Origin of the sequence: Megasphaera lornae, assembly GCF_000214495.1 — a bacterium.
Taxonomy (GTDB): Bacteria; Bacillota; Negativicutes; order Veillonellales; family Megasphaeraceae; genus Megasphaera; species Megasphaera lornae.
The window spans coordinates 57492-149073 of sequence record NZ_AFIJ01000008.1 but is presented as its reverse complement, the minus strand read 5'-3'; the positions used below and the strand labels follow the sequence as shown (position 1 = coordinate 149073).

The following is a 91582-nucleotide window of genomic DNA, read 5'->3' as shown; positions in this document are numbered from 1 at the left end:
AGCAAATATGCAAATTAATTTTTCATCTATGCCCATTGGTAATGTATATATGGGTACTGCCGGCAGAGGCCATGCGGAGTTGTCGTGCGGCAAGTGCGTCTATACACTATAAAAAGTATGTCCTATGAATAATAGAGTTAGGATATATATATTCTTACTCTTACTATGATCTTATTCTTATTCTTACTATTATTTACTCTTATCTTTTCTTACAAGCGTTACCGTAACGCGTTACAGCCTGAGAAAAACGGCGTCCTTGTGCGCCTGTATAGGGGCCGAAAAAAGCGTCTGTACATAAAAAAAAAGCACCGGCGGCGCATAGGCGTTCCGTGTGCTTGTCCCTGTATGAAAAAAAAATCTGAAAACGGCCGCGCCGTACGACAAAAAAAGAACCGTTTCTCCGAAGAAAAACGGTTCTTACTGTACGGGCCGCTCTATTCGTGCGCTTACCCTTGACGGCTGTCCGCTAATTGTTTAATCATGTGCAGGACCTCTTCGGCGGCTTTAACGCCTATATCCCCTTGCGTCCGTTCGCGTACGGAAATTGTACCGGCCGCCATTTCTTTATCCCCCACAATCGCCATGTACGGCACTTTTTCCATTTGCGCTTTGCGAATTTTATAGCCGATTTTTTCACTGCTTGTATCCACTTCTACGCGCAATCCCGCTTTTTTAAAGCGCCGTGCCGTGTCTTCGGCATACGCCAATTGTTTGTCGGAAATAGGCAGGAATTTAATTTGTACCGGTGCCAACCACACCGGAAAAGCACCGGCATAATTTTCCGTAATAATCCCGAGGAACCGTTCAATACTGCCGAAGCAGGCCCGATGGACCATGACGGGACGATGTTTTTGACCGTCTTCACCGATATAGGTGACATCAAACCGTTCGGGCATGAGCATGTCCAGCTGAATGGTGCCGCACTGCCAGGTCCGCCCGAGGCAATCTTTTAAATGGAAATCCAGTTTGGGGCCGTAAAAGGCGCCGTCCCCTTCATTGATAACATAGGGGACCTGTTTTTCTTCAATCACTTCATGCAAGGTTTTGGTTGCCGATTCCCAAATTTCATCCGATCCCATCGAGTCTTCCGGACGGGTGGACAATTCTACATGGTATTCCAGGCCGAATTGCTTATACGCCTTGTCGAACAAATCCATGACCCCGGAAATTTCGTCTTTCATTTGGCTCGGCAGCATAAAGATATGCGCATCGTCCTGCGTGAAGCAGCGTACCCGGAACAGGCCGTGCAGCGCGCCGTGCAATTCGTGCCGGTGTACCAGCCCCAATTCGGCGGCGCGAATGGGAAAATCGCGATAGCTGTGTACGGAACTCTTGTATACCAAGATGCCTCCCGGGCAATTCATCGGTTTAATGGCGTACGGCTGTTCGTCAATCGTAGTAAAATACATATTGTCGCGGTAATGATCCCAGTGTCCCGATTGTTCCCATAATTGCCGATTTAAAATAGTCGGCGTCATAATTTCATCGTAGTCCGCTTCCGCATGTAATTCCCGCCAGAATTTCAGTAAACTGTTGCGCAGCACCATCCCTTTGGCGTGGAAAAAGGGAAATCCCGGGCCTTCTTCATGGAAGCTGAACAGATCCAGCTGTTTGCCCAGTTTACGATGGTCCCGTTTTTCCGCTTCCGCGCGCATGGTTACATAGGCGTCCAAATCGGCTTTTTTCTCAAAGGCCGTGCCGTAAATCCGTTGCAACATTTTATTTTTTTCATCGCCCCGCCAGTACGCGCCGGCTACGGTCAGCAGCTTAAACGCTTTTACGCGCCCCGTGCTTTCGCAGTGCGGGCCGGCACACAGGTCGACAAAATCGCCCTGTTTATACAGGGAAATGACGGCATCCGCCGGCAAGTCTTCAATTAATTCCACTTTGTAATCCTGGTGTTTATCTCGGAAAAATTGCAAGGCTTCCGCCCGGGATACGACCATTTTTTCAATCGGCTCATTCGCCTTCACCAGGGCGGCCATTTCTTTTTCAATCGCCGCAAAATCTTCTTGTGTAAACCGATGTTCCGTATCCAGGTCATAATAAAAGCCGTTTTCAATCGCCGGGCCGATGGCGAATTTCACGTCCGGATATAAATGGGAAATCGCTTGCGCCATCACGTGCGAAGCCGTATGACGCAGCGTGTCTTTTCCTTCCTGCGCGTCAAAGGTCAAAAACTCCACCGTCGTCCCGTCCGCAACGGGTTCGCACAAATCTGTAACCTTGCCGTTCACCCGTGCTACCAATACTTTTTTCGCCAAACTGTTGCTCAACTGTTTTACTGCTTCCCGCAAGGTAATCCCGTCAGCAAACGTCTTTTTACTGCCGTCTTTTAACTGTACTTCCGCCATGCCGATCCTTCCTCCTTCATCAAAAAAAGCTCCCGTCCCCCAAGGGACGAGAGCTTACTCACGCGGTTCCACCCAAGTTTATCCCGGTCCGCCGCGGCGAACCGAAATCTTCCGACGTTATAACGTAACGACCGGTGCTCCCTTACTGCATTCGGGGAGACAGCTCCAAGGTGGTAACAGACGCTCCTTATAGGATACTTTCACCGCCGTACCCTTCTCTGCCATAAGAAAACCCGCCTGTCATGTCCTTTTCTTCACTACATATATGTCAGGTATGCGTACATTATACGTCCGTCCCGTTCGCTTGTCAAGCGACGGCGCCGCGATTATTCCGTATACAACTCCTTATTGCGTTTGACAATTTCCATCACCAAATTGGCCGTTTCTTCAATCGCCTTGGAAGACACGTCGATAATCGGGCAATGTAAGCGCCGCATGACACTGCGCGCATAGGTCAGTTCTTCATTAATGCGGTCAATGTTGGCATAGCCCGCATTGGAATCCAAGCCCATACTGCGCAGCCGTTCGGAGCGAATGAAGTTTAATTTAAACGGATCGATAATGAGGCCGACAATTTTACGGACCGGAATGTTGAATAATTCCGGCGGCAGGGCCACTTCCGGCACGAGCGGCAAATTGGCCGCTTTAATGCGTTTATGGGCCAAATACATGGACAGCGGCGTTTTGGACGTACGCGAAACGCCGACAATCACAATATCGGCTTTGAAAAAGCCCATGGGGTTTTTGCCGTCATCATATTTGACGGCAAATTCAATCGCCTCGACGCGCTTGAAATATTCTTCATCCAATTGATGAATCATGCCGGGACGAACGGTAGGTTCCGTATCCGTCAGCGTGCCGATTCCCGCCAGCATGGGGCCGATAATATCAATCGCCGTAATCTTATATTTTTCCGTTAATTCCCGCAATTTGCGACGCAACGACGGGGAAATAATGGTATAGCAAATCATGGCATCGGTCGCCCCGGCTTTGGCTACCAACTCTTCAATTTGCCGATCCGTACGAATGTACGGCATGCGCACAATGTCGAAGACCGCTTTGTCATATTGACTGGCCGCCGCCCGCGCCACCCGTTCCGCCGTGTCTCCCAGCGAATCGGAGCAGGCGTATATAATCGGTTTATTCACGTTATATTCTCCTTCCTGAAACGCATTCCGCAAAAATGCGGGTAATGTTGGTTTTGGAAATTCTGCCGATAATTTTCAATTCTTTTTTATCCGTGTCCGCCTCGTCGTGTATCCGCTGCACGACGGGCAGGCAGTCAATTTCGTAGGCCAGTAAGCGTTGCGCCGCCGCCAATACTTTTTCCGCCGCCGTAATATAGATAATTTTACTGACCGGCGTCATGACCATCCGTACCGGCAAGGTCCGTAAATCGTTGCCGCCCATGGCGGTTTTCAGCAAATCCTTACGGGACACGACGCCGGCCAGGATATTGTTATCGCCGACAAATACGGTGCCCGCATCTTCCGTAAACAAGGCGATAACCGCATCGTAGGCGCTGGTATCCGTCCCCACCACTACCGGTTGCGATAAGCAGGAAGCGACGGTCATTTCCGCCATGGCGTTGAGCGGAAACTCCCGCGCCTGCCGTCCCGTAAAAAAATAGCCGACTTTAGGTCTGGCATCCACCAGTCCCAGCATGGTTAAAATGGCCAAATCGGACCGTAACGCCGCCCGCGTTACATGTAACCGGGAAGCTATATGTTGTCCCGTAATGGGACTGTTGTGTTGAATGATCTCCAAAATGGTTTCTTGTCGTGCCGACAACATCCGCGCCATCCCTCCTTCCCGCCGCGCCGCGTGCCGTCCCGGCAGGGCGGAAAAGCGGTCCGCCTCTGCCGAAAGCGGACCGCTTGTGCGTATTACCAGGTATACTCTTCCGTATCCGCCCGACCGCGTCCGGTAAGAGAATCCAGCAGCAACCGTTGTTCAATCTGAGCAATTCTTTTTTTCGTAGCCGCCACCGCATCGGGATTGACGGAAACGGAGTCGATGCCGCTCTTGACTAAAAATTCCGTAAATTCCGGATACACGCTGGGAGCCTGTCCGCAAATGGACACGGTTTTGCCGTCCTTATGCGCCACCGTAATTAAATGCCGAATGGCGCGTTTGACCGCCAAATTGCGTTCATCGAACAACGACGCCACCGTTTCATTGTCCCGATCGCAGCCGAGTACCAGCATGGTCAGGTCATTGGAACCGATGGAGTAGCCGTCGACAAAGGCGTTGAATTGATCCGCCAAAATAATATTGGCCGGAATTTCCGCCATGAGCCACACTTTAAAATCGGGGCCGCGCCGCAATCCTTCCGCCGCCATCAGAGCCGTAATGTGTTCCATTTCGCTGACGCAGCGACAAAACGGAATCATGACGTTTAAATTCTTAAAGCCGTATTCTTCCCGTACTTTCCGAACCGCCTGTACTTCCAGCTTAAACGCTTCCTTGTACTGCGGGTGGTAGTACCGGGACGCGCCGCGCCATCCCAATAAGGCGCTGTTTTCCTGCGGTTCGTAGGCATCGCCGCCGGTGAGATTCCGATATTCGGAGGATTTAAAATCACTGAACCGCAACGTAACCGGACGCGGCGCCAGGGCTTGGCAAACCTTGCGAATCCCTTCCGCCAACTGATCCGTCACGCGTTCCGGATGACCGGTTTCCAACAAATACAACGGATGTTCATGAATAAAGGTGGTCCAAATAAATTCTTCCCGCATCAGGCCGATGCCGTCGCAGGGCAGCATGCCGTATTTTGCCGCCAAATCGGGATTGCCCAAATTCATGTATACTTTCGTGCCCGTAATCGGTACGGGTTCGGCCGTTGCCGGCGTCGCCGTCGTTGCGGCGGCGGCCGGGGTTACCAAATCCGCCACGCGGCCCTGATACACGATGCCGTTCGTCGCATCGATCGTAATGTCCTGCCCGTTTTGAATAACCGCGGTCGCTTCCCGGCTGCGGCTTTTGGTGCCCACAATGCAGGGAATCCCCAGTTCCCGACTGACAATCGACGCATGGCACGTCATGCCGCCGGCATCCGTGACGATGGCTTTGGCTTTTTTCATGGCCGGTACCCAGTCGGGAGCCGTCATGGTCGTAACCAGCACTTCGCCGTCTTTAAATTCGGCAATCTGCGCCGGATCCGAAATGACATGGGCTTTCCCGTACGCCTGCCCGGGACTGGCCGGCAATCCTTTTACCAATACGCAGCGTTCGGTAGTGGCGGGTGCCGCTTTTTCTTTATTTTTTTTCGACCATACCGTTTCCGGCCGCGCCTGCAAAATCCAAATTTTATTCGTCCGTTCGTCAATGCCCCATTCCATATCCATATAGCACCCGTAATGCGCTTCAATCATCTTCGCGTAGTTCGCCAATTCTTTTACTTGCGCATCCGTCAATACCAACGCTTTTTGTGCCGCTTCCGGAACCGGCCGTTCTTCACAATCGCCGCCCGGCAGGCGCACCAATTGAACGGGCTTGGTATTGGCCATTTTGGAAAGAATGGTCAAATTTTCTTTGTTAACCTTAAAATTATCCGGCGTTACCGTCCCCTGTACGACGTATTCGCCCAAGCCCCAGGCGCCTTCAATGGTAATCGTCGAATCGTCGCCCGTGACCAAATCGACCGTAAACATGACCCCGGCGGCTTTAGAAAAGACCATCATCTGTACGGCCGCACTCAGGGCCACTTCCAAATGGTCGAAGCCCTTCTTTTGCCGATAATAGGTCGCCCGATCCGTAAAGGTGGACGCATAGCACTCTTTTACTTTTTGAATCACCGTGTCCGCGCCCTGTACATTTAAATACGTATCCTGCTGCCCGGCAAAGCTGGCATCCGGCAAATCTTCCGCCGTGGCGCTGGAGCGAACCGCCACAAACGGGTCGGCAATGCCCGCTTTTTTTCCCAACGCCAAGTAGGCGTCGCGAATGGCCGCCGCCAACTCTTCCGGCATGGTCGCTTCGCACACCGCTTTTCGTATGGCCGCCGTAACGCGTTGTAACTGCACCGGATCTTCCACGTCCGTCAGGTCTTGCAGCATCTGTTTGATCTGCCCGTCCAGTCCCGTTTTTTTCATAAAGTACCGATACCCGTATGCCGTCGTGGCAAACCCGTACGGCACGGGCACCGCCGTAGAAGACGTCAATTCTCCCAGGGAAGACGATTTTCCCCCGACCAACGCCACATCCTGACGATGTACTTCATCAAACCATAATACAAATGCCTGTTCTCTATCCATGACCTGACCTCCGCTATATTGTGTATACTATTTATCGAACTTTCCTCTTTTATAGTACTCTATTTATGAGAATCCGTCAAGATTTTCGCCGTTTTTCTGCGAATCCGCATACGCCATATGGGTTTCTTTGCCGCCGCCCGTATACGGTCCGACGTACACCGCGTAAAAAGATAGGCTATTTTCGGTAAATATGCTATAATAAAAAATCGGTACAGCTATCTTTATGTAATGTTTTATTTTTCAGCATAACAGGACGTTCGCGCCGGCGACCGTCCTTTCGGGAGGGCTTATGTATACACCCAGACGCAGAGCCAAACATGCCAAACGGTCCGGAGCCGTGCATCGTCTCCGCCTGCTTATGATTTTATTTCTTGTGGTCATTGCCGGCTTGGGATTCGGCTATATTTTTGCCGCCTACCAAACCTTGCCGCCCGTGACCCACAATATGCGACCTATTTCTTCTTCGCAAGTCTTCGATATTCACGGTCGCCTGATTACCACCTTATACTCGGAAGAAAATCGTCTTCCCATCGACATTAATCAGGTGCCGCCCAATTTGCAAAATGCCTTCATTTCGGCCGAAGATAATCGCTTTTACAGTCATATCGGGATTGATCCCGTCGGTATTGCGCGGGCGTTTGTGGCGAATGTCTTGCACCGCGGCATTTCGCAAGGCGGCAGTACGATTACCCAGCAGTTGGCCAAAAATGCCTTTTTATCCCAAAAACAGACGTTAAAGCGTAAAATTCAGGAAGCCATGCTGGCCTTGGAATTGGAACGAAAGTACAGTAAAAAAGAAATTCTGGAAATGTATATGAATGAAATTTATTTCGGTCAAGGCTCGTACGGGATTCAAACCGCCGCCAACACGTATTTCGGCAAAAGTGTCAGCGATTTATCGCTGAAACAATGCGCGTTGTTGGCCGGATTGCCGAAAAGTCCCAACTACTATTCGCCGTTCAATAATCCTAAAGAAGCGAACGAACGGGCGAACGTCGTGTTGGATCAAATGCAAAAATACGGCTATATTTCCGCCGCCGATTGCGCCGCCGCCCAAGCGGCCGATTTGCAGTTGGCGCCGAAGAAGCGTTCCTCTCAGGATGATGAACCGACCGCCTTTATTGACTATGTTACCCGGCAGGTGGCGGAAAAATACGGCGATGCCGCCCTCTATAAGCAGGGTCTGAAAATTTACACCACCTTGGATTTGGATAAGCAAAAAGCGGCGCAACGCGCGCTGCGCAATCTGCCGACCAATTATACCGATAAAAACGGCCTGCTCCAGCCGCAAGTAGCCCTTGTTTCGCTGGATCCGCATACGGGCTATATTGTGGCCATGATCGGCGGGCGCAATCACGACAGTTTCAACCGCGCCACCATGGCCGTACGCCAGCCCGGGTCGGCGTTTAAACCCTTCGTCTATGCGGCGGCGTTACAAAAAGGGATGACGCCGGATACGACCTTTGACGACAAAGAAATTTCTTACGGGTCGTGGACGCCCCGCAATGACGACCGCACGTACAGCGGCACCATGACGATTCGCGAAGCGCTCATCCGCTCGGTCAATACGATTGCCGTACAAACCGCCAATCAAGTGGGGCCGCGCCGGATTTTAGCGTTGGCCGAAGAAATGGGCATTACGACGCTGAAAGACAGCGATAACAACCTGGCCATGGCCCTGGGCGGGTTAACGCAGGGCGTGACGCCGCTGGAAATGGCCGGCGCCTACGGCACCTTCGCCAACGAAGGCGTCCATGTCGCTCCTGTGGCCATTTTGAAAATTTTGGATCAAAATAATAATGTGTTGGAAGACAATACGCAAACGCCGCCGGAAAAAAAGCAGGTCTTATCCGCTAAAGAAGCCTATGAAATGACCTACATGTTGGAAGGCGTTATTCAAAGCGGTACCGGCGCCGCCGCCAATATCGGCATTCCCGCCGCCGGCAAAACCGGGACGACCGATAATAACGTGGATGCCTGGTTTGTCGGCTATACGCCGGATTTGGTAACCGCCGTCTGGATCGGCGACGATTCCGGGTCCCGCAGTCTGGGCGCCGTATACGGCGGCACCATTCCGGCACGTATTTGGCATGATTATATGGCGGCCGCCGTTGATCGCGGCAGCGCCGCGTTCCGTACACCGCCAGGCGTAAAAAAAGCGGCGCCTCCTGCCGATACGACGGCGAATACGGACGATCAGGATGCCGATACGTCGCCGACGCCGACCGACGACGAAGCTGCACAGGACAATACTGCCGAGGCGGTGCTTCCCAAGCAGCAGGACAAAGCCAAAACCGTTTCCGCCCGTACGGGCGGACGCCATAAAAATACGGAGCAGCCGTCCCGGCCGCCCCGTACGGCCCGCAAAACAGCCGCCCAAGTTTCTCCGTAAGCAAACAAAGAACCGACAAGCCGTGCTTGTCGGTTCTTTGTTTTGCCCGTCACGTTCTTACGAGCGGATTTTTTTCTCTATCCCATGCACAATCGTACTGCCGATCATAATGAGTACAATGACGGGGAAGGTAATTCCCAGCGGCGTGTCGACCGTCATAAGGCAGCGATAGACGATAAAGCCGATACCCCACAACACCAGATTCAGCAGGTTAAGCCGTTCCCGGCTCCGGTCCCGATGAAGAATAAAATAATCGGCCAATAAAATCGCCGTCATAGGCGCAAACACGGACCCGATAAAATACAAAAAGTCCTGATACGTTTGCTGTGACGCCGTCACGGCAATCACTACTCCCAGGACGGTGGCAATAATTGCCATGCCCTTGGTCGCGTTTTCCGGCGCCGTATCCCATAAGCTCCGGGCACTGACACCGGCGGAAAACGCATCCAAAAAAGTCGTCGTTACCGTCGACAACAGCACAATGAGAATGCCGCAAAGTCCCAATCCGGCTTTCACCATCACGGCGGCAATATCATTTTCGCCCGTAAAAATGACCGCCCCCATGCCGATGAGGAACATCCACATGCCGGCAATAAAATACGCCGTGCAGGCGACCAGCGTTCCCCGCACCGGATGCTCGGCCCGGCGCGTATAATCGGCAATCACGGGCAACCACGACAAGGGCATGGCCACCGCCATTTCCACGGCGCCGCCGAAGGTAATCGGCGGGCCGACCGGAAAGCCGCCGTGTCCCCGCCCGACAGTCACACTCAGAACCACCGTCAGGAGAAACAGCAAGGTAATCACCGCCACATTCACTTTGTTTAAATTTTTAATCCCCAAGGCAATCCAAATAATAATTAACAGGCCCACAATGACACTCCAGGTCGTCATGCCCCAAGGCCGAATAAGATTGGCCGCATGGGCCGCACTGACAATCATGACCGCCGTCCACCCGATAAGCTGAATGACGTTCAATACCGAAAAAAAGCGTCCGCCGCCGCGGCCGAAGGAAATACGCACCGTTTCCATGGCGCTTTCCCGGCGTCGGGCACCGATAAGCCCGGCGCCGTACATGACCATACCGCCGATAATATGCCCGAGGAGAATCGCCGCCAACCCTTTGGCGAATCCTAAAGGCGCCACCAGCATGCCCGTCAAAATTTCGGCAATCGACACACCGGCGCCGAACCATAACAGCCCTAACGAAAAGGCTGAAGATTTTGTTTCTTGTGTTTCCACACTGCCACCTTCTTTCTCTCTTTGCCGCCGTCGCACTTGCATAGTTCCGCATACAAAGTATACTGATATGGAGTAGTATAGCATAGGTATTTTACGCTTGACAACCGTTTTCCGAAAAAGATAATGAGTTCCTTTATTATGTATATGTCATTTCCTATTTTGTCCGAACATGCTATACTATGCCTATATCATGCGTGAAGGAGCGCCCAAATGAATAATTTGCATAGAAAAAAAATAAGTATTATCATTCTCTGTATACTGGTCGCCGTTCTCGGCACGGTCGCGGTCTATCTGCGGCAACACCGACAACCGGCCGCCGCCGTGCCGACGGAAACCTTTACCGTCACGGCCATGAATATTACGTCGCAGGTGACGGCGACCGGCACGGTCAGTCCGGTCGAAGCGGTCGAAGTAGTGCCCAAAATTACGGCCCGTGTAAAGCAGGTATGCGTAAAAGAAAATGACACGGTCAAAGCGGGCCAAGTCATTGCGATTTTAGACGATGCCGATTATCGCGCCAAACTGGTGCAGGCGCAAATCAAAGTGGGCAATACGCGGGCCGTCTACGAGCGCGCGGCGACCCTGTATCGGGCCGGGGCCGGCTCGCAGGCCGCCATGGAAGATGCCCGCGCCGATTATGAAGCCGCCGTCAGCGCGTTGTCCGAAGCGCGGGCCGAAATGAATGAAACCGTGATTCGGGCTTCCATGAACGGCGTCGTCGTCGGGGCGCCCAAAAGCGTCGGCACCATGGCCTCGCAGGGGAACGGCGGCGGTACGGTCCTCATGCGGTTGGCCGATACGGGACAAAAACAAATTGTTGCCAAAGTCGACGAAACGGATATCGGCAAAATTAAAGCGGGGCAAACCGCTTCCTTTACGGTCGATGCGTACGGCGGGAAAAAATTCACGGCCCGCGTCGTGAAAATTTCCCAAACGGACACGAATAATTCCTGGGATCCGGACAATACGGGCGACCGTACGGGCAATGCGCCGTCCGTGATTTACTACGAAGTGACCCTGGCCGTACAGGATCCGGAAAATCTGTTGCGCTTGGGCATGACGGCGCGGGTGGCCATTACTACCGCCACTGCCGACCATGTACCGGTGCTGCCCCTGGCCGCTTTGAAAACCGATGCCCGCGGCACGACGGTAACCAAAATGCAGGCGGACGGCACGCAGGAACAAGTACCGGTCACGACCGGTATATACAGTGACAAATATGTAGAAATTCGTAACGGCTTACATCTCGGCGATCGCGTAGCCATGGCCTATGCTACCGCCTCCAAGCCGGAAGAAGATTCGTTATTTTAGAGGTTGCTTATGTCGGAACCTATCATTATACTCCATCATATCAGCAAAACCTATACGATGGGCGGGCAACAGTTCACCGCCCTGCGGGACATTGATTTAACCATCCGTGCCGGCGAGTTTGTCGCGCTGATGGGGCCTTCCGGCTCGGGAAAATCGACGCTCATGAATATTCTCGGGTGTTTGGACCGCCCCCATACGGGCTCGTATTTGCTGGGAGGGCGTGAAGTATCCCGATTGACGGATGATGAATTGGCCCATACGCGTAACCGCGATATAGGCTTCGTCTTTCAAAATTTCAATCTGTTACCGCGTCTTTCCGCCTTGGAAAACGTCGCCCTGCCCCTGGTCTATGCAGGCGTGCCGCGCCGGGAACGGACGTACCGCGCCGAACGGATGTTGGCCGACGTGGGCCTTACGTCTTGGCGGAAACATACACCGACCGAGCTTTCGGGCGGCCAGCGGCAACGGGTGGCCATTGCCCGGGCGCTGGTTCATAATCCGCCGCTTATTATGGCGGACGAACCTACGGGAAATTTGGACACGCGCTCTACGCAGGACATTATGAGCCTGTTAAAAGACTTGCAGGCACAGAAAAAAACCGTGATTTTAGTGACCCACGAACCGGAAATAGCGGCCGCCGCGGAGCGGCAATTATTGCTGCGTGACGGGACTATTACCCGCGATGAAGGAAAGGGGGTCGTCATGGATGTGGTTTAGCGAAAGTATTCACATGGCGTTGACTTCTTTATTGGCCAATCGCCTGCGCTCCCTCCTGACCATGCTGGGAATGATTATCGGCGTGGCGGCCGTCATTATTATGGTGGCCATCGGCATGGGCGTGAAAAAAAATATTACCGATTCCATTTCCGGCATGGGCAGTAATATGGTCATGCTTCTCCCCGGCAGTGCCGATTCGGATGATGTACAGGGTGCCGCCGGCTCCGACCGAACCTTAACCTTGGACGATGCGGCGGCAATCGCCAAAGAAATTCCCCATATTGCGCACTTATCCCCGGTCGTCAATCAGACCGTTCCCCTCGTGGCGGGAAATAAAAATTGGACGACTACGCTGTACGGCGTCACGCCGGATTACTTGTATATCCGCAATCTGGCGACCCGCTCGGGCCTCTTTTTAACCGCCGACGATCTGCACTCGCGCCGGCGCGTGGCCGTACTCGGCTTAACGGTCGCCAAAAAACTCTTCCAAAGTCAAAATCCGGTCGGGCAAACGGTACGGATCAGCGGCCAGCCTTACCGCATTATCGGCGTCCTGGACAGCAAAGGCGCTTCCGTCTGGGGCGACGATCAGGACGATGTCATCCTGATTCCTCTGACAACGGCGCAGGAACGGCTTCTGGGCATCACCTATTTGCAGGGCATTATGATGCAGGTCGATACGCCGCCTTATATTGACGGCGTGCAGGGCGCGGTAATCAATATTATGCGACAGCGGCACCATATACAACCCGGACAGGATGACGACTTTACCGTCCAGACCTTACAAAGCATTCAGCAAACCCTGCACAAAACCGGCGCCATGCTCACCCTGTTTCTCGGCAGTATTGCCGCCATTTCGTTACTGGTCGGCGGCATCGGCATTATGAATATTATGCTGGTTTCCGTCACGGAACGAACGCGCGAAATCGGCATCCGCAAAGCGCTGGGCGCAACCTACGCCGCCATTATGCTGCAATTTCTCATCGAATCCGTCGTCATCAGTGTCCTGGGCGGCTTAGCGGGCATTGCCGTCGGTTGCCTCTCGGCCCGACTGCTTTCGGGGATCGGCAATATAGAAACGCAAATCACCCTCTTCCCCATTCTTCTCTCCTTTGCCTTTTCCGTCGGCACCGGCATTTTTTTCGGCCTCTATCCGGCCCGCAAAGCGGCCCTGAAAGATCCCATTGACGCCTTGCGATATGAATGAGTTTATGTTCCTTGTAAATGACCGCTGCCGTTCCGGGCCGACCCGCGCAGGTTGTCGACAATTCTCCCGGCCGGTTTCTTTTCAAGCCGCCGGCGATGTAGTAAAATAGAGGATGTTAACAAGTATGAAAGTAAGGAGGGCTACCTATGGCTCACGTAAATGAAAATTATTTAAAACTTCCCGGCAACTACCTGTTTGCCGACATTGCCAAAAAAGTGGCACGTTTTTCCGAGGCTCATGCGGAGGCCGAAATCATTCGTCTCGGCATCGGCGACGTCACCCGACCTTTGGCGCCGGCCATTGTCGCCGCCATGCATAAAGCCGTAGATGAAATGGGACAGGCCGCCACGTTTCGCGGCTACGGCCCGGAACAGGGCTATGAATTTTTACGCCGTGCCATTATTAAAGGCGACTATGAATCGCGCAACGTCTCTCTGCAGGCCGATGAAGTGTTCGTCAGTGACGGCGCCAAAACGGATGTCGCCTGCATTCAGGAAATTTTCGGGAACGATTTGACCTTTGCCGTTGCCGATCCGGTCTACCCCGTATACCTGGACTCCAACGTCATGGCCGGCCATACGGGCGACTATAATGCGGCAAAAAAGCAGTACGACCGGGTCGTATACCTGCCCTGCACGGCGGAAAACGGCTTTAAAGCGCAGCCGCCGAAAGAAAAGACGGATATTGTCTATTTGTGCAATCCGAGCAACCCGACAGGTACTGCCATGTCGCGCCGGGAATTGACCGATTGGGTACAGGCGGCCAAAGAAAATAAATTCATTATTATTTACGATTCGGCATATGAAACCTATATTACCGAAGCCGATGTACCGCACAGCATTTTTGAAATTCCCGGTGCCGAAGAAGTGGCCATTGAGCTTCGCTCCTATTCCAAATGTGCCGGCTTTACCGGTACGCGTTGCGCCTACGTAGTCGTGCCGCATGCTTGTAAAGCGTACACGGCGGACGGCCGGGCGGTCGCCCTGAATCCGCTCTGGTATCGGCGGCAATGCACCTTCTTCAACGGGACGCCGTATGTCGTGCAACGCGCCGCCGAAGCCTATTATTCCCCGGAAGGCCGGGCGCAGTGCCTGGCGGATGTCGCCTATTATATGGAAAATGCCCATATTATTCGCGACGGCTTACAAAACGCGGGCTTTACCGTGTACGGCGCGACCAACTCGCCCTATGCCTGGGTACAAACCCCGAACGGCATGAAAAGCTGGGATTTCTTTGATTTACTGCTGACGAAAGCGCACGTCGTAACCACTCCCGGAGAAGGCTTCGGACCGCACGGCGAAGGGTATTTGCGACTCACCGCTTTCGGCACTCGTGAAAATACAATCCGGGCCATCGCGCGGATTGCCGATCTGAAATTATTCCGATAAAGGTGGTATAACAGTGAGTACCAATTTAGAAGTAGGCATTGTCGGCTTGCCGAATGTCGGCAAAAGTACCTTATTTAATGCCATTACCAAAGCCGGTGCGGAAGCGGCCAATTACCCCTTCTGTACCATTGAACCGAATGTGGGTGTAGTGGAAGTGCCGGATGCGCGACTCCGCACCCTCACCAACATGTATCATCCAAAAAAAACAATTCCCGCCGTCATGCGGTTCGTCGATATTGCCGGACTGGTAGCGGGCGCCTCCAAAGGCGAAGGGCTGGGCAATAAATTCCTCAGCCATATTCGGGAAACCGATGCCATCGCCGAAGTGGTTCGTTGCTTTGAAGACGACAACATTACCCATGTATCCGGATCCGTCGATCCGTTGCGTGATATTGACATCATCAATACGGAACTATGTTTGGCCGATCTGGAAACGGTACAGCGCCGCGTCGATCGCCTCGCCAAAATAGCGCAATGCGGCGACAAAGCGGCCAAGGCGGAATTGGCCGTGCTGCAAAAAATTCTTACCGCCCTGGAAGCGGGCGAACCGGTCCGCAAAGTAGCCCTGCAGGACGAAGAAAAACAGACCGTGAAAGAATTAAATCTCCTCACCATCAAACCGATTTTATACATTGCTAATGTAGCGGAAGACGAAGCGGCGCAACCGGACGCCAATCCGCTGGTACAGAAACTGACCGCCTTCGCCGCCGCCGAAGGGGCGCAAGTCGTGGCCGTTTCCGCTAAAATCGAAGCGGAAATCGCCGAACTTCCCGACGACGAAGCCGCCGCCTTTCTGGAAGAATTAGGTCTTTCCGAGTCGGGATTGACCAAGCTGATCAAAGCCGGCTATTCCCTCTTGGGATTGATTAATTTCTTTACGGCCGGCGCCGATGAAGTGCGTGCCTGGACCATTGTCAAAGGCACGAAAGCGCAAAAAGCGGCGGGAAAAATCCATACCGATATAGAGCGGGGCTTCATTCGTGCCGAAATCGTATCCTATACCGACCTGATTGCCTGCGGCGGCGAACAGGCGGCCAAAGAAAAAGGCCTGGTCCGCTTGGAAGGAAAAGAGTACCTCATGCAGGACGGCGACGTAACCTATTTCCGCTTTAATGTCTGAGCATCGTACAAACAATCGCCCGTAAAGGGCATGCACTTAGAGATTTACTACCTAAACTATTAGCGGCGTAATCGGTACTGCTACCGGCTACGTCGCTTTTACGTAGAGAACGGCTTTCCGGAAAGCCTCTGCCGTACGGCCTTCTTCTTGTGCGCCCGAAATACATCCTGCGAGGACTTCGCGCCGGTTCGCCGGTGCCATCGGTTCCCGGTCATAGGAAGCAAACAAGCGTTTACCGCGTTGCTATATTCCCGGCATCGTGCTAGTATGAATGGAGAAAATAAGGAGACCCCTATGGCTTTCCATGCTAACAAACGCGTACATCGTATACCGGAAAAAGATATTTCCAATCAGGTTTTAATGAGAATGAGCAATATTTCCGCGAATATTATTACTAAATTGCGCACGGGTCAATATCTATCGCCGGCAAAAGCGGCGGGCCTCCGTACGGCGTTACACTGCACGCCCAATGATATGTGGGAATTTACTGCGAAGGATGATTAAAATGATTAATATAAGAAAACTTGAATCGGATTTATGGGAATCTGCGGACTTATTGCGTGCCGGTTCCAAGCTGACATCCAATCAATATTGTATGCCTGTACTGGGACTGATTTTCCTACGCTACGCCTATAGCAGATACAAAATGGTGGAACGAGAAATCTTACAAGGACGTCCCTCTCGCGGCGGTCGCGTGATGCCTGTTGAGGCAAGTGATTTCGCAGCAAAAAGTGCCTTATATCTTCCTAAAGAAGCACAGTATGATTACTTGTTGAATCTTCCGGAAGATATTTCTGCTGCCGGACTTGTTAATAAAGACGGTCACAGCATGACTAGTTTAGGAGAAGTAGTCAATAACGCTATGCAGCTCATCGAAGACCAGAGAGAACAGTTAGTGGGTGTACTGCCTAACAGCTATACTGATTTCTCTGATGAGATTTTATCAGATCTTCTTCGTATCTTTAATAACGCTGCTCTTGATGAAATCGGCGGCGATATTATCGGCAGAATCTATGAGTACTTCTTAAATAAATTTGCCAAGAACATCGCATCAGATGACGGTGTTTTCTTCACACCTAAATCGCTTGTCAAGATGATTGTTAATATTATTGAACCTACCGGTGGCGTCTTACTCGACCCGGCCTGCGGCAGCGGCGGTATGTTCATTCAATCAGGGGATTTTGTCAATGCTACAGGAATGAATGCAACCAGCACCATGACTTTTTATGGTCAGGAAAAGGTTGAATATAATGCGCAGCTTTGCCTGATGAATATGGCAGTTCATGGACTAACAGTCCTTATCAAATCCGGTGACCAAGCGAATACTTTCTATTACGATGCCCACAACCTTGCCGGTTGTTGCGATTATGTAATGGCAAATCCCCCTTTCAATGTAGACAAGGTAAAGGCCGAATCCTGTGAAAGTGCCAAGCGGTTGCCGTTCGGTATGCCAAGCATTAATAAACATAAAGAAGTGGGAAATGCGAATTATCTTTGGATTTCTTACTTCTATAGTTACCTGAACGAAACAGGTCGTGCCGGTTTCGTCATGGCCTCCTCTGCTACCGATAGTCAAGGCAAAGATAAAACCATCAGAGAAAGTCTTGTGAAAACCGGTCATGTCGATGCCATGGTTAGTGTAGGGAATAACTTTTTCTATACCAAATCATTACCTTGTTCCCTTTGGTTCTTTGATAAGGGAAAAGCGGCGCCTATCAAGGACAAGGTTCTTTTCATCGATGCCAGAAATTATTATACAGTTGTCGACCGTACGCTGAACGAATGGACGGATTGGCAACTTAAAAACTTGAATGCCATTGTATGGCTCTATCGTGGTGAGGTCGATAAATACGCGGCCCTTCTTAATGAATATCACGCTGCTCTGGGCAGTGATAAGGCGTTCGCCGAACAGGTACATGAATTATCAGAGAAAGCAAAAGTCCTTCGGGTAGAAGCCAAGAAAGCAGTCGAAGCAGCTGAAAAGCGTGAAAAGAGAAAAACGCAGGAAGCCTATGATGCAAAGATTGCAGAAATTACCGAAACCCTCACCATCGCCAAGGAAGCCAACCGGCTCTATGAAAAATTCGGCGACGGCGTCTATGCCGATGTTCCCGGTCTTTGTAAAATAGCATCCCTTTCGGAGATTGAAGAAAAAGGCTGGTCACTGACGCCGGGAGCCTATGTCGGCGTGGCACCGGTTGAAGATGATGGGTTGGACTTTGAAGAACGCATGGCTGAAATCCACAAGGAATTATTGTCTTTACAAGCAGAATCAAATGACCTCATGGATACCATCTCGCAGAATTTGAAGGAGATGGGGTTATGAGTTATAAAGAAGAATTATTAGGTGATTACATTGATATACTCTCAGGTTTTGCTTTTAAAACAAAAGATTTTGTAGATAATGGTGTACCTATTATTAAAATAAAGAATATTAGTCCTCCTTGCGTAACATTAGATGATTTAACATATGTTTCAAATGAGGTGGCTGAAAAACAAAAGAAATTTATGCTTTCCTATGACGATGTATTGATTGCTATGACCGGATCTCATATTAATCAATGGACATCTGTAGTAGGTCGTGTTGCAAGAGTAAAGTATTCTGACTCAACATTATTAAACCAGCGTGTAGGGAAAATAACCATCAAAGCTAATGCCGAAGCTGATATAAACTATATCTATTATTATCTTTCTCAAGATGCGGTAAAAATCAAACTTGCTGCTAAAGCAGGGGGTGCTGCAAATCAAGCAAATATAAGTCCAGCACACATCAAAGGTCTGTCTTTTCCTTGTCCTGATTTAGCAATACAAAAGAAAATAGGTAATATACTAAAATCCTATGATGACCTAATCGAAAACAACCAAAAACAAATTAAACTTCTCGAAGAAGCAGCCCGGAGGCTTTATAAGGAGTGGTTTGTGGATTTGCATTTTCCGGGATATGAGGATGTGGAGATTGTCGATGGTGTGCCTGAGGGCTGGACTTTTGGGGTTCTTGGAGATGTAGCTATAAATTCTGGCAAAAAAGAAAAGAAAGAGAAAAGAGATAATTATAAGTATTATCTACCAATAGATTGTATCCCAAAGAAATCACTTGGTTATATTCAGGTGAATGACGTATCACTTGCTAAAAGTTCTCTTATAGGATTTCAGAAAGGAGATATTATTTTTGGTGCTATGCGTCCCTACTTTCATAAAGTTGTAGTGGCAAGAGATAAAGGATTAACAAGAACTACTTGTTTTGTTCTAAACGCAAAAGATCCATCATATTGGTCTTACCTTGCTATGCTTTTATTCACAAAAGACACAGTTGATTACGCAACACAAATTTCTGTCGGCACTACAATGCCTTATGTACGTTGGAATGATATGAGGAACATGCCAGTTATTATCCCTGATTTGGAAATAGCAGAAAGGTTTAACAAGCAAATCCAACCAATCATTGACAATATTGCAAGTTTATCAGAGCAGGTTATTTTACTGCAACAGGCACGTGACCGCTTATCACCCAAACTAATGAGCGGAGAAATCGAGGTGTAGGCATGACAAGAATCAATGTTGAAGGCCAAAAGAAGGCTGTGTTTGATTTGAATGGTATACCACCTTTTGAAGAAGAAATGACTTTCTATTACGATGAGAGTGGTAACTGCAGAAAGTTTACTCTTACGGATACAGGATTTAATAATATCGATGCACTGAAGGGTGATTTTGTATTAGCTGGTGTTGCACATGAAGGTACATCTTTTGACATTGATGTTCCCTCATTATATACAGCACTAGACTATAAGGAAGGTCAAAAGGAATTAAAGTTCAAACACCTATATCATAATTCAAGAGATTTCCAATCTTTCATAGGCAGTAAAAGAGTCACGGGATTTTTGAAATGGTTAAGCAGAAGTGGTTTGTATATTCACTACAGTGCATTGAACAACCTTTATTATTCATTAGTTGATATTGTGGACTCCCTTTGGGAAACACATCCTCAGTGCCTCATGTATATGTGGGCTATCAAAGGTGCTTTGTATGATTTTGTGATTGAGCATCAAGACGAAGTAATAGATATTTTCATAAGACATACATATCCTGATGTTAAGGATGTATTTACGTTTTGTAATGAACTATGCTCCTTGATATGGGCATATAATGACGATAGCGAATATGCTCCCGATTTCTTCTTGGAACTACTTCGACAAATGCTAAAAGCTGCAGGAAAGCTTGGTAGGTTGATTTTTGTTCAAGATAATGAACCGTTTATGTTAATTCAAGAATATTATCTCTTCTATACAGAAAGATGTGAAATATTCAGTAAGTCAAATCACATATTTGACGAAGAACCTACAGTGCAAAAGCAAATAGCTGATTTGGAATTATATGGAAATGGTATTCAACTTAATAACTGGAAGTTTGTAAAGTCACACGAGAATATATATGTACAAGTATCTGATTTGATTGCAGGTCTGTTAAGAAAGTTGTTTATGTTTTTAGATGCGAATTCTTTAACTGAGATTTTAGCTATTGCAATGAAATTAAATGATGATCAGGTAAAGAATTTTACATTACTATGGATGCTCATCAGTAAATCTGATAATAAGTCCCCACTATTTATAAAGAATGCAAACTCTCAGAAGAATGTTCAAGAAAGAATGATGAAATTACAGCTATTGGGAGCTTCAAATAATAAATTAAAGATGGAGGTGGCAAATCATGAGCTATGAGTATTCTGAAAATATCCTTGTTCAGGAAAGTGCAGGTAATTTACTGCGTGATGAATTAGGCTGGGATGTTCAGTTGGCCTATAATACAGAGGACCTAGGCAAACATGGTTCGTTCGGTCGAGAAAGCTATAAGGATATTTTACTGACTCGCTATTTTTACGAGGCCCTTAGAAAGTTTAATCCCTGGATCCATGAAAACCAGATACTTGAGGCCCGGCAGGTTTTAGAGAAGAGATTGTCTACTTCTTCCCTACTCCGGGTGAATGAAGAAAAATATTTTTTGATTCGTGATGGCATTCCTGTTACCGTCAAAAAGCCAAATGGACAAACGGAAATGAAAAAGGCGATGGTGATTGATTTTAAAAATCCCCATACCAATTATTTTCTTGCCATCAAAGAACTTAAGATTCATGGAGATTTATATCGCAGAAGAACGGACATCGTAGGCTTTGTAAATGGTATTCCCCTCCTGTTTGTAGAGCTCAAGAAAAATACGGTGGATGTGCAGAATGCCTATGAAGATAACTACACCGATTATCTGGATACTATCCCTCACTTATTCTATTACAATGCCTTTCTTATGCTTTCCAACGGAACAGAAGCAAAGGTGGGTACCCTGGGCAGTAAGTATGAATTCTTTCATGAATGGAAGCGTCTTGCCGAAGAAGACCGAGGAAGTGTGGCGCTTGAAACTATGCTTCGCGGTATTTGTAAGAAAGAAAACTTCCTTGATTTATTTGAAAATTTTATCCTATATGATCATTCTGACGGACACACGGCAAAGATACTGGCTCGTAACCACCAATACCTCGGTGTGAACGAAGCGATGAAAGCGTATGCAAATAGAAATCTTAATGATGGTAAGCTCGGCGTGTTTTGGCATACCCAAGGATCCGGTAAAAGTTATTCCATGGTGTTTTTTGCTAAAAAGGTACGAAGAAAGATGGAAGGAACGCCAACCTTCGTTATCCTTACGGACCGTGATGAACTGAATAGTCAGATTAGTGATACTTTCGAGAATTGCGGACTTCTTGGTAAGGATATAAAGGCTTCACAGTTTATTGCCACAAGTGGCGATGACCTGGTGAGGAAACTGCAGGGAAATCCGAGCTTTATCTTCACATTGATTCAGAAGTTTAATAAACCCAATGAAAAGCCTATCTATCCTGATCACGATATCATTATCATGTCGGATGAAGCGCATCGTAGCCAGTATGGTATCTTTGCGGATACGATGATGAAGTTGTTGCCTACTGCTGCCCGCATCGGCTTTACCGGTACACCGTTACTTTCCGGTGATAATATTACTGCTCGTACCTTTGGCGGGTATGTATCAGTCTATGATTTTAAGAGAGCGGTGGAAGATGGTGCTACGGTCCCTCTTTACTATGAGAATCGTGGAGAAAAGATTGTAGATTTACATAATCCTGAAATCACCAATCGAATTCTTGAGGCGATCGAAAATGCCGACATTGATGTTGACCAACAGGATAAGCTGGAAGCTGAATTTGCAAAAGAAATTCACCTACTCACAGCCGAGCCCAGATTAAAGTCTATTGCACAAGACTTTGTAAAGCACTATTCTGATTTGTGGACAAGCGGAAAAGCTATGTTCGTTTGCTTAAATAAGGTTACCTGCGTTCGTATGTATAATTATGTTCAGGACTATTGGCAAGCAGAAATCAACCATATAAAAGCAAGTTTGAAAGCTGCCGGTCAACAAGAAGCGCTTGAATTGGAAAGAAAAATTAAATGGCTGGAAGACACGGAAATGGCGGTTGTCATCAGTCAGGAACAGAATGAAATCCAAACATTTAAAAAGTGGGGGTTAGACATCAAGACGCATCGTACTAAGATGGAAACGCGTGAATTAGATAAAGAATTTAAGGATTCAAAAAATCCGCTCCGTGTGGTCTTTGTATGTGCCATGTGGCTGACCGGCTTTGATGTGAAATGCCTTTCCTGCCTATATCTCGACAAGCCTTTAAAGGCTCATACCCTTATGCAGACTATAGCACGTGCCAACCGTGTAAGCGAAGGCAAAAGCAATGGTTTAATTATAGATTATATTGGAATCGTAAAATCGTTACGAAAGGCTTTGGCAGATTATACTGCTAATGTAGGTGGAAGTGGTGGCTTGGACCCTACCGTAGATAAGGACGAACTCATTGCTCGTATTATCGAAACTATTGGGAAAACAGATACATTCTTGCGTGACCGTGATTTTGATTTGGAAATGCTTATCCATGCTGAAAATTTTATGAAATTATCCTCCCTTCAAGAAGCGGCGAATGCAGTATGCGGTTCGCTTGAGGATAAAAAAACATATACCACCTATGCTTCTGAATTGAATCGTCTAATGAAATATACGGACAGAGATGATATCACCGGTCATACTCGCAAGCAGTATGAAGCGATCGCCGCTATCTATGCTGAACTACAAAAAAAGCGTAAGCATACCAATACTACTGACCTTATGATTGAAATTAATGGAATTATAAGTGAGTATGTGGAGATTCATCATACACCTGCTATGGTGCATGAAACGCCACGCAGGTTTGATATCAGTGCCATTAACTTTGACCTTCTTCGCAGAGAGTTCGCAAAAATTAAGAAAAAGAACCTTGTTTTGAAGGATTTAGAGGAAGTAATCCGGCAGAAACTTGACCGTATGCTTTTTACTAATCCTGATCGCATTGACTACTACGAACGCTATCAGAAAATTATCGATACGTATAATAGTGAGCAGGACAGAGCCACCATTGAGAAGACTTTTATGGAATTGATAGATTTGGCGAACCAAATGAGCCAAGAGGAACAACGCTATGTCCGTGAAGGCCTTGCAAGTGATGAGGAGCTTTCTCTGTATGATATGTTGTTCCGTGATGATTTGAGCAAAGCGGATATTAAGAAACTCAAAGAAGTTGCCACCTCACTAATCCGGAAAATAAAAACTGAAATTGCCGAATTTGATCATTGGACAGATAAGCAAGAAACAAAAGCGGCGATTGATAATCTTATCCGTGATACCCTTTGGGCAGAATTACCGGCGTGTTACGATGAGGTTAGTATTTCTATGTATCGCCAACAGATTTATGAATATGTATATACGCGATATAAAGACGGTTATTCACTGAAATAGTATCCCCTCTCTCCTCTGCATTTCGCTACTTACGTATAAGAAAACGACCATACAAGAGCATTTTTACTCTTGTATGGTCGTTTTTTCTTAGGTTCCCGATTACAGGCTGTCCGTCGTTTTTTTACTCCTTTACGAAATACTCCGTACAGGCGTACACCGCCGTCGTCTGCATGGCCGTGAACTGATTGACCGTCTTGCCACCGGAAGAAGAGCCGAACAGGTAACGGAAATCCGTGTCGATATAATAGTTCTGAGGCTTGTCCCCGGTACGGAACAAGCCGGATAAAAATAGGATTTGCATACTATCTCCGTCCTTATATTGTAAAGTAAATTGCTTTACATTTTCCTCATTTAGCTTTATAATATCAATAAAAGGAGTTGATTCATATGGCTGATACAAAAACGCTGAATCTTCGTGTCGATGCAGATTTAAAGCATCAGGCAGAAACTATTTTTGCGAATTTGGGTATCCCGACTTCTACAGCAATCAATATGTTCCTGCGCACCGTTGTCCGCTATGGCGGTATCCCGTTTGATCTGCGCATTTCGCCTAATGAGCTGGAGACCTTAAGAGCTGTTGACGATGTAAATCATCATCGCAATCTCAGCAAGACTTATGATTCTGTTGAAGATGTCATGGAGATCCTGAATGCTTAAGATCCGCTTCCGCAAACAATTCCGCAAGGATTACAAGCGGGTAATCAAGCAGCCCGGGCATACCCCGGAGCTTTTTCAGGAAGTACTTGACTGTCTTGTGATGGAGCAATTGCTTCCTGCCAAGTATCGGGATCATGCCCTGTCGGGAAACTGCGCCGGTTTCCGTGAATGTCATATTCTGCCGGATTGGTTGCTGATTTACAAAGTCGAGACCGACATTCTAACGTTGACGCTGACCCGTACGGGAAGTCACAGTGATTTATTCTAAAATGCAATAACGCCCCGTTCATCATAGACACTGCCGCTGCCAGTCCCGTTGCGAATGCAACGGTTCAGTACCATGATGGACGCCACGATTCCGTCAATCTTTTCGACGGATTTTTCTTTGTCCGGCTTGCTATTCCCCGCCGGATCCCGGCGCATGACCACGTTGCCGGCCATCCATTTGAGAACGGGATTGCCGCCATGGATGATGTTCCCTTCCGGCAGGAGCTTGAACAGCTCCTTCGACGGCGGCGACATATCCTTGAACCCCCGGCCGAAAGGCACCATGGTAAAGCCCATGTCCTCCAGATTCTGCACCATCCGGGTGGCATGCCGGCAGTCGTAGGCGATTTCCCGGATGTGGTACGTTTCCCCCGGGCGTTCAATGAACTTCTCGATAAAGCCGTAATGGATGACGTTTCCTTCCGTCGTCCGGATGAAGCCCTACTTCTGCCGGACATCGTAGAGGACATGGTCACGCCGACAGCGAAGTTCCAGTGTGTCTTCCGGCTGCCGGAAGAATGGCATCAGGATATATTTTTCCTCTTCCGTCCGTGGCGGGAAGGCCGGTACCGGAGCCGTAATATCCGATGTGCCGGACAAGTCCGGCCCGCCGTAGCACATCCGTCCCCGCAGAGAATCCCGGTCAATGGAAAGATTACCCTTGTCGTAGACCTGTTCCGGTATCCGGCGGATGCCGGCCGAAGTCCGGATATTGAGCCGGAGCTGCTTGAACACGTTCCTCAAAGAAGTTGCCACCTTACTAATCCGGAAAATAAAAACTGAAATTGCCGAATTTGATCATTGGACAGATAAGCAAGAAACAAAAGCGGCGATTGATAATCTTATCCGTGATACTCTTTGGGCAGAATTACCGGCGTGTTACGATAAGATTAGTATTTCTATGTATCGCCGGCAGATTTATGAATATGTATAAATCAAAAATGCAATGAATCGATGCAGCTTTGCCTCCCTTGCCTTTTGATAGCATTTATGCTATCATTCAAATAGGAACAATAAAGGAGATCATGATGTACAAGATTGAATTTTATGAGAACCAGCATGGCGAATCAGAAGTCTGGGATTTTCTGGAAGCCCTGCGGGTGAAAAGCAAAAGCAGCAAAGATGCCCGTATCCAATACAACCAAATTATCTTCTATATCGACCTGCTCGCCAAAAACGGCACCAATCTGCCGGTCAATATCACCAAACATCTGGAAGAAGACATCTGGGAACTGCGTCCAGGAAACAACCGGGTCTTTTATTTTTACTATGACGAGAGCCAGTATGTACTGCTCCATCATTTCCGCAAAAAATCACAGAAAACACCGAAACGGGAAATCGCCCGTGCCAAAGCAGAACGCGACGATTACATCCGCCAGAAGGAGGCAAAACAATGAGAACCTGGGAAGACTATAAGAATCATGTAAAGACCGTCAGCGAAGAAGAACGCCGCAATATGGAAGAAATCGAAGAAGTAAGCGACATTGTTTCCTCCATCATCCGGCGGAGACAGGAACTGGGCATCAGCCAGCGCGCCCTTGCAGAGCGATGCGGTATCCCCCAGTCCTCGGTAGCCCGTATCGAGACGCTGAAGACAACGCCAAAGCTCGATACTCTCGTCAAGCTTATGCAGGCCCTCGACCTGAAACTCCAGGTGGCTACAGCCGGCTGACAAAAATCAAAATGCAATAACGCCCCGTTCATCATAGACACTGCCGCTGCCGGTCCCGTTGCAAATGCAACGGTTCAGTACCATGATGGACGCCACGATTCCGTCGATCTTTTCGACGGATTTTTCTTTGTCCGGCTTGCTATTCCCCGCCGGATCCCGGCGCATGACCACGTTGCCGGCCATCCATTGGAGAACGGGATTACCGCCATGGATGATGTTCCCTTCCGGCAGGAGCTTGAACAGCTCCTTCGACGGCGGCGACATATCCTTGAACCCCTGACCGAAAGGCACCATGGTAAAGCCCATGTCCTCGAGATTCTGCACCATCCGGGCGGCATGCCGGCGGTCGTAGGCGATTTTCCGGATGTGGTACGTTTCCCCCGGGCGTTCGATGAACTTCTCGATAAAGCCGTAATGGATGACGTTTCCTTCCGTCGTCCGGATGAAGTCCTACTTCTGCCGGACATCGTAGAGGACATGGTCACGCCGACAGCGAAGTTCCGGTGTGTCTTCCGGCAGCCGGAAGAATGGCATCAGGATATATTTTTCCTCTTCCGTCCGTGGCGGGAAGGCCGGTACCGGAGCCGTAATATCCGATGTGCCGGACAAGTCCGGATATTGAGCCGGAGATGCTTGAACACGTTCCTCAAAGAAGTTGCCACCTCACTAATCCGGAAAATAAAAACTGAAATTGCCGAATTTGATCATTGGACAGATAAGCAAGAAACAAAAGCGGCGATTGGTAATCTTATCCGTGATACTCTTTGGGCCGAATTACCGGCGTGTGACGATGAGATTAGTATTTCTATGTATCGCCGGCAGATTTATGAATATGTATATACGCGATATAAAGACGGTTATTCACTGAAATAGTATCCCCTCTCTCCCCTATATTTCGCTACTTACGTATAAGAAAACGACCATACAAGAGCATTTTTACTCTTGTATGGTCGTTATTTCTTAGGTGCCCGCTTACAGGCTGTCCGTCGTTTTTTTTACTCCTTTACGAAATACTCCGTACAGGTGATTTTTTTTATTTGTCCGGGGATTCCCCGTTGTGCCGTCCGTATTTACCGGTCCCGATAGGTCCGTTCCATTTGTTCTTCCCGGGCGGCCGCTTGTTCTTCTATGGTACGCATCTCCCGTACCAGCTGCGCCACAAAGGCTTCGTCATGAACGGATTGTAAATTAATGCGCACACTGTAAAAGGAAGCGCGCATGGCCGCGCGGGCCTGTAAGGCCGCAATGGCGGCATCCGTAATGGCCCATTTATTCCCCCATTTTACAGCTTGTACAGCCAATTCCGACAAGGTAAACATCTTTTTTCCCAATCGGAACGGCACGCGCGCCGCCTCCTGAAAGGCTTGCTGCACCAGCATCTCGCGCCGCGGCGTATCCTTGGGCAACCGCACCGCCTGTATGACCTGCTGAAAAGCGGCGCCGTCCGCGGCAATCCCGGCCAGACATTCCTGTCGCAATTGCCGTGCCCGCGTAAGGATGTCCGCCATTACCGCTTGTGCGTCTTCATATCCCGCTTTATGAAGCGTCAAATTCGCCACCATTTCCAACAACGCCGCCGCCGAAGCCGCCGTCAAGGCGGCCACACCGCCGCCGCCGGGAGCCGGAGCGGAAGAAGCGGTGGCCTGCAAAAACGCGTCCAACGATTGCTGCCGCCACGCTGCGTCCGTGTTCATTAAAATAACCCCGTAATCTTGCCGTTTTCATCAATATCCATCCGCGTCGCCGCCGGCACTTTCGGTAATCCCGGCATGACCATGACATTGCCCGTGCGGCAAACAATAAAGCCGGCCCCCGTGCAAAGGCTTACGTCGTCAATGGTGACGGTAAACCCGGTCGGAGCGCCCAATCGCTGCGGATCATCCGACAGGGAATATTGCGTTTTGGCCATACAAATCGGCAAATGTCCCCACCCGAAGTCTTCTATTTCCTGTAACTGTTTTTTCGCTTTGTTCGTGAATACGACGTCCTCGCCGCCGTATATACGCTGCACGACGGTTTTCACTTTTTCCGCAATCCCGGTCTGCGCCTCATATAAAGGATGAACGGGACGTGTTTCCTGTTTCAAAACCTGCAATACGGCCTGCGCCAATTCTTTGCCGCCGTCGCCGCCGTCGCGCCAACACGTATTAATCGCCACCGGTATATCCCGTTCCGCACACCACGTGCGCAACAGTTGAATTTCCCGTTCCGTATCGGACGTAAAGCGATTAATGCCGACCACGGCAGGTACGCCGAACTGTTGCAAATTGTCCAGATGCTTGGCCAAATTGTCCAGGCCGGCTTGCAGGGCTGCCGTGTTTTCGCTTGCCAAGTCGTGCGGATCCGCATGGCCGTGCAATTTTAACGCACGCACGGTCGCCACCAAAACGGCCGCATGCGGCTGCAGGTTGCCGTACGGGCAAACAATGTCCATAAATTTTTCCGCTCCCAAATCCGCGCCGAACCCGGCTTCCGTAATTGCCACATCCCCCATTTTCAGCGCCAATTTAGTGGCAATAATCGAATTGCAACCATGGGCAATATTGGCAAACGGACCGCCATGAATCAATGCCGGCGTATGTTCCGACGTTTGCACCAAATTCGGCTTGATGGCATCTTTCAGGAGTATCGCCATGGCACCGGCAACGCCCAACTGTCCGGCGGTTACCAACTTGCCGTCCAAGTCATAGGCTACCGAAATCGCCGCCATGCGTTTTTTTAAATCCATCAAGTCTGTCGCCAAACATAAGATGGCCATAATTTCCGAAGCCACGGTAATCATAAAATGATCTTCCCGCGGGAATCCGCAAACCTTGCCGCCCATGGCGACCACAATATTGCGTAATGCGCGGTCGTTCATATCGACCACCCGTTTCCACAATATGCGCCGCACATCAATGCGCAGTGCATTTCCCTGATGTACGTGATTATCCAGCGCCGCCGCCAACAAGTTGTGCGCCGCCGTAATCGCATGCATGTCGCCGGTAAAATGCAGATTAATGTCTTCCATCGGCAGGACTTGCGCATAGCCGCCGCCGGCGGCGCCCCCTTTCATCCCGAATACGGGGCCCATGGACGGTTCGCGCAACGCCACGACCGCCGACGTGCCCAACTTATTCATGGCCTGTGCCAAGCCGATGGAGGTCAAGGTTTTGCCCTCTCCGGCGGGCGTCGGCGTAATGGCCGTAACCAAAACTAATTTTCCGTCCGCTTTTTTTTGCAGCCGCCGAATGGCCGCAAAAGAAATTTTTGCCTTATATTTTCCGTATAATTCCAAATCGTCCGCAGTCAACCCGACCTTGGCCGCTACCTCCGTAATCGGTGTCAACTGTGCCTGCTGTGCAATTTCAATATCACTCCGTACCGTCATACTCGTTCCTCCTTACCCGCTAAAAAAAATTCCGCCCCTGTCGGACAATCTCCGGAAGGTCGGCGGTACGTATCATGCGCCCCGCGGAAATCCGCTTCCGTCAGCCCCATGACTACGGACTTATTATACAAGACGAATAACGACACTGTCAACATAGTCGTTTTCTATGGCACGATATATAAGAAACCTGCTCCTCGTCGTCGCCGGCTGCATGCCGAACACCCCGCCTTATAAAGACGGGGTGTTGTCGGTCGTCGTCAAACGCCATTAAAATGCATTATGAGAATATTCATAATATAATTCGTCCAACTCATCCATTTTGTCATTCATGACTACCATTAAATCGGAAGCCGTATCATAATCCTTGGCCGCCAGGGCGTTCTTGATCCGCGAAAAAATAGACAGGCCGCGGTCCGTATCCCGGCCCAATTCCGTGCGCAACGCATTGATCGTCCGCCACCGCGCTTCTTCCAGCGGATTGCCGTCCCCTTCGCCGTGCAGCTGCTTGGCGGCAATGACTTTGGCCAAGTTTTCCGGCACACTGCGATATTGTAATTCCAACGCCCAACGATTCAGCGCTCCCAAGGCAAACGAATCCATAATCCGCTTTTCAAATGCCGGGCATACTAAGGCCGCCAATTTTTCCGGGTACCGGTTCAAAGCTTGGAAATTTTCCCAAACCGTTCGCGGCGCTTTGCCGAACATGGCGCTGCGTTCTTCTTCTCCGAAATGTTCAAAAACATCTACTTCCGAACGATACGCCCGATCCGTTTCCAAGTATGCCGCTTTTTCTCCCGGTTTTTTAGACAATTCCGCCAACAATTCCGCCGACGTTTTCCCTTCTTTCAGGGCGTATGTAATCCCGTTCAGCGCCGCCAGGTAGAATAAGGCAATGGCAATATACGTGTTGGTAAACGGATTCGGCGCCCGCATTTCAATCCGCGTGGCCAACGGCGCTTCCACACTGCGAATCAGGCCCGCCAACACGCTGCGATTCCGGGTCGGCACGTCGGGCCGTTCGCCCCCCAAGGCGGTAACGATGCATACGGGCGCTTCAAATCCGGGTTTTAAACGATTTAACGAATCCGTAGTCGAAGATACAAACGGGTTAATTACTTCATAATGTTTTAAAATCCCCATTAATGCGCCATACCCGAGGGGCGATAAAAATTCCGTATGCATGTCGTGCGGATTGAACAGGTTAATAAATTTTCCGTTTTTCAATACGGCACCGATGCCCACATGCGTATGTTCGCCGCTGCCGGCCACGCCGTGAATCGGTTTTGCCTGAAATGTAACTTCCAGGCCGTTTTCCCGAAATACTTCGCGAATAATGATGCGCGCCTGAATTTCATTGTCCGCCGTTTGCACCGGATCGGAAGCATATTTCCAGTCCACTTCCAACTGTTCCAAGACGAAAATCAATTTTCCCGAATCGTCAATATGCGCCTTAATACCGCCGACTTCTTTATGCCCCATTTCCGGTTCCAGCCCGTACTGTGCCAATCGTTCTATGGTCTGTTCCAAAGCCGTTCGCACGACGCCGTGCGTGCGTTGCCAATATTGTTCCTGCAATTTCTGCGACGCCGAAAGAAGGCGGGTCGCCACTTCCTGACTGGGTGTTTTTACCCAAAATTCCAATTCCGTAGCAGTCGTAAACACAATCTTGTCAATATCTTCCGCCGTCACTGCGAGCCCCTGTATGCCGTATTGCCGAATCAATTCTTTTATCTTATTACCGACATAATTTGTCGTATTGCGCAACACGGACCGGGAATCAATATACCCTGTCGCATGCTGTAAAAAAGCGGGAATCCGCAACGTCCCTACGGGCTTGCCGGTGACGGCGTCCATATTTTCGTCATTATAATCGACGAACCAATTCACACCCGGATCGGCTTTCATATCCACCCGCGCATTGGCCAAGGTGGCAATCCCCGGCAGGACGACGGAGGAACCGTCCGTTTGGCAGGCGGCCGCATTGAAAAATTTATCATAGTCTTCAAAAAATAAGGATACGGGAATTTTTTCATCCGTATCATTCCCGGCCAAATCAATACCGACCAACGACACAAATTTGATTTCCGGATGTTGCCGTAATAAAGCCAATACCCCTTCTTTGCCGTACTTCCCGGCGGGAATTACATACACCAAACCGTCTTTTGTCATAAAAATTCCTCCTTACGAAAAAAAAAGAAGACTCCGCTCCCGAAGGAGTGCGGAGTCTTCTTTGACTCTCGTTCTTATTTTATTTTGCAAATCATGTACTTATGATACAATCAAATTTTAGGTTTGTCAAGCGTTTACTTGCATTCCTTTATTTATTTTGCAAAACTTCTTTTACTACCTGCGAAACGACGCGTCCGTCCGCTTTACCGCCGACTTGCGGCATAACCGCTTTCATGACGTCGCCCATTTTTAAATCCGGTTTTCCGGCTGTCACCGTCTGTACCAGTTGTCGTACTTCCTCTATAGAAAGTTGTTTCGGCATATACTTTTCCAACACGGAAATTTCCGCCTGAACTTGAGAAATTAAATCGTTACGACCCGCTTTTTCAAACTCCGCCAACGATTCTTTGCGCTGCTTCATTTCCTTCGCAATAACCGCACCTACACCGGCGTCATCGAGTTCAATTTTTTCATCGATTTCCTTATTGCGAACTGCGGAACGAACCATACGAATCACCGACAATGCCGTCTTTCCGTCAGCTTTTGCCTTCATCGCCGCTTTCATATCCTGCAGCAATTCTTCTTTCAGCGACATGTCATCACCTTCTGTTTCCGAACCCTTATGCTCTGAACTTCCGTTTCCGTGCTGCTTCGGACTTCTTCTTTCTACGTACACTCGGCTTTTCATAATGCTCACGCTTACGTACTTCGGAAAGCACGCCCGCTTTCTGGCAAGAGCGTTTAAACCGACGAAGTGCGCTATCCAACGTTTCATTTTTACCGACTTTGATTTCGGACATCCTGTATCCCTCCCTCCAAAATTTGTTAGGGAGTGCTTTACTGCACACACTGAAATTATACTCAAAAAGAGCTCTTTTGTCAATGGAGGATTTGTGCCCGCGCTCGGGAGAATGCCGTTTTTACAACCGTACCGCCCCCCGGATGTACAACAACCGGCCGCCTTACAGACGCGGTTGCCACGTACGCAGCGTCTGTGCCCGTTCTTCTTCCTCCTGAATCGTGCGGGCGTCGGCGGCGGCCACTGTTTCCCGCTGCCAGTCGGCAACCGCGTCTTCATACGCCTGTCGGGCCGCGAGTTGTGCCGGCGTCTTCCCGTCCGCAGGCTCATTTCCATCCGCCTGCGTAAGCGCCGCGGCCGCCGCCCGCACCCGCTCTTCCCGGGCCTTTATACGGTCTTCCCGCAACTGCCGTCGCACTTGCGCTTCTTCCGGCACATCGCCTTGCGGACGAATTTGTACTGCTACTTCAAACAGCCGCCGCCACGGCAACGTAACCTCGACCGTATGCGGATCCAAGCCCAAATACAGTCGGGCGTACCGTTGCACCTGTTCTTTTGCCAAACTCTGCAATTCCGTCATTTCCTCCGCATAGCAGGGTTCCCACACATGACGTTGCATTTTTAATTGCATGCGTTGTACATAATCCCGTACATTGGCCTGATACGCCCAATTGTCCAAATACTGCACAGCCAACATATTTTTTCTATCTGCCGCCGTCATCGACGCAGCCAAAATTCCCTGTCCTATGCCGTAACCGATAGCATTTCCCGCCGTATTCCAGCCGTTATACGCGGTCGGCGTATACAACATGTGCTGTGTATATAAGCCGTACAACAACGTGTTGTCCGAACCGTTGGAAAAAGTCAAATCCACAATGCTGACCGGAATATGTTGCCGTGTCGCCCGGCGAATCTGTTGCAAAAACGTCCGCGCCGACGCCGACATAATCGGCACATTGTCCACCGTCGCCGCTTCGCCGTCCCCGCGCAGCAACGGCGTATACACGGCCAACAACAAATCGGGGCGCCCGGTCGTAACTTCCCGACCGCCGATCGCTTGAATGTGGGCGGCAACCGTATCTTCCACGGCTTGCCCGTCATACCGGGGCACCGTTTCCCCGCCCGTTCCCAACGGATACAGCACCTGCACGGTCGGATGCCGTTGCTGAAAATCATTGTGCGCCCGGGCGATTAACAATAATCCCAGCTGATCCGCACCGGGAAAGGATGCAAAATCGGTAACTCCCGCGGCGGCGGCGATTTTTTCCAAATACGCCACCTCCAAGGACGATTGTGTATGTTGTGAATTATCATCATGCCCCAAACAAAAATACGTGAACACATGGTTCCGGGCATCTTCGATTAATCGCTCATTCAGGACCATATTTTTTTGCCGACGGCTGTACCAATCCTGCAAATATTCCAACGGAATCTGTCCCATAAGCTGAAACATAGCCTGCTTATCCGCCGCGGACAAGGTTCCCGTGTGCCACTTGTACTGCAACGCCGCTAACGAATATATACTTCTTCCGTAGGTTAAATAATACGCCGGCTCCACCCCGCGGCCGCCCGCCCACGGGCTGCGCATGACCGTGCTGAACGCATAAATCGGCACTTGCGCATACTGCCGATGCCACCGTTCCACCCGTTGCAGCCGCCGCTGCAACACGGGCATCGCCTCCCCGTGCTTACGGGAATCGGCCAACCCGCCATATAACAGCGAATCCATAGACAGTACCATTGCATCCGCCTGTCCCGCATGAGCTTCCACCCACGACGCCAGCGCCTCCGCATTCCCCGTAAACGAGGCTCCCGAAAGATACGCCGCCGGCGGCGTCAATACGGTATAGCCGGCGGCACGTGCCGTTTCCGTCGTATAGGCCAAATCCACCGGTCGATCATCCTGCGGCACATATAAAATCGTTTTTGCCGTACTTACGGCCGAACCGCCGCAAACCAGAACCACTGCCAACACCAACCGCCATACCCTGCGCATTCTCTTCACCTTACTTCGCCTGCCTATCTGAAAAAATACGGTCTATGCCGTTTTCTGTGAATTAACGGTAAATTCCAATGCCGTTTCACTGCCAACAACCGCACGGCAATGGTAACCGTACAAGCCAGTACGGAAGCCGGCGGCAACGATAAAAAAGAGGTATAAAAACACCCGGTCAACACGACGCACCCCAAAACGGAAGCCGTAGCATACACTTCTTTCCGAAATACAAAGGGAATTTTGGCGGCAAACACATCGCGAATAATCCCGCCGCCAATGGCCGTCCAAACGCCCAACATCACCGCAAACAGCCCGTATTGCGGATAATAATGACACCCCAACAACGTCCCGGTTACGGAAAAAGCGCCCAACCCGACAGCATCACAAATCGTGTACAACCAAAATAACGCTGCCATCATGCGGGAAAACCGGCGTTTGGCCCGAATATTCCACACTGTCACCATCGCGCCGGCCATTGCCGCAATAATAATCCCTCCGTATAAGGACGTACGAAACGCCACGGGCGGGACATTTCCCAACAACATATCCCGTACAATACCGCCGCCGACCGCCGTAGCCGCCGATAACATGAACACGCCGAAAATATCCATCCGCCGCGATACGGCCACCAAAGCGCCGGAATAGGCAAACGCCGCCGTGCCGAGAATATCAAAAATATGCCACCATATAGACTCCATGCGCGTCGCTCCTCCCTGCCGTAGTTCTTTTTATTATAGCATACGTATCGCCGAAATCGCTTATTTCTTGTATAATGACCATATAAAAATATTTTTTGCCCCTAGTAAAGGAGGTCCTATGACACTTGATGAATTATATATGGGAAAAGCGCTGGCGGAAGCCGAAACCGCCTTTGCCGTAGAAGAAATTCCCATCGGCGCCGTCATTGTCCATGAAAATACGATCATTGCCCGTGCTTACAATCTGCGGGAAACCCTTCCCTGCGCCACGGCGCACGCCGAACTGTTGGCCATTGAAAAAGCCTGCCGCCACCTCAACCGCTGGCGACTCTCCGGCTGCACCCTCTACGTCACTACCGAGCCCTGTCCCATGTGTGCCGGCGCCATCGTGAACAGCCGTCTGGATCGCCTGGTGTACGGCTGCCCGGACCCCAAAGCCGGAGCCGTACATACCCTCTTTCACCTGACGGACCACCCTCGCTTGAACCATCGCGTAGCCGTTACCGCCGGCATTCGCGCCGACGAATGCGCCGACCTCTTACGCCGCTTCTTTCGCCTGCGACGTAAAAAACGCGTACCGCCGATGCCGTAAAAATGCGCGTTCCCTGCGGGAGGGTACGCGTATTTAACGGAACCAACACACAACCTACCGTACATCCGGCCTTAAAGTCCTATACATACTGCCACCTGCAAAAAAGCAGCCCGACAACCGCTCGGACTGCTTAACACGCTTTTCTTTTCACACCTCGTACGAAAAGGCGGCTCCGTCATGTACCGAAACGCAACCGCTCCCCCTCGTCCGCAACGTAATCGGGAATGCCCCCGCCTCGAAATCAAGTATACCGAAAAAAAACGAACTCTCTATTCTTACAGAATCCTGTAAGAATAGAGAGTTCGCATCTCAATCAAATGGTGACCCGGTAGGGATTCGAACCCTAGACCTACTGATTCGTAGTCAGTCACTCTATCCAGCTGAGCTACCGAGTCATATCTTTAAGACTTGTTTATTTTACAAAATCGCGTTCTCTTTGTCAAGATAAACACCAAAAAACATAAAGGTTCTATTCTTAGTTGTCAACACATAGGTTACACGTTGAGAAGTGTGCCGACAAAACTCGGTTAGGATTTTTGAACGTATCCGTGCCCGCTAAAGGAGTCGAAAAGTTTTGTTTTGTATGACGCCATACTTGTTCATACTATGGTTTTTCTTAAACGCAGTCTTTCCTTCTTACGCCCTCTAATTGCTGTTTAATCTTTTGCGCAATAGCCTTAATAACCGGCACTGTTACCGAATTTCCGAATTGTTTATAAAGATGCGTATCCGCCACAACCAACTTAAATTCATCCGGAAATCCTTGTAATCTTGCCCACTCTCGAGGGGTCATTTTTCGTATATATTCGCGATTTATTTTCCCCTTTATATTCGTTACAGGAGTAAAATCGGTTAATCTTTTATCTATTATTAAATTTCTTTCTCTGCCCATGCCGCCACATACAATAGCGCCGGCAACAGAGTGTACCCCTCTGATTTCATAACCGAAACCGTTTCCCTTCGCTTGGTGTCTTTGCTTATGTTTTCTTAAAGACGCAAGATATACATCCGATAAATAATATTTAGAAGACGGCTCTTTTTCTTCCATAATATCGGCAATGACCTTAGTATCGTCCGTTTTTTCCGGGAATCTAAACGTATTAGGGGCTATATCTTCTCGAAATGCGACGATATATATTCTTTCTCTATTTTGCGGCACTCCGAAATCTTTACTGTTCAGCACTTTATGAAAAACCTTATACCCCAAATCCTGCAACGTTTGATTAATAATTTTAAAGGTTTTTCCTCGGTCATGATTAACCAAGTTTTTAACATTTTCACAAAAAACAACTTTCGGTTTATGATAGTTCACAATTCTCGCCACATCGAAAAATAAAGTACCTCTGGTATCTTCAAATCCCCTTTTTTTTCCTGCTAACGAAAATGCCTGACACGGAAATCCTGCCAACAGAATATCATGAGGAGGGATATTTTTTTCGTCAATCGCGGTAATATCACCAAAAATATGTATTTCTTCTCCAAAATTTGCAAGATACGTTTCCTGTGATTTTTTATTCCACTCCGATGTAAATACGGTAGTCATCTCCGCCCCAAACGCTTGTTCAAATCCCAGCCGGATCCCGCCTATGCCGGCAAACAGGTCTATCGCTCTATACATTAGTAATCACCTGCCATACTCCCTGCTATCCGCAATGTCACACGCCGGAACACAACCTATCTTCGCCATCGTTGCTAAGTCCATTCTGTTAACGTTGTTATGGCAATAAAAATTATGTTGCGTCCTTTGAAGAGGCACTTCTTTTTCCCATTTGTTTTTACGAATCTTTTTTACTTCTAAAACTTGATCTATTTCCAAAAGGCTCTTATCGAAATTTTGCATAAATTTCTCTCATTATACTGAAAAAATCGGCATTTCATTTATATATACTATCATATTTTTAAAACTTCTTACAGGTCTGAGATTTATTGTAAAACAACTTGTTTTTTTAATCTTTTTCACCGGTAAAAACATTCCTTCTATAAAAAATTTTTTCCACTTCTCTATTTGTATGATATCTTCTTGCCGCACGTGTTATCCCCTGTTTTATTGCCTATTCTCATAAACGTTGACGAAAATGCATTTCTTCGGTTATACTTTTCATGAGAGGGCTCCTTTGATACTTTTATGTTTGTGGTACAACCTATTGTATCAAACTCCTCTCTTTTTTTATTTCTGTAACATATGTCTTATCACATTGCATATGTTACACATTGCGAAGTATTCCGACACAACGTTGTCGGGATTTTTAAAATAAAGCTTTGGAATAAGGTAAGAGGGAGTGGTTTCTCACTCCCTCTTACCTTATTTCCTATACTCTTTTAACCGCCCATATTCTGCTTAGAATCTTCTATACCCGTTGCGTTTACAAGACTTTTTATTTTTTTGCGATTATTCCCATTCTTCTTTTCCAAACGTCCGATATATCCCAAATCATTCAAAATACTAGGTTCTATTTTTTATAATATCACTAAATCTGTCTAATTATAGGACATTTTCAAATTTTTTAGTCCCGTCCCAGTCCCAGTACCGGATAATATGTCTACTTTTAGGATAAAAATAAGCTATTAAATTTTTAAAGAAGCTTATCTTCCTTATGGAATCCTTAAATTTGTATTTTATACTAAGTTTATAAAATGAAGAGGAGGTTCATTTATATGAACAAATTGATATTAGAAACAAAAAATCTTACTAAAACTTTTGGTAAACAAAAAGCAGTAGATAGTATTTCTTTAAAAATAAAAGAAAATTCTATATATGGATTGCTAGGACCTAACGGAGCAGGTAAATCGACTACATTGAAGATGATTACTGGAATGATTCATAAAACATCTGGTCAAATCTTTTTTGAAGGTCATGAGTGGAGTCGTGACGATTTATCAGATATTGGTGCCTTAATAGAAATGCCTGCCCTGTATGAGAACTTATCGGCAAGGGAAAATTTAAAAGTAAGGACACTTCTATTAGGATTACCAGATTCTAGGATTGATGAAGTTTTGGAAATAGTAAGTTTAAAAGATACTGGCAAAAAGAAAAGTGGTCAATTTTCTGTAGGGATGAAACAAAGGCTAGGTATCGCCATTGCCTTATTAAACAATCCTAAGCTTTTGATTTTAGATGAACCACCAAACGGACTTGATCCACTTGGAATTCAGGAATTGCGTGATTTAATAAGATCTTTCCCAGAAAAAGGAATAACCGTTATTTTGTCTAGCCATATTTTAGCAGAAGTTGAACAAACTGCTGATCATATTGGGATTATTAATAATGGAAAATTGCAATATCAAAACATTATTAATCATGATGACAACTTAGAAGAACTTTTTACGAATGTTATAAAAAATGGAATAGGGATGTAAAAAATGATAAATTATATTCTTGCAGAAAATTTAAAACATAAGGGCACTTTCTTGAAGAAGTTATTAGTTATTATGCCAATAACTTTAATCTTATTGTCACTCTTTCTTATGCCAAGCTATTTCACTGCTAATTCCTATAACTGGTGGTACGTCATAATAATGCCAGCAACTTTTGCCTTAATCCCAGCAATGATGGATAGAAAAGAAAGTAGAAAATTAAACTACAGAGCAGTTTCCCCTCTAAATATTAAGCTTGAAAAGTTATGGGTTTCAAAAATAATCACAGCATTAATTTATATGAGTATTACCACTATTGTTCACATGCTAGGTGTATATATTTTTCAATTTTTAATCGGTGGGCAATTAAGTCCAAACTATACATTTACAACCTTGCTATTTGCTAGTGCCTTGCTAATAATAACCAATATTTGGCAAGTCCCTCTATGCTTTTTCTTGGCAAAAAAATTTGGCTTTATAGCAAGTATTATAATGAATGCAGTATTAGGTTTAGGATCAGGAATATTGTTGTCTGACGGTGCTTTTTGGATTTATTGCCCATATTCTTGGGGAATTAGGTCAATGATTCCTGTTATGCATATTTTACCAAGTGGTGTTTTGACAGAAGCATCAAATCCAATAATATCAAGCACATCATTATATATTCCTTGCATATTATCTGTATGTCTATTTACATTACTTGTAGTAATAAGTGCAAATTGGTTTTCAAAACAAGAGGTAAAATAATGATAAATATAATAAAATCAGAAATATACAAAATTAAAGGCACCTGGCTTCCTTGGATTCACATAGTCTTACCGATAGCCTATTCTTTATTATTTTATGTGGCATCAAAAACTACTGGATTAAAAAATTTTGAAAAAAATGATATAATACAAACTTATTTCGTACTTTTAGGAGCGGTAATGCCAATAATATTAAGTTTTATAAGTTCAAAAGTCGTTGATATGGAAATGAGTGCTGGGAAATTTCAAGTGCTTTTATCTACTACAAAATCTAGAAGCAAAGCCTATATAGGAAAACTCCTTGTATTAGAATTGGGATTTGTTATTTCTCTTGCTTTAGCTATTATAATTTTTGCAATACTAACTGGATATCAAAATATCTTAGATTGGCTTATTGAATTTTTCTTAATTCTTATTAGCAGCCTTTCTCTATACATGATTCATCTTTGGGTATCAATTGAATTAAGTAGTGGGGGATCTATAGGATTGGGTTTTCTAGAAACAATGATTGCTTTACTTTCAATGACTGTAATCGGTGATAATATTTGGTATTTTATACCTTGTACTTGGGGCTCCAGGCTTCCTGCATTGTATATAATTATAGGCAAAGCTTTAGATCCTTCATATTTTTATAAAGAGTTAAGGCTGTGGGGTTTAATAGCTTCCTTTATTATCTTAATCCTATTTATTTCCTCAATTATTTGGTTTAATAAGTGGGATGGGAAATTTGTTAGTGAATAAAAGTTTTTAATTTAAAATTAGGGGGTGAGGGAATGTCTTTAATTCTTGCAGTTGATGACGAGCTAGATATGCTTGATCTAATAAAAAACATTTTGAAAAAGAACAATCATGAGGTCGATGTATATCAAAATTCTTTAGATATTGATAATAGTAAGCTTAGTAAATATGATTTGATTCTACTTGATGTTATGATGCCAGGTATTGACGGAATTAGTTTCTGTAAGGATATTCGAGCTAAAGTAGACTGCCCTATTCTTTTTTTAACGGCAAAAACTATGGAAGAATATATAGTTGAAGGCTTATTAATTGGAGGAGATGATTACATCACAAAACCATTCGGTGCAGCAGAACTCCTAGCTCGTATAGAGGCACATTTAAGACGAGAAAAAAGAGAACGACACACTAGTTTAAATCTTGGTGAAATTCGATTTGATTTATCTTCAAATGAAGTTTTTGTAGGAGATGAGAAAGTTCATTTAACAAAATCTGAGTATCAGATTTCAGAATTACTAGCAAAAAGAAAAGGGCAAGTATTTTCAAGAGACCAAATATACGAACTTGTCTTTGGATTTGATGGTATAGGAGATGCATCTGCAATATCAGAACATATAAAAAATATTAGGTCAAAGTTTCAAAAACATGAGAAAAATCCAATTGAAACAGTATGGGGGATCGGATATAAATGGAATTAATATCAAAAGGTCAATCTCTTAAAAATATACTTTTTAAATATTTGTTAAGTATTGCACTAGGACTAGTAATCTCAGTTGGATTAATAATAGCTTTTATATCTGCTTCTTACCAATTTAAATGGATATTTCCTGCGAACTATACTGAGAATTTAATTCTTGAAAAAAGGACAGATATTGCCACTTCAAAAAAATTCGAAAAATCATTACTTCCAGATAATACATCTTATCTATTTATATCAAAAGACGAAAAAGTTATAGAAACAAATATGAATAAGAATATCAAAGATATAGCCTTTAACTATCATAAGGGCTCTGGTAATTCTAATGCCAACTTATCCTTTATGGAAATACAGAGATCAGATGGATATGTACTAGTAGCTTATAAGCTAAAACCTTATTATAGAAACCCTTGGATGCAAAAAAACCTACCACAAATAAATATTTTATTACTAACTTTACTGATAATATTTTGTTTTATTAGTATTATTACTATCACATTAATTTGGGCAAAGAAAATATCAAAAGAATTAAATCCTTTGCTAGAAGCTTCGGAAGAAATTGGGAAACAAAACTTAGACTTCCAAGTTAAAAAGTCAAATATTCAGGAATTTAATGCTATATTAGATAGTTTAGAAAAAATGAAAATAGGATTAAGTGAATCTTTAAGGACAAACTGGAGAGAGGAAGAGAAAAAAAGAAATCAGATTTCAGCATTAAGCCATGATATAAAGACTCCTCTTTCAATTATAAAGGGAAACTCAGAATTATTAGGAGAAACAAACCTAACAGAAGAACAGCAAACATATCTAAATTATATTAGAAAAAACACAAGCCGTATTGATAAATATATCCAAAATTTAATGCTTGTTAATAAATCTGATCAAGCAAATGAATTGAATTTTCTTGAAATTAAGACAGAAAAATTTGTCGAAAACATTGAAAAACTAGCTAAAGAATTTACATCAACTTATAAGTTAAATCTTTTAGAAGATATTAACTATAAGAATGGTATTTTAATAGTAGATTTAAAAAATTTTGAACGAGCCTTTCTTAATATTCTTAGCAATGCTGAGGAACACAGTCCTAAAAGCTCAACTATTGAGTTACTTATATGTTCAAAAGCTGATGAGCTTAAAATATCAATATTAGACCAAGGACACGGATTTTCAAGTGAAGACCTATTATATGCAACAGATCAATTCTACCAAGGAGACAAAAGTAGGCATTCAAAAGAAAACTACGGTATAGGATTATTTGTTGCCGAACAAATTATTAAGATGCATGGAGGAAATCTTGTTTTAGAAAATAGAACTGATGAATGTGGTGCTAAAGTCAGCATACTATTGCCAGTAAAGAATACTCAAGAATAGGGGTATTCTTTTTTCTTGCATTTATGAATTTTATGTGTGTGATGTTTGTATATCTTTTTAAAAGCACTTTCATAAGTTTTTTCACTTTTAGTAATATAATCTACTTCTAAATTTAGAGCTTATTTTATAGGATGTATTTTTGTAATTGCCATACTAATCACCAGAACTTTCTTTTTATTTATTAAGAATCAGGGAATATATATCCCATATTTTTTTATAATTTTTCTATTTTTTCTCTAATATAATCAATATATTTCTTGTAAATAACACCACTTGTATTAGTAACTTTTGCAATCTGGTTTATGTTATTTGTTGCATTTGAAAGTAACCGTTGGAGATCTCTAAATGGTTCTAGGTCTACAATATAAATTTCTTTTTCTAATACACATTTCCTAAGAAAGTGGGACATAGTTTTACAATTAGCAAGTTTCATTTTCTTTTCAAAAATTTCTTTTTCTTCATCTGTTAAATATATTTTAAGTTGATTTTTTCTTGTTCTATTATCCATATTTTTCTCCTTTGCACTTATATTTTGGGGTCTTAGGGTTCTCCCTAACAAGGTAAAAATCATAAAATTAGATAGCCTTAAAAGCTATTGATTTTTTGATTTTTTCGTAAGTGGGTACTCACTTACTGTGCTTGCTACTACTAACGAGTTTTTAATCTGTTTTTTAATATTTTTTCAAATAGGAATTAATAAGTGTAACTGTAACTTACAAAATAAAAACTTCCAAAATTAGGCGAGCTTGTTTTAAGAGTCTGTTGCCCCCCCCTTATTATCAAGCCATTAATTTATGTAATCCTAATTTAAGAAGATTTATAACGATGGGTTACAGGTTACAAAGTTACATTTGTATCTTTACTTGATTTGCTGTATCTATTTCTAATTGTTTTTCTTTTTGCCATTCTTCTGGCAAAAACTTCTTATCAACTTCTATAAAGTCAGTTTCGTTTTCTGTTTTCTTTTCATAGTATAGTTTTACTGGAATTGAGACTCCATTTGGTGATATTCTCTTGGTCTTTGATGACCTAACTGGAATCCATTCTTGGAAATAATTATCCATAATCTCTGAAAAAGATTTTGACTTTATTTGGTATCCTTGCATGGTTAATTCTTTGAAACAAGTTATATTTGGATCTGCACTTTTTGGCTTATATTCTTCTAGGAAATACCTAATGTCTTCCACATCTGGATTTAGATATTTGAATTTTTCTTGTTCCTTATACAAGTCTTTTAAGAGATTTTTTGGTATAGTCCATGCGTGAGTCTTGTTTTTAAAGATTTCATATCCTAAGGCTAGAGCCTGATTAAAATCCTCTCTTATAAGATATATATATTCTTTATCTGAAATTTTTTCTTTATTATTTTTATCTGGAAATATAGTCCTTACTCTTTGATTAGGGTTACATTCAACAGGTAAATATCTTCTTTCTCCGGTATGATCATTAAGAAAAGTTCTTTCGTTTAATGTCCCTATAAAGATGCAAGTTCTTGGCACGTCTGTTGCATATTTTTCGTAGGGTATTCTTATTCTATCGCTTAGTTTTGATAAAAAAGATTTAGCTTCATTAGCCGATTTTGCATTTCTTAAAGCAACAAATTCTTCGATTTCAACGACAGTTTTACCCATAAGGTTCATGACGGCATCCTTGCCTTGAATGTTTTCTATTGTGCAAAACCAATCGTCTGTTATGGACAGGTATCTTGCAAAAGTCGATTTGCCTATACCTTGCCCACCAACTAAAACAATCATTTCATCAAACTTAGATCCTGGATTAAAAATTCTTTTTATCATGCCCAATATCATATGTTCCATTATCCAATTGTTAAGCTCTGTATCATCTGCTCCCAAATACTTTGGTAAAAGTTTTCTAATGGCATTTTTATCTCCATTCCATTTTAAATTTTGAAGATATTGCTTTGGCGGACTCACTTCATATTGATGAGCTACAAAACGAATAGCTTCCCACATTTTGTTTGAGTTATAATTAATTCCAAAATGTTTTTCTATCTCTAAGCCTAATCTATTGTTCAAAGAATCATCCCAAAGTCGTATTTGATTTTCCTTTATATTTCTTTCTCCGATAATTTTCCCCTGGAATTTTATTTCATTAGTAAATTTATCAAAGAATATTTGTCCTTCAATGATTTTTTTGATTTTGACAATATTTAGGATTTAAAATAGCAGTTACAATATTTCCAGTAATTTGTCTAACCGTCCCCTTATCTGTAGTTTGTAAGTCTAAAAAGGCGTAAGTCTGATCTATTTCTGGGAATTTTAATTTAATATCTGTCATAAAGCTCACTCCTTTTCTTTTTACAACCATCTAATCTCTTTATTGTTTTATATTTATTCTCCATTTTATCCTCCTGTCTGGTATAAATAAGACTCCTGTGGTAAAATGAACTTGTCTAGAGAACACTTCTCACAGGAGTGTATGCCTTTACTCTTTGTAGTAGGGGCTTTTTTCTTTTTTGATTTCTTCATATATTTCTAAAATATAGATTAAAATATCAGCTTCATCGTCATTGAGTTTGCCGAACTTTTTAATAACTTTTGCTAGTTGAAATATTTCCTTGGATATATTATCAGAAAGTCTGTAATCACTTACTAACTTAACTTCATGATTTAATAACATTTGTAGAAAATAATCTTGCTTTTTAAGTCCACTTATTTCTATCTTTTTGTTTATTAGATCATATTCTTCCTCAGAGACTCTGAAATTTAAAATGCGATTTCTTTTTCTATTTTTCTCTTTATTTCTCGTTTTTTTAGAAATTTCATCTAATGAATGTCTTCTAAACATCTTTCTCGTCCTCTTCTAATAAATCTTTCCAATCATTTGCCGTATTATTTCTTACTTGCGTTAAAGACATTGCCATTTCTTTTTGCTTGCTAGGGAAAAGATGAGCATATCTATAGGTGATGTCAATCGATTCATGTCCAACCCTATCAGCTATTGCAGTTGCAGAAAATCCAAGTTCAATCAAGAGAGAAACGTGAGAATGCCTTAAATCATGTATTCGAATTCTTTTTACTTGAGATTTCTTAGATCCCCTATCCATTTCATGGTGTAGGTAACTCTTGGAGAAATTAAATATTAAGTCTTTTGGTTTTAACTTATAAAAACTATCTATATACTCTTTAATCTCTTCAGTTAGAAATTCAGGCATAACTATTGTCCTGATACTTTTTTTAGTCTTAGGAGCAGTTATTACATTTTTCCCATCAATCCTCTGTAAAGATTCATCAATTTTTAATGTATGCCTTTTAAAATCAAATTTCTCTTGTGTTAAAGCTAATAATTCTCCTATTCTAAGACCACACCAATACAAAAGTTCAAAAGCATAGAATGATTCAGGTTTATCTTTAATAGCTTCTATAAATCTTTCATATTCATCTTGAGTCCAAAATAGCATTTCATCAGCTTCTTTTTCTCCCATAGACCCAACATCACGAGCAACATTAGTTTTTAAATTGTAGTACCTACAGGCATGATTTAAGATACTAGATAACTGGGCATGAATAGTTCTCAAATAAGTAGGAGAGTAGTTTTTCCCATTCTTATCCTTAATCTTCATAAGCTCATTTTGCCATTGAATGATGGTTACATTATTAATCTCATTAAGCATTAAATTACCAATATAGGGAAGTATTTTTTGTTTTACAATTGCTTCTTTAGTCCTCCAAGTATTTTCTCTTATTCTTGGTTTTCTATCCCTCTTGTAAAGTTCAAAAAAACTCCCTAAAGCTCATCTCAATTGATTCAGATTGTTGATTTAAAAATTCTTGTTCCCATTTTAAAGCTTCTTTTTTCGTTGAAAATCCACGTTTTTTCTTAGTTGATTTTTCTCCTTTCCAGTTGGTGTAATTAAATTTACAAAACCAAGTCTTGTTCCCGCTTTCATCTCTAAATGCTGGCACTTTAAACCTCCTTTGCATTTGTTGGTTTATAGCAATACTTTTCCATAAAGTATTCTCTATTTACCTTTCCTCTTTGCACACGATACCCTAATTTAAGTAGATCTTGATTCATATCGTTTATTATCTGATATGCTGTTGTCCTACTTACATCAAGAAATTCTTGTACATCTTTTGCATTCATAAAAATACCTTTCATAATGTCCTCCTTTTATAGTTTGTAAGGTTCTACATCCACAAAAAGGGCGAGCATTAATTTATATGTCTTACAATTTCCGTTCAATATCGAACGGCATGTGTATATAATAACAGTTCATATTTGTTCTGTCAAGTTTTTTCTATTTATTTTTTTCTAAAATATTCAGATGTTTGCAGATATTTGTAACAGAACAGTTTTGTTGAGCTTTTGTTTGTTTTGTGATAAAATATTTATAGCTATTGTGAAATAAGGAGGAGTTAGTTTGATTTCTGGAGAAAAATTAAAAAAGTTAAGACTTATGCGAAACTTAACTCAAAAAGAACTTGCCATTAAGTCTGGTTTGACAGATGCTGCTATAAGAAATTACGAGCTTGGAAATAGATCTCCAAATAAAGAACAGTTACAAAAAATATCTGAAGCACTTGATTGTGATATATCAGCATTAATTAATCATGAACCTAATTCTATTTTTGAAATAATGCATATAATTTTTGATTATGAAAAAGACATGAAGTTTAGACCCTTAGTAGACGATGGAGAAATTACTGGACTCTTATCAAATGATGTAGACTTCAATAATTTTCTTATAGAATGGAATGAGATGAGAAAGAAGCATTATAACGATGAGATAACAGACGAGAAATTTGAAGATTGGAAGTTATCTTACCCTAAAAAATCAAGATTTTTAAAATAAAATATGTACGCAAAAAGACCGCAGCTTGAAACTACGGTCTTATTTTTGTCCAAATGTAAACCACTTGGAAGAATTATTAAATTTATTATTTTCAACTCCACTCCAACATTTATTTTACATTTTCTTTAGAGCATATAATTAAACTAATTTATAAAATATTGTTTATCATTCATAATTCTTCTAAGCTAGTCACCAAAGAGTCAATTATTGTTCTTACCTGAAATGGACATTTAGATTCTTCAAGAGCTTCATTCAATTTTTTTCTTTTTACTATCCACCTCTGTAAATAAGGTTGATTTGAAGAGTATCTATTAGTTATATCTGTTTTAAATCCATAAAAACACTCTAGTTTTCCTACTATTTCATCATTTAAATTAACTATTTCTAAGCCTTGTAACCCAAATCTTGTTTTCCACCCTAATGCCGAAAGCATGAATTTACTAAATCCACACATAATGTTACTTTGCTTAAAACTCTCAATTCCATTCTGATGCATTGTTACATTTGGGTTTTGATATTCAATATAGTCTCTTCTCTTCTTTAAGAATAAACGCGCATTTCTTTCAACTTCTTGACTCGCCTGTTGCTCATTTATTTCTTGCACATCTAAATATCCTAAAATATAACCAAAAATTTGCTTTTTATATGTATAGTCCTCAATAGCACCTGCTAATACAATATAATCAGAATTTATTCCCGTATTAAATACTTGTTCTATTCTAGAATTTCTTTCTGTTTTTGATAAAGAAATTATATTATCAGGATTGTCAAATAACTTACACTCATTCCATTTCCATCTATAAGGTGAAAGTAACAAAGTAAATGGTTCCGACGCAGAAAGTAAAATTCTAGCCAATTCAGCATCCATACCATTCCACCTTCCGTAGTACCAATCCTTATATAATACACGAAAAAAAGCTAAATTCACTTTATCACATACAACTCTACATCCTCCAGTTTTTCTTCTAAAAAGTGGCAACAAACTCTGAACTTCTACATTATCAAAATAATCAGCCGTACGTCTTTCTAAATCCGTAAAATCAATTAATAAACGCTCTTCCATTAACGATATTTGCTCCAACACACAATCGCTTCCATTAATCCAATGACTATTTCTAGGCGTTCTTATTAATAGTTTTTTTCCATTATTTGGGATATATGAAAAGTAGTCTTTTTTTTCTACACAATATTCTTTTGAATAGTTAGGATTAATATTCTCACAGAGTAGCTTTGAGTATAGTGCTACATTAAAATCATCATCTTTCGAGTGAATAACTAAATATCCATAAATCTTTTCTCTATGTTCTGGGCACAATTCATATACGAATTCATACACCATAATGAACCATTCTTTCGCTTGATAATGTAATCTATGCCAATATTCTTCTATTTTATGAATATAACTAATATTAACTCTCAAAAATGCTGTTATTCCTCCAATTGCAACTCTCGCAGCATCGGCATCATCAGATGTAATCAATAACATAAGAATCTTAAACAAATTAGTAAGCATATCTTCTTTTTCAAAATTTGTATATCTAGAATAATCATATCCCTCTTCTAATTCGGGTCCTTCTATATGATTTGATGCTGTAATCCAACAATTGAATGTAGAAATTAGCGCTTCTAAAGATTCAACAATATAATATTCTTCCTTATGTTTAAGCCTCCAACCAATAATATATGGTAGATCTAAATATGGATAGAATCTATTATTATCAATAGCCTTTCTAATGTATTGTCTTAAGAATTCATCTATATCATTATCTTTTGCAATACCAAATATAAATTCTAAGACACTATTTTGATTAATGCCATAATTGTCTTTGCTTAGCTCAACAGCAAGCACTCGATTAATTTGAGTTTCAGTTAACTTATTATCAGTATAAAGAAACTTTATCGCCTTAATAACATCAGAATATTCTGGTAAATCTTCATCACTTTTTGTAATATATGATGTCAATATCTCTTCTGCATTTTCAAATTCTTTAACACTATTTTCATTATCACACCATCTATCTGGTATAATATGTTTTACTGGATCTGAAAACAAATCAATATATGCAGGTCCAAGTTTTGACAAATCCTTTTTGATATCAATGATTCCATTTTTTGTCGAACATATTTCAATTGAACTTTGCAATGAAGAAATAGAATCATGATCAACTTCATTTCGCCAATCTAATAATCCTATTCCTACGGACCAAATTATTAGAAGTTGTTCCTTATCAATTTTTCTATCTTTAAGGTATCCAATCAACATATCAATTAGATATGATGGATTCGAAATACATTGAGAAAATAGTCTTCTATTTTTCAAAATGCTTTGAATACGAAAAGTCCCTTCGCTACCCAAATCAGAATAGATTTTAGTATTTAACGTATATTCTATCCTATTATCCCCAAGAACCTCAATTTTATCAGAAATATTTTTAACAATTTCAGCATAATTACAAATATATTCAGGAAATCTATCAACAATATTTGTATACCAGTTCAGCAAATAATCCACACAGTATTCCTTATGTGATGCAAATCCGATAACAGACCATCTAACTTTATCCACAGCACCTCTAAGATTAAGATCATTGTATTTATCATATTTTTCTTTCGATTCTAAAAATTTTTTAACTATTCTGTTCCTATCACCAATAGATTCTGACCAAACTCTTCCATTATCAGCTAGCCATTCATCAATCCATAGTTGCATTCTTTTGAGATTATTTCTGTAATATAGCATGCCAGGAGCAAATAATTGATTAACAGGATTATCCTCGAAGACTCTTTCTAAAGAATTTTTTAACATATTTTGGAATTGAATGCTCTCGTCTTCTAAAAGAATTATATATGCATTCAGAAGATATGCTCGAAGAAAGGGTGTTTCAAAATCAAGTTCATTAATACTCCAATTTTTACAATATAAATTACTTATGATAAGTTTAAGATCATTAACTGGTTCATTTAACTGTCTTTTATTATTTTTATCTTTAAGCCATTTTCCCAAATACGCAGCAGCATTAAAATATAACAAAAAATAATCTGGTTTCATGTGATTATGAGCTTCAATATATTTATTAGTTATTTCTTGAGCAATAGTTGAGCGAGTTTTATTTTGTAAATATGATGCTACAATAGCATAAATAGTGTAATAGGTCATTAAGTTTTCAATATTATCATCCGGCATCTCTACTGATTCAATTTCATCCCAAACAACACCATCTTTATTATCGTTCCAATCAACATCTCCTGTCACAATTTTTAAAAAATAGAATATCATCATACTCATGGAGTTAGAGATTTTTCGTTTTTGAATCGACTTTTTTAAAATTTTCAGATCCTCATAACGATTTTGCTCAATTAGTTTTTTTATTCCAACTACAAGAGGATCTATTAAAATCAAATCAAGAGAACCGAATGCCTTTTCTAACTTTTCTGCGTGAAGATTTTCAATAATTTCACCTATAACATGTTCAACGGTATTTATTAAAAAATTGTCAGCTTCAAGTTCAGAAATACCATCTAGAATTTCAAAATGTTCTGTATTAACACAAGCTTTACTTAGTAATTCAGATATATTTCTACCATCACTCCCTCGAAGATTTTTATTTCCATCATTTATTATTTTTTGAATTTCCGAAAACTTAACATGATTAAACCAATTCAAAAATAGAGTTATTCCACGATATTCTTCGCCGTTTTCATATAAATCATTAATCAATTGAAGTACATCTAATATAATTTTTGATGTCCATTTATCTACCGATGTAATATAACATTCATATTTATGAACGTTCATAATCCTTATGCTTTTACGAAAAGAGACATCTTCTATCTCGTACAAACTTTTTCGAATTTGTTCAATAGTCAAATACCCAAGTGTCACACTCCTTAATTTATTCCAATCTATAGAATCTTCGTTGATTACATAACGCATTAATTCATCCGTAATATGATTCAATTCTGTCAGATCAATTCCATTAACATATGCACTCATTACATATTCAGGATTATAAATAATTGAAAATTCCTCTGTTCTACCTGACGCTATTAAAAATCTAATAACATCTCTGTAAAACCCAATAGTTTTTTCTTCTTGAGAAAGATAATAATCTACAAGCTTCGAATAAACCTCTCTAACATGATCTTTATCTATACCAATAATTCCTGATAAATAAATGCGGATATCATTATGAAGAATAGTATATGTATTATTTTTTTCTATCAAAAGCGGACTCAATGCTTTGAGAATATTATTCCATGAAGAATTGCTAATTCCTTCATCTTTAAAAATCGAACTAAGTTTTTTTGCGCTAATAGGTTCATTAAAGAAAGCAAATACCCCAGCCATTTTATAATCAACAAAAGGTATCTGCATTTCCTTTTTTGTATCTTCCCATATTGTTCTATAATATTCTTGAATATTTCCACTTAATTTTCTATACTTAAGTCTTTCTTCCAGTATCAACGGATCAGAGCAGTTCATCGCCTCGTGCACAGCAAAAAATAGCAGCCAACGTATTACCACCTGCATACTTAGAAATTATATTAGATACGTTTTTTTTATTGTTTGAATTATAATGGTTACATCTTTCATTAACAAGCTTTTCAATATCACTTGGTTGAATATTTGGGACTACATATTCTTTAACATTTTGAGAATTTTGGTATAACCAATACGGATAATTTCTATAGTCTTCCTTTGGCTGACCTGCAATAATAATCTTTACGTTATCTGGAATATATTCTGGATTAGGTAATGTTGGTAAAAATGTTTCATCTATTACACCAGATCTAGCAGCATGGTCTAATCCATCTATAGCAAGTACGAATATCCTATTTCTATCCTTTGCAAATTCAGAGGCAATTCTGAAAAACTCGTTTTTCTTTTCTTCCAATTTTAAAAAACTATTTGAAACAGGTACTTTATATTTATATAAATTACCCGCTAACAATTTTCTTAATTGATTTAATAATGTATCCCAAAATACCCCTTTTTTTACTCTTTCAGAAACGTCAGATGGTAAATATTCTTTATTGGGATCAATCGGCTCATATGCATAATAACGAATGTCAACTAAACTATCTTTTTTACAGGAAAGTTTACTAATAATATTGGTTTTTCCTGTTCCTGGTACTCCCGATAAATAAAGAACTTTTTCATATCCATCTATAATATCTATTTCAATATTATATATAAATTCATTTCTGCTATCAAAAAAAGGACTAACTGGTATTAGATCATGATTATAAATTATAACTTCTTCTTCTATAGATAACGCTGAGTATAATTTCTCTATAGTTATTTTTGAGCTGTTTCGCTTGGATGTAGTCCAATCTCTCAAAGCATGGTCAAGCTTTCCAAGCAAAATATCTGACACTTCCTCAGAAACTGAAAGATATCTCTGCAATTTACTTTTTATTGAATTTCCTAAATCCCCCAAACTTTCCTGATCTGTTTTCACATGTAGATTTTTCAAAAAAGTAAGCTTATCTTCATCCTTTTCAATATATTCAAGTTCACTACACCATTCTTTCCAAGCTTCCTTATTATCAGAAAAAACTATATCTGAAAAGCTCTCAGCTTTACTTACTTTGTCTTGTAATTCTTCCAAAAAAATATTCAATGGTGGCCTATTAATTTTTCCTTTTTCAGCCAATGAAGCTCTACTTCCTACTTTTTTATTTGTAAAAATATATACTTCCGAATCTGTATGTAAGCCTTTTTCCAAATTCCATGACCTTGCTAATTCTCCTAATAATGAGCATTTAGAATTAATATCCTTTTTAAGTTTCCCAGTAGAAACAATATCCCCAAAAGTTATCGTATCATCAACTCTTGTATGCTTTACTTGGATAAATTTAGTTTTGCCATTATCGTATGTAATCACTACATCATCTAAACCCAATTGAACATCTGCCTGAAGCTCAACATATTGAATATGGCTATCTGGATTGAGCATTTCTACGATATATTTCTGACCCACAGACCATTCATACCAATAAGGATCCGCCATACCTGGTTTTGTTTTCGCTGAATATCCCATAATTTTAGCAACCTCTTTATTATACATTTAATATATTTATCTTATAACTGCCACAATTTTTCTTTATTAAATATCATTCTAGTAATCAATTTATAGAAAATGTTTCTCTTTAGAATAATTTAATAAATTTAATTCTTTATTTCCTTATTTTTAATTAATCTTAATTATTACTTTTTTCTAATAATAAAAATTATACATCTTTAGAAAAATCTCTTAAATTATGAATTTGTCTATATTTTATATTTAATTAAAAGTAATATATACATAATGAAATTCTTAACTTATATTAGGAATTTTATTTTTAATTAAATAATAATTCAAAAATCTCTATAATCAAATAAATATAGAGCTTGGCAATATTATCTCCAAAGTAAAATATCTAATATACTAAAACAAATCATTATTATAAACTTTAATTTAGAAATATATTCTATTTACCTGACTACAATCCAATTACCATCACGCTTTGATCCGATTCTTTCTATAATTTTCTTTTCTTGTAAAGATCTGAATGTCCTTTCAATAGTCCTCTTTGTCACACCAATTTTTTCTGAAAGTTCGATTGATGTTAAATTTGGATTTTCTATCAAAAGTTCAATCACTTTCTTCTCAGTCTTATTCAAACCGACATTCAAACCGACATTCAAACCGACATTTTTATTGTCTATTTGTTCAATTACTTCCTGTTCAAAAGGAATAGTACATCTAATATAGTTGCTTTCAATTTCAAAAACATCTTTTCCATATTTTTCTACAATGGTTGGAATTCCATGTCCAGTGTGTTCAGTTAATCCCATATTTAAAAATATCCTCATCAAAGTTGCATTTCTTGGCCTACTTATTCCATCAAAAAATTGCTCTTTTGTCATTCCGCCAGGAAGTCCACCATGTGATAATATATCAAGTCTGTCATGAAACATTGAAATCTGTGGTTCAGTGATTGTCCAATCGTTATGAACCAAAGCATTTAAAATTGCCTCGTTAACACAATCAAAATCAAATAAGTATGTATCTTTTCTTGGTCTAACTGTCGTATCAGAAATACATATATTTTCAGCCTGCAATCTGTTTTTTGTTTTCCCATAAGTCGTTAATATACATCCATAACCATAATCGCTTCTTTGAGATATAGAAGCTTTATTTTCCCCTTGAAATTTCACAAAAATAAATGGAATATTATTTTTATCGGATAATAGTTCTGCTAATAAATTATATTCTCCGGCTTCATTTCTTAAATTCAAATTCGTTTCAAAAGATTTATCGTCCAAATGATAATTTTTTTCTGAATAATATATCTTAAGTTCCCTAAACGATAAATCTGATGAGTTTGATTTTTTCTTAAGCATATATTCATTATCTATAAATTTTTTCTCATATCGAATTTTTATCTGTTCCGGTGTCATTTCTTTGCAGGTTGTACCGATTCGTATTGTGCATCCAGTAGAAGAAAACCCAAATTTCTTTTGACAATAAATATGATGACGTCCTTTATTTATATGAGTTACTATAAGGGTTTTTCCATCATCAAATTTGAGTTCTGAGCTAATTTCATCTTGTGGGTTCGGTTCTATTTTAGTTGTTATAATATCGGATATTTTTCTAAGAACCTCATCAACTTTGTCTACACCAACTACTGTACCATTATCTTTTACTCCAATAATAATTGATCCCCCCGCACCATTAAGGAAAGATACTATTTCCTTTGTAATTGTATCCGTATATTTTTCTTTAAGTTCTAATGTTTCTGATTCAATATATGGGTTCATTGCAGACCTCCTCTAATACAATTATTATATCATATTTGCGACAATATTTGAATTCAAACCGACATTTTATTGTCGCATTATTTATTAATTTGCTAAATTATGTACAATATCACACCCAAAAAGACCGTAGTTTGAAACTACGGTCTAATTTTTTGTCCTCATGTAAACCACTTGGAACTATTATTCAATTTATTCTTTTTTACTTCCAGTACCATTTGAGTACCAGTAGCCATTTTTCATTCTCTTTATAGCTTGTAATTAAGCCATTTTAGAAAATTTTGCTACTATTCCCATTCGATCGTAGCCGGCGGTTTACCGGTAATATCATATACAATACGGTTGATATGCGGAACTTCGTTGACAATACGACCGGATACGGTTTCCAGGACGTCATACGGAATGCGCGCCCAATCGGCCGTCATAAAATCCGTAGTGGTAACGCCGCGCAAGGCCAAGGTATAGTCATAGGTGCGAAAGTCGCCCATGACGCCCACTGTACGATTGGCGGTTAATACTGCAAAATATTGATTAATCGAACGAGCCAGACCGGCTTTTACGATTTCTTCTCTGAAAATGGCATCCGCTTCCCGTAAAATGTCCAGTTTTTCCGCCGTTATTTCGCCCATAACGCGAATGGCCAAACCGGGACCGGGGAAGGGTTGGCGCCACACCAAATAGTCGGGTAACCCCAATTCACTGCCCAGTTCCCGCACTTCATCTTTAAACAAATTACGCAAGGGCTCAATAAGTCCTTTAAAGTCTACGACGGCCGGTAAGCCGCCTACATTATGATGACTTTTGATAACGGCCGCATCCCCGGCTCCGGATTCAATGACATCGGGATATATGGTTCCTTGTGCTAAAAAATCGACGGCGCCGATTTTTCGGCCTTCTTCTTCAAAGACGCGAATAAATTCTTCCCCGATAATTTTACGTTTTGCTTCCGGGTCCCCTACATGTGCCAATTTTCCTAAAAACCGGGCGGCTGCATCTACGCGAATAAAATTCATGCCGGAAGATTGAAAGGCCCGCTCTACTTCATCGCCTTCGTTTTTCCGCATCAATCCGTGATCGACAAAAATACAGGTCAGTTGCTTGCCTACCGCTCGGGAAATAAGGGCGGCCGCAACCGAGCTGTCCACGCCGCCGGAAAGTGCCAACACTACTTTTCCGTCACCCACTGTACGGCGAATATCCGCTACTGCCGTTTTGGCATAATTGGCCATCGTCCAGGTACCGGTGCAATGACAAACGGCAAATAAAAAATTATGCAGCATTTCTTTGCCGTGTTCCGAATGGAGTACTTCCGGATGGAATTGCAGAGCATAGAGTTTTTTTTCTTTATTTTGCATCGCCGCCACCGGACAATTTGCGGAGGAGGCAATACTTTCAAAGCCCTCCGGCAAGGCGGCTACATAATCCCGGTGACTCATCCAGACGGTTTGCCGGGCGGCTAATCCCTGAAATAACGGCGAGTCGTTACGCACGGTAATCACGGTTTTGCCGAATTCACGGGCGGTTGCCTGCTGCACGGTGCCGTGCAACGTTTGTGCCATATATTGCATGCCGTAGCACAGTCCCAATACGGGAATGCCCGCTTGAAAAATTGCCGCTTCCATGCGCGGTGCGTTTTCATCATATACGCTGGCGGGCCCCCCGGTAAAGATAATCCCCTGCGGACGTTTCTTTTTAATTTCTTCCCACGCCTTCTGATAGGGATAAACTTCACAATATACGTGATTTTCTCGCACGCGACGCGCAATCAATTGATTGTATTGGCCCCCGAAATCAACCACAATAACAAGCTCTTTTTGTTCCATTATTTCCTCCTACTGTTTTTACGCAAGTAACGATGTAATCCATTGCAACTATATTCTCTAGTATTATATCATACACCTGCTGAATGTATAGTCATTTTCTGCGGATGAACGGGCCTGTCGTACCGAGTCCGGAAAGCCGCCGTCCCGATTTCCGCATAAAGAAAAAACCGATAACCTTCAAGGTCACCGGTTTTACTCGTATTCGAACGTTTAACGTTTGGAGAACTGGGATGCTTTACGCGCTTTTTTAAGACCGTATTTACGGCGTTCTTTTTCACGCGGATCACGTGTCAGCAAGCCCGCTTTTTTAAGGCTTTGACGATATTCGCTGTTCACTTCGAGAAGTGCGCGGCTAATGCCGTGACGAATGGCGCCGGCTTGTCCGGAGGGACCGCCGCCTTTAACGTCGGCAATCACATCATATTGATCGGCAATGCCCGTCAATACGAGAGGCTGACGAATAATTAATTCCAACGTTTTACGACCGAAATATTCGGTTAATTCTTTTTTATTTACAGTAATTTTTCCTTGCCCCGGAACCAGACGAACTCTGGCAACGGAGGTCTTTCTACGGCCTGTACCGTAGCAATACGTTGTTTCTGCCATGAAATCTTCCTCCCGGTATTAACGAATGTCTAATTTTAATTCAGTCGGCTGTTGTGCCTGATGCGGATGTTCGGCACCGGCATATACGTTTAATTTACGATACATTTGTTCTCCCAATTTGTTTTTGGGCAACATACCGCGAATCGCCATTTCCACTACACGTTCCGGCCGTTTTTCCAATAAATGGCCGGCTTGTGTAAATTTGGAACCGCCGGGATAACCGGAATGATGGAAATACGTTTTTTGAATTAATTTTTTACCGGTCAATTTAACCTTTGCTGCATTGATAACAATGACGAAATCACCTGTATCTACATGCGGGGTAAAAGTCGGTTTATGTTTTCCCCGAAGAATTTTAGCAACTTCGGCAGCAAGACGACCTAATGTAAGACCGTCAGCGTCAACAACAAACCATTTCCGTTCGATGTTGCCGGCATTGGCCATAAATGTAGTTTTCATGCTGTGTAATTCCTCCCTGATTGAATACGTAACCAAAGCTTTAGGTCTTTTTCTCCGGGGCTAAGTGGAGTCCAAGTAAAAAGCTTACTTATTTATTTTACAGATTCGCACCTGTGTTGTCAAGAAATTTCTTCTGTCATTATGTCCGGTCCGCATCGGTCATTGCCTTCCCGGAACAATTGGTTAAATAGTACGAAATCCGACTCAAACCGATAGACAAATCTTCTCGGAATACAAAAATATTATCCGGTACGGTTAAGCGCAAAGGTGCAAACGACAGAATCCCTTTGATGCCCGCCTTTACCATCTCATCCGCCACCTGCTGCGCTACCGCCGCAGGCGTGGTAATAATGCCGATTTGTATGCCTTCCCGGGCAATGACCGCCGCCATGTCCGCAATCGGCGTCACAATGACGCCGCCCACATTTTGTCCGATAATGCGATGATCCACATCAAATAACCCGGTAGTTCTGAATCCCAACCGCTCAAAGGTTTTGTAATTGGCCAAGGCCCATCCCAAGTGACCGATGCCGGCGATCCCTACTTTCCAATGTTGTTGTAAGCCGATAATTTCCACAATTTGTTGACACAGTTCATTGACATAATAACCGACGCCTTTTTTACCGAAGGCTCCGAAGCACGTTAAATCTTTCCGAATTTGTTCCGGCGTAATCCCTAATCGTTCCCCTAAGCGTTCGGAAGAAATAATGTCAATGCCGGCATCTTTTAAAAGTAATAAATCACGATAATATAACGGCAATCGTTCTATAACCGCATCGGATATAGCTTTTTTATGTTTCATCATACATTCCTCCCATATCCGGCCATGACTCGGCTGAATATTCTTGTCACGCACATATATAATTATTATATATGTACGTTCTTTATTTCGCAAACTTTTTCCGCATTTTTTCTTCATAACAACTTGCAAAAATTCCGCAAATAAGCCAAAATACCATGGAAATTTGCGTGCTGAACAAATCAAAGTCACTGCATCCGGTAACGAATGTGACCAGAATAACACTGCCCATAAGTTCCGGAATGTACGTTTCCGATTGCCAACTGCGAACAGTCCCCTGACCGCCTGCGTAGTATAGATGCCCCCAAAAGAACCAGAGAAAGAAAAAAATGCCGCCCATCCCGGTTTCCGCTAAAATGTTCAGGAACATATTATGAGCATGATAAATCGTCATGCCCGCATGACGAATCAGCCAATTATAGTGAGGATACACAAATTTAAATTCTCCCCATCCGATCCCCAATGCGGGGTGCGCGGCGGTCATTTGCAAGGCGCTTTTCCACATGGACCAACGCATAATAACGGAAGTATCTTGTGAATGGGTGGTAAATACCGATAACAACCGATAGGTCAGGCCGCCGTGATATACGGTCAACACGCCGGGAACGACAAGCAACAACAACCACCACCGTTTATCCCGCACGGCACCCAAATATACGGTCAAGGCCGCCAATGCCAGCCAGGCACCGCGGGAATACGTCAGTACTGTACAAACGGCCAATAACAGCGACACGCCGTATAACACGCGTCGGTATGCGGGACGTCTTCGGGACCCCGCCAAAAAGACGGACACACTCAACGTCATGAGTAAAAATTGCGCCAGTAAATTCGGGTTATACAGGGTCGCATACATGCGCCGATATAATAAAGGAAATGCCGCTTTATCCACCCATTGTGCCGATGCCGGGGTGAGCAAAAAAAAGAATTGGATCATCCCGTATATACCGACGACAGTCGCCGCCGCCACAACGGCGATTAAAAGACGCAATCGTTCGTTTTTACTGCCAATAAAAGATTGTATTAACCAATATAAAATAATGTATTGAAGAATGGTAAAACAATAAAACGCCAAGCCGAACGCCGAGTGTTCCGAACCGATCAGAGAAAGTAAGGCCGCCCCGGCAAAGCACGCGGCCGGCACTTGCAACGGCTGTGTGGGCCGCCGAAAACCGCCGTACTTTTTATAGTAATAAACGGCCGCTATAACCGCCAAGATAAAAAACAGTTCCATAACCGCCAACTGCAACGGCAAAAAAAACGCCGTACCCGTTAACGCGTACACCACCCGTAACCGGGCTTGTTCCTGCGGCGTTTCCCGCCGATAGCGATAATAATAGGTTGCTCCGTTCATAGGTATCTTCCTCCCTATGTCATTATACCCGACTTGCGCCTATCTTACTACTCCCGATCCGCCGGGCCGGCTGTATAAAAAAAGTATTTCCGCCGCAAAAAAAAGCATTGTTCGTGTAACACGTCGCAATGCTTTTTACCTTATATTTTTTTCTTGGTAATTTCTACTGTATAACCGTAGCGTTCCACAATCGCCGCCAATTCCGTATAGCGAATGGTGGCATTCCGCATTTTGGCATTAAACGCTTGTTGCGATACGCCTTCTTCACGGGCAATTTCCACTTCCGCCTTGTGAATATCCATCAGCCACTGTTTCCACATTTTGACAAATCGGGCTTTACCTTCCCGTTTTCTTGCCGCTTTTTCCGCCGGGCACTTGCGTGTCTCCCTGTGTACGCCGTATTTTTCTTTCTGACCGCCGGTTTCATCCATCGTCTTCTTGTCACCTGCAATTTTTATATCCTGTATTGTTTTTTCTTGTCCCCATGTCATAGATGTCAACACATATTCTCTCTCCCTGCCATACTCCCCGCCTCTGCGCCGCGTTTTTGTCACCGGCCCTGTCCGACTGCCGGTTACTATATAGTATGGTTATATTATACGCATCCGCCCGCTATTTGTAAACCTAATTTTTTTCTTTGTGTTTCCCTGCCGCCCATAAAAAATCACTTCCTGTTAAGACAGGAAGTGATTTTTCGATTTATATAGACAAGCCATATTTTTGCTGTATATATTTTCTGATATTATTCTGCATATATAAGGAACCGACCACACAAAGAACAGCATCTTCGGTCAACGCGTGAAATGCCTCTTCCCAAGCGCGTTCCAGGGTTTCACAAGCGGTTGCCGCACAAGGAAGCAGGGCCGCCAATTGCTGCGGATCCGCAGTCCGCGGCGTCGGTGCGGGCGCACAAAATACGATATCGTCCGCATGAAATAATTCTTGTACCATCTGCGGATACGCTTTATCCGCCAACACGGAAAATACAAAGACGCGCGGACGCTTGGAAAAAACGCGGTCATACGTTTGACAAAAAGCGTGAATGCCGGCAGGATTATGCGCACCGTCAATGACCACCGTACGACCCTGTACCTGCAATACTTGAAAGCGTCCCGGCCACCGTACCTGTTGAATCCCCTTTTCCAATGCCGTGCGGGTCAACGGTTTCTGCGTACGGGCCAATAGTAATAACGCCATCATAGCCGCCGCGCAATTTCTTTTCTGGTGTTCCCCCAACAGGGGCAACGTGGCGGAAACCGTAAATCCGTACGCTTCCCGCACTGTAACCGTCTGTCCCCGTAAGGGATCGGACAAGCTGTCCGCCGTAACAAAAAAGCTGTGATCCGACGCATATAAACGACTGTGTTTTTTATATGCCGTACGGGCAATCACCGCCAAGGCTTCCCCCGTTGCCGTAGTCACCGTCGGAACCCCTTCTTTTATAATGCCGGCTTTCTGCACCGCAATTTCCGCAATCGTAGCGCCGCAGTATTTCATATGATCCAAATCCACATTGGTAATCACCGCAACTTCCGGGATAATCACATTGGTAGAATCCAACAATCCCCCCAAGCCCACTTCAATCACCGCATAGGCGACCTTCCTTTCGGCAAAATACCAAAACGCGGCGGCCGTCAACATTTCAAACGCCGTAGGTCGTTCCCAGCCCTCCGCCTGCATGCTTTCCACCGCTTTGGCCACCGTCTGCACCGCCGTTGCAAACGCATCTTCGGAAATGTCCTTACCGTTTACATGGATTCGCTCCGTATACGATTCCAAGTGCGGGGACGTATACCGTCCCACCTCATATCCCGCCGTTTCCAAAACGGAGGCAATCATGGCCGTAACCGACCCTTTCCCGTTCGTTCCGGTTACATGTACGGTTTTATATTTTTTCTGGGGATCCTGAAGCCTTCGCAACAATTCCGTAATCCGCCGCAATCCCAATTGAATCCCGAAAGTGGAAGCGTTTTCTACATAAGAAACGGCTTCTTCATACGTCATACCTGTCACCTCTTACAAATTCTTCAATTCCTGCAGCCGCTGCGTCAAGGATGTCATTTTTTCTTGATACGTTGCCAGTTTTTCCTTTTCTTTGGCAATAACCTCGGCCGGAGCCTTGCTTAAAAAGCCCGCGTTCTGCAATTTCCCTTCCAAGCGGGCGATTTCTTTGATGATTTTCGCTTCTTCTTTTTGTACCCGGGCCAGTTCTTTTTCCACATCGATTAAATCTTTTAGCGGCAAATAAATTTCCACTCCCGGAACAACCGCCACCACCGCATTTTCCGGCTTACCGTCCGTTTCCTTCAGCAAGGTTACCGTATCGGCAAACGCCAACGTATGGAAATAACTTTCGTACGTCTGCAACAACCGGGTCAACGCGGCCGTACCGCCTTTCAACATAATCGGGGCCCGTTTTCCCATGGGAACCTTTGCTTCGGCACGCAAATTTCGCACCGCTTTGATCGCTTCCATAAGAACATTCATTTGCGCCGCATCTTCTGTAAATTGCCACTGTTCCTGCACTTGCGGCCACGGAGCCAGCATGATACTCTCCCCGGTATGCGGTAAATGTTGCCACAAATGTTCCGTTACAAACGGCATAAACGGATGGAGAAGTTCCAGCGTGCGGGTTAATACATGCACTAAAACAAATTGGGCCGTGCGGCGATTCCGTTCATCCGTCGACGTATACAGCCGTTTTTTGGTCAATTCAATATACCAATCGCAATACAAATTCCAAATGAAATTGTAAACCGTATCCGCCGCCTCTCCCAATTCAAACCGATCCAGGTCACGGGTGACTTTTTGTACAGTTTCGTTAAGCATGGTTAAAATCCAACGATCCGCCAGAGTGAGATCCGCCGCTTCCGGCACAAATGCGTCATCATACTCCGTAAGATTCATAATAACGAATTTGGACGCATTCCAAATTTTATTCGCAAAATTCCGATTGGCTTCTACACGTTCCATATAAAACCGCATGTCATTTCCCGGCGTATTCCCCGTAACCAGCGTGAACCGCAGCGCATCGGCCCCGTATTCTTCGCATACGCCCAGCGGATCAATGCCGTTGCCCAGGGATTTACTCATCTTACGTCCCAGACTGTCCCGCACCAAGCCGTGAATAAATACATGTTTAAACGGAATATCTTTCATAAACTCGCAAGTCATAAACATCATCCGCGCTACCCAGAAGAAAATAATGTCATACCCGGTAACCAGCACGGAAGTAGGGAAAAATTTCTGAATATCCGCTGTTTTTTTCGGCCATCCTTGGGTGGAAAAGGGCCATAAGGCCGAACTGAACCACGTGTCCAACACATCCGGATCCCGGGTAATATGCGTACTTCCGCAATAAGCGCAGGTCCCGACATCCTCGCGACTGACCGTAGTTTGTCCGCAATCGTCACAATACCAGGCGGGAATTTGATGCCCCCACCAAAGCTGCCGGGAAATGCACCAATCGTGTAAATTTTCCAGCCAATGGTTATAAATTTTCGCAAACCGATCCGGCACAAACTGCGTTTTTCCTGTCGTTACGGCGTTCAAAGCCGCCGCCGTCAGCGGTTTCATCTTAACAAACCATTGTTTGGTGGAAAACGGTTCAATCGTCGTATGACAACGAGAGCAATGGCCTACAGCATGCCGCAACTCTTCCGTATGATCAAGCAGTCCCATCGCTTCCAACTCCTTGACGACCGCTTGTCGGCACGCTTCTCTCGTCATGCCCGCATACGCCGCTCCCGCTTCGGCATTCATGGTCCCGTCCAGGTTCATAATCATAAGCGACGGCAACTGATGGCGCTGCCCCATTTCAAAGTCATTCGGATCATGCGCCGGCGTAATTTTTACGGCCCCTGTACCGAAATTCCGATCTACATAGGTATCGCCGATTACCGGCACTTCTCTGTCCACAAAGGGAATGCGCACTTTTTTGCCGATATACGTACGCAACCGTTCATCTTCCGGATGCACAGCTACGGCCATATCCCCCATAATCGTTTCCGGTCGCGTCGTGGCAATCATAATATAGGCATCTTCGCCGACAACCGGATACTTGATATACCACAAATGCCCGTTCTCTTCTTCGTGGTCCACTTCAATATCGCTTAATGCCGTATGGCAATGCGGGCACCAGTTGGTAATGCGTTCGCCCTGATAAATAAGACCTTTTTCATATAAGGACACAAATACTTCCCGTACTGCGGCGGCACACGTTTCATCCATCGTAAATCGTTTGCGACGCCAATCGCAGGAAGATCCGAGACGACGAATCTGTTGTTCAATGCGATCGCCGTATTGTTGTTTCCATGCCCAGACCCGTTCTAAAAACGCCTCACGACCGATATCATACCTTGTTTTTCCTTCTTTCGCCAATTGTTGTTCCACTTTTACCTGCGTGGCGATACCGGCATGATCCGTCCCGGGAATCCAGGCCGTATGATACCCCTGCATGCGTTTAAAGCGTATTAAAATATCTTGCAGCGTATTATCCAACGCATGCCCCATGTGTAATTGCCCCGTTACATTCGGCGGCGGCATGACAATACTGAACGCTTCTTTTTCATTCTCCGGCTCTTGGTGAAAATAGCCGTTTTTTTCCCAATATTCATACCACTTCATTTCCATTTCTTGCGGCGCATAACTCGTCAAACGTTCCTTATTCCATTTCATAAGCCATCCTCCTAACTAAAAAAAAGCATACTTTCGCCTAATATTCAGGACGAAAGTATGCAAACTTCCGCGGTACCACCTAAGTTGTCGTTATACGACCCCTCTATCCGACAGATAACGGCTGCTTCCGAGCAAGGCTTTTTCTTGCCGGCTTCCGGGTGACTCGACAGGAACCTCGCAACGGCTTCACAGCAACCGCCGTCTCTCTGTGCGACCTTCTCTGTCTTCTTCCGTTCATCGCCTTTATAATATGCTTCATTCTAGCAATTTTCTCTCCTAATGTCAATGAAAAGCCTGCCGGAAGCCGTTTTTTCCGGGCACCGCACGTACCCGTCCTTTTTTCGGTCCGGAAAAGAGGAACGGAACACGCTTGCCGCAGCCTTTGCGTTCTTCACTGTAAAACAGCGCCCGTATAGGCCGAAGTAACCATGCGGGCATACCGGGATAAATAGCCCGTTTTCACCTTCGGTTCCGGCTGTTTCCACGCCGCTTTCCGTCGTGCCAATTCTTCCGCATCGACTTGTAATTCCAATTTTCGTTGCGGTATATCGATGACAATGACATCGCCGTCTTCAATTAACGCGATCGGACCGCCTTCCATAGCTTCCGGAGAAATATGCCCGATGCACGCGCCGCGACTGGCACCGCTGAAACGGCCGTCCGTCAACAGCGCCACTTTTAACCCCATGCCCGTAATCACGGCGGTGGGATTCAACATTTCTCGCATGCCCGGTCCGCCTTTCGGGCCTTCATAACGGATGACCACCACATGTCCTTCGTGTATTTCTCCGCCTAAAATAGCTTCAATGGCCGCTTCTTCCGAATCAAAACATTTGGCTTGTCCCGTATAGGTCAATAAATCCGGTTCTACCGCACTTTCTTTAATAACCGATCCTAACGGTGCCAAATTACCTTTTAAAATAGCAATGCCGCCTTTATGCATATACGCATTTTCCACACTATGCAACACTTCCGGGCGCTCATTCACCGCCTGCGCAATGCGATCGCCTATACTGCCTGTCACGGTTTGCGCCTCTGTATGAATCAACTGTATTTTTGTCAACTCTTTCATTACCGCATTAATGCCGCCGGCTTCATTCAAATCCTGCATGTGATAGGTACCGCCGGGACTCATTTTACAAATATAGGCCGCTTTACCGCTGATTTCATCAAACACCTCCAACGGCAATTCCACGCCCGCTTCATGAGCAATCGCCGGTAAATGCAGCACCGTATTTGTAGAACCGCCGATGGCCATATCTACGGCAATGGCATTTTCAAAGGCTTGCCGCGTCATAATATCCCGCGGTTTTATATCCTTTCGTATCAATTCCATAATCACATGACCCGCTTGTTTTGCCAACATGCGTCTGGCGCCTGTATACGCCGCCGGAATCGTACCGTTTCCCGGCAATCCCATGCCCAACACTTCCGTCATGCAATTCATCGTATTGGCCGTAAATAAACCGGAGCAGGAACCGCAACCGGGACATGCCTGACATTCCATAGTCCGCAATTCTTCCGGCGACATTTGCCCGCTTTCCACCTTTCCTGCAGCTTCAAACATCGTACTGACACTGATATCTTTCCCTTTATGTCGGCCGGCCAACATAGGACCGCCGCTGACCACAACGGCCGGTATATTGATTCTTCCCGCCGCCATTAACATGCCCGGTACGATTTTATCGCAATTGGGAATTAACACCAACCCGTCAAACGCATGACCGTTAGCGACGGCTTCAATAGAATCACAAATGAGTTCCCGACTGGCTAACGGATATTTCATGCCCGCATGTCCCATGGCAATGCCGTCACAAATCCCGATAGCCGGAAATTCAATAGGCGTTCCGCCGGCGGCCGCCACACCCAATTTTACGGCTTGTGCAATTTCCCGTAAATGAATATGGCCCGGAATAATTTCATTAAACGCGTTAACGACACCGATTAACGGCTTACTCAATTCTTCATCCGTATAGCCCATAGCATGAAACAAAGTACGATGGGCGGTTCTGGTGCTTCCTTTTTTTACTGCATCACTACGCATATCCTGCTCCTCTTCTTTCTCTACATATTCTTAACCGGCACCTCTCCGCGAGATAAGGAAATTTGTCCCGTACGCGCGATTTCCAACACGTCGTATGCCTGCAACATTCTCAATAACGCATCAATTCTATCTTCTTTTCCCGCTACCTGCAAAATAAGCGACCGCAACTGCACATCCACTACTTTGGCATGAAACAGTGCCGCCATATTGGCCAGCTCCTCGCGTTGCGACGAATTTTTGTAGCCGACTTTAATCATGGCCAACTCACACCCCACAAAGGGACGATCATCCAAATTCACCACTTTTATTACATCAATCAACTTCGCCAATTGATTCACGGCCCGAGCCAATTCTTCCCGACTTTCTACAGATACGACAATATTAATCCGCGTCACTTCCTGTTCTTCCGTATACCCGGCATTGATACACTCTATATTAATCGCCCGTCGACTGATCAGTCCGGCTACATGAGTCAATACGCCCGGTTTATTATCGGTTAAAATTGCTAAATGTTGTCTCATGACACCGTTTTCCCTCCCAATACCATTTGATCCAAGCGCTTTCCGCCCGGTACCATGGGATATACATTTTCATCTTCCGGAATACGTACATTCAGCACGCCTGCACCTTCGGCCGCCAAAAACTCCCGCACGACCGTCGTCAGCTCTTCCGGTTCGGTTACCTTCCAACCGCGTACGCCCATCGCTTCGGAAACGGCGGTTATATCCGGATTATCCGCCAGCACGGAGGCGGCATAATGTCCTTCATAAAACATCCGTTGCCATTGATTTACCATGCCCAGAACATTATTTTGTAAGACAATCACTTTAATCGCAATGCCATATTTGGCTAGCGTCATAAATTCCTGGCAGTTCATCATAATACTGCCGTCCCCCGTAAAAAGAACGACTGTTTTTTGCGGACACCCCACTTTGGCGCCCATAGCCGCCGGCAATCCGTAACCCATGGTACCCAAGCCGCCGGAAGACAGAAATTGTCGCGGTTGCGACAAATTGAAAAATTGCGCCGCCCACATTTGATGTTGTCCCACATCGGTTACAGCAATCGTATTTTCATCGGTACAATCCCGCACGGCCGCAAATAATTTTTTCGGTGATATAGTATGCGGCACTTGTCGGGTTTGAAAAGGATGTCGGCTATGCCGCTGCCGCACAGTTTCGCGCCATTCTTTAAACTGCATCGCGAAATCCGCGGAAGATGCGGACAATTTATCCGCCAATAACGGCAACGACCATCGCAAATCGCCATTAACGCTGATATGGGCATGCACAATTTTATTAATTTCCACCTTATCAATGTCGAAATGAATAATTTGTGCTTGCGGTGCAAAATTAGCCACTACTCCCGTCACCCGATCATCAAAGCGGGCCCCCACGGCGACCAATACATCGCATTCGGTAACCGCCATATTCGCCGCATAAGAGCCGTGCATCCCCACCATTCCCAGGTGATACGCGTAGTCGTCGGACACCGCTCCTTTGCCCATAAGCGTCGTAACCACAGGGACTTGCAAGGTATGCACAATATGCCGCAACATGGGCGACATATTCGCCGCAATAATGCCGCCGCCCGTTAAAAAAACCGGACGCTCGGCCGCCGCCAAAGCGGCAACCGCTTTATCCAAATCCGAAACCCGACCTTCATAGGTACCCGTATAGCCCCGTAAATGTACATTTTCCGGATAGGTATACGTACATTCCGCATCAAACACATCCTTGGCAATATCCACCAACACCGGCCCCGGACGACCGGTGGTCGCAATAAAGAAGGCTTCTTTCAACACGCGGGGTAACTCGCTTACTTCTTTAACCAAATAATTGTGTTTCGTAATCGGCGTCGTAATGCCGGAAATATCCGCTTCTTGAAAAGAATCTCTGCCAATCAGCGAAGTAGCTACCTGCCCGCTGATAATGACTAAGGGAATCGAATCCATATTGGCCGTGGCAATCCCTGTCACCATATTGCACACGCCCGGGCCGGAAGTTGCAAAACAGACGCCCGCTTTTCCCGTAGCTCGCGCATAACCGTCGGCGGCATGTACGGCCCCTTGTTCATGCCCGGTCAAAATATGGGGAAAGGCGGCTTTATATAATTCATCATATAAGGTTAATACAGCCCCGCCGGGATAGCCGAATACTACTTCCACATGCTCTCGTTTTAAACATTCTATCAGGGCTTGCGCACCGGTCATTTTCATCGTCTTCACCTCATTATATAAAAAAACGGGACACCTCCCGCAATCTCATAAAAAAGAGATGCCCCGCTTTTTACCTGTTTACCGTTTGCTAATCTTTTTGATCGTTATTGTGTAACCACGGCATCATTTTCCGTAATTCGGCCCCGACAACTTCTACCGGATGTTCCGCATGTTGCCGCCGCATGGCCAAGAAATGGGCCCGGCCGCCGGCGTTATTTTCCAATAACCACTCTTTAGCAAATGTACCGTCCTGAATATCCGCCAATACCTTTTTCATCGCCTTCTTCGTGTCTTCCGTGACCACTTTTTTACCGGCCGTATAATCGCCGTATTCCGCCGTATCACTGATGGAATGACGCATTTTGGCCATTCCGCCTTCATACATTAAATCCACAATCAGCTTCATTTCATGGAAGGTTTCAAAATATGCGATTTCCGGTTGATACCCCGCTTCACACAAGGTTTCAAAACCGTTGGTAATCAATTGGCAAATCCCGCCGCAAAGAACGGCCTGTTCACCGAACAAATCCGTTTCCGTTTCTTCCCGGAACGTGGTTTGTAAAACTCCCGCACGCGTGCCGCCGATACCGCGGGTATACGCCAACGCCAAGTCGAAACATTGCCCGCTGGCGTCCTGCTCTACGGCAAAGACATCCGGAACGCCGCCTCCTTCTACAAAGGTCCGACGGACCAAATGTCCCGGTCCTTTCGGTGCCACCATAAACACATCCACATTTTCCGGCGGTACGATTTGCTTAAAATGCACATTAAATCCATGCGCAAACGCCAAGGCACTGTTAGGCTTTAAGTGCGGTGCGATTTCCGTTTGATATACGGCCGCCTGCTTTTCATCGGGAATCAATACCATCGTAACATCGGCCGCCGCTACCGCTTGCGCTACGGAAGCGACGGGCAACCCGTCCGCTTCGGCCTTTGCTGCCGATTTACTGCCTTCATACAGGCCGACAACTACGGACACGCCGCTTTCTTTCAAATTCAGGGCATGGGCATGTCCCTGGCTGCCGTAGCCGATGACGGCAACTTTCTTATCCTTCAATACATCCCAATTTACGTCTTTGTCATAATACACTTTTGCCATGCTGCATCTCTCCTCCATTAGGTAATACATCTTATATTCCTGTTGGAATTTAGAGAACGTCAGTGCCGATTGCGATAAAAAAAACTCCGTCCCTCTACTGAGGGACGGAGTATATTCCGCGTTACCACCCTGATTCCCGCCGCATTACTGCCATAGCGGGCTCTCTACAACGTACCAACATACGCGTTTCCTATAACGTGGAAAAATCGTCAGTGCTTAATATCTTCAGCACGTCTCTTCAGGGATGATTTTCCTTTACCTTCTATTACCGATTCACACCACCCATCGGCTCTCTGTAAATATCCCGGCAAAGTACTCTTTCCCGTCATCAGATTTTTGCAATATAACGCTTTTCGACTTCTCGTCTGTAAGCATGTGTTTATTCTACAAAAAGGCCTGAAATTTGTCAATACTTTTTTTACTTTTTCCAAAAATATTTTCGTGCGTATTCGCCCGGGCAAACAAAAAAAGAGCCGCAGTCCTACTGCGACTCTTTTCTCTCCCCGCTTATTTTGCCGATAAAGCGGCCATCGTAACATAATTATACGGTTCGTTGAAATGCGGCATAAAAAACAGATCCAATAACGCAATCCGATCGACCGTGACTTTTTCTTGAATAGCCAACGAGAACATGTTAATCTGCGCCGACATATCATAGGTAGAAGCTAATTGCGCCCCTACAACGACGCGATCCTTTTTGCGATACACAATACGAATCGTTACTTCCGGATTGTCCACTTCCATAAACGCCGGTTTTTGTGTCGCCTTATAATCGGAATAATTAACTTCAATCCCCGCCTTTTCCGCAGCGGCGACCGTCAAGCCTGCCGTCACCATTTTCAAATTGTAAATGCAAATACCGCTGGCGCCCTGTACTCCCAAGGATTCAATAGCCGTGCCGCACGCATTATGTGCCGCAATAATCCCGCTGCGTACGGCATTCGTAGCCAACGCAATGTAAGATTCTTTGCCCGTCGAATTATCAAACTCCGTAGTGCAATCGCCGATGGCGTAAATATCTTTTTGGCTGGTTTCAAATTTGCGATTCGTCAAATACGCTTTATTGGCGAAGCGTTCAAATAAATCGCCGCCCAAATCGGCATTCGGTTTAAAGCCTACTGCGGAAATCACCATATCCGCTTTATACGTTCCCTTATCCGTAACAACGGCGCAAACTTTGCCGTCTTTGCCTTCAAATTTTTGAACCGCTTCGCCTAAGCGAATTTGAATATTATGCTTTTTCATATTGTCCATCATCATGTCCGTGAATTTTATGTCAAAATTCCGCGGCATAATGCGTTCCGCCATGTCCAGCATGACCACGTTTTTTCCCAACCGTTCAAACGCTTCCGCCAATTCCACGCCGATATACCCGGCACCCATAATGACGACATCTTTAATATCCGGATGGGCTTGTAATTTTTCAATGACCGTTTTGGCATTCTGATATAATTTTACTAATTGAATGTTTTCCAAATCATGCCCCGGCACAGGCAACACCACCGGATTGGAGCCGGTAGCCAAAATCAATTTATCATACGTATCCTGCTTTTCAACGCCGTCCACAATAACGGTAACGGTCTTTTTGGCCGGATCAATGGCCGTAACTTCCGAATTCATATGAATCTTGGCGCCCTTTGCCGCCAATCCTTCCGGAGTGGCATAAAATAACCCGTCACCGGAATGAATCTGTTTCCCGATCCACAACGCCATGCCGCAACCTAAAAAGCTGATATTACTGTTTTTATCATATACTACGACTTCCTGTTCCTTATAGTGATCCAAAATCGTGTTAATTGCCGCTGTACCGGCGTGATTCGAACCAATGACGATAATTTTTGACATAATACTGTTCCTCCTTACATTGCGTATGACGCGTTGAATTTTATTTCTTACTTTTGTGCATGTGTTATTTGCACTCTTTTACTCAAGTATAAGCTTGTGTTTTTTGCTTGTCAAGTGCCTTTAAACCATATGCTTTTACTTTGCATGCATTCTATTCATATGTTTTGCAAACTATATTTTTTTCTTTCCCGGAGAATGAAAAGAAAAAATGTTCAGTCTTAATGTTTGTCGAACACCGCTTCTCCGCACCGGCGACAGCGCCTTAGGACGCGCCGCACACAAATAGGTTGGCAGCTCGGTTTTCTGTCCTGCCGAAAAAAACCGGGACTAAGAAGACTCTTAGTCCCGGTTTTCGGATCATATCTAATTAATTTTTATTCAGTCGTCGCCCATCATCCGTTTCATAACCGCCTGTAATTCTTCGGGGCTCATACGATTCATAGCTTCCGCCATTTTTTTCATAGGATCCGCCATATCTCCCATAGGGTTTCCCATTTGTTTCATCGCTTCGGCGCCTTTTTTTCCCGACATCGCCCCCCTCTTGCGGGCCGACGGATGTCCTCCCGACATTTCCGCCATTTTTTTCATGACTTCCACACCGTGGCCGGAATACATTTCTTTCATTTTTTTCATTGCTTGTACCATCGCATCGGCCTTTGCCGAATCTTGGGCCGCCACTTTTTCTACAGCAATGGCATTTTGTCCCGTCATAATAAATTGGATACATTCCAAAGTGGACTGGGTCAAATTTACCTGCCAAAATTGGCCGGCCTCCGTTAATTCATATTGTATCCCGTTAAATGCCAATAAGCCGCGTTTTTGCCAAAGGTCAAACACCCATTGCAAGTCTTTCAGCCGCGCATCGAAGGCAATAATCGTTTGTAAATTAACGGCCCCCATTTCAAACTGTGCCTGCACTTCTTCTACAATAGGTTCAAGAGGTGATTGTTTCATGAGTGCCATAAACGGTTTTTTCCCCATTTGCACATAGGCTTCATACGGTTGAATAATCCGATGCAACATGGTGGAGTACCCGTCCACATGGCCGCCCGCACCGCTGCCGAAGGGAAACATGGGCGCCGCTGAACGTGCCAACGTATTATACAAACTTCGTTCACGATTCGTACAGCTCCAATGACAAATATTCAATCGCTTGTACCCATGTTGTGCTAAATAGTTTTTCCCGAAAGAAAACATGGCGGACTGATATTCCGTAGTCGCCGCCGCCGGCAGACGACCGGCTTGAATCGCTTTATTCAAGTCGCTGCCGTCAAATACATTTAATTGATATAAGTCGCAGCCGTCCACACCGGAGGCCATCAATAAATCCAAGTCTTCTTTCCAAATATCCAGGTCTTGTCCCGGCAAGCCGTAAATTAAATCAATGACATTCGCACTTTGATTATAGGAACAAAGATTTTCCAAATGCTTTAATACGGTTTCCTGATCATCCAAGCGCCCTACATTCCGCCGAATTTCCGTATGAAAAGATTGCACGCCTAAAGACACTCGATTTACGCCATTGGCAAACCATACTTCCATATTTTCCGGAACTACATCATGAATACGTCCTTCCAGGGTCAATTCATAATCGTTCGCCAACGGCAGACAACGTTGAATTGCCTGTAATAAACGGGCCATGTTCCGAGGCGAAAGGGAGGTCGGTGTGCCGCCGCCGATAAAGACGGCATGAATCAGACTGTCTTTCAGCCTGGGAGCTACCGCCGCCGCCTCCAATTCTTTAATTAACGCATCAATATATTGATCTTCCACCGCCTGATCGGTACCGTTTTGGAAAAAGCCGCAATACAGACATTTCGTTTTACAAAACGGAATATGAATATATGCGGTCTGCGTCCCTTTTTCTTGCGGCGGTTTGGACATAATCTCCTGCCATATAGCTTGGGATTCATCCGGCGCCACCACCGTTCCGTTCAACCCGGCATGTACTACCCGTTTTCGCGGGAACGCATGAGCCAATGGATTGTCCGTTTCGACGCCGAATTGAAAAATTTGTTGTTCTTCGGTTAAACTCTCAAATAATTCTTCTAAGCCCATATACGTCTCCTCTTACTCTTGAATCTGTCGCCAAACGGTAGCCGCAAACTGCGTTGCTCGTGCCAAATCATCGCCATCGGGATGTTTTGCCGCTTCCGCATGCAACGCATCGCGGGCCGCCGATTTGCCGTGCGGATGTCCCATCGGAAATTGTTTATACATCATTTCAATTACTTTTGGATCCACCGCGCCCTGACACAAGAAAGAACCTGCCAAATGACAAATTTTAGGAACCAATTCATTCCCGTGTTCCACACACATTTGCCCGTGTTCCGAATCGGGATTCGCCCCCAACGTACCGAACAGAGCCACATGTGTATTCGTTAAGGTTGCAAGCACCGCTTTTGCGGCGGCATCGGGCAACCCGCGATCCACCCAATATCCTAAAAACACACAATCATACGCCGCTAAAGAAGCGGGCGCTTCCGACACGGGCAAACAGGGCGTATCGGCCGGTAATCCTTGCCGAATCGCTGCCGCCACTTTTTGGGTATTACCTGTACGACTGGAATATAAAACAATTGCTTTCATACCTCTCACCTCATACTAAAATAAAATAGTTGCCATACATCACATATATACGGTAAAACGCCGCTTGCCGTCCGTTAACGGCCGGTTACAAAAACTACCCGCTCTGCGGAAAGCCGACGGCGTCTTAACACCTTTATTTCTCTTTTATTCGTCATCATCCGCCAATTCAAAACGCACCGTCGTCGTCACTGTAATCGTCTTCTTCGTTGCATTATGAAAGGGGCAGGCGGCACGGGCCGCCCGTACGGCAGCGCTGTCCAGCATCGGTTGGCCGGAAGAGCCTACTACGGCTACGCCCAGACAATTTCCATTGCCGTCCAAGGTCGTTTGAATCGTTACATTACCTTGTAAATGCCGTTTAACCGCCATAGGCGGATACTGTTTATGACTGTCGATTCTGGCGCGAAACCCGGCCTTATCGAAAGGACTGCTGCCGGTTCCCGGCGCATTGCCGTTGCCGCTGCCCTGTCCGTTCCCCGAACCTTTGCCGTATCCGTGTCCGTCGCCGTGTCCGGCTCCCGAGCCTGTACCGCTCCCGGAGCCTACACCGCCGCCTGTACCGGTACCGCTTCCCGTAGCGGTGCCGACGGCACTTGCATGACCGATACTGCTTCCGGTCGCCGGCGCCGCTTGTGGCGCAGCGGTTGCGGGAGTCGCCTCCGGAACCGTCGTGGTCGACCGCAGTTGTGCGTTTTCCACTTTTTGCGCTACCTCCCGGGTCGATAACTTATCGGGAAAAAGCTGATTGCTGCCGCCGCCACCGCCGGCATGTCCGCTGCCTTGACTCATATCGCCGTCATCCAAATCCACGACATACATTTGCTGCTTTTCCTGATGCATAACTTGTCCGGCTACGCAAAACGCAACAATGCCGAGAAACAGGACATGGATCGCCGCAGAGCAGGCATACGCCTTTTTCCAACTAAATCTCCGCATCGTCTCCTCATCCCTTCTGTTCCGCAGCAATCGCCAATCGTTTCACGCCGGCGGCTTTTAAAATATCCATTACCGCCACCACCTGCCCGTGAATAGTTTGCCGATCCGCCTGCAATACAACGGCCGCTTCCGGATTTTCCGCCATATGTTGTCGCATCATGACGGAAGCTTCTTGTATGCTTACGGGTTTATTATCCAGCGTAATATGCCCTTTCGCATCTATCGTAATAATAATCGGCATCTGTACCGGTGCCGATGCATGTTGTGCTTGCGGCAACTGTACGGATAACGCTTTCTGCGCAATCGTTTGTAAGCTGTTCATCATAAAGAAAACGAGGAGAAAGAAAATGATGTCAATCATGGGAATGATCATGAACATCGGTTTCCGTTTTGTTCTAAGTTTCGTAAACATAGACGTCCCTCCTATTTTTCTTTCCGTTCATTTAAAACAATGGCGCATAACTTTTCCGTATCCGTAATAATAGTATCCAGTTGATGATCAAAATAAGTATACACACAGAAGGAAACAATCGCCACGCACAACCCGGAGGCCGTCGCAATCAAGGCTTCCCCGACCCCGCCGGTAATCGCGGACGCCCCGGCGCCGTTATCCAATACGCTGAACGTACCGATCATACCCGTAACCGTTCCCAACAACCCCAGTAACGGCGAAATCGTAACAATCGCACTGAGATAATCCAAATAGCGACGAAATCCTACTGCTTCCACCGTCAATTGTTCCGCAAAGCCGTCTTTCATATCGTCTACATTCTCATTATGCTGCAATCCGTTGGCAATAATCCGGCTAATTGCCGTCGGGAACTTTTCGCAAAATTGAGAAGCCATTTCCCATTGTCCTTCTTTGACCGCATGTTCAATTCCTACAAAAAATTTTTTGGAATCTTTACGATTCCCACGATAATAAAAACACCGTTCAATCGCAATAGCTACCGTAAAAATCGAGAGTAACAGCATCGGATACATCACAACGCCACCACTTTTAAATAAATGCAAACAATACTGTAATCCGTCCATTCCGCACACTCCTTAAAAGATAATAAAAAATCATATACACCGAAATCGGCTTGCGATAGCCACTACCCCATATGAATTTTTTCGATAGCGATTATCATGTTTGTATAATAACAATCAATACTTTCTTTGTCTACTCCATTACGACACAAAAAAACTCCAATCCGACATTTACCTACTCAAAAAAGAGTTTCCCGGATAAGAGAATACACTCTTATCCGGGAAACTCTTTTTCTCGTACTAGCCGATACGTACTATCGCCGCAACTTCATTATTTCGTCGCTCTATCTGTGTAATTTGCACCGTACTTTCCGGCAATTTCCCTGTCAAAGTATTGATGTATACTAACAGCCTTGAAAAATCCGTCTGTATTTCCGCTTCATAAAAACTTCCCGCCTCTTCCGGAGCATTGACCCGTAACAGAGAAACATCCAGTTCTTTCGCCGTATGTTCGATTTGCCGCGACAGGTTCTCCGCCGTCATTTCAGAAGGAGGCCATACGCCCTGCGGAATTTTCGGATACCTTGTACTTTGCGCCGTAACTTGCCGCCAGGCCATATAGGTGTTGTGCATATGAATAATTTGTCGCCATACATATCCGTTTACGACGAGCAATCCTATCAAGCCTCCGTACAACAACCATTTTTCACCCCTACGACTGCGCGTGCGCAGCAGATGATAAAAGTTCGTCAGGATCCCCCGATTGACCATGTATCGTCTCTCCTTTTACTGTTAATTGAAATGAAACCGGCTCCGTATGGGAAGCGTCGGTTTTACTTAACGAAACCCTGCCGATCCCCGGCTGCTGCTGTAATTGTTCCTGCCATTGCCGTGCCGTTTCCGCATCCGGCGCTTGTGCCGTAATGACCGTCTCCGCTTGATCCCGCTGCCACGACAAAAATACCGCTTCTTTCGGCTTGCTTTCACTTAACGCGACCAACAGTTGCGTATCCGCCAACCCGTCCATATGCTTTTTTTTATACGTTTCCGCAAACCGCCGCCAGGCTTCCTGACGGTTTCGTTCGTCTTGCCACGATTGCTGCACATATTGCCCGTGAAGTCGAAATTGTTGTTGCTGTTGCCGAATACACCGACTGCCGTATTCCCCCTGCAAGACCCCCGTAATCAACCCCGCCGTCAACAGCAGATACATTCCGCCCAATCGATAGCGGCGAATTTTCTGCCGACGCGCCCGCACCATAGCCGCCGGCAATAAATTTAATTGTATTTTCATAGTAGTTCCTTTCTTCAGCGGGTTAATACGCCTACCGGAAACGACAGCCCATATGCCCGACACCGCTCTTCCCATGTAAAAAGAGGGTTCGTCTGCCATACTTGGGTTTCTTCATCAAACCAAAGGATAAAATCGTCCTGTTCACTTTGGCCCCGTTCTTGCAACAAAGCCCTGCCGCCGGCCGGCAGTTCCCGCATCGTTCCATAGGTCAACGGTACCCCGCCGCGGATATACGCCGCATGCAGCGTATGTCCTTCATGCAAATATACCGTTCCCGTATGCCCTCCCGCTTGTCTTGCCAGACAGCAGGGAAGCGCATCGACAGCGTCCACCTTATTTTTTTGCTGTTGTAACGAAACACACAGCGAATATATTCGGTTTTCCGGATAGGCACCCAATATCCAGGTATACATACCGGCCGTATCCGCTTCCGAAATCCGCATAACATCGTATGTATAGCCAATATTTTCTTCTTTCGTATCCAATTCCCAACAACTTAATTGCCCGGCCTGTTCTTTTTGTTTTACCGGCAGCGATACTTGTTTCCAAATCAAATCCTCACCGCCTACGACTAAGGAAATATGACAATTTTTCCACGCATACGTCGCGCGGAGCTTCTGCATAACAGCTTCCGTCCGCTGCGCATCTTGAAGCCACCGTGTCGGACAGGAAACGGTAAACCCTTCATAGCCTTTCACGGTTCCGCACCGGTTTAAATACATAGCAAGAATATATACCTCATCGGCTGCCGGCCACAATATAATCTTCTTGGATTTCATGCGTCTTCTCCTTTTCCGCTAATCACGCACACCATGTAAAATAATCGTTTTATAGGACCCGTCCGCTTCCTTTTGCGTTTGCACCTTAAGGGATCCCCAACGCCATATATGCCGCTTCGTATCATGAATCCGTACGGATACATATCCCGGTGTGGGGTATCCGAAAAATATCGGATCGTAATGCATTTCTTCTCCCTGCACTTCATATTCGGGATGCAAAGCCTGACAACGCCGCATCGGCGCTTGTAAAAACTCTCTTTTTTTTGCCATGGATTGGCCCTGCATTTCCTCTACACAATCCCGTAATACGGCCTGCACATCATAATCCATTTGTACGCACTGCCGTCTATACGGAATTTGTTTCAAAAATTGTACTGATAACAGACAGGTGGAACTTGCCAAAAACACCATAATCAATCCCACCCACAATGTATACACTGTTAAAAAGCCGTTTTTTCTCATGGGTCCGTTCCGTTCTTTCTTTTATTTTTCCGCCGTCTGTCGCCATTCTACACACCAGGGAGTGATAATCAAATGACAGGGCCAATAGATTTTTAAATCCCGATCGCGATAAAACATGGATATATCCACCATTTCTTTATTTTTAAAGAAAAATTTCTTTTCCGGATCTATCGGTTCCACAAAAACGCGTGAAGAAACATCCCGTCCCCAATCGCCCCTGATATACGGATGATCGTCATGATTGGACAACCATTTGTACATGCCGCCGCTGATACTGTGACACCGCCATTCACGTTCCCCATCGTATAATGCCAACAAAGAATATTCGGTAATCGTTTTAATACTGTTATGTAATTCGGAATAAAACGTATCATTCATAACCCATCGCTGCCGCATCATTTCTTCCCATACTTCTCCGTACCGTACATACCGTATCGTTTGTAACGAACAAGTCAACATCGTACTAATCAAAAACAGGGCCAACACAAAAAAAATAAGCACTTCCAATAAAATAAACCCGTCAGCCTTTTTTTTCTTTCCTTGCCAAATAGTATAAATGTTGGGTTTCTCCCGCATCGTTCGTCACCTCGACTTCCCGTTTTTCCCACCCTTCCATAGCCGGCTGTATAAAAAAGCGCACTGTATATTTTTCTTTGCCTTGTGCGTATGCCGCTTCTTGTCCGTCTTGATGCGTATAGCCGCCACGCCATTTTTCAATTTCATTTTGTGTCACTTCCAGCAATACGGTCTGTCGACAACATCGCGTATACACTGCTAAGGCACGATGCACCGCAACCATCGCCGGGACCATCGTACATACCAGAATACACGCCGCCGCCAGGGCATCCACTATTAAAAACCCGTTTTTCTTATTCAAGTCGAATCCTTCCTGTCTGAGAGGCGACAACTACGCGCATGTTATACGTACTGTCTTTATTACAAATATAAAAAGTTTCCGTACCGCTGCCGCGACCGTGTAAAGAAAAAGAGATTTTATTTCTTCTTTTCCATTTAATGTATATCCCTTCCGGACAAGGATAGGATCCGTCCCATTGCGGGCCGGCACCGTGCACCGTATACGAATTTTCTTGAAACACAATGTTTGCCGTTTTATCTTTAGGTGCTGTAAAATCATACGTCCGTACGACCTGCAAATGCATCGCCAACTGTCGTGCATACGCATTAATGACGAATTCTTTTTGTTGCTTCTGATAGATAGGCGCCGCCAAAGTAGCCATGCTCATAATAATCGCCACTGCAATTAAACATTCCAACAAAAAAATATAGCCGTTTTTTACAGGTTTCCCGGCTGTATCAGAATTGCCGCCGCTTCCCATTTTGCAAACCACCACCCGCATAATAAAAAAGGTGCGAAAGGTATCATTTTCTCCCCCTTACATCGCCATACGATCAACGCGCATACCAGGGCGGAAAAAAATGCGCTCCAAAGCATCAGCACCCCTTCCCGGCCCATACAAGAACAACTGAGTATCATCGCCAATTTGATATCTCCCGTGCCGATTCCTTGCGGTTTCCAGCACCATAACAGACAGAAGGTAACGGACACGCCTAACACCGTACTCCATTGCGGCTGTATCATACCGCCGTACCATGCCGCACCATGCAATAAAACCAAGAGGGCAATCGCACGGTCGGGAATCCAATAATATCGACAATCGGTATAAAAAATATATACCGTCACCATGCCGATACAGGCAAACCAAATGTTTTCCCACATTGTCCGTTACCTCCCCTGTATATTATTGTCCCGGCATACGTACGGGCTCTTGTGACCCCGTAGAATAAACCTTGTTGTCATAGGTCCCCGACACTATCCCGTCTTCACGAATCTTATATGAAGAGCCGTCCGGCAGTTTCGGTTCCGTTTGTAAATACGTTTTTCCCGTTTTATCTTTTTTAAGTAAGGTGGCCACATCGGACGGATATTTGCCATTTTCCAATTCATATAATGCCGCCGCATTGCTGACCGTATGAATGTCCGCCTGTATTTTAGCTATTTTTGCGGTTTTTCCGGCAGAGGAAAATTTCGGTATGGCAATCGTTGCCAGTACCATAATAATACTGACTACAATCAACATTTCCAACAGCGTAAACCCGTTCCGTACCCGCTTCTTCCGTGCAGAGCATTGTCGCATAAAACACATCATTCCTATCGCATCCTTTCTACAATGACATCGTCGTAATCATGTCCAGTACAGGCAATACCAGACAACATACTAAAAGCCCTATGATCCCGCCTACCATAAGCAACGCGGCAGGTCCTAAAAAACGACGAAAACGAGCTACGGCAACCGTCAATTGCCACCGATAATAATCGGCAACAGCCTGCATTGCCCGATCATATTGCCCGGATTCTTCCCCGATAGCCAACATGGCACTCACATAGGGTAAATGCACCTGACTCTTAGCCAGGGCCGCGCTAAATGATTCCCCTCCTTCCAAACGCAAACACAGCCAATGTATATGTCGTCGAAACCCGCTGATCGGCACTGCCGATGCCGCTTCGCTTAAAGCCGTAAGTAACGGAATGCCGCTACGAATTTGAATAGCCAATAATTGGCAACAGCGTTGCCAAGAAAACATCAACAGGAGCTTACGTACTCCCGGTATCCGCCATAGCCGCATAGTGAGTGCCTGCCGTCGTTGCGATTGTTGACTATAGCCGTATACGGCAACCGTCAATACGCCCAACCCGATCAGGATTTCCGGTCCATACGCCCGTATACTGTGCGATACTTGCAGCAACCCTCTCGTTAACGGCGGTACAGGCGCATTCATTTGCGAAAACAAATTTTCAAATACGGGTAATAAAAAAAATATCGCAAATATGGCGGCTCCCAACGCGCAACAACATAAAAAAGCCGGGTACAGTAAAGCTTGCAGCACTCCCTGTTTCTGTTTTTCCACATACGTATAGTACGTTCCCAACAACTGAAATATTTCCGCCAATTGCCCCGATTGTTCCCCGGCACGCACCATGGGAATCACCATAACGGGAAACAGTTCGCTTTCTTCCAATACTTCCGTAACCGATATGCCTTGTTCCAAACGAAAGACACCCCGTTGCAGGCATTGTTTTTCTCCCGCTTTTCTCCAATCCCGACAAAGCAGGGTCCAAGCCTGTACCAGCGGTATGCCGGAAGACAACAGCACCGCCATTTGTTGAAACCAGAAAATCAACTGCGTCCCGGACAAGGTCCGTGTATGCAGCTTCTTCCAAATTGATTTTTTCTCCCGTATTTGTAAAATACGCCACCCCTGCTGTTCTGCCAACGTTTTTAAGGCGCCTCGGTTCTCCACCTGTAAAATACAGTTTTTTTCTTCCCCTTTAGGTGTCATAAATTTCACAATAAAAGCTCTCATATACCGCTCCTGTAGCGTTTTAATGCTTGCGCCATCGTTTCCATACCGTACCGACCGCCGGTCTGCATCACATCGGTCAGATGAAATTCTTTACCGCTGCGAATCACTTGTGCCGCCGCCGGCGTCCGCCACAATAATTCACGCACAATATGCATGCGATTTTTATCCCGAAAACACTGTTGGGCCACGACCGAAGCCAATACCGCCGCTAAACGTTGCCGAATTTCTTCCTGTTCGCCGGCGGCAAACATCCCCACCATCCGACTGACGGCACCGGCAACAGAAGGAGAGTGCAGGGTGGAAAAAACCAACACGCCCGTTTCCGCCGCCGTAATAGCGTTCTGCAACGTATATTTATCGCGAATTTCTCCAATCAGCATAATATCCGGATCTTGTCGCAAAGCTTGCCGCACCCCTTCTTCAAAACTGTCTACATGTCCCCCTACTTCACGTTGCGTAAACAACGCCTTCTTTCCTTCCAAAACATATTCCACCGGATCTTCCAACGTAACAATATGGCAGGCTCTGTGCTGATTAATATATTCCAGCACCCGCCAAATCGTAGTGGTTTTACCGCTCCCCGTAGCTCCGCACACCAGTACCAGTCCCTGCAATAACGTTCCCAAACGTTGTATTAATACCGGATTTTCTTCTTGCGGCAAAGACGACAGAGGGTACAATACGCGCAATGCCCAATGCGGTCCGTGCCGGCTTTCACTGCGTTGCCCGCGACAGCGGATCCCTTCTTTCCAGGAAAAGGACCACGCCTCCCCCGGTCCCGTTTCTTTACTCCACGCCTGCAGATCCGCTGTCTGTATATGCGGCAGCGCTAACGGCTGCAACTCCGCGCCGACACGAATATACGGAGGTCTGCCGCTTTGTAAATGAATATCCGTCGCCTTTTCAGCTACGGCTCGTGTCAGAATCGTTTCCAGATCCATACCCGTTCCCTTCACTTCCGTCACATACCCGCTGAATTTCTTCCCAATCCGTGTTTCCCGACTGCAACTGCGTGCGGATAACGGTTTCCATAAATATGGCCCCGTCCGCAATCGCCGCTTCTCGCATGGCGGCTACCATGCCGCCTTGACGGATGCAATGCCGTACAGTTTCCCCGACACGGACAATTTCACACAGAGAAAACCGTCCTTTATAACCGCTGAAAAAACACCTTTCACAGCGATGATGACGATATAAGCCCCGTATTTGCGAATCCTCCCGTTTTTTACGACAATGCGGACATAAGCGTCGCACCAACCGTTGAGCCGTCATCCCCACTAACGCATCGGCCACCAAATACGGTTCCACCCCCATGTCAATTAACCGTTCCGGAACCTCCACCGCCGTTGCCGTATGTAAGGTCGTAAATACAACATGCCCGGTTAATGCCGCTTGCACCGCAATCCGTGCGGTTTCACGGTCCCTGATTTCACCAATCACCAAAATATCGGGGTCTTGTCGCAATAAGGCGCGTAATCCATTTTGAAACAACAAGCCGCCTTTCGTTTGAATTTGACTTTGACAGATCCCTTCCACCTTGTATTCCACCGGATCTTCCAGCGTGGCAATGCTGACTTCCGGCAAGTGTAATTCCTGTAATGCCGCATATAATGTGGATGTTTTACCGCTACCGGTAGGTCCGCTGAAGATAAACAGCCCGTGACTGCGATGAATCAACTGTCGTAAAACAGCTTGTACCTCCGGAAGCATACCCAGACAGGACAGTTCCAACTCCAATTGTCCCGTATCCAATAACCGTATGACCGTCTTTTCGCCTCGTATAGTGGGCATCGTGCTGACCCGCATATCAATCGTCTGCGTCTTTTCCTGCCAAATAATTCGACCGTCTTGGGGAATTCGCTTATTCGCAATATCCAGCCCTGCTAAAATTTTTAAACGCGCCGTTATTTTTTCTCCCTTATCGCCAGGCAACATTGCGGCGGTTGTCAATACGCCGTCACGACGAAAACGAATCCGCATCACCGTATCCAACGGTTCGACGTGAATATCACTGGCTTTTTCCTCGATAGCGCGCGTTAACAGGGCCGTAACAATATCCCCCGCCGAAACCTGTCGCCACTCTTCCGGATCCCGCTTCATCGTCACCCCTCCTTTTCTCCGTTCTTTACCCGAATCATATCACGGAAACCATAAAAAACGCCGTCATTCATCAAAAATTCAAGTCTATAAACGACATATTCACGAGGATTTCATAAACAAATTTTGTATTTTTCCGGGCCTATGCTATGATAAAAAATATAGGAGGCGCCTATGAACTTATCTACCCAATTAAATGAAACCCAACATCGCATCGTGACCGAATTGGATCACAATATTTTATTACAAGCACCTGCAGGTACGGGAAAAACCGCCATTCTTGCACATCGTATCGCTTATATTCTGGCCTGCCGACGTGCCCGGGAAAAAGAAATTCTCTGCTTAACCTTTACCAATCGCGCTTGCAAAGAATTACAGCATCGCTTACAGGAACTTATCGGCCTTTCCGCACAAAACGTAACAATAAAAACCATTCATGCTTTCGGGTATTTAGTATTACAAGAAGAAGGCAAAAAAAATGCGACCGTCCCTTACGACTCGCTCATTTACGATGAAGAAGACTGCCGTCACCTCCTGGCTTCCCTGATGCCCGCGAATTATCAAAAATCGCCGTACTTACTGAAAATTTCCGCCTTAATAGAAAAAATCAAAAAAAATACGGCCGCCGTCAACGAGCCCGCCGTAACGCATCCCGATGCATACGTATTTTCCCGTTTAGTGTCTCGAAAATACCTCTCCTCTTTATGTGAAAATTACAATGGAACCCCCAATCCGCGATTGGAAAATTGGCTCGTTCAACACGGGCTGGCACTGTATCGTCAATATAATCAATGCTTACGCCAAAACCATGCCCTGGATTTTCATGATTTAATTTTACAGGCGCACCGCTTACTGCAACAACCGGAAATACGTGCCCGTTGGCAAACCCGCTTTCGCTACCTGACGATTGATGAAATACAGGATACAAGCGATTGGGAATATGCCTTTTTATCGCCGCTCTTTCCGGAAAAAAATCTGTTATTCTGCGGCGATGCCTTTCAAACCATTTACGAATGGCGCGGTTCACATCCCGACTTTATTTTTGCAGATATTAAAAAAAATATCAACCCCTCTGCCTCACCTTAACGACAAATTATCGCGCCGCTCCTCCCTTGGTACAAGCCGCCGCCGACTGCCTGCAGGCCCTGTTCCCCGACCGGCAGTCACCAAAAATCCTCGCCGGCACGCCGGTCGACGCTACACCGGAACCGATTCAACAACACTCTTTTCCCACCTATTTGGAAGAAGGCGCTTGGATTTTTAAAACCATTCAAGCTATGAGTAAAGACGAACGTCGTCATGTATGCATTATGACGCGTACCAATCGCCAAAACAAACAGCTTTGGCTGGCCTTACGCGCCTGTAATGCCCGCGTTCGCGCCGACCGAACCTTACCCTTCAGCCGCATTGAACAATTTCATCTCTTCAAGCGACAAGAAATAAAAGACGTCCTTGCTTTTTTACGACTTATTATCAACAAAAACGATGCCCTCAGTATGCACCGAATTGCCCAACGATTCATTCCCCATCTCGGGCATGCCGTTTTACGCCAATTGGAAGGCCCCGCCTATAAGACGGCGGGCATACACCTCAGCGATTTTTCCGATCCCCGTATACTAACCGCCGGCGATCCGTTCGGACTCTTGCTGCACCACCTGCAGGAAGGCTCCCTCATCGTCTTCGATGTCGAAAGCACCGGTACAAATCCCTTACAGGATGAAATCATTCAAATAGCCGCCGTCCGCTTGCGTACCGACGGCACCATACAAGAAAAATTCATGACCTACCTCCGTCCCTCCCGAACAGTAGGCGACTCATATGCCATCCACGGATTAAGCGATGAATTTTTACAAAAAAACGGCACCGATGCACGCCGGGCATTACAAAACTTTTTAACCTTCGCCAAAGATTCCTTAATTGTCGGTCATAATGTACTGTATGATATCTCTATTTTACAAAGTGAATTGTCCCGTCTTTCGCTACCGTGCCCGACGGAAATGCCTTATATGGATACGCTGGACATATATCGTCGTTTTTATCCGGACCTGGAAAAGTACACCTTGGAATTTCTCAGTCATCATTTTTCTACGGCCCATAAACCCAGTCACAACGCTTGGGATGATATCTTGGCCACAGCCGACTTATTACAAACGGTACTGCAAGAAAAAATTCTTTCCCAAACGGCAACACGTCGTGAATTATTCACTACCTATGCCCATCGCTTTATTTCCTTCAGTGAGAAAATATCAGCTTTGCGCCGCCAATCCTATTCCTTGCGCCCGCATGAATTACTCACCCGTATCATGCTGCACTGCGGTGTAAAAGAGTACTATGCAAAAATTGACGAACAAGAAGCCTCCCGAGGCGAACCGTCTCACCGCCTGGATCATATTCGTTATTTTTACCGCTTGGCAGCAGAACAGGATGATCCTTCCCGCAGTCCCCGCGACAACTTGCAAGAACTGCTGCAACTCGCCTCTTTATCCAACAGCGAACTGGATACGCTGTTACAAAAAAGAGCACAAATTCCCATTATTACCGTCCATCAGGCCAAAGGCTTAGAATATGACACCGTCTTTTTAGCCGCCTTACAAGACGGTACCTTTCCCTTGTCCCGCCCTATTCAAACCGGTAACTTGGACGAAGAAAAACGCTTATTTTATGTTGCCATAACCCGTGCCAAAAAAAAGCTGTATCTCACCTGGCATGAAGCCGAAAATCATATAAAACAAAACCCCAGTCGTTTTTTACAAACCCTGCCTTTGACCGCTCCCCGGGATTGACCGCCCGCCGCCGTTCGGCACCTTGACAAAAAAAGCCTCCTTCCGCTATAATAAGAAAGTATTCCTTATGCACATGTATTATATATCGCGGGCGGTTAGCTCAGTTGGTTAGAGTATCTCGTTGACATCGAGGGGGTCGATGGTTCGAATCCATTATCGCCCACCAAGAGCGGAGCGTGTATAAGAAAAAGAGGACGATGAATGCAAGCATTCATCGTCCTCTTTTTGTAGTATGATATAGTAATTTATACGTTCTTCAATAATTGTAACAGCTCGTGCATCGATTTTTTACCGAAATGGACATCTTGGTCATTAATTACCAGGCACGGCACACTCATAACCCGATATTTATTTTTCAATTTGGGAAAATGCTGTAAATCAAACATTTCCGCCGTAATATGGGAGGAAGCAGCTGCCAATCTTTGCGTTTCCTGAACCACGGCGGGGCACATTGTGCAGGAAAGAGATACAAGCACTTTCATGGCTATCTTTTTTCCCGTTGCGTCAATATCCGCCAATGCTGTCTTCGTTTCTTCATCCATTTCTTGTCCCGGTCCGGCAACATTATACAACGCTAATATAAAGGACGTAAATTCATGTCCTCCCGGAACGCCGTGAAAAGCAATGCCCGTATCTGTATTTTCTCCTTTCAGTAAAGAAAGATAGGGTATATCTTCCGGGCTTTGCGGCACGGTTTGCACTTTTATTTTTTCACTGAGCGCGGCAATTTCTTGTGCCGCTTCTTGTAATTCTTTGCTTAAATCCGTATCATTTCCATGTACCTGCAAGGTAACGACGGAAGTAATTTTTGCCAAAATAGGCTCTACTTGACCGCGAATTTCAGCCGTTAAAAAGGTTCCTGCCGTATGAGGCGAGGGTACGGTCGTCGGATCATTTTTTTTCGCTGTCGCCGGTATAGCCGACGTCGGCGGAAATTTAGGAAGTTTTAATTGCCGATGCATGGCGCCGCAGTATTTCAACGCCGCCGTCGCGGCAATCGCACCGTCCGCCGTGGCCGTAACCACTTGGCGCAGGGATTTCACACAAAGATCGCCTGCCGCATATACACCGTCAACCGTGGTTTTTTGCTCCCCATCGGTAAGGACATAGCCTTTCGGATCCAATCGGATCGCGTCTCCGAATAAAACGGCATTGGGCTGATGGCCGGCAAAGACAAAAATGCCGAACGTGTCATCCGGCGGCGCATCATATCGCCAAGTCGTGCCGTCTTTGCGATTTTTAAATTCCGCATAAGAAAGGATGCCGTCCGTACCGCCGGCTTTTACAATTTCCGAATTATATTTTACAGAAATACTCGGATACTCTTGTAACGAATCCACTAACGTTTGCGCGCAATCAAAAGCGGCCTTTTTCACTAAAATGGTAATACTTTTTCCATATTTTGTTAAAAATATGCTTTCTTCAATCGCATCCGCGCCGGAACCGACAACAAAAATATCCTTATCCGTAAAAAATTCACCGTCGCAAGTGGCGCAATATGCAACACCATGCCCGCGAAACTCTTTTTCTCCCGTAAAGCCGACACTTTGCGGATTGGCACCGGTAGCCAGTAATACGGCAAGAGATTGATAGTCCCCTTTTTTAGTATGCACTGTTTTGATCGTATCCGTTAATTCCAGACCGGTTACTTCCGTTGCCAACCACTGCGCACCGAAAGATAAGGCCTGTTCATACATCGCTTCGGTCACTTCTTTTCCGGTCGTATTGGGTACGCCCGGATAATTAACTAACGCGCCCGCCGCAGTAATCTGACCGCCAATCTCGCCTTTTTCTACAATCAGCACTTTATTGCGCGCCCGGGCCGCATAAATAGCGGCCGAAAGACCGGCCGGACCGCCGCCTACGATAATTAAATCGTACATCATTTCTGTATTCATACGGTACCGCCCTAAATTTTCCCGACTAAATCAAAGCTCGGTTTTAAGGTAGCCGCACCGGGTTTCCATTTTGCCGGGCACACTTGATCGCCGTGTTCCGCTACAAATTGGGAAGCTTCCACTTTTCTCAATAATTCTTCCGCATTTCTTCCTACACTGCCGGCATTAACTTCATAAGCCACAATTTTTCCTTCCGGATTAACAATGAAAGAACCGCGTTCCGCCATACCGTCGCTTTCAATATATACTTCAAAATCTTTAGCTAAAGCGGCCGTCGGATCGCCCAACATAGGATAGGTTACCTTTCCTACCGCTTCCGAACTTTCATGCCAAGCTTTGTGTACAAAATGACTGTCACAGGAAACGCTGTATACTTCACAATTAATAGTTTGGAACTGACTATATAAATTCGCTAAATCTTCCAATTCGGTCGGGCATACAAAGGTAAAATCGGCCGGATAAAATACAAAAACAGACCATTTACCCAGCAGGTCTTTTTTCGTAACTTCTTTAAAGGCGCCGTTTTGATATGCCTGTACTTTAAAATCCGCAACTTCCTTATTAATTAATGACATAGTAAAACCTCCTTATCCTACGAAAAACCAAGTAACGGTTATTTCATGGTTGTATAATAACACCGGGGTTTCTATTTGTCAATAATGATTATTTATTTCATTAATACCGTTGTAAAAATAGAATACAACCTTGCATACGAATTATTTTTTCTCATAAAAAGACGCTACCTTCCCGGTAAAACGGAAGATAGCGTCTTTTCTCTTCAATCCGCCGACTACTCTTCGCCGAATTCTTTGTACAATTCGTCCAAAATATGATAGCGAGTCACAATGCCGACAATACGGTTATTTTTAACAATAGGAATGACTTTCAAATGTTCCGCCACCATAACGCCCGCCAGTTGTTCCACATCCGCTTCGGGAGCGGCAATAATGACGTCTTTGGTCATCATATCGCCGGCAGTACATGCCATGAGTTTCTTAAATCCCTTATGGTACTTGCCTATACCGTTGTAATAAATACTGGCGCCCAACAGATTTACATAATGAGGGACATGCGGTTTTATCTTTTTGTACAGTAAATCGGCATCCGTCACAATCCCCACTAAAACTTGATCATCATCGACAATAGGAATCGCCGATATTTTACTTTTCACAAAATAATGTACCAAATCAAAAACCGATGTGTCCGTATGTGCGGAAATAAAAACTTTTTCCATAATATCCGCCGCTGTGCATGCTTTCATCATTACCACCTCTTTATTGGAGCGAATACTTTCTCGCCGCTGTTATGTATCTACTTATATAATTATACATGACAAGGGGCAGTTCCTTCTTTTAAGGAAAAAATTTTACCAATGATACGGTTCATGTCGTTGAATTTTATTAACCCGATACAATTGTTCCAACAACAACAGGCGCATCATTTGATGCGTGAACGTCATGCGACCGAAGGAAATACACTGATGCGCACGCGTTCGCACGCTTTCCGCCAGACCGAACGGACCGCCGATAATAAAGGTGAATTCACTATATCCATGCACGGATTTTTCTTCCATTTGTGCCGCCAGGCACTCCGAGGAAAGCAACCGCCCCTGCACATCCAGCGCATAGATATAAGAAGTATCCCGTATATGAGCCGACATTTTTGCGCCTTCTTTTTCTAAAACCTGCATTTTCTCCGCCGGAGACGGCCGGGCCGGCATTTTTTCTTCCGCCAAAACGGTAATTTCCACTTGCGCAAAAGGTTTCATGCGTTTTAAAAACTCATTCATTCCCGCTGTCAAATAAGCCTCTTTAATTTTTCCGATTGTAATTATATGATATTTCACGGGATTTCTCCTTGATCGGGCATGGCCGTTA

88 protein-coding genes, 2 tRNA genes, 2 pseudogenes and 2 other annotated features (1 of these 94 running past the window's edge) are annotated in these 91582 nt (G+C 44.7%); of the genes and pseudogenes, 27 read left to right on the top strand and 65 right to left on the bottom strand.

Going from position 1 to position 91582, the window contains the following annotated elements; all coding sequences use genetic code 11:
- Positions 1-446 precede the first annotated feature (446 nt).
- The 4 genes from thrS to ppsA form a co-directional block, all read right to left on the bottom strand.
- Entirely contained in the window at positions 447-2354 is a 1908-nt protein-coding gene (gene thrS, locus HMPREF1039_RS02085; RefSeq protein ID WP_007390609.1) for a threonine--tRNA ligase, read from the bottom strand.
- Positions 2355-2680: 326 nt separating this feature from the next.
- Positions 2681-3502 carry a pyruvate, water dikinase regulatory protein gene (locus HMPREF1039_RS02080; protein ID WP_007390643.1) on the bottom strand — a complete coding sequence of 274 codons (822 nt, stop codon included), beginning with the start codon at positions 3500-3502 and terminating at the stop codon, positions 2681-2683.
- 1 nt (position 3503) lies between these two features.
- On the bottom strand, positions 3504-4148 hold the full coding sequence (locus tag HMPREF1039_RS02075; protein WP_007390698.1) for a helix-turn-helix transcriptional regulator: 645 nt from the start codon (positions 4146-4148) through the stop codon (positions 3504-3506).
- Between the two features lie 92 nt (positions 4149-4240).
- A complete protein-coding gene (gene ppsA, locus HMPREF1039_RS02070) occupies positions 4241-6610 on the bottom strand; it encodes a phosphoenolpyruvate synthase (RefSeq protein ID WP_007390653.1) in 2370 nt (789 codons plus the stop codon).
- Positions 6611-6899: 289 nt separating this feature from the next.
- On the opposite strand from ppsA, the gene HMPREF1039_RS02065 reads away from it, so the two are divergent.
- Positions 6900-9002, top strand: a complete 2103-nt coding sequence (locus HMPREF1039_RS02065; RefSeq protein WP_007390626.1) for a transglycosylase domain-containing protein — start codon at positions 6900-6902, stop codon at positions 9000-9002.
- Between the two features lie 57 nt (positions 9003-9059).
- Here the strand turns inward: HMPREF1039_RS02065 and cytX are convergent, their stop codons facing one another.
- Positions 9060-10286: a putative hydroxymethylpyrimidine transporter CytX gene (cytX, locus tag HMPREF1039_RS02060; RefSeq protein ID WP_007390636.1), complete on the bottom strand. Its 1227-nt coding sequence runs from the start codon at positions 10284-10286 to the stop codon at positions 9060-9062.
- 168 nt (positions 10287-10454) lie between these two features.
- Between cytX and HMPREF1039_RS02055 the strand changes: the two genes are divergently transcribed.
- The 10 genes from HMPREF1039_RS02055 (at position 10455) to HMPREF1039_RS02010 (ending at position 23844) form a co-directional block, all read left to right on the top strand.
- Positions 10455-11555 (top strand): efflux RND transporter periplasmic adaptor subunit, encoded by a 1101-nt coding sequence (locus tag HMPREF1039_RS02055; RefSeq protein ID WP_007390608.1) that lies wholly within the window; start codon positions 10455-10457, stop codon positions 11553-11555.
- A 9-nt stretch (positions 11556-11564) separates the two neighbouring features.
- Positions 11565-12272: an ABC transporter ATP-binding protein gene (locus HMPREF1039_RS02050; RefSeq protein ID WP_007390634.1), complete on the top strand. Its 708-nt coding sequence runs from the start codon at positions 11565-11567 to the stop codon at positions 12270-12272.
- Positions 12262-13479: an ABC transporter permease gene (locus HMPREF1039_RS02045; RefSeq protein WP_039891660.1), complete on the top strand. Its 1218-nt coding sequence runs from the start codon at positions 12262-12264 to the stop codon at positions 13477-13479. Before HMPREF1039_RS02050 ends, HMPREF1039_RS02045 begins: the two co-directional genes overlap by 11 nt.
- Before the next feature lie 146 nt (positions 13480-13625).
- A complete protein-coding gene (locus HMPREF1039_RS02040; RefSeq protein WP_007390616.1) occupies positions 13626-14867 on the top strand; it encodes an LL-diaminopimelate aminotransferase in 1242 nt (413 codons plus the stop codon).
- A gap of 13 nt (positions 14868-14880) precedes the next feature.
- On the top strand, positions 14881-15987 hold the full coding sequence (ychF, locus tag HMPREF1039_RS02035) for a redox-regulated ATPase YchF (protein WP_007390715.1): 1107 nt from the start codon (positions 14881-14883) through the stop codon (positions 15985-15987).
- 294 nt (positions 15988-16281) lie between these two features.
- The gene (locus HMPREF1039_RS02030; protein WP_007390703.1) at positions 16282-16491 is read left to right on the top strand and encodes a helix-turn-helix domain-containing protein; all 210 of its coding nucleotides are present in this window, start codon (positions 16282-16284) and stop codon (positions 16489-16491) included.
- A gap of 1 nt (position 16492) precedes the next feature.
- Positions 16493-18313: a type I restriction-modification system subunit M gene (locus HMPREF1039_RS02025; protein WP_007390681.1), complete on the top strand. Its 1821-nt coding sequence runs from the start codon at positions 16493-16495 to the stop codon at positions 18311-18313.
- A complete protein-coding gene (locus HMPREF1039_RS02020; protein WP_007390615.1) occupies positions 18310-19527 on the top strand; it encodes a restriction endonuclease subunit S in 1218 nt (405 codons plus the stop codon). The genes HMPREF1039_RS02025 and HMPREF1039_RS02020 overlap by 4 nt, the downstream gene beginning before the upstream one ends.
- A gap of 2 nt (positions 19528-19529) precedes the next feature.
- A complete protein-coding gene (locus HMPREF1039_RS02015) occupies positions 19530-20702 on the top strand; it encodes a DUF3800 domain-containing protein (protein WP_007390689.1) in 1173 nt (390 codons plus the stop codon).
- Positions 20692-23844, top strand: coding sequence for a type I restriction endonuclease subunit R (locus HMPREF1039_RS02010; RefSeq protein WP_007390731.1), 3153 nt, complete (start codon positions 20692-20694; stop codon positions 23842-23844). Before HMPREF1039_RS02015 ends, HMPREF1039_RS02010 begins: the two co-directional genes overlap by 11 nt.
- A gap of 121 nt (positions 23845-23965) precedes the next feature.
- On the opposite strand, the gene HMPREF1039_RS07810 is transcribed toward HMPREF1039_RS02010, so the two are convergent.
- Positions 23966-24145 carry a hypothetical protein gene (locus HMPREF1039_RS07810; RefSeq protein WP_007390637.1) on the bottom strand — a complete coding sequence of 60 codons (180 nt, stop codon included), beginning with the start codon at positions 24143-24145 and terminating at the stop codon, positions 23966-23968.
- 86 nt (positions 24146-24231) lie between these two features.
- Here HMPREF1039_RS07810 and HMPREF1039_RS02000 point away from each other — a divergent pair, with 86 nt between their 5' ends.
- Together HMPREF1039_RS02000 and HMPREF1039_RS01995 are read left to right on the top strand one after the other, a co-directional pair.
- Positions 24232-24501 carry a type II toxin-antitoxin system RelB/DinJ family antitoxin gene (locus HMPREF1039_RS02000; RefSeq protein WP_007390674.1) on the top strand — a complete coding sequence of 90 codons (270 nt, stop codon included), beginning with the start codon at positions 24232-24234 and terminating at the stop codon, positions 24499-24501.
- Complete coding sequence (locus HMPREF1039_RS01995) at positions 24494-24769, top strand: type II toxin-antitoxin system YafQ family toxin (protein WP_007390613.1); 276 nt, start codon at positions 24494-24496, stop codon at positions 24767-24769. The genes HMPREF1039_RS02000 and HMPREF1039_RS01995 overlap by 8 nt, the downstream gene beginning before the upstream one ends.
- Here HMPREF1039_RS01995 and HMPREF1039_RS08250 read toward each other — a convergent pair.
- The gene (locus HMPREF1039_RS08250) at positions 24766-25179 is read right to left on the bottom strand and encodes a terminase TerL endonuclease subunit (protein WP_206535949.1); all 414 of its coding nucleotides are present in this window, start codon (positions 25177-25179) and stop codon (positions 24766-24768) included. The genes HMPREF1039_RS01995 and HMPREF1039_RS08250 overlap by 4 nt on opposite strands.
- A 30-nt stretch (positions 25180-25209) precedes the next feature.
- Entirely contained in the window at positions 25210-25512 is a 303-nt protein-coding gene (locus tag HMPREF1039_RS08245; RefSeq protein WP_206535950.1) for a hypothetical protein, read from the bottom strand.
- On the opposite strand from HMPREF1039_RS08245, the gene HMPREF1039_RS01985 reads away from it, so the two are divergent.
- The 3 genes from HMPREF1039_RS01985 (at position 25496) to HMPREF1039_RS01975 (ending at position 26440) form a co-directional block, all read left to right on the top strand.
- Entirely contained in the window at positions 25496-25702 is a 207-nt protein-coding gene (locus HMPREF1039_RS01985) for a hypothetical protein (RefSeq protein ID WP_007390600.1), read from the top strand. The two genes, HMPREF1039_RS08245 and HMPREF1039_RS01985, sit on opposite strands and share 17 nt — an antisense overlap.
- Before the next feature lie 94 nt (positions 25703-25796).
- Positions 25797-26165, top strand: a complete 369-nt coding sequence (locus HMPREF1039_RS01980) for a type II toxin-antitoxin system RelE/ParE family toxin (RefSeq protein WP_039891655.1) — start codon at positions 25797-25799, stop codon at positions 26163-26165.
- Positions 26162-26440 (top strand): helix-turn-helix domain-containing protein, encoded by a 279-nt coding sequence (locus tag HMPREF1039_RS01975; RefSeq protein WP_039891653.1) that lies wholly within the window; start codon positions 26162-26164, stop codon positions 26438-26440. Before HMPREF1039_RS01980 ends, HMPREF1039_RS01975 begins: the two co-directional genes overlap by 4 nt.
- A 6-nt stretch (positions 26441-26446) precedes the next feature.
- Here the strand turns inward: HMPREF1039_RS01975 and HMPREF1039_RS08630 are convergent, their stop codons facing one another.
- Positions 26447-26833 carry a terminase TerL endonuclease subunit gene (locus tag HMPREF1039_RS08630; RefSeq protein WP_235720022.1) on the bottom strand — a complete coding sequence of 129 codons (387 nt, stop codon included), beginning with the start codon at positions 26831-26833 and terminating at the stop codon, positions 26447-26449.
- Here HMPREF1039_RS08630 and HMPREF1039_RS08625 point away from each other — a divergent pair.
- The gene (locus HMPREF1039_RS08625; RefSeq protein ID WP_039891651.1) at positions 26777-27313 is read left to right on the top strand and encodes a hypothetical protein; all 537 of its coding nucleotides are present in this window, start codon (positions 26777-26779) and stop codon (positions 27311-27313) included. The two genes, HMPREF1039_RS08630 and HMPREF1039_RS08625, sit on opposite strands and share 57 nt — an antisense overlap.
- A gap of 197 nt (positions 27314-27510) precedes the next feature.
- Here the strand turns inward: HMPREF1039_RS08625 and HMPREF1039_RS01960 are convergent, their stop codons facing one another.
- From HMPREF1039_RS01960 to HMPREF1039_RS01930, 8 genes are all read right to left on the bottom strand, one after another.
- Positions 27511-28134, bottom strand: a complete 624-nt coding sequence (locus HMPREF1039_RS01960) for a cyclodeaminase/cyclohydrolase family protein (RefSeq protein ID WP_007390739.1) — start codon at positions 28132-28134, stop codon at positions 27511-27513.
- Complete coding sequence (locus HMPREF1039_RS01955; protein WP_007390730.1) at positions 28134-29810, bottom strand: formate--tetrahydrofolate ligase; 1677 nt, start codon at positions 29808-29810, stop codon at positions 28134-28136. Before HMPREF1039_RS01955 ends, HMPREF1039_RS01960 begins: the two co-directional genes overlap by 1 nt.
- Positions 29807-29965: a hypothetical protein gene (locus HMPREF1039_RS08105; protein ID WP_156210649.1), complete on the bottom strand. Its 159-nt coding sequence runs from the start codon at positions 29963-29965 to the stop codon at positions 29807-29809. The genes HMPREF1039_RS01955 and HMPREF1039_RS08105 overlap by 4 nt, the downstream gene beginning before the upstream one ends.
- A 112-nt stretch (positions 29966-30077) precedes the next feature.
- Positions 30078-31979, bottom strand: a complete 1902-nt coding sequence (locus tag HMPREF1039_RS01950) for a type I glutamate--ammonia ligase (protein WP_007390669.1) — start codon at positions 31977-31979, stop codon at positions 30078-30080.
- A gap of 148 nt (positions 31980-32127) precedes the next feature.
- The gene (locus tag HMPREF1039_RS01945) at positions 32128-32574 is read right to left on the bottom strand and encodes a GatB/YqeY domain-containing protein (RefSeq protein ID WP_007390678.1); all 447 of its coding nucleotides are present in this window, start codon (positions 32572-32574) and stop codon (positions 32128-32130) included.
- Positions 32575-32599: 25 nt separating this feature from the next.
- The gene (rpsU, locus tag HMPREF1039_RS01940) at positions 32600-32779 is read right to left on the bottom strand and encodes a 30S ribosomal protein S21 (protein ID WP_007392176.1); all 180 of its coding nucleotides are present in this window, start codon (positions 32777-32779) and stop codon (positions 32600-32602) included.
- Between the two features lie 162 nt (positions 32780-32941).
- Positions 32942-34774: a DUF4127 family protein gene (locus tag HMPREF1039_RS01935; protein ID WP_039891647.1), complete on the bottom strand. Its 1833-nt coding sequence runs from the start codon at positions 34772-34774 to the stop codon at positions 32942-32944.
- A 23-nt stretch (positions 34775-34797) separates the two neighbouring features.
- Complete coding sequence (locus HMPREF1039_RS01930) at positions 34798-35472, bottom strand: trimeric intracellular cation channel family protein (protein ID WP_007390660.1); 675 nt, start codon at positions 35470-35472, stop codon at positions 34798-34800.
- 118 nt (positions 35473-35590) lie between these two features.
- On the opposite strand from HMPREF1039_RS01930, the gene tadA reads away from it, so the two are divergent.
- Complete coding sequence (gene tadA, locus HMPREF1039_RS01925; RefSeq protein WP_007390702.1) at positions 35591-36064, top strand: tRNA adenosine(34) deaminase TadA; 474 nt, start codon at positions 35591-35593, stop codon at positions 36062-36064.
- 318 nt (positions 36065-36382) lie between these two features.
- Here the strand turns inward: tadA and HMPREF1039_RS01920 are convergent.
- Positions 36383-36459: transfer RNA gene (locus HMPREF1039_RS01920), tRNA-Arg, on the bottom strand.
- Positions 36460-36680: 221 nt separating this feature from the next.
- On the bottom strand, positions 36681-37682 hold the full coding sequence (locus HMPREF1039_RS01915) for a DNA cytosine methyltransferase (RefSeq protein WP_007390629.1): 1002 nt from the start codon (positions 37680-37682) through the stop codon (positions 36681-36683).
- Between the two features lie 1037 nt (positions 37683-38719).
- Here HMPREF1039_RS01915 and HMPREF1039_RS01905 point away from each other — a divergent pair.
- Genes HMPREF1039_RS01905 through HMPREF1039_RS01885 form a run of 5 tightly spaced genes read left to right on the top strand, consistent with a single transcriptional unit; the run spans position 38720 to position 42967 of the window.
- Entirely contained in the window at positions 38720-39421 is a 702-nt protein-coding gene (locus HMPREF1039_RS01905; protein WP_007390651.1) for a lantibiotic protection ABC transporter ATP-binding protein, read from the top strand.
- A 3-nt stretch (positions 39422-39424) separates the two neighbouring features.
- A complete protein-coding gene (locus HMPREF1039_RS01900) occupies positions 39425-40165 on the top strand; it encodes a lantibiotic immunity ABC transporter MutE/EpiE family permease subunit (protein ID WP_007390599.1) in 741 nt (246 codons plus the stop codon).
- Positions 40165-40905 carry a lantibiotic immunity ABC transporter MutG family permease subunit gene (locus HMPREF1039_RS01895; protein ID WP_007390618.1) on the top strand — a complete coding sequence of 247 codons (741 nt, stop codon included), beginning with the start codon at positions 40165-40167 and terminating at the stop codon, positions 40903-40905. The genes HMPREF1039_RS01900 and HMPREF1039_RS01895 overlap by 1 nt, the downstream gene beginning before the upstream one ends.
- A gap of 32 nt (positions 40906-40937) precedes the next feature.
- Positions 40938-41597 (top strand): response regulator transcription factor, encoded by a 660-nt coding sequence (locus HMPREF1039_RS01890; RefSeq protein ID WP_007390701.1) that lies wholly within the window; start codon positions 40938-40940, stop codon positions 41595-41597.
- A complete protein-coding gene (locus HMPREF1039_RS01885; RefSeq protein ID WP_007390733.1) occupies positions 41588-42967 on the top strand; it encodes a sensor histidine kinase in 1380 nt (459 codons plus the stop codon). Before HMPREF1039_RS01890 ends, HMPREF1039_RS01885 begins: the two co-directional genes overlap by 10 nt.
- A 174-nt stretch (positions 42968-43141) precedes the next feature.
- Here HMPREF1039_RS01885 and HMPREF1039_RS01880 read toward each other — a convergent pair.
- From HMPREF1039_RS01880 to HMPREF1039_RS01855, 8 genes and pseudogenes are all read right to left on the bottom strand, one after another.
- Positions 43142-43475 (bottom strand): annotated as a pseudogene (locus HMPREF1039_RS01880) (plasmid mobilization protein).
- A gap of 337 nt (positions 43476-43812) precedes the next feature.
- A complete protein-coding gene (locus HMPREF1039_RS01875; RefSeq protein ID WP_007390717.1) occupies positions 43813-45003 on the bottom strand; it encodes a VapE domain-containing protein in 1191 nt (396 codons plus the stop codon).
- A 106-nt stretch (positions 45004-45109) separates the two neighbouring features.
- Positions 45110-45265: a hypothetical protein gene (locus HMPREF1039_RS08240; RefSeq protein WP_007390661.1), complete on the bottom strand. Its 156-nt coding sequence runs from the start codon at positions 45263-45265 to the stop codon at positions 45110-45112.
- Positions 45266-45412: 147 nt separating this feature from the next.
- Positions 45413-45775 (bottom strand): plasmid mobilization protein, encoded by a 363-nt coding sequence (locus HMPREF1039_RS01870; RefSeq protein WP_039891644.1) that lies wholly within the window; start codon positions 45773-45775, stop codon positions 45413-45415.
- Positions 45768-46601, bottom strand: a complete 834-nt coding sequence (locus HMPREF1039_RS01865) for a site-specific integrase (protein WP_007390735.1) — start codon at positions 46599-46601, stop codon at positions 45768-45770. The genes HMPREF1039_RS01870 and HMPREF1039_RS01865 overlap by 8 nt, the downstream gene beginning before the upstream one ends.
- A gap of 6 nt (positions 46602-46607) precedes the next feature.
- Positions 46608-46673 (bottom strand): annotated as a pseudogene (locus HMPREF1039_RS08620) (tyrosine-type recombinase/integrase); the annotation flags it as partial.
- Between the two features lie 28 nt (positions 46674-46701).
- Positions 46702-46893: an Arm DNA-binding domain-containing protein gene (locus tag HMPREF1039_RS08615; RefSeq protein WP_039891643.1), complete on the bottom strand. Its 192-nt coding sequence runs from the start codon at positions 46891-46893 to the stop codon at positions 46702-46704.
- Between the two features lies 1 nt (position 46894).
- Positions 46895-47089, bottom strand: a complete 195-nt coding sequence (locus HMPREF1039_RS01855) for a hypothetical protein (protein ID WP_002839721.1) — start codon at positions 47087-47089, stop codon at positions 46895-46897.
- Between the two features lie 262 nt (positions 47090-47351).
- On the opposite strand from HMPREF1039_RS01855, the gene HMPREF1039_RS01850 reads away from it, so the two are divergent.
- Positions 47352-47783, top strand: a complete 432-nt coding sequence (locus HMPREF1039_RS01850) for a helix-turn-helix domain-containing protein (RefSeq protein ID WP_039891641.1) — start codon at positions 47352-47354, stop codon at positions 47781-47783.
- Between the two features lie 169 nt (positions 47784-47952).
- Here HMPREF1039_RS01850 and HMPREF1039_RS01845 read toward each other — a convergent pair whose 3' ends face one another.
- The 33 genes from HMPREF1039_RS01845 to HMPREF1039_RS01690 all read right to left on the bottom strand — a co-directional run bounded on the left by HMPREF1039_RS01845 (position 47953) and on the right by HMPREF1039_RS01690 (position 85027).
- On the bottom strand, positions 47953-52314 hold the full coding sequence (locus tag HMPREF1039_RS01845) for a hypothetical protein (RefSeq protein ID WP_206535947.1): 4362 nt from the start codon (positions 52312-52314) through the stop codon (positions 47953-47955).
- Entirely contained in the window at positions 52253-53854 is a 1602-nt protein-coding gene (locus HMPREF1039_RS08235) for a hypothetical protein (protein WP_206535946.1), read from the bottom strand. The genes HMPREF1039_RS01845 and HMPREF1039_RS08235 overlap by 62 nt, the downstream gene beginning before the upstream one ends.
- A gap of 407 nt (positions 53855-54261) precedes the next feature.
- On the bottom strand, positions 54262-55593 hold the full coding sequence (locus HMPREF1039_RS01840; RefSeq protein ID WP_007390632.1) for an RNA-binding domain-containing protein: 1332 nt from the start codon (positions 55591-55593) through the stop codon (positions 54262-54264).
- Between the two features lie 284 nt (positions 55594-55877).
- Entirely contained in the window at positions 55878-57413 is a 1536-nt protein-coding gene (gene guaA, locus HMPREF1039_RS01835) for a glutamine-hydrolyzing GMP synthase (RefSeq protein WP_007390723.1), read from the bottom strand.
- A gap of 210 nt (positions 57414-57623) precedes the next feature.
- On the bottom strand, positions 57624-58019 hold the full coding sequence (gene rpsI / locus HMPREF1039_RS01830) for a 30S ribosomal protein S9 (RefSeq protein WP_007390646.1): 396 nt from the start codon (positions 58017-58019) through the stop codon (positions 57624-57626).
- An 18-nt stretch (positions 58020-58037) separates the two neighbouring features.
- Positions 58038-58478 (bottom strand): 50S ribosomal protein L13, encoded by a 441-nt coding sequence (rplM, locus tag HMPREF1039_RS01825; RefSeq protein WP_007390603.1) that lies wholly within the window; start codon positions 58476-58478, stop codon positions 58038-58040.
- A 139-nt stretch (positions 58479-58617) separates the two neighbouring features.
- Entirely contained in the window at positions 58618-59280 is a 663-nt protein-coding gene (locus tag HMPREF1039_RS01820) for a redox-sensing transcriptional repressor Rex (RefSeq protein ID WP_176603334.1), read from the bottom strand.
- An 82-nt stretch (positions 59281-59362) separates the two neighbouring features.
- Positions 59363-60628, bottom strand: coding sequence for an O-antigen ligase family protein (locus HMPREF1039_RS01815; protein ID WP_007390673.1), 1266 nt, complete (start codon positions 60626-60628; stop codon positions 59363-59365).
- A gap of 140 nt (positions 60629-60768) precedes the next feature.
- Entirely contained in the window at positions 60769-61131 is a 363-nt protein-coding gene (locus HMPREF1039_RS01810; protein WP_007390721.1) for a hypothetical protein, read from the bottom strand.
- Between the two features lie 196 nt (positions 61132-61327).
- A complete protein-coding gene (locus HMPREF1039_RS01805) occupies positions 61328-62632 on the bottom strand; it encodes a bifunctional folylpolyglutamate synthase/dihydrofolate synthase (RefSeq protein ID WP_007390590.1) in 1305 nt (434 codons plus the stop codon).
- A 12-nt stretch (positions 62633-62644) separates the two neighbouring features.
- Positions 62645-65305, bottom strand: a complete 2661-nt coding sequence (locus HMPREF1039_RS01800) for a valine--tRNA ligase (RefSeq protein ID WP_007390704.1) — start codon at positions 65303-65305, stop codon at positions 62645-62647.
- Positions 65306-65347: 42 nt separating this feature from the next.
- Positions 65348-65552 (bottom strand) — a binding site (T-box leader).
- A gap of 144 nt (positions 65553-65696) precedes the next feature.
- Positions 65697-67349 carry a dihydroxy-acid dehydratase gene (gene ilvD, locus HMPREF1039_RS01795; protein ID WP_007390601.1) on the bottom strand — a complete coding sequence of 551 codons (1653 nt, stop codon included), beginning with the start codon at positions 67347-67349 and terminating at the stop codon, positions 65697-65699.
- A 20-nt stretch (positions 67350-67369) separates the two neighbouring features.
- A complete protein-coding gene (gene ilvN, locus HMPREF1039_RS01790; protein ID WP_007390662.1) occupies positions 67370-67870 on the bottom strand; it encodes an acetolactate synthase small subunit in 501 nt (166 codons plus the stop codon).
- Positions 67867-69567 carry a biosynthetic-type acetolactate synthase large subunit gene (gene ilvB / locus HMPREF1039_RS01785; protein WP_007390648.1) on the bottom strand — a complete coding sequence of 567 codons (1701 nt, stop codon included), beginning with the start codon at positions 69565-69567 and terminating at the stop codon, positions 67867-67869. The genes ilvN and ilvB overlap by 4 nt, the downstream gene beginning before the upstream one ends.
- Positions 69568-69655: 88 nt before the next feature.
- Positions 69656-70666 carry a ketol-acid reductoisomerase gene (gene ilvC / locus HMPREF1039_RS01780; protein WP_007390682.1) on the bottom strand — a complete coding sequence of 337 codons (1011 nt, stop codon included), beginning with the start codon at positions 70664-70666 and terminating at the stop codon, positions 69656-69658.
- Between the two features lie 97 nt (positions 70667-70763).
- Positions 70764-71004, bottom strand: a binding site (T-box leader).
- Positions 71005-71173: 169 nt separating this feature from the next.
- On the bottom strand, positions 71174-72511 hold the full coding sequence (gene nox / locus HMPREF1039_RS01775) for a H2O-forming NADH oxidase (protein WP_007390699.1): 1338 nt from the start codon (positions 72509-72511) through the stop codon (positions 71174-71176).
- A gap of 378 nt (positions 72512-72889) precedes the next feature.
- Positions 72890-74569, bottom strand: a complete 1680-nt coding sequence (hutW, locus tag HMPREF1039_RS01770; RefSeq protein ID WP_007390655.1) for a heme anaerobic degradation radical SAM methyltransferase ChuW/HutW — start codon at positions 74567-74569, stop codon at positions 72890-72892.
- A 12-nt stretch (positions 74570-74581) separates the two neighbouring features.
- Complete coding sequence (locus HMPREF1039_RS01765; RefSeq protein WP_007390712.1) at positions 74582-75100, bottom strand: flavodoxin family protein; 519 nt, start codon at positions 75098-75100, stop codon at positions 74582-74584.
- Between the two features lie 144 nt (positions 75101-75244).
- Positions 75245-76036, bottom strand: coding sequence for a TonB family protein (locus HMPREF1039_RS01760; RefSeq protein ID WP_007390724.1), 792 nt, complete (start codon positions 76034-76036; stop codon positions 75245-75247).
- 7 nt (positions 76037-76043) lie between these two features.
- Entirely contained in the window at positions 76044-76448 is a 405-nt protein-coding gene (locus HMPREF1039_RS01755; RefSeq protein ID WP_007390639.1) for an ExbD/TolR family protein, read from the bottom strand.
- Between the two features lie 11 nt (positions 76449-76459).
- The gene (locus HMPREF1039_RS01750; RefSeq protein ID WP_007390713.1) at positions 76460-77071 is read right to left on the bottom strand and encodes a MotA/TolQ/ExbB proton channel family protein; all 612 of its coding nucleotides are present in this window, start codon (positions 77069-77071) and stop codon (positions 76460-76462) included.
- Positions 77072-77308: 237 nt separating this feature from the next.
- Positions 77309-77779: a hypothetical protein gene (locus tag HMPREF1039_RS01745; RefSeq protein ID WP_235720020.1), complete on the bottom strand. Its 471-nt coding sequence runs from the start codon at positions 77777-77779 to the stop codon at positions 77309-77311.
- The gene (locus HMPREF1039_RS01740) at positions 77721-78302 is read right to left on the bottom strand and encodes a hypothetical protein (RefSeq protein WP_007390659.1); all 582 of its coding nucleotides are present in this window, start codon (positions 78300-78302) and stop codon (positions 77721-77723) included. The genes HMPREF1039_RS01745 and HMPREF1039_RS01740 overlap by 59 nt, the downstream gene beginning before the upstream one ends.
- 14 nt (positions 78303-78316) lie before the next feature.
- Complete coding sequence (locus tag HMPREF1039_RS01735) at positions 78317-79081, bottom strand: hypothetical protein (RefSeq protein WP_007390719.1); 765 nt, start codon at positions 79079-79081, stop codon at positions 78317-78319.
- 18 nt (positions 79082-79099) lie between these two features.
- Positions 79100-79519, bottom strand: a complete 420-nt coding sequence (locus tag HMPREF1039_RS01730; protein WP_235720019.1) for a hypothetical protein — start codon at positions 79517-79519, stop codon at positions 79100-79102.
- A 45-nt stretch (positions 79520-79564) separates the two neighbouring features.
- Positions 79565-80119, bottom strand: a complete 555-nt coding sequence (locus tag HMPREF1039_RS01725; protein ID WP_232217211.1) for a hypothetical protein — start codon at positions 80117-80119, stop codon at positions 79565-79567.
- Positions 80064-80420 carry a hypothetical protein gene (locus tag HMPREF1039_RS01720; protein ID WP_007390687.1) on the bottom strand — a complete coding sequence of 119 codons (357 nt, stop codon included), beginning with the start codon at positions 80418-80420 and terminating at the stop codon, positions 80064-80066. The genes HMPREF1039_RS01725 and HMPREF1039_RS01720 overlap by 56 nt, the downstream gene beginning before the upstream one ends.
- Positions 80413-80901: a pilus assembly FimT family protein gene (locus HMPREF1039_RS01715; protein WP_232217210.1), complete on the bottom strand. Its 489-nt coding sequence runs from the start codon at positions 80899-80901 to the stop codon at positions 80413-80415. The genes HMPREF1039_RS01720 and HMPREF1039_RS01715 overlap by 8 nt, the downstream gene beginning before the upstream one ends.
- The gene (locus tag HMPREF1039_RS01710) at positions 80838-81281 is read right to left on the bottom strand and encodes a prepilin peptidase (protein ID WP_007390617.1); all 444 of its coding nucleotides are present in this window, start codon (positions 81279-81281) and stop codon (positions 80838-80840) included. The genes HMPREF1039_RS01715 and HMPREF1039_RS01710 overlap by 64 nt, the downstream gene beginning before the upstream one ends.
- 22 nt (positions 81282-81303) lie before the next feature.
- Positions 81304-81711, bottom strand: a complete 408-nt coding sequence (locus HMPREF1039_RS01705; RefSeq protein ID WP_007390722.1) for a competence type IV pilus major pilin ComGC — start codon at positions 81709-81711, stop codon at positions 81304-81306.
- A 16-nt stretch (positions 81712-81727) separates the two neighbouring features.
- A complete protein-coding gene (locus HMPREF1039_RS01700; protein WP_007390622.1) occupies positions 81728-82927 on the bottom strand; it encodes a type II secretion system F family protein in 1200 nt (399 codons plus the stop codon).
- A complete protein-coding gene (locus tag HMPREF1039_RS01695; protein WP_235720018.1) occupies positions 82924-83892 on the bottom strand; it encodes a type IV pilus twitching motility protein PilT in 969 nt (322 codons plus the stop codon). The genes HMPREF1039_RS01700 and HMPREF1039_RS01695 overlap by 4 nt, the downstream gene beginning before the upstream one ends.
- Entirely contained in the window at positions 83831-85027 is a 1197-nt protein-coding gene (locus HMPREF1039_RS01690) for a GspE/PulE family protein (protein WP_007390614.1), read from the bottom strand. Before HMPREF1039_RS01690 ends, HMPREF1039_RS01695 begins: the two co-directional genes overlap by 62 nt.
- A 171-nt stretch (positions 85028-85198) precedes the next feature.
- Here HMPREF1039_RS01690 and HMPREF1039_RS07900 point away from each other — a divergent pair, with 171 nt between their 5' ends.
- The 3 genes from HMPREF1039_RS07900 (at position 85199) to HMPREF1039_RS01680 (ending at position 87973) form a co-directional block, all read left to right on the top strand.
- Positions 85199-86110 (top strand): UvrD-helicase domain-containing protein, encoded by a 912-nt coding sequence (locus HMPREF1039_RS07900; RefSeq protein ID WP_007390666.1) that lies wholly within the window; start codon positions 85199-85201, stop codon positions 86108-86110.
- Between the two features lie 26 nt (positions 86111-86136).
- The gene (locus HMPREF1039_RS07895) at positions 86137-87807 is read left to right on the top strand and encodes a 3'-5' exonuclease (protein WP_007390705.1); all 1671 of its coding nucleotides are present in this window, start codon (positions 86137-86139) and stop codon (positions 87805-87807) included.
- 89 nt (positions 87808-87896) lie between these two features.
- A tRNA-Val gene (locus tag HMPREF1039_RS01680) sits at positions 87897-87973 on the top strand.
- Positions 87974-88052: 79 nt separating this feature from the next.
- Here the strand turns inward: HMPREF1039_RS01680 and HMPREF1039_RS08520 are convergent.
- The 5 genes from HMPREF1039_RS08520 to HMPREF1039_RS01655 form a co-directional block, all read right to left on the bottom strand.
- On the bottom strand, positions 88053-89705 hold the full coding sequence (locus HMPREF1039_RS08520) for an FAD-dependent oxidoreductase (protein ID WP_007390718.1): 1653 nt from the start codon (positions 89703-89705) through the stop codon (positions 88053-88055).
- 11 nt (positions 89706-89716) lie between these two features.
- Complete coding sequence (ahpC, locus tag HMPREF1039_RS01670) at positions 89717-90280, bottom strand: alkyl hydroperoxide reductase subunit C (protein ID WP_007390654.1); 564 nt, start codon at positions 90278-90280, stop codon at positions 89717-89719.
- 215 nt (positions 90281-90495) lie between these two features.
- A complete protein-coding gene (locus tag HMPREF1039_RS01665; protein ID WP_007390605.1) occupies positions 90496-90969 on the bottom strand; it encodes a CBS domain-containing protein in 474 nt (157 codons plus the stop codon).
- Positions 90970-91071: 102 nt separating this feature from the next.
- On the bottom strand, positions 91072-91551 hold the full coding sequence (gene rlmH, locus HMPREF1039_RS01660; RefSeq protein ID WP_007390624.1) for a 23S rRNA (pseudouridine(1915)-N(3))-methyltransferase RlmH: 480 nt from the start codon (positions 91549-91551) through the stop codon (positions 91072-91074).
- Positions 91548-91582, bottom strand: partial view of a S1C family serine protease gene (locus HMPREF1039_RS01655; protein WP_007390658.1) — the end only. The gene runs 1075 nt beyond the window's last position; 35 of the gene's 1110 nt are visible here — the last part of the coding sequence; the start codon falls outside the window, past its right edge; its stop codon occupies positions 91548-91550. The genes rlmH and HMPREF1039_RS01655 overlap by 4 nt, the downstream gene beginning before the upstream one ends.

What these genes read in the sequence shown, in the direction of transcription:
- HMPREF1039_RS01885 (WP_007390733.1), top strand. Translation starts at nt 41,588, where the DNA reads ATGGAATTAATATCAAAAGGTCAATCTCTTAAAAATATACTTTTTAAA.
- HMPREF1039_RS01865 (WP_007390735.1), bottom strand. Translation starts at nt 46,601, where the DNA reads ATGCTTAATGAGATTAATAATGTAACCATCATTCAATGGCAAAATGAG.
- HMPREF1039_RS02075 (WP_007390698.1), bottom strand. Translation starts at nt 4,148, where the DNA reads ATGTTGTCGGCACGACAAGAAACCATTTTGGAGATCATTCAACACAAC.
- rpsU (WP_007392176.1), bottom strand. Translation starts at nt 32,779, where the DNA reads ATGTCCGAAATCAAAGTCGGTAAAAATGAAACGTTGGATAGCGCACTT.
- HMPREF1039_RS01930 (WP_007390660.1), bottom strand. Translation starts at nt 35,472, where the DNA reads ATGGAGTCTATATGGTGGCATATTTTTGATATTCTCGGCACGGCGGCG.
- HMPREF1039_RS07810 (WP_007390637.1), bottom strand. Translation starts at nt 24,145, where the DNA reads ATGCAAATCCTATTTTTATCCGGCTTGTTCCGTACCGGGGACAAGCCT.
- HMPREF1039_RS02010 (WP_007390731.1), top strand. Translation starts at nt 20,692, where the DNA reads ATGAGCTATGAGTATTCTGAAAATATCCTTGTTCAGGAAAGTGCAGGT.
- HMPREF1039_RS01740 (WP_007390659.1), bottom strand. Translation starts at nt 78,302, where the DNA reads ATGAAAATACAATTAAATTTATTGCCGGCGGCTATGGTGCGGGCGCGT.
- ilvN (WP_007390662.1), bottom strand. Translation starts at nt 67,870, where the DNA reads ATGAGACAACATTTAGCAATTTTAACCGATAATAAACCGGGCGTATTG.
- HMPREF1039_RS01870 (WP_039891644.1), bottom strand. Translation starts at nt 45,775, where the DNA reads ATGTTTAGAAGACATTCATTAGATGAAATTTCTAAAAAAACGAGAAAT.
- hutW (WP_007390655.1), bottom strand. Translation starts at nt 74,569, where the DNA reads ATGGGCTTAGAAGAATTATTTGAGAGTTTAACCGAAGAACAACAAATT.
- HMPREF1039_RS01935 (WP_039891647.1), bottom strand. Translation starts at nt 34,774, where the DNA reads ATGCGCAGGGTATGGCGGTTGGTGTTGGCAGTGGTTCTGGTTTGCGGC.
- HMPREF1039_RS01735 (WP_007390719.1), bottom strand. Translation starts at nt 79,081, where the DNA reads ATGAAATCCAAGAAGATTATATTGTGGCCGGCAGCCGATGAGGTATAT.
- HMPREF1039_RS01995 (WP_007390613.1), top strand. Translation starts at nt 24,494, where the DNA reads ATGCTTAAGATCCGCTTCCGCAAACAATTCCGCAAGGATTACAAGCGG.
- HMPREF1039_RS08105 (WP_156210649.1), bottom strand. Translation starts at nt 29,965, where the DNA reads ATGTTGACAGTGTCGTTATTCGTCTTGTATAATAAGTCCGTAGTCATG.
- HMPREF1039_RS01700 (WP_007390622.1), bottom strand. Translation starts at nt 82,927, where the DNA reads ATGAGAGCTTTTATTGTGAAATTTATGACACCTAAAGGGGAAGAAAAA.
- HMPREF1039_RS01690 (WP_007390614.1), bottom strand. Translation starts at nt 85,027, where the DNA reads ATGAAGCGGGATCCGGAAGAGTGGCGACAGGTTTCGGCGGGGGATATT.
- HMPREF1039_RS01855 (WP_002839721.1), bottom strand. Translation starts at nt 47,089, where the DNA reads ATGAAAGGTATTTTTATGAATGCAAAAGATGTACAAGAATTTCTTGAT.
- HMPREF1039_RS01715 (WP_232217210.1), bottom strand. Translation starts at nt 80,901, where the DNA reads ATGCGGGTGGTGGTTTGCAAAATGGGAAGCGGCGGCAATTCTGATACA.
- HMPREF1039_RS01760 (WP_007390724.1), bottom strand. Translation starts at nt 76,036, where the DNA reads ATGCGGAGATTTAGTTGGAAAAAGGCGTATGCCTGCTCTGCGGCGATC.
- HMPREF1039_RS01710 (WP_007390617.1), bottom strand. Translation starts at nt 81,281, where the DNA reads ATGTGGGAAAACATTTGGTTTGCCTGTATCGGCATGGTGACGGTATAT.
- HMPREF1039_RS01955 (WP_007390730.1), bottom strand. Translation starts at nt 29,810, where the DNA reads ATGACGGTACGGAGTGATATTGAAATTGCACAGCAGGCACAGTTGACA.
- nox (WP_007390699.1), bottom strand. Translation starts at nt 72,511, where the DNA reads ATGTCAAAAATTATCGTCATTGGTTCGAATCACGCCGGTACAGCGGCA.
- ilvB (WP_007390648.1), bottom strand. Translation starts at nt 69,567, where the DNA reads ATGAAAATGACCGGTGCGCAAGCCCTGATAGAATGTTTAAAACGAGAG.
- HMPREF1039_RS01820 (WP_176603334.1), bottom strand. Translation starts at nt 59,280, where the DNA reads ATGAAACATAAAAAAGCTATATCCGATGCGGTTATAGAACGATTGCCG.
- HMPREF1039_RS01950 (WP_007390669.1), bottom strand. Translation starts at nt 31,979, where the DNA reads ATGACAAAAGACGGTTTGGTGTATGTAATTCCCGCCGGGAAGTACGGC.
- ilvC (WP_007390682.1), bottom strand. Translation starts at nt 70,666, where the DNA reads ATGGCAAAAGTGTATTATGACAAAGACGTAAATTGGGATGTATTGAAG.
- HMPREF1039_RS01980 (WP_039891655.1), top strand. Translation starts at nt 25,797, where the DNA reads ATGTACAAGATTGAATTTTATGAGAACCAGCATGGCGAATCAGAAGTC.
- HMPREF1039_RS01815 (WP_007390673.1), bottom strand. Translation starts at nt 60,628, where the DNA reads ATGAACGGAGCAACCTATTATTATCGCTATCGGCGGGAAACGCCGCAG.
- HMPREF1039_RS01705 (WP_007390722.1), bottom strand. Translation starts at nt 81,711, where the DNA reads ATGATGTGTTTTATGCGACAATGCTCTGCACGGAAGAAGCGGGTACGG.
- HMPREF1039_RS01845 (WP_206535947.1), bottom strand. Translation starts at nt 52,314, where the DNA reads ATGCAGGTGGTAATACGTTGGCTGCTATTTTTTGCTGTGCACGAGGCG.
- cytX (WP_007390636.1), bottom strand. Translation starts at nt 10,286, where the DNA reads ATGCAAGTGCGACGGCGGCAAAGAGAGAAAGAAGGTGGCAGTGTGGAA.
- HMPREF1039_RS02065 (WP_007390626.1), top strand. Translation starts at nt 6,900, where the DNA reads ATGTATACACCCAGACGCAGAGCCAAACATGCCAAACGGTCCGGAGCC.
- HMPREF1039_RS01745 (WP_235720020.1), bottom strand. Translation starts at nt 77,779, where the DNA reads ATGGTCAATCGGGGGATCCTGACGAACTTTTATCATCTGCTGCGCACG.
- HMPREF1039_RS01840 (WP_007390632.1), bottom strand. Translation starts at nt 55,593, where the DNA reads ATGAACCCATATATTGAATCAGAAACATTAGAACTTAAAGAAAAATAT.
- ppsA (WP_007390653.1), bottom strand. Translation starts at nt 6,610, where the DNA reads ATGGATAGAGAACAGGCATTTGTATTATGGTTTGATGAAGTACATCGT.
- HMPREF1039_RS01915 (WP_007390629.1), bottom strand. Translation starts at nt 37,682, where the DNA reads ATGTATAGAGCGATAGACCTGTTTGCCGGCATAGGCGGGATCCGGCTG.
- HMPREF1039_RS02030 (WP_007390703.1), top strand. Translation starts at nt 16,282, where the DNA reads ATGGCTTTCCATGCTAACAAACGCGTACATCGTATACCGGAAAAAGAT.
- HMPREF1039_RS02015 (WP_007390689.1), top strand. Translation starts at nt 19,530, where the DNA reads ATGACAAGAATCAATGTTGAAGGCCAAAAGAAGGCTGTGTTTGATTTG.
- HMPREF1039_RS08625 (WP_039891651.1), top strand. Translation starts at nt 26,777, where the DNA reads ATGCCGGCGGTCGTAGGCGATTTTCCGGATGTGGTACGTTTCCCCCGG.
- HMPREF1039_RS01905 (WP_007390651.1), top strand. Translation starts at nt 38,720, where the DNA reads ATGAACAAATTGATATTAGAAACAAAAAATCTTACTAAAACTTTTGGT.
- HMPREF1039_RS02000 (WP_007390674.1), top strand. Translation starts at nt 24,232, where the DNA reads ATGGCTGATACAAAAACGCTGAATCTTCGTGTCGATGCAGATTTAAAG.
- HMPREF1039_RS02040 (WP_007390616.1), top strand. Translation starts at nt 13,626, where the DNA reads ATGGCTCACGTAAATGAAAATTATTTAAAACTTCCCGGCAACTACCTG.
- thrS (WP_007390609.1), bottom strand. Translation starts at nt 2,354, where the DNA reads ATGGCGGAAGTACAGTTAAAAGACGGCAGTAAAAAGACGTTTGCTGAC.
- HMPREF1039_RS01800 (WP_007390704.1), bottom strand. Translation starts at nt 65,305, where the DNA reads ATGAAATGGAATAAGGAACGTTTGACGAGTTATGCGCCGCAAGAAATG.
- HMPREF1039_RS01755 (WP_007390639.1), bottom strand. Translation starts at nt 76,448, where the DNA reads ATGTTTACGAAACTTAGAACAAAACGGAAACCGATGTTCATGATCATT.
- guaA (WP_007390723.1), bottom strand. Translation starts at nt 57,413, where the DNA reads ATGGAACAAAAAGAGCTTGTTATTGTGGTTGATTTCGGGGGCCAATAC.
- HMPREF1039_RS01765 (WP_007390712.1), bottom strand. Translation starts at nt 75,100, where the DNA reads ATGAAAGCAATTGTTTTATATTCCAGTCGTACAGGTAATACCCAAAAA.
- HMPREF1039_RS01895 (WP_007390618.1), top strand. Translation starts at nt 40,165, where the DNA reads ATGATAAATATAATAAAATCAGAAATATACAAAATTAAAGGCACCTGG.
- HMPREF1039_RS01805 (WP_007390590.1), bottom strand. Translation starts at nt 62,632, where the DNA reads ATGACGTATGAAGAAGCCGTTTCTTATGTAGAAAACGCTTCCACTTTC.
- rplM (WP_007390603.1), bottom strand. Translation starts at nt 58,478, where the DNA reads ATGAAAACTACATTTATGGCCAATGCCGGCAACATCGAACGGAAATGG.
- HMPREF1039_RS01890 (WP_007390701.1), top strand. Translation starts at nt 40,938, where the DNA reads ATGTCTTTAATTCTTGCAGTTGATGACGAGCTAGATATGCTTGATCTA.
- HMPREF1039_RS08235 (WP_206535946.1), bottom strand. Translation starts at nt 53,854, where the DNA reads ATGTATAATAAAGAGGTTGCTAAAATTATGGGATATTCAGCGAAAACA.
- HMPREF1039_RS01975 (WP_039891653.1), top strand. Translation starts at nt 26,162, where the DNA reads ATGAGAACCTGGGAAGACTATAAGAATCATGTAAAGACCGTCAGCGAA.
- HMPREF1039_RS02020 (WP_007390615.1), top strand. Translation starts at nt 18,310, where the DNA reads ATGAGTTATAAAGAAGAATTATTAGGTGATTACATTGATATACTCTCA.
- rpsI (WP_007390646.1), bottom strand. Translation starts at nt 58,019, where the DNA reads ATGGCAGAAACAACGTATTGCTACGGTACAGGCCGTAGAAAGACCTCC.
- HMPREF1039_RS08240 (WP_007390661.1), bottom strand. Translation starts at nt 45,265, where the DNA reads ATGACAGATATTAAATTAAAATTCCCAGAAATAGATCAGACTTACGCC.
- HMPREF1039_RS02025 (WP_007390681.1), top strand. Translation starts at nt 16,493, where the DNA reads ATGATTAATATAAGAAAACTTGAATCGGATTTATGGGAATCTGCGGAC.
- HMPREF1039_RS01750 (WP_007390713.1), bottom strand. Translation starts at nt 77,071, where the DNA reads ATGGACGGATTACAGTATTGTTTGCATTTATTTAAAAGTGGTGGCGTT.
- HMPREF1039_RS01665 (WP_007390605.1), bottom strand. Translation starts at nt 90,969, where the DNA reads ATGATGAAAGCATGCACAGCGGCGGATATTATGGAAAAAGTTTTTATT.
- tadA (WP_007390702.1), top strand. Translation starts at nt 35,591, where the DNA reads ATGACACTTGATGAATTATATATGGGAAAAGCGCTGGCGGAAGCCGAA.
- HMPREF1039_RS01900 (WP_007390599.1), top strand. Translation starts at nt 39,425, where the DNA reads ATGATAAATTATATTCTTGCAGAAAATTTAAAACATAAGGGCACTTTC.
- HMPREF1039_RS01725 (WP_232217211.1), bottom strand. Translation starts at nt 80,119, where the DNA reads ATGCGGGAGAAACCCAACATTTATACTATTTGGCAAGGAAAGAAAAAA.
- HMPREF1039_RS07900 (WP_007390666.1), top strand. Translation starts at nt 85,199, where the DNA reads ATGAACTTATCTACCCAATTAAATGAAACCCAACATCGCATCGTGACC.
- HMPREF1039_RS02050 (WP_007390634.1), top strand. Translation starts at nt 11,565, where the DNA reads ATGTCGGAACCTATCATTATACTCCATCATATCAGCAAAACCTATACG.
- HMPREF1039_RS08520 (WP_007390718.1), bottom strand. Translation starts at nt 89,705, where the DNA reads ATGAATACAGAAATGATGTACGATTTAATTATCGTAGGCGGCGGTCCG.
- HMPREF1039_RS02055 (WP_007390608.1), top strand. Translation starts at nt 10,455, where the DNA reads ATGAATAATTTGCATAGAAAAAAAATAAGTATTATCATTCTCTGTATA.
- HMPREF1039_RS01960 (WP_007390739.1), bottom strand. Translation starts at nt 28,134, where the DNA reads ATGAACACGGACGCAGCGTGGCGGCAGCAATCGTTGGACGCGTTTTTG.
- ahpC (WP_007390654.1), bottom strand. Translation starts at nt 90,280, where the DNA reads ATGTCATTAATTAATAAGGAAGTTGCGGATTTTAAAGTACAGGCATAT.
- HMPREF1039_RS02045 (WP_039891660.1), top strand. Translation starts at nt 12,262, where the DNA reads ATGTGGTTTAGCGAAAGTATTCACATGGCGTTGACTTCTTTATTGGCC.
- ilvD (WP_007390601.1), bottom strand. Translation starts at nt 67,349, where the DNA reads ATGCGTAGTGATGCAGTAAAAAAAGGAAGCACCAGAACCGCCCATCGT.
- HMPREF1039_RS01945 (WP_007390678.1), bottom strand. Translation starts at nt 32,574, where the DNA reads ATGTCGCTGAAAGAAGAATTGCTGCAGGATATGAAAGCGGCGATGAAG.